Annotated in this window: 120 protein-coding genes (1 of these 120 running past the window's edge); 109 read left to right on the forward strand and 11 right to left on the reverse strand. The window is 37.6% G+C overall.

What is annotated here, in order from left to right; genetic code table 11:
* From smc to uvrC, 6 genes are all read left to right on the forward strand, one after another.
* A protein-coding gene (smc, locus tag DW000_RS00545; protein WP_120054651.1) for a chromosome segregation protein SMC crosses the window boundary here: on the forward strand, positions 1–1,821 show its 3' portion. 1,734 nt of this gene lie to the left of the window's left edge; the window shows 1,821 of its 3,555 coding nt (coding positions 1,735–3,555); its start codon lies beyond the left edge, outside the window; it ends in the stop codon at positions 1,819–1,821.
* Positions 1,821–2,756 carry a signal recognition particle-docking protein FtsY gene (gene ftsY, locus DW000_RS00550; RefSeq protein ID WP_120054652.1) on the forward strand — a complete coding sequence of 312 codons (936 nt, stop codon included), beginning with the start codon at positions 1,821–1,823 and terminating at the stop codon, positions 2,754–2,756. Before smc ends, ftsY begins: the two co-directional genes overlap by 1 nt.
* Positions 2,746–3,129, forward strand: a complete 384-nt coding sequence (locus DW000_RS00555; RefSeq protein ID WP_008600675.1) for a hypothetical protein — start codon at positions 2,746–2,748, stop codon at positions 3,127–3,129. Before ftsY ends, DW000_RS00555 begins: the two co-directional genes overlap by 11 nt.
* On the forward strand, positions 3,129–5,306 hold the full coding sequence (gene uvrB / locus DW000_RS00560) for an excinuclease ABC subunit UvrB (protein ID WP_120054653.1): 2,178 nt from the start codon (positions 3,129–3,131) through the stop codon (positions 5,304–5,306). The genes DW000_RS00555 and uvrB overlap by 1 nt, the downstream gene beginning before the upstream one ends.
* 134 nt (positions 5,307–5,440) lie before the next feature.
* Entirely contained in the window at positions 5,441–8,293 is a 2,853-nt protein-coding gene (uvrA, locus tag DW000_RS00565) for an excinuclease ABC subunit UvrA (protein ID WP_120054654.1), read from the forward strand.
* 134 nt (positions 8,294–8,427) lie between these two features.
* Positions 8,428–10,254 (forward strand): excinuclease ABC subunit UvrC, encoded by a 1,827-nt coding sequence (gene uvrC, locus DW000_RS00570; RefSeq protein ID WP_120054655.1) that lies wholly within the window; start codon positions 8,428–8,430, stop codon positions 10,252–10,254.
* 48 nt (positions 10,255–10,302) lie between these two features.
* Here uvrC and DW000_RS00575 read toward each other — a convergent pair whose 3' ends face one another.
* The gene (locus DW000_RS00575; RefSeq protein WP_009372065.1) at positions 10,303–11,646 is read right to left on the reverse strand and encodes an MATE family efflux transporter; all 1,344 of its coding nucleotides are present in this window, start codon (positions 11,644–11,646) and stop codon (positions 10,303–10,305) included.
* Positions 11,647–11,912: 266 nt separating this feature from the next.
* Here DW000_RS00575 and DW000_RS00580 point away from each other — a divergent pair, with 266 nt between their 5' ends.
* From DW000_RS00580 to DW000_RS00670, 19 genes are all read left to right on the forward strand, one after another.
* On the forward strand, positions 11,913–12,572 hold the full coding sequence (locus DW000_RS00580; protein WP_120054656.1) for a TerC family protein: 660 nt from the start codon (positions 11,913–11,915) through the stop codon (positions 12,570–12,572).
* Between the two features lie 175 nt (positions 12,573–12,747).
* On the forward strand, positions 12,748–13,416 hold the full coding sequence (locus DW000_RS00585; RefSeq protein WP_120054657.1) for a TerC family protein: 669 nt from the start codon (positions 12,748–12,750) through the stop codon (positions 13,414–13,416).
* A complete protein-coding gene (gene rlmD, locus DW000_RS00590; RefSeq protein ID WP_120054658.1) occupies positions 13,416–14,903 on the forward strand; it encodes a 23S rRNA (uracil(1939)-C(5))-methyltransferase RlmD in 1,488 nt (495 codons plus the stop codon). The genes DW000_RS00585 and rlmD overlap by 1 nt, the downstream gene beginning before the upstream one ends.
* Positions 14,904–15,167: 264 nt before the next feature.
* A complete protein-coding gene (locus DW000_RS00595; RefSeq protein WP_165850962.1) occupies positions 15,168–15,608 on the forward strand; it encodes a BdrN protein in 441 nt (146 codons plus the stop codon).
* Positions 15,609–15,765: 157 nt separating this feature from the next.
* A complete protein-coding gene (locus DW000_RS00600; RefSeq protein ID WP_120054659.1) occupies positions 15,766–16,416 on the forward strand; it encodes a hypothetical protein in 651 nt (216 codons plus the stop codon).
* A 9-nt stretch (positions 16,417–16,425) separates the two neighbouring features.
* Positions 16,426–16,905: a pyridoxamine 5'-phosphate oxidase family protein gene (locus DW000_RS00605; RefSeq protein WP_120054660.1), complete on the forward strand. Its 480-nt coding sequence runs from the start codon at positions 16,426–16,428 to the stop codon at positions 16,903–16,905.
* 178 nt (positions 16,906–17,083) lie between these two features.
* Positions 17,084–17,524 (forward strand): BdrN protein, encoded by a 441-nt coding sequence (locus DW000_RS00610; RefSeq protein ID WP_187002499.1) that lies wholly within the window; start codon positions 17,084–17,086, stop codon positions 17,522–17,524.
* A gap of 40 nt (positions 17,525–17,564) precedes the next feature.
* Positions 17,565–18,212: a DUF4304 domain-containing protein gene (locus DW000_RS00615; RefSeq protein ID WP_120054661.1), complete on the forward strand. Its 648-nt coding sequence runs from the start codon at positions 17,565–17,567 to the stop codon at positions 18,210–18,212.
* Between the two features lie 116 nt (positions 18,213–18,328).
* Positions 18,329–19,390 (forward strand): ankyrin repeat domain-containing protein, encoded by a 1,062-nt coding sequence (locus DW000_RS00620; RefSeq protein ID WP_120054662.1) that lies wholly within the window; start codon positions 18,329–18,331, stop codon positions 19,388–19,390.
* A 28-nt stretch (positions 19,391–19,418) separates the two neighbouring features.
* The gene (locus DW000_RS00625; RefSeq protein ID WP_120054663.1) at positions 19,419–19,838 is read left to right on the forward strand and encodes a bacteriocin; all 420 of its coding nucleotides are present in this window, start codon (positions 19,419–19,421) and stop codon (positions 19,836–19,838) included.
* A gap of 111 nt (positions 19,839–19,949) precedes the next feature.
* Entirely contained in the window at positions 19,950–20,420 is a 471-nt protein-coding gene (locus tag DW000_RS00630) for a glycosyl transferase family 4 (RefSeq protein ID WP_120054664.1), read from the forward strand.
* A 29-nt stretch (positions 20,421–20,449) separates the two neighbouring features.
* Positions 20,450–21,982: an SMI1/KNR4 family protein gene (locus tag DW000_RS00635; RefSeq protein WP_120054665.1), complete on the forward strand. Its 1,533-nt coding sequence runs from the start codon at positions 20,450–20,452 to the stop codon at positions 21,980–21,982.
* A 140-nt stretch (positions 21,983–22,122) separates the two neighbouring features.
* A complete protein-coding gene (locus DW000_RS00640) occupies positions 22,123–22,746 on the forward strand; it encodes a hypothetical protein (protein ID WP_243624499.1) in 624 nt (207 codons plus the stop codon).
* A 126-nt stretch (positions 22,747–22,872) separates the two neighbouring features.
* Complete coding sequence (locus tag DW000_RS00645; RefSeq protein WP_120054666.1) at positions 22,873–23,895, forward strand: DMP19 family protein; 1,023 nt, start codon at positions 22,873–22,875, stop codon at positions 23,893–23,895.
* Between the two features lie 123 nt (positions 23,896–24,018).
* Positions 24,019–24,504, forward strand: a complete 486-nt coding sequence (locus DW000_RS00650) for a YbaK/EbsC family protein (protein ID WP_024061476.1) — start codon at positions 24,019–24,021, stop codon at positions 24,502–24,504.
* A gap of 14 nt (positions 24,505–24,518) precedes the next feature.
* Entirely contained in the window at positions 24,519–25,286 is a 768-nt protein-coding gene (locus DW000_RS00655) for an antibiotic biosynthesis monooxygenase (RefSeq protein WP_120054667.1), read from the forward strand.
* A 108-nt stretch (positions 25,287–25,394) separates the two neighbouring features.
* Entirely contained in the window at positions 25,395–26,174 is a 780-nt protein-coding gene (locus tag DW000_RS00660; RefSeq protein ID WP_120054668.1) for a protein-ADP-ribose hydrolase, read from the forward strand.
* Positions 26,146–27,018, forward strand: a complete 873-nt coding sequence (locus tag DW000_RS00665; RefSeq protein WP_120054669.1) for a Sir2 family NAD-dependent protein deacetylase — start codon at positions 26,146–26,148, stop codon at positions 27,016–27,018. Before DW000_RS00660 ends, DW000_RS00665 begins: the two co-directional genes overlap by 29 nt.
* The gene (locus DW000_RS00670; RefSeq protein ID WP_120054670.1) at positions 27,015–27,512 is read left to right on the forward strand and encodes a methylated-DNA--[protein]-cysteine S-methyltransferase; all 498 of its coding nucleotides are present in this window, start codon (positions 27,015–27,017) and stop codon (positions 27,510–27,512) included. The genes DW000_RS00665 and DW000_RS00670 overlap by 4 nt, the downstream gene beginning before the upstream one ends.
* A 172-nt stretch (positions 27,513–27,684) precedes the next feature.
* Here DW000_RS00670 and DW000_RS00675 read toward each other — a convergent pair whose 3' ends face one another.
* Complete coding sequence (locus DW000_RS00675) at positions 27,685–28,347, reverse strand: fumarylacetoacetate hydrolase family protein (protein ID WP_004697151.1); 663 nt, start codon at positions 28,345–28,347, stop codon at positions 27,685–27,687.
* Between the two features lie 285 nt (positions 28,348–28,632).
* Here DW000_RS00675 and DW000_RS00680 point away from each other — a divergent pair, with 285 nt between their 5' ends.
* The gene (locus DW000_RS00680) at positions 28,633–29,655 is read left to right on the forward strand and encodes a branched-chain amino acid aminotransferase (protein ID WP_004697304.1); all 1,023 of its coding nucleotides are present in this window, start codon (positions 28,633–28,635) and stop codon (positions 29,653–29,655) included.
* A gap of 144 nt (positions 29,656–29,799) precedes the next feature.
* Here the strand turns inward: DW000_RS00680 and DW000_RS00685 are convergent, their stop codons facing one another.
* Entirely contained in the window at positions 29,800–30,192 is a 393-nt protein-coding gene (locus DW000_RS00685) for a thioesterase family protein (protein WP_004692969.1), read from the reverse strand.
* Between the two features lie 250 nt (positions 30,193–30,442).
* Here DW000_RS00685 and DW000_RS00690 point away from each other — a divergent pair, with 250 nt between their 5' ends.
* From DW000_RS00690 to DW000_RS00710, 5 genes are all read left to right on the forward strand, one after another.
* Positions 30,443–31,180, forward strand: a complete 738-nt coding sequence (locus tag DW000_RS00690) for a TVP38/TMEM64 family protein (RefSeq protein WP_120054671.1) — start codon at positions 30,443–30,445, stop codon at positions 31,178–31,180.
* A gap of 151 nt (positions 31,181–31,331) precedes the next feature.
* Positions 31,332–32,525: a PLP-dependent aminotransferase family protein gene (locus DW000_RS00695; RefSeq protein WP_120054672.1), complete on the forward strand. Its 1,194-nt coding sequence runs from the start codon at positions 31,332–31,334 to the stop codon at positions 32,523–32,525.
* Positions 32,526–32,645: 120 nt separating this feature from the next.
* Positions 32,646–33,479 carry an Mrp/NBP35 family ATP-binding protein gene (locus DW000_RS00700; protein ID WP_012864228.1) on the forward strand — a complete coding sequence of 278 codons (834 nt, stop codon included), beginning with the start codon at positions 32,646–32,648 and terminating at the stop codon, positions 33,477–33,479.
* 167 nt (positions 33,480–33,646) lie between these two features.
* The gene (locus tag DW000_RS00705) at positions 33,647–34,996 is read left to right on the forward strand and encodes a M18 family aminopeptidase (RefSeq protein ID WP_120054673.1); all 1,350 of its coding nucleotides are present in this window, start codon (positions 33,647–33,649) and stop codon (positions 34,994–34,996) included.
* Between the two features lie 281 nt (positions 34,997–35,277).
* Positions 35,278–38,724: a pyruvate carboxylase gene (locus tag DW000_RS00710; protein ID WP_120054674.1), complete on the forward strand. Its 3,447-nt coding sequence runs from the start codon at positions 35,278–35,280 to the stop codon at positions 38,722–38,724.
* A gap of 210 nt (positions 38,725–38,934) precedes the next feature.
* Here the strand turns inward: DW000_RS00710 and DW000_RS00715 are convergent, their stop codons facing one another.
* From DW000_RS00715 to DW000_RS00730, 4 genes are read right to left on the reverse strand one after another with little or no spacing between them, the layout of a single operon-like run.
* On the reverse strand, positions 38,935–39,984 hold the full coding sequence (locus DW000_RS00715; RefSeq protein WP_120054675.1) for a site-specific integrase: 1,050 nt from the start codon (positions 39,982–39,984) through the stop codon (positions 38,935–38,937).
* The gene (locus DW000_RS00720; RefSeq protein WP_120054676.1) at positions 39,950–40,216 is read right to left on the reverse strand and encodes a hypothetical protein; all 267 of its coding nucleotides are present in this window, start codon (positions 40,214–40,216) and stop codon (positions 39,950–39,952) included. Before DW000_RS00720 ends, DW000_RS00715 begins: the two co-directional genes overlap by 35 nt.
* 10 nt (positions 40,217–40,226) lie before the next feature.
* Entirely contained in the window at positions 40,227–40,679 is a 453-nt protein-coding gene (locus DW000_RS00725; RefSeq protein WP_120054677.1) for an ImmA/IrrE family metallo-endopeptidase, read from the reverse strand.
* Positions 40,676–41,056, reverse strand: a complete 381-nt coding sequence (locus DW000_RS00730) for a helix-turn-helix transcriptional regulator (protein WP_120054678.1) — start codon at positions 41,054–41,056, stop codon at positions 40,676–40,678. Before DW000_RS00730 ends, DW000_RS00725 begins: the two co-directional genes overlap by 4 nt.
* 220 nt (positions 41,057–41,276) lie before the next feature.
* Here DW000_RS00730 and DW000_RS00735 point away from each other — a divergent pair, with 220 nt between their 5' ends.
* From DW000_RS00735 to DW000_RS00840, 22 genes are all read left to right on the forward strand, one after another.
* Positions 41,277–41,492, forward strand: a complete 216-nt coding sequence (locus tag DW000_RS00735) for a helix-turn-helix transcriptional regulator (protein ID WP_120054679.1) — start codon at positions 41,277–41,279, stop codon at positions 41,490–41,492.
* Positions 41,485–41,781 carry a helix-turn-helix domain-containing protein gene (locus DW000_RS00740; protein WP_120054680.1) on the forward strand — a complete coding sequence of 99 codons (297 nt, stop codon included), beginning with the start codon at positions 41,485–41,487 and terminating at the stop codon, positions 41,779–41,781. The genes DW000_RS00735 and DW000_RS00740 overlap by 8 nt, the downstream gene beginning before the upstream one ends.
* Positions 41,782–42,030: 249 nt before the next feature.
* Complete coding sequence (locus DW000_RS00745; protein ID WP_120054681.1) at positions 42,031–42,936, forward strand: DUF1351 domain-containing protein; 906 nt, start codon at positions 42,031–42,033, stop codon at positions 42,934–42,936.
* Positions 42,936–43,499, forward strand: coding sequence for an ERF family protein (locus tag DW000_RS00750; protein ID WP_165850965.1), 564 nt, complete (start codon positions 42,936–42,938; stop codon positions 43,497–43,499). The genes DW000_RS00745 and DW000_RS00750 overlap by 1 nt, the downstream gene beginning before the upstream one ends.
* Positions 43,496–44,050, forward strand: a complete 555-nt coding sequence (locus tag DW000_RS00755; RefSeq protein WP_133300040.1) for a hypothetical protein — start codon at positions 43,496–43,498, stop codon at positions 44,048–44,050. The genes DW000_RS00750 and DW000_RS00755 overlap by 4 nt, the downstream gene beginning before the upstream one ends.
* 243 nt (positions 44,051–44,293) lie before the next feature.
* On the forward strand, positions 44,294–44,458 hold the full coding sequence (locus DW000_RS09785) for a hypothetical protein (RefSeq protein WP_165850967.1): 165 nt from the start codon (positions 44,294–44,296) through the stop codon (positions 44,456–44,458).
* An 18-nt stretch (positions 44,459–44,476) separates the two neighbouring features.
* Complete coding sequence (locus DW000_RS00765; protein WP_120054685.1) at positions 44,477–44,656, forward strand: hypothetical protein; 180 nt, start codon at positions 44,477–44,479, stop codon at positions 44,654–44,656.
* A gap of 3 nt (positions 44,657–44,659) precedes the next feature.
* On the forward strand, positions 44,660–45,478 hold the full coding sequence (locus DW000_RS00770; RefSeq protein WP_120054686.1) for a phage replisome organizer N-terminal domain-containing protein: 819 nt from the start codon (positions 44,660–44,662) through the stop codon (positions 45,476–45,478).
* A complete protein-coding gene (locus DW000_RS00775; RefSeq protein ID WP_120054687.1) occupies positions 45,417–46,103 on the forward strand; it encodes a hypothetical protein in 687 nt (228 codons plus the stop codon). Before DW000_RS00770 ends, DW000_RS00775 begins: the two co-directional genes overlap by 62 nt.
* Entirely contained in the window at positions 46,104–46,322 is a 219-nt protein-coding gene (locus DW000_RS00780; protein WP_120054688.1) for a hypothetical protein, read from the forward strand.
* A gap of 11 nt (positions 46,323–46,333) precedes the next feature.
* The gene (locus tag DW000_RS00785; RefSeq protein WP_120054689.1) at positions 46,334–46,522 is read left to right on the forward strand and encodes a hypothetical protein; all 189 of its coding nucleotides are present in this window, start codon (positions 46,334–46,336) and stop codon (positions 46,520–46,522) included.
* Between the two features lie 9 nt (positions 46,523–46,531).
* A complete protein-coding gene (gene ssb, locus DW000_RS00790) occupies positions 46,532–46,921 on the forward strand; it encodes a single-stranded DNA-binding protein (protein ID WP_120054690.1) in 390 nt (129 codons plus the stop codon).
* Between the two features lie 13 nt (positions 46,922–46,934).
* The gene (locus tag DW000_RS00795) at positions 46,935–47,138 is read left to right on the forward strand and encodes a hypothetical protein (RefSeq protein WP_120054691.1); all 204 of its coding nucleotides are present in this window, start codon (positions 46,935–46,937) and stop codon (positions 47,136–47,138) included.
* Positions 47,139–47,145: 7 nt separating this feature from the next.
* Positions 47,146–47,901: a DNA methyltransferase gene (locus tag DW000_RS00800; RefSeq protein ID WP_120054692.1), complete on the forward strand. Its 756-nt coding sequence runs from the start codon at positions 47,146–47,148 to the stop codon at positions 47,899–47,901.
* A 3-nt stretch (positions 47,902–47,904) separates the two neighbouring features.
* Positions 47,905–48,270, forward strand: coding sequence for a hypothetical protein (locus DW000_RS00805; protein WP_120054693.1), 366 nt, complete (start codon positions 47,905–47,907; stop codon positions 48,268–48,270).
* 145 nt (positions 48,271–48,415) lie between these two features.
* On the forward strand, positions 48,416–48,706 hold the full coding sequence (locus tag DW000_RS00810; protein ID WP_120054694.1) for a hypothetical protein: 291 nt from the start codon (positions 48,416–48,418) through the stop codon (positions 48,704–48,706).
* The gene (locus DW000_RS00815) at positions 48,696–49,112 is read left to right on the forward strand and encodes a hypothetical protein (protein ID WP_120054695.1); all 417 of its coding nucleotides are present in this window, start codon (positions 48,696–48,698) and stop codon (positions 49,110–49,112) included. The genes DW000_RS00810 and DW000_RS00815 overlap by 11 nt, the downstream gene beginning before the upstream one ends.
* Positions 49,099–49,500 carry a RusA family crossover junction endodeoxyribonuclease gene (locus tag DW000_RS00820; RefSeq protein ID WP_120054696.1) on the forward strand — a complete coding sequence of 134 codons (402 nt, stop codon included), beginning with the start codon at positions 49,099–49,101 and terminating at the stop codon, positions 49,498–49,500. Before DW000_RS00815 ends, DW000_RS00820 begins: the two co-directional genes overlap by 14 nt.
* 11 nt (positions 49,501–49,511) lie before the next feature.
* On the forward strand, positions 49,512–49,988 hold the full coding sequence (gene dut / locus DW000_RS00825) for a dUTP diphosphatase (RefSeq protein WP_120054697.1): 477 nt from the start codon (positions 49,512–49,514) through the stop codon (positions 49,986–49,988).
* Positions 49,989–50,080: 92 nt separating this feature from the next.
* The gene (locus DW000_RS00830; RefSeq protein ID WP_120054698.1) at positions 50,081–50,344 is read left to right on the forward strand and encodes a hypothetical protein; all 264 of its coding nucleotides are present in this window, start codon (positions 50,081–50,083) and stop codon (positions 50,342–50,344) included.
* Positions 50,337–50,771 carry a hypothetical protein gene (locus DW000_RS00835; protein ID WP_120054699.1) on the forward strand — a complete coding sequence of 145 codons (435 nt, stop codon included), beginning with the start codon at positions 50,337–50,339 and terminating at the stop codon, positions 50,769–50,771. The genes DW000_RS00830 and DW000_RS00835 overlap by 8 nt, the downstream gene beginning before the upstream one ends.
* A 3-nt stretch (positions 50,772–50,774) precedes the next feature.
* Positions 50,775–51,293, forward strand: coding sequence for a hypothetical protein (locus tag DW000_RS00840; RefSeq protein WP_120054700.1), 519 nt, complete (start codon positions 50,775–50,777; stop codon positions 51,291–51,293).
* A gap of 449 nt (positions 51,294–51,742) precedes the next feature.
* On the opposite strand, the gene DW000_RS00845 is transcribed toward DW000_RS00840, so the two are convergent.
* Entirely contained in the window at positions 51,743–52,060 is a 318-nt protein-coding gene (locus DW000_RS00845; protein ID WP_120054701.1) for a hypothetical protein, read from the reverse strand.
* Between the two features lie 550 nt (positions 52,061–52,610).
* Between DW000_RS00845 and DW000_RS00850 the strand changes: the two genes are divergently transcribed.
* The 40 genes from DW000_RS00850 to DW000_RS01040 all read left to right on the forward strand — a co-directional run bounded on the left by DW000_RS00850 (position 52,611) and on the right by DW000_RS01040 (position 94,431).
* Positions 52,611–52,982, forward strand: a complete 372-nt coding sequence (locus tag DW000_RS00850) for a hypothetical protein (RefSeq protein ID WP_207798781.1) — start codon at positions 52,611–52,613, stop codon at positions 52,980–52,982.
* Positions 52,975–54,327 carry a phage terminase large subunit gene (locus DW000_RS00855; protein WP_120054702.1) on the forward strand — a complete coding sequence of 451 codons (1,353 nt, stop codon included), beginning with the start codon at positions 52,975–52,977 and terminating at the stop codon, positions 54,325–54,327. Before DW000_RS00850 ends, DW000_RS00855 begins: the two co-directional genes overlap by 8 nt.
* The gene (locus DW000_RS00860; RefSeq protein WP_120054703.1) at positions 54,315–54,515 is read left to right on the forward strand and encodes a hypothetical protein; all 201 of its coding nucleotides are present in this window, start codon (positions 54,315–54,317) and stop codon (positions 54,513–54,515) included. The genes DW000_RS00855 and DW000_RS00860 overlap by 13 nt, the downstream gene beginning before the upstream one ends.
* Positions 54,515–56,491, forward strand: a complete 1,977-nt coding sequence (locus tag DW000_RS00865) for a hypothetical protein (protein ID WP_120054704.1) — start codon at positions 54,515–54,517, stop codon at positions 56,489–56,491. The genes DW000_RS00860 and DW000_RS00865 overlap by 1 nt, the downstream gene beginning before the upstream one ends.
* 173 nt (positions 56,492–56,664) lie before the next feature.
* Positions 56,665–57,573, forward strand: a complete 909-nt coding sequence (locus DW000_RS00870) for a hypothetical protein (protein ID WP_120054705.1) — start codon at positions 56,665–56,667, stop codon at positions 57,571–57,573.
* 10 nt (positions 57,574–57,583) lie between these two features.
* Positions 57,584–58,567, forward strand: coding sequence for a N4-gp56 family major capsid protein (locus DW000_RS00875; RefSeq protein WP_120054706.1), 984 nt, complete (start codon positions 57,584–57,586; stop codon positions 58,565–58,567).
* 53 nt (positions 58,568–58,620) lie between these two features.
* Positions 58,621–59,172 carry a hypothetical protein gene (locus DW000_RS00880; protein WP_120054707.1) on the forward strand — a complete coding sequence of 184 codons (552 nt, stop codon included), beginning with the start codon at positions 58,621–58,623 and terminating at the stop codon, positions 59,170–59,172.
* The gene (locus DW000_RS00885; RefSeq protein WP_120054708.1) at positions 59,141–59,614 is read left to right on the forward strand and encodes a hypothetical protein; all 474 of its coding nucleotides are present in this window, start codon (positions 59,141–59,143) and stop codon (positions 59,612–59,614) included. Before DW000_RS00880 ends, DW000_RS00885 begins: the two co-directional genes overlap by 32 nt.
* Positions 59,614–61,032, forward strand: a complete 1,419-nt coding sequence (locus DW000_RS00890; RefSeq protein ID WP_120054709.1) for a hypothetical protein — start codon at positions 59,614–59,616, stop codon at positions 61,030–61,032. The genes DW000_RS00885 and DW000_RS00890 overlap by 1 nt, the downstream gene beginning before the upstream one ends.
* 2 nt (positions 61,033–61,034) lie before the next feature.
* A complete protein-coding gene (locus DW000_RS00895; RefSeq protein WP_120054710.1) occupies positions 61,035–62,279 on the forward strand; it encodes a hypothetical protein in 1,245 nt (414 codons plus the stop codon).
* Positions 62,279–62,755 (forward strand): hypothetical protein, encoded by a 477-nt coding sequence (locus DW000_RS00900; RefSeq protein ID WP_120054711.1) that lies wholly within the window; start codon positions 62,279–62,281, stop codon positions 62,753–62,755. Before DW000_RS00895 ends, DW000_RS00900 begins: the two co-directional genes overlap by 1 nt.
* Before the next feature lie 2 nt (positions 62,756–62,757).
* Positions 62,758–63,174: a hypothetical protein gene (locus DW000_RS00905; RefSeq protein ID WP_120054712.1), complete on the forward strand. Its 417-nt coding sequence runs from the start codon at positions 62,758–62,760 to the stop codon at positions 63,172–63,174.
* 11 nt (positions 63,175–63,185) lie between these two features.
* The gene (locus tag DW000_RS00910; protein ID WP_120054713.1) at positions 63,186–64,796 is read left to right on the forward strand and encodes a Hint domain-containing protein; all 1,611 of its coding nucleotides are present in this window, start codon (positions 63,186–63,188) and stop codon (positions 64,794–64,796) included.
* A gap of 4 nt (positions 64,797–64,800) precedes the next feature.
* Entirely contained in the window at positions 64,801–66,312 is a 1,512-nt protein-coding gene (locus DW000_RS00915) for a hypothetical protein (RefSeq protein WP_120054714.1), read from the forward strand.
* 17 nt (positions 66,313–66,329) lie between these two features.
* Positions 66,330–71,645 (forward strand): phage tail tip lysozyme, encoded by a 5,316-nt coding sequence (locus DW000_RS00920; protein ID WP_120054715.1) that lies wholly within the window; start codon positions 66,330–66,332, stop codon positions 71,643–71,645.
* A gap of 2 nt (positions 71,646–71,647) precedes the next feature.
* Positions 71,648–72,181, forward strand: a complete 534-nt coding sequence (locus DW000_RS00925; RefSeq protein WP_120054716.1) for a phage holin family protein — start codon at positions 71,648–71,650, stop codon at positions 72,179–72,181.
* Positions 72,182–72,189: 8 nt separating this feature from the next.
* Positions 72,190–72,786, forward strand: a complete 597-nt coding sequence (locus DW000_RS00930) for a GH25 family lysozyme (protein ID WP_120054717.1) — start codon at positions 72,190–72,192, stop codon at positions 72,784–72,786.
* A 12-nt stretch (positions 72,787–72,798) separates the two neighbouring features.
* Complete coding sequence (locus tag DW000_RS00935; RefSeq protein ID WP_120054718.1) at positions 72,799–73,368, forward strand: hypothetical protein; 570 nt, start codon at positions 72,799–72,801, stop codon at positions 73,366–73,368.
* A gap of 67 nt (positions 73,369–73,435) precedes the next feature.
* Positions 73,436–73,600: a hypothetical protein gene (locus DW000_RS09790; protein ID WP_165850969.1), complete on the forward strand. Its 165-nt coding sequence runs from the start codon at positions 73,436–73,438 to the stop codon at positions 73,598–73,600.
* A 245-nt stretch (positions 73,601–73,845) separates the two neighbouring features.
* Positions 73,846–74,337, forward strand: coding sequence for a transcriptional regulator NrdR (nrdR, locus tag DW000_RS00940; RefSeq protein WP_004692976.1), 492 nt, complete (start codon positions 73,846–73,848; stop codon positions 74,335–74,337).
* A gap of 60 nt (positions 74,338–74,397) precedes the next feature.
* Complete coding sequence (locus tag DW000_RS00945; RefSeq protein WP_120054719.1) at positions 74,398–75,324, forward strand: membrane dipeptidase; 927 nt, start codon at positions 74,398–74,400, stop codon at positions 75,322–75,324.
* Positions 75,324–75,893 carry a D-sedoheptulose 7-phosphate isomerase gene (gene gmhA, locus DW000_RS00950; protein ID WP_008600733.1) on the forward strand — a complete coding sequence of 190 codons (570 nt, stop codon included), beginning with the start codon at positions 75,324–75,326 and terminating at the stop codon, positions 75,891–75,893. Before DW000_RS00945 ends, gmhA begins: the two co-directional genes overlap by 1 nt.
* Positions 75,894–75,986: 93 nt before the next feature.
* On the forward strand, positions 75,987–77,465 hold the full coding sequence (gene rfaE1 / locus DW000_RS00955; RefSeq protein ID WP_012864234.1) for a D-glycero-beta-D-manno-heptose-7-phosphate kinase: 1,479 nt from the start codon (positions 75,987–75,989) through the stop codon (positions 77,463–77,465).
* Positions 77,462–78,427, forward strand: a complete 966-nt coding sequence (rfaD, locus tag DW000_RS00960; RefSeq protein WP_101928194.1) for an ADP-glyceromanno-heptose 6-epimerase — start codon at positions 77,462–77,464, stop codon at positions 78,425–78,427. The genes rfaE1 and rfaD overlap by 4 nt, the downstream gene beginning before the upstream one ends.
* Positions 78,427–78,921: an HAD family hydrolase gene (locus tag DW000_RS00965; RefSeq protein WP_120054720.1), complete on the forward strand. Its 495-nt coding sequence runs from the start codon at positions 78,427–78,429 to the stop codon at positions 78,919–78,921. Before rfaD ends, DW000_RS00965 begins: the two co-directional genes overlap by 1 nt.
* A 69-nt stretch (positions 78,922–78,990) precedes the next feature.
* A complete protein-coding gene (locus DW000_RS00970) occupies positions 78,991–80,010 on the forward strand; it encodes a glycosyltransferase family 9 protein (RefSeq protein ID WP_120054721.1) in 1,020 nt (339 codons plus the stop codon).
* Entirely contained in the window at positions 80,010–81,050 is a 1,041-nt protein-coding gene (locus DW000_RS00975) for a glycosyltransferase family 9 protein (RefSeq protein ID WP_120054722.1), read from the forward strand. The genes DW000_RS00970 and DW000_RS00975 overlap by 1 nt, the downstream gene beginning before the upstream one ends.
* 4 nt (positions 81,051–81,054) lie before the next feature.
* Complete coding sequence (locus tag DW000_RS00980; protein WP_120054723.1) at positions 81,055–82,038, forward strand: 3'-5' exonuclease; 984 nt, start codon at positions 81,055–81,057, stop codon at positions 82,036–82,038.
* Positions 82,039–82,108: 70 nt separating this feature from the next.
* Positions 82,109–83,500: an aminopeptidase gene (locus DW000_RS00985; protein ID WP_120054724.1), complete on the forward strand. Its 1,392-nt coding sequence runs from the start codon at positions 82,109–82,111 to the stop codon at positions 83,498–83,500.
* 50 nt (positions 83,501–83,550) lie between these two features.
* Positions 83,551–83,928, forward strand: a complete 378-nt coding sequence (locus DW000_RS00990; protein ID WP_120054725.1) for a hypothetical protein — start codon at positions 83,551–83,553, stop codon at positions 83,926–83,928.
* 131 nt (positions 83,929–84,059) lie between these two features.
* Complete coding sequence (locus DW000_RS00995; protein ID WP_120054726.1) at positions 84,060–85,037, forward strand: ABC transporter substrate-binding protein; 978 nt, start codon at positions 84,060–84,062, stop codon at positions 85,035–85,037.
* A gap of 24 nt (positions 85,038–85,061) precedes the next feature.
* Positions 85,062–86,042, forward strand: coding sequence for an ABC transporter substrate-binding protein (locus DW000_RS01000; RefSeq protein WP_120054727.1), 981 nt, complete (start codon positions 85,062–85,064; stop codon positions 86,040–86,042).
* Positions 86,043–86,053: 11 nt separating this feature from the next.
* Entirely contained in the window at positions 86,054–86,926 is an 873-nt protein-coding gene (locus DW000_RS01005) for an ABC transporter permease (protein ID WP_004697183.1), read from the forward strand.
* 10 nt (positions 86,927–86,936) lie between these two features.
* Positions 86,937–87,734 carry an ABC transporter ATP-binding protein gene (locus DW000_RS01010; RefSeq protein ID WP_120054728.1) on the forward strand — a complete coding sequence of 266 codons (798 nt, stop codon included), beginning with the start codon at positions 86,937–86,939 and terminating at the stop codon, positions 87,732–87,734.
* A gap of 172 nt (positions 87,735–87,906) precedes the next feature.
* Positions 87,907–88,173 (forward strand): 30S ribosomal protein S15, encoded by a 267-nt coding sequence (gene rpsO / locus DW000_RS01015; protein ID WP_004692991.1) that lies wholly within the window; start codon positions 87,907–87,909, stop codon positions 88,171–88,173.
* Positions 88,174–88,284: 111 nt separating this feature from the next.
* Positions 88,285–90,354: a polyribonucleotide nucleotidyltransferase gene (locus DW000_RS01020; protein ID WP_120054729.1), complete on the forward strand. Its 2,070-nt coding sequence runs from the start codon at positions 88,285–88,287 to the stop codon at positions 90,352–90,354.
* 10 nt (positions 90,355–90,364) lie between these two features.
* Positions 90,365–90,814, forward strand: a complete 450-nt coding sequence (gene dut, locus DW000_RS01025) for a dUTP diphosphatase (protein ID WP_120054730.1) — start codon at positions 90,365–90,367, stop codon at positions 90,812–90,814.
* 146 nt (positions 90,815–90,960) lie between these two features.
* Complete coding sequence (locus DW000_RS01030) at positions 90,961–92,586, forward strand: class I SAM-dependent methyltransferase (RefSeq protein WP_120054731.1); 1,626 nt, start codon at positions 90,961–90,963, stop codon at positions 92,584–92,586.
* 8 nt (positions 92,587–92,594) lie between these two features.
* Positions 92,595–93,128: an NUDIX hydrolase gene (locus tag DW000_RS01035; RefSeq protein ID WP_024061770.1), complete on the forward strand. Its 534-nt coding sequence runs from the start codon at positions 92,595–92,597 to the stop codon at positions 93,126–93,128.
* Between the two features lie 130 nt (positions 93,129–93,258).
* Entirely contained in the window at positions 93,259–94,431 is a 1,173-nt protein-coding gene (locus DW000_RS01040) for a phosphopentomutase (protein WP_120054732.1), read from the forward strand.
* A gap of 295 nt (positions 94,432–94,726) precedes the next feature.
* On the opposite strand, the gene DW000_RS01045 is transcribed toward DW000_RS01040, so the two are convergent.
* Together DW000_RS01045 and rpsT are read right to left on the reverse strand one after the other, a co-directional pair.
* Entirely contained in the window at positions 94,727–96,931 is a 2,205-nt protein-coding gene (locus tag DW000_RS01045; RefSeq protein WP_008713789.1) for an RNA ligase, read from the reverse strand.
* A 145-nt stretch (positions 96,932–97,076) separates the two neighbouring features.
* Positions 97,077–97,337, reverse strand: coding sequence for a 30S ribosomal protein S20 (gene rpsT / locus DW000_RS01050; RefSeq protein WP_004692998.1), 261 nt, complete (start codon positions 97,335–97,337; stop codon positions 97,077–97,079).
* Positions 97,338–97,604: 267 nt separating this feature from the next.
* Here rpsT and polA point away from each other — a divergent pair, with 267 nt between their 5' ends.
* The 16 genes from polA (at position 97,605) to DW000_RS01130 (ending at position 113,950) form a co-directional block, all read left to right on the forward strand.
* The gene (gene polA / locus DW000_RS01055; protein WP_120054733.1) at positions 97,605–100,226 is read left to right on the forward strand and encodes a DNA polymerase I; all 2,622 of its coding nucleotides are present in this window, start codon (positions 97,605–97,607) and stop codon (positions 100,224–100,226) included.
* Positions 100,227–100,255: 29 nt separating this feature from the next.
* Entirely contained in the window at positions 100,256–100,858 is a 603-nt protein-coding gene (gene coaE, locus DW000_RS01060) for a dephospho-CoA kinase (RefSeq protein WP_120054734.1), read from the forward strand.
* A 161-nt stretch (positions 100,859–101,019) separates the two neighbouring features.
* The gene (locus DW000_RS01065) at positions 101,020–101,574 is read left to right on the forward strand and encodes a lytic transglycosylase domain-containing protein (protein ID WP_004693001.1); all 555 of its coding nucleotides are present in this window, start codon (positions 101,020–101,022) and stop codon (positions 101,572–101,574) included.
* Entirely contained in the window at positions 101,558–102,253 is a 696-nt protein-coding gene (locus tag DW000_RS01070) for a hypothetical protein (protein WP_004693002.1), read from the forward strand. Before DW000_RS01065 ends, DW000_RS01070 begins: the two co-directional genes overlap by 17 nt.
* Positions 102,254–102,515: 262 nt before the next feature.
* Positions 102,516–102,974: a ribosome maturation factor RimP gene (rimP, locus tag DW000_RS01075; protein WP_004693003.1), complete on the forward strand. Its 459-nt coding sequence runs from the start codon at positions 102,516–102,518 to the stop codon at positions 102,972–102,974.
* A gap of 17 nt (positions 102,975–102,991) precedes the next feature.
* On the forward strand, positions 102,992–104,068 hold the full coding sequence (gene nusA / locus DW000_RS01080; RefSeq protein WP_004693004.1) for a transcription termination factor NusA: 1,077 nt from the start codon (positions 102,992–102,994) through the stop codon (positions 104,066–104,068).
* 2 nt (positions 104,069–104,070) lie between these two features.
* Entirely contained in the window at positions 104,071–104,340 is a 270-nt protein-coding gene (locus DW000_RS01085; protein ID WP_004693005.1) for a YlxR family protein, read from the forward strand.
* A 12-nt stretch (positions 104,341–104,352) separates the two neighbouring features.
* Entirely contained in the window at positions 104,353–104,658 is a 306-nt protein-coding gene (locus DW000_RS01090; protein WP_004693007.1) for a ribosomal L7Ae/L30e/S12e/Gadd45 family protein, read from the forward strand.
* Positions 104,659–104,673: 15 nt separating this feature from the next.
* Positions 104,674–107,121 (forward strand): translation initiation factor IF-2, encoded by a 2,448-nt coding sequence (gene infB, locus DW000_RS01095; RefSeq protein ID WP_120054735.1) that lies wholly within the window; start codon positions 104,674–104,676, stop codon positions 107,119–107,121.
* Between the two features lie 9 nt (positions 107,122–107,130).
* Complete coding sequence (rbfA, locus tag DW000_RS01100; protein ID WP_004693011.1) at positions 107,131–107,487, forward strand: 30S ribosome-binding factor RbfA; 357 nt, start codon at positions 107,131–107,133, stop codon at positions 107,485–107,487.
* 17 nt (positions 107,488–107,504) lie between these two features.
* Positions 107,505–108,446: a bifunctional oligoribonuclease/PAP phosphatase NrnA gene (locus DW000_RS01105; RefSeq protein WP_004693013.1), complete on the forward strand. Its 942-nt coding sequence runs from the start codon at positions 107,505–107,507 to the stop codon at positions 108,444–108,446.
* A gap of 2 nt (positions 108,447–108,448) precedes the next feature.
* On the forward strand, positions 108,449–109,390 hold the full coding sequence (locus DW000_RS01110) for a tRNA pseudouridine(55) synthase TruB (protein WP_004693015.1): 942 nt from the start codon (positions 108,449–108,451) through the stop codon (positions 109,388–109,390).
* A 2-nt stretch (positions 109,391–109,392) separates the two neighbouring features.
* The gene (locus DW000_RS01115; RefSeq protein WP_120054736.1) at positions 109,393–110,325 is read left to right on the forward strand and encodes a bifunctional riboflavin kinase/FAD synthetase; all 933 of its coding nucleotides are present in this window, start codon (positions 109,393–109,395) and stop codon (positions 110,323–110,325) included.
* A 12-nt stretch (positions 110,326–110,337) separates the two neighbouring features.
* Positions 110,338–111,102, forward strand: coding sequence for a shikimate kinase (locus DW000_RS01120; RefSeq protein ID WP_004693019.1), 765 nt, complete (start codon positions 110,338–110,340; stop codon positions 111,100–111,102).
* Positions 111,102–113,255 (forward strand): ATP-dependent RecD-like DNA helicase, encoded by a 2,154-nt coding sequence (locus DW000_RS01125; protein ID WP_004693020.1) that lies wholly within the window; start codon positions 111,102–111,104, stop codon positions 113,253–113,255. Before DW000_RS01120 ends, DW000_RS01125 begins: the two co-directional genes overlap by 1 nt.
* Positions 113,255–113,950 carry a double zinc ribbon domain-containing protein gene (locus DW000_RS01130; RefSeq protein WP_004693022.1) on the forward strand — a complete coding sequence of 232 codons (696 nt, stop codon included), beginning with the start codon at positions 113,255–113,257 and terminating at the stop codon, positions 113,948–113,950. The genes DW000_RS01125 and DW000_RS01130 overlap by 1 nt, the downstream gene beginning before the upstream one ends.
* 41 nt (positions 113,951–113,991) lie before the next feature.
* On the opposite strand, the gene DW000_RS01135 is transcribed toward DW000_RS01130, so the two are convergent.
* Positions 113,992–114,594 carry an HD domain-containing phosphohydrolase gene (locus tag DW000_RS01135; protein WP_004693025.1) on the reverse strand — a complete coding sequence of 201 codons (603 nt, stop codon included), beginning with the start codon at positions 114,592–114,594 and terminating at the stop codon, positions 113,992–113,994.
* Positions 114,595–115,343: the final 749 nt, after the last annotated feature.

The following is a 115,343-nucleotide window of genomic DNA, read 5'->3' on the forward strand; positions in this document are numbered from 1 at the left end:
TTGCCGATGGATTCTGTTAAAGGTAAACCATATGATACACCGGCTTTACATGAAAGCTGTGTATTAGGCACTGCTGTTGATTGTATTTCTTTTGATAATAAATACGCCCATATTTTCCAATACTTATTGGGGCGCACCTTGGTAGTGTCTTCCATGGATGATGCCATTGGATTACAGAAAAAATACAATCAGCAATTGCGCATCGTAACTCTTACAGGGGAACAATTTCAACCTGGTGGTTCTCTAACCGGTGGTGCCACAAAACGTAAGCGTGCTTCTGTATTGAGCCGCAAGGAAGAGGCTGCTAGTCTTGAACAAGAACTGGTACAAATTGAAGAACAAATTCGCTCCTTAATAGCTAACTTAGAAAGCCTTGAAAAACGGGTTGAAGAGACTGAAAAGGATCAAGCGACTCTTGATGAAAGCTATCAACATACGAACTTACTCTATGTGGCTAGTGAAACAAAGGTACAAAATATACAAAATCAGCTGGATCGTAAGAAACGTGTTCTCCATGAAGAAGAGCAACGTTTAGTACAAATTGATATTGATTTGGCTACTACAACAGCTAACTTGAAAGATCAAGAAACAGCATTAGCTTCCTTGCAAGAGGATCATGGTATGGATGGTAATCAAGGGGCGTTGATGGGTCGATTAACCGTGTTGCAAAAGGTGCAACAAGAGGCGTATGAAGCTTTTACAGAAGCTCGCCTTACTTGTGATACCTTGCGACATACCATTCAGGAACGGGAATCACAACGTGAACAGCGTAATCAGTCTATTTCTAGTATTATTGAGCGTTTAACACCACTTCGTAATTTGTTAGTTAGTACTACACAACGCTATGAAGAGGATATCCCTCTGGCTCAGGAAGTTGCAGAACAAGAGTTGACCTCTGCTACGGCTGAGGTTGAACGATTACGTGCCCTTCGCGATGAAGCTTATGATAAAACATCTACGGGGCGTGAGGAAATGGAATCTATCCTCAGTGAGCAAGACCGATTGAATCAACGCTACAAAGTGGTGCAAGGTCGCCTTGTTGATATGGAAGGTAAAATTACACGTCATCGCATGGACCGTGAGCGCTTTGTAGAAGAATTACAAGAGCTAGGTTTTACTTTGGAAGATGCTCAAGTCCTTCGCATTGAAGGCTCCGTTAGCGATTGGAAGGATGAGCAAGCTCGTTTGATAGCCGAAATTGCCGAATTGGGTCCAGTCAATCCAAATGCCGTTGAGGAATACGAAGAGACTAAAGAACGCTATGATTTCTTAACCACACAATTAGCTGATTTAGATACGGCAAAGGCGCAATTACAGGCGGTTATTGCCGAAATGGATAAGGCGATGAGTACACAGCTATATGATGTATTGGATGTGGTAGGCCGTAGATTCCAAGAAGTATTCAGCCAATTGTTTGGTGGCGGTACTGCGCAAATTGTACTTACTGATCCAGATAATATCTTGACGGGTGGTATCGACTTCTACATTCAACCACCAGGGAAAAAGCGTCAACAATTGACACTCTTATCGGGTGGTGAGCGTGCTCTTACGGTTATCGCTTTATTGTTCTCATTCCTTGACTATCGTCCAGCTCCGTTCTGTGTGCTTGACGAAGTTGACGCGGCGCTTGACGAAGCTAATGTTGAACGATTTAGCTCTTACTTAAATCGAATAAATAAAGAAACACAATTTATCGTTGTATCTCACCGTAAAAAGACGATGGAAGCTGCCGAAGTACTTCAAGGGGTAACCATGGTGGAACGCGGTGTATCGCGATTATTAACAGTAGCATTTGAAGATGTGAAGGAGGATCTAGCATAATGGCATTTGGATTCTTTGATAGAATTAAAGACGGTTTAGAGAAAACTCGTAAGTCTTTTGTAAAAAATGTAGAAAGCATCGTTATTGGTTATGCGCAAATCGATGATGATTTTTTAGATGATTTAGAAGCAGTTATGCTTACTAGTGATCTAGGCCCTAAGACGACAGAATACTTGATGAAAGAAATTCGTCGTGGTGTAACAGAAGGTATCATTAATCATACAGGCGATGTAATGCTGTTTATGGAAGACCGCATCACGGAAATGCTCATCGATCAAGAAGATGAAATTACTTTGCATCATCCTGAGGTTATCCTCGTAGTTGGTGTAAATGGTGTCGGTAAAACAACGACAATCGCTAAATTGGCTAATTATTATACTAAAGAAGGTAAAAAGGTTATCATTGCAGCAGGTGATACATTCCGTGCCGCTGCAGCTGACCAATTATCTATTTGGGCTGATCGCGTTGGTGTGCCGATTGTTAAACATAAAGAAGGTGCAGATCCTGCTGCCGTTGTATATGATGCAATGGAAGCTGCGAAAGCTCGTAATGCAGACCTTGTTATCGTAGATACGGCTGGTCGACTACATACTAAGGTTAACCTTATGGAAGAGCTTAAAAAGATGGGGCGCGTAGCAAATAACCACGTAGAAGGTGCGCCGCATCAAACATTGCTCGTTTTAGATGGTACTACGGGTCAAAATGCAGTAAGCCAAGCTAAATTATTTGGTCAAGCTGTACCAGTAAATGGTATTGTAGTAACTAAACTAGATGGTACGGCAAAAGGCGGCGTAGTTATCTCTATTAAAGAGGAACTAGGCGTACCCGTACGCTGGATTGGCGTTGGCGAAGGTATGGATGACTTGCGTCCATTTAATGCAAAAGAATTTGCTAATGCACTATTTAATAAAGGAATGATTCAAGGTGACAAATAAATATAACCGGGAATTCTTACTTGAATATGTAGAATCTGAAAATAAAAAAAATGAATGTAATGTTAGCCTAGAAAATATGAATAAGATAGTTAGCTTAATCGAGTACTTCGGTATTGAACTATATCGCCCCATTACGAGATTGCTACTTTCAAACTGGGAAGAAATTACAGAACGTATTAATAACTATACTGAATCAGATTGGATGATGGCTGATGAAATCCAGAAGACCACACCTACACTAGATCGCTTTTCTATTGCTATGCTCATCGAAGTCTTAGAAGGTGAGGATACGTTGAATCAAGCGGAAAATGTAGGTCGTCGTTTGACGGATGAAGAAATGAAAGCCATCCGTAAACATCAGGATGAACAGTAATGAAGCATAGTACATATAATTACGAGGGGGGCCAACCATTTAAAGTGGAGGCGCCCTTTACGCCTACAGGTGACCAACCTACCGCGATTCAATCTTTAACAGAAGGTATTGAACGTGGTGAATGGGCGCAAGTTTTGCTCGGTGCCACTGGTACTGGTAAGACCTTTACAATGGCTAAGGTTATTGAAGCAGTTCAAAAGCCGACCTTGATCATTGCTCATAATAAAACCTTGGCGGCTCAATTATGTAGTGAATTTAAAAGTTTCTTTCCAAATAATGCGGTAGAATACTTTGTATCTTACTACGATTTTTATCAACCGGAGGCCTATATTCCTTCTAGTGATACATATATCGAGAAGGATGCGTCTATTAATGATGAAATCGATAAACTGCGACATAGTGCTACGATGAGCCTTTTTGAGCGCCGCGATGTCATTATTGTTGCCTCTGTTAGCTGTATTTATGGCTTAGGTGACCCTGAGGACTATTCTGATCTCGTATTGTCTTTGCGCTTAGGTCAAACGAAGTCGCGCGATGAAATCTTATCTAAACTCGTAGATATTCAATATACGAGAAATGATATGAACTTTATTCGCGGCACCTTCCGTGTACAAGGGGATACAATTGATATTTTCCCTGCTGCTTATAGTGAAAGAGCCATTCGTGTGGAGCTCTTTGGTGATGAAATCGACCGCCTTGTAGAGGTAGATTCCTTGACGGGTGAAGTTATTGCGGAACGAAAGCACGTTGCTGTCTATCCAGCATCTCACTATGTGACGACAAAAGAGAAGATGAATATTGCTGTAGAGCGTATTGAAGCTGAACTAGATGAGCAGTTAGCGAAGTTAAAAGCTGCTGACCGTCTATTGGAGGCTCAGCGCTTAGAACAGCGTACGCGTTATGATATAGAAATGATGCAAGAAATGGGCTATTGCTCGGGTATCGAAAACTATTCACGTCATATGTCTGAACGCAAAGCTGGGGAAGCACCGTTTACATTGATTGATTATTTTCCAGATGATTTCCTCATCATGGTGGACGAGTCTCATGTGACGATGCCTCAAATTCGAGCTATGTACAATGGTGACCGTGCCCGTAAAGAATCTCTTATAGAATATGGTTTCCGTCTGCCTTCTGCACTCGATAATAGACCGCTTCAATTCGATGAATTTGTAGAGCGTATCAATCAAATTGTTTACGTATCGGCAACGCCTGGACCATACGAAATGGAAGTAGAAACGAATATTGCAGAGCAAATCATTCGTCCTACGGGCCTATTAGATCCATCTATAGAAATTCGTCCTATTAAGGGGCAAATGGATGATTTGCTTGGAGAAATTCATAAACGAGCTGCTAAGAACGAACGGGTTCTCGTTACGACCTTGACGAAGAAGATGGCTGAGGACTTAACGGAATTCTTGAAGGAAATGGGCGTACGAGTTCGTTATCTTCATTCCGATATTGTTACTATTGAGCGGGCTGAAATCATTCGTGATTTGCGGGCTGGCGTATTCGATGTATTAGTTGGTATTAACTTGCTTCGTGAAGGTCTCGATATGCCTGAGGTTTCCTTGGTTGCTATCTTAGATGCGGATAAGGAAGGTTTCTTGCGCTCCGATACGGCTATGATTCAAACTATAGGTCGTGCGGCTCGTAATGTGAATGGCCATGTTATCATGTACGCAGATCGTGTAACAGGTTCTATGCAACGGGCTATCGATGAAACCGATCGTCGTCGTGCCGTGCAAGAGACTTATAATATTGAACATAATATTACGCCTAAATCTGTATCTAAAGATGTAAAAGAGCTTATTGAATTAACGAAAATTGAAGAAGATATGGTTACCGATGGAAAGGGACTTTCACTGAAAAAAGGAAACCAAAAAAAATCCTCAGAGGGCATGGACCATGGACACGAACCATATGTTCAAGATACATCAGCACCTAAGGTGGCAGATATAACACCGGAAGAATTGTACAATAAGATTGAAGAGCTAGATCGTCAAATGAAGGCCGCCGCCAAGCAGCTTGAATTTGAAACCGCGGCTAAGTTACGTGATCAATTGGGCGTATTACGTCAACAATGGTCGGATATGCATAGTGCAGGAGATAGCAAGTTGAAGAAGCCTGCTTCTGCCAAATCTAGAAAAAGGACAGGTCTAAAAAGTAAATCTTAGGAGCAATTTTAAAAGATTGTAAGAAAACACATAGATTATATAGACTATATGTGCGATAATATACATATATTATTTCATGTTAGTAATCGGAGAGATGATGCCGTTTGGTATCATCTCTTTAAATAGGAAAGATAATGAAAGATCAATTGATTGTAAAAGGTGCGCGTCAGCACAACCTAAAAAATATTGATATATCCTTGCCACGTGATCAGTTTATCGTCTTAACTGGCCTCAGTGGTTCTGGTAAATCATCCCTAGCATTTGATACGATCTACGCAGAAGGGCAACGACGTTATGTTGAGTCCCTATCTGCGTATGCACGTCAATTTTTGGGACAAATGGATAAACCCGATGTCGATTATATTGAAGGTTTATCTCCCGCCATTTCTATCGACCAAAAGACGACGAGTCGCAACCCTCGTTCTACGGTTGGTACCGTAACGGAGATTTACGACTATTTACGTCTCTTATTTGCACGTGTAGGTCATGCACATTGCCCAGAGTGTGGTAAGCCTATTACCCAGCAAACAATACAACAAATGACAGATGATGTAATGAGCTTTCCCGAAGGTTCAAAGATTTTAGTGCTGGCCCCTATGATTCAAGGTAAAAAAGGGGAACATAAATCGGTGTTTGAACAACTTCGCAAAGAAGGCTTTGTTCGTGCTCGAGTAGACGGTGTAGTACGTACCTTGGACGAAGAAATTGTATTAGAGAAAAATAAGAAGCATTCCATCGATATCGTTGTGGACCGTCTCGTTGTAAAAGAAGGCATTGAATCTCGCTTAGCAGACTCTATGGAGACCGCATCAAAATGGGCAGAAGGCATTGTAGTTATCCAAGAGGTAAACGGACCTGAACACATGTATAGCCAACACTTTGCCTGTCCAGATTGCCATATTTCATTACCTAAAATTGAACCGCGTATGTTCTCCTTTAACAGTCCATTTGGTGCGTGTCCAGCTTGTTTGGGGATTGGCTCTACCATGGAAGTAGACGAAGAGCGCGTTATTCCAGATGGATCTATTAGCTTTGCCGATGGTTGTGTACAAGCCTTGAGTTCAAATCCTAATGCGTGGTTTATGCGCCAAGTAGAAGGTCTATTAAAAGCTAATGGATACTCTTTAGATTCTACTTATGATGAATTGCCAAAAGCATTACAGAAAAAGGTGATGTACGGTACGACGGATAAGGTAAGTTTCACCTATGAAAATATGAGAGGTGAGATAAAGGAATTCTTTACTGAGTACGAAGGTATTTTACCGATGGTTAAGCGCCGTCATAGTGAAGCCTCTACAGACTCTATGCGTGAAGAATTTGAAAAGTTTATGTCTATTAAGCCGTGTACTACATGTCATGGGGCTCGTCTTAAACCTGAAGTATTAGCTATTACTGTAGGGGATAAGAATATCAACGAAATAACGCAGTTAACTATTAAAGAAGCACTCGATTTCTTTGGTAATCTACAGCTAACTGAACGTGAACAAGTGATTGGTGCTCAAATTTTAAAGGAAATCAATGCTCGTCTAGGTTTCCTTAATAATGTAGGTCTCGATTACCTAACAATGAACCGTAGTGCAGGCACATTATCTGGTGGTGAAGCACAGCGTATTCGGTTAGCTACACAGATCGGCTCTGGCTTAGTAGGTGTATTATATATCCTAGATGAGCCATCTATCGGTTTACATCAACGCGATAATGATCGACTCATCGATACATTAAAAGGGTTACGTGACTTAGGCAATACCTTGCTCGTTGTAGAACATGACGAAGATACGATGCGTGCTGCCGATTATTTAGTAGATATCGGTCCTGGAGCAGGTGAACATGGCGGTCAAATTATTGCCGCTGGTTCTGTTGACGAAGTTATGAAGGTAAAAGACTCTATTACTGGTCAGTATTTGAGTGGTCGTAAATTTATCGCTCTTCCGGAAGAACGCCGTAAACCAGGTAAGAACTGCATTGAAATTCGCGGTGCTAAGGAAAACAATTTACAAAATGTAAATGTAAAATTCCCTATTGGCTTGTTTAATGTTGTTACTGGTGTCAGCGGTTCTGGTAAGTCTACCTTGATTAATGAAATTCTCTACAAAGGTTTAGCTAATCAATTATATCGCTCTAACCACAAAGTAGGGGCTCATAAAGAAATCCGTGGTCTTGAACATATCGATAAGATCATCAATATTGATCAAAGTCCTATCGGTCGTACACCTCGTTCCAATCCAGCTACATACACAGGTGTATTTGATGCGATTCGCGAATTATATAGTCAAACGCCTGAGGCCAAAATGCGTGGCTATAAACAAGGTCGTTTTAGCTTTAACGTAAAAGGTGGCCGTTGTGAAGCTTGTCGTGGTGACGGTATCATTAAAATTGAAATGCACTTCTTACCAGATGTGTATGTACCTTGTGAGGTTTGTAAGGGAGCCCGTTATAACCGAGAAACTTTGGAGGTTAAATATAAAGGCAAATCCATTGCAGATGTATTAGATATGACAGTTGATGATGCTGTAGAATTTTTTAGTGCCATACCTAAGATTAATCGTAAGATGGTTACTCTTCAAGAGGTTGGCCTTGGGTATATCCGTTTAGGGCAGGCGGCTACTACATTATCTGGTGGTGAGGCTCAACGGGTTAAATTAGCTACAGAGCTAGCGCGTCGTAGCACCGGCAAAACGCTATACATCCTAGATGAACCTACTACAGGTCTTCACGCCGAGGATATTCGCAAGTTATTACACGTATTGCAACAACTCGTAGAGGGTGGCGATACAGTTGTCGTTATCGAACATAATTTAGATGTTATTAAGATGGCTGATCACATTATTGATCTTGGTCCTGAAGGTGGTAATCGCGGAGGCACTATCGTGGCAATTGGTACGCCTGAGGAAATTGTTAAGGTGAAAGAAAGCTATACCGGGAAATTCTTAGGCCCTGTATTGGAACAGACTAAGAAATTTATGAAAGCAGCGAAGCATAAGAAATAAAATAGTACATATATTTAAGTTTCTATAAAAGAAAAATCATAAAGAGAATAGACTACATCCTTCAACTTATAAAGGTCAATACTTAAAGAAGTGTGTAATCTATTCTCTTGTAATCTACAAGGAAAGGAGGAAATATGCCGTCTGAAGAATTACTGGAAAAGGTTAGTCATTTGCCAACTACACCAGGCGTATATTTGTGGCGTGATCAATATAACCGAATTATTTATGTAGGTAAGGCTATTAACTTGCGAAATCGTGTGCGTTCCTATGTGCGTAACGATGCAAATCGCGCACCAAAGGTTACGGCCATGATGAAACGAGCCGTCGATGTGGAAGTTATTCAAACAAAAACGGAGATGGAAGCGCTCATCTTGGAGAATACACTTATCAAGGAGCATGAACCGAAATATAATATTAGGCTTCGTGATGATAAGACGTATCCCTATGTTAAAATATCAGTGCAAGAGGATTACCCACGCGTATATATGACGCGTCGCCTAGAGCGTGATGGAGCCAAGTACTTTGGCCCTTTTACAGATGTAACATCAGTTCATGTAGTACTAAAATTGATTCGTCAGTATTACCCTTTGCGTACCTGTAAATCTATGAAGGTAGAGCGACCATGTTTGCAATATCATATGCACTACTGTGAAGCACCGTGCTTTAACAAGATTTCCGTATCGGATTATGGAAAGTATATCGATGAAATCATAGAGCTCTTTGAAGGTAAGCCTATCCCTTTGCTGAAGGAAATTAAAGAGAAGATGGAGCTTGCTGCAGAAGACTTACGCTTTGAAGATGCAGCACGTTATCGAGATCAGCTAACTAGTATAGAAAAAATCCAAGAAAAACAGCGCATGGTTACACAGCGTGGCGACTTAGATGTGTTAGGTATTGCAGTGGATACCTCGATGGCTTGTGTACAGTTATTATTCATCCGCGGTGGCCGACTATTAGGCCGTGAGAACTACTTTGTACAACATGATGGAGATAGTCAAGAAACTATCATGACGGACTTTATCAAGCAATACTATGGAGATACAAACTTCATTCCAAAGGAATTATTATTACCTATGGATAGCACCGATAGAGACTTGTTAAAGGAATGGTTTACACAGCTTAAAGGCCAAAATGTAGACGTATCTGTACCACAGCGTGGCTATAAGATGGATATGATTAAGATGGCCCATGAGAATGCAGAAACCTTCCTAGAAGAACGCCGCCGTCAATGGCAACACCAAATCGATAAGACCGGTGGAGCCGTTAAGAAACTAGCGGAAGTATTGGACTTACCACGCTTGCCAGAGCGTATGGAATGCTTTGATATCTCTCATACCCAAGGTGCTGAAACAGTAGCCTCTATGGTTGTCTTTGAAGGTGGTAAGCCGGCGAAGAAGGAATATCGTCGTTTTAAATTGAAAACTACGCAAGGTAAGCCTGATGACTTTAAGTCTATGGCTGAAATTATGGAACGACGCTACGGTAAGGAAACAGATTGGCCTATGCCAGACCTCATTATTATCGATGGTGGTAAAGGTCAGCTCAATGCAGCATTGCCGTTGATTCGCGGTGTAGGTGTTACCGATGTGCCTGTTATCTCTTTGGCTAAACGTATTGAAGAGGTCTTTGTAGAAGGACAATCTGAAAGTATTATCTTAAGCCACCGTTCACCAGAGCTTCAATTACTTCAACAAATACGTGATGAAGCCCATCGCTTTGCCATTACGTACCATCGTAAGCTTCGTGGAAAACGTAATTTAGAATCTATTCTAGATCATATTGAAGGTATTGGGCCTAAGCGTCGAAAGGCATTATGGGCTCACTTCAATAGTTTAGAAGCCATGAAAGAGGCATCTATTGATGAGCTTTCAAAGGTGGAATCTATGAACTATAAGACGGCAGAAGCATTATATAATTTCTTCCGCATGTCTAAGGTAGAAAAACAAGATATGTTGAAATAAAAGAGAGCATCTTATGTAAGATGCTCTTTTACTGTATAAAAATGTTATTTATTTTTGTTGGCACTGAATGTACCAAGTACGCCAAGTGAACAATACACCTGCTGCTAGTACGCTAGAGAGTAACCCAATCCATACGCCAAATGGTCCATAATTAGGATTTTTAGCAAGGATATAAGCAGTAGGGAAACATACGCCCCAATATGATACGAGGGAGATGTAAAGTACTACTTTTACATCCTTGTAAGCTCTTAGTATACCTTGTAATGGAGTACCGATGGCATCGATAGCGGAAAAGAATACGCCATATCCAAGGAATTGATAAATAAGACCATATACTTCATCATCATTTGTGAATAGGTCCGCAATATCATCCATATGGGTGAATGTAAAGGCACAAATGAGTAACGCAATGATGATGGCCATTACGCGAGCGATGTAAGAATACTGAATGGCATCTTTTTTACGCCCTGCACCAAGCTCGTAAGCAACGGCAATAGTAGAGGACATAGCAATACTGAGTGGTAAGCAGTAAAATACATTAGTAAAGGAAATAACTGACTGATGGGCTGCTACTACGGCAGATCCAAAGTGAACCATCAAGAGGCCAGCGATACTAAAGATACTGGCTTCTAAGAAGATGGAACCACCAATAGGAATACCCACATGTAATTGCTCACGAATATAGTGGAAGCTTGGACCTTTAAAGTCTTTATAAATACGATAACCTTTAAGCTTCGGATGTAATAGAATAACCAAGCTAAAGAGGATAAAGTTAGTCCAACAAGCACCAGCTAAACCGTAACCCGCGCCAACACCACCGATTTCAGGGAAACCGTAGTGGCCAAAGATGAGTGCATAGTTTAAGAATACATTAATCACAAAGCTTGTAAAAACGATAGCCATAGAGTAATGTGTTAACCCATGGGAATCAACTGTATTACGCAACGTATTTACCCAAAGTAGAGGGAATAAACCAAGGGCAAAAGCTTTTAGATAACTAATGCAAACCTCAGCGGCAGCAGGTTCTAAATTTAACGTAGTCAGTAATGGGCGAAGACCCAATATACCGATTAGTAAAATGATAAATGCTAGGCCTGTACCAATGAAAAGACCTTGATGGAAAATCATGGAAATATCATCCGTCTTCTTAGCTCCCAATAGCTGAGAAATGATCGGTGTGATACCCATTAAAGTTCCTTGTGCAAAGATATAGAAGAGGAGCCATAAATTATACCCCGTAGCGACCCCAGCTAAATCTATGGTACTATATTGTCCCGTTAAAAAGATGGCTATAAAAGTACCACCTATAAGGGAAAATTGCGTTATACACATAGGAGTAAATAGCTTAATGAACAACCATAACTTTTGTAATATAGAATATGTTTGATACATACTAACCTCCCTTTTATTGATATACTATACAATATCATAAAATCGCTTAATTTAATAGATAAAACCTAGAAATAATAGGAATTAAATCTATTAATCAATAGCGGTTATATTGTTGATTTTGAGAATAAAAATAGTTATGAATTCCCACTCATGAAGGTGAAGAATGTATGAGAAAAATGTATATATATGTTAATAATTGAATTTTACACTACCTAACTATATCGATTATAATATATATACTATAGTTTAATTCTAAGGAGGATACATTGGACATCTTAACTGTACAAGGCTTATTAGCGATGCTTCAAATCATCGTTATCGATATTTTATTAGCTGGCGACAATGCCATCGTTATCGGTATGGCGGCCCGTAACTTGCCAGCTCATTTACAGAAAAAAGCAATATTCTGGGGCACTGCAGGTGCCATTATTCTACGCCTTGTTATGGCATTCTTATTCGTAGAAGCGTTAAACAACATTCCTGCTCTACGTTTAGTAGGTGGTATCCTTCTTTTATGGATCGGCTACAAGCTCGTTGCTGATGATGAAAGCGAGCATAATATCGAGGCTAAAGATAATTTACGTGCTGCCATCACGACAATTGTCATTGCGGACGGTATCATGGGCATCGATAATGTTATCGGCGTAGTGGGGGCTGCTGGTGGTGACATGACATTAGTTGCTATCGGTATGCTTATCACTGTACCTATCATCATTTATGGTAGTACTTTGTTTGTGAAAGTAATTGAACGCTTCCCAATCATCCTATACGTAGGTGGTGGTATCCTCGCTTGGGTAGGTGCTGCTATGAGCGTGGAAGATAAATTAATTTCTCACACTGTTGAACCATATGCACTGTTCATTAAAATAGCTGCAGTAATCCTCGTAGTAGGTGCATCTCTATTAGCAAATAAACTAAAAAAATAATGAAACTTATCTCTTCTTCTAGTAATAGGAGGAGAGATATTTTTTGTAAAAAAAATATTCTTAATAGAAATCATCATAAGGACTAAGCCCCATGTATAGATGAGAAAATATAATATTTATGGTATAGTTAAGGGATAGTTATAGAATTAGTAGACTGAATTGAGGTAAGTACAAAATGGAATTTTTAGAAGCCGCTACGTGGATAACCATTAGTAAAATTATTTTAATAGATATTTTATTAGCAGGAGATAATGCTGTTGTTATCGGTATGGCAGCTGGTAAATTAGCTCCAGAACTACAAAAGAAGGCTGTTATTTGGGGTACTGTAGGGGCTATTGCAATGCGCCTTATTTTTGCCACACTTCTTGTAGAAGCTTTAACGTTGGTACCTCTTGTCCATTTAGGTGGTGGCCTTGTACTTGTATGGATTGCCATTCAATTATTAAAAGGTGGAGATGAAGATGCACATATCGAAGCTAAGAATTCATTAATGGGTGCCATTTGGACGATTATTGTAGCTGACGCTATGATGAGTATTGATAATGTCATTGGTGTAGTAGGGGCCGCTAGAGGTCATTTAGAGCTTGTTATTGCGGGCATGTTAATTACGGTTCCAATTATCGTATTTTGCTCTACATTATTTGCTCGTATTATTAATAAATTTCCTGCTATTCTTTGGGCTGGTGGTGCACTACTTGGCTGGGTTGCAGGCGAAATGATCGTGGAGGATCCACTTCTTATGCCATATATTCAAGGTGATGAATTACTCGTGAAATTCGGTACTGTATTCTTTGTACTCATTGTGACTGGTATGATTAAAATTTGGAAGAAAAGAGACGCGTAATGAACGGTACAGGTCGTACATCTCGTAAAAAACAATCTAAACAACATAGAAGTGCGAATCGCTCAAATTCACAGCAAACTATGAGCGGTACAGTATCTAAAAAACAACAAGCTATACTCAATGCACCTGTTAAACTAGGCGATGAAGTGCTCGTCACAATTCACGGTATTGGTAGCAGTGGTGAAGGAGTAGGTCGTGTAGATGACTTTACTGTCTTTGTTCCTTTTGCCTTGCCTGGAGAAACTGTAAAAGTAGCCATCAACATGGTAAAAAAGACATATGCTACAGGTAGACTCTTAGAGATTGTTACAATGGCCCCGAACCGTATCGATGCTAGTTGTGAACTTTATGGCTTCTGTGGGGGGTGTCAACTACAGCACATTACCTATGAAGGTCAGCTTTCACTAAAAACACAAAAGGTGAAGGATGTTATAGAACGCATTGGTCATCAAAATCCAGACCTTGTAAAACCTGCATTAGGCCCTAAAGAGCCGTGGGCATATCGCAATAAAATGCAAATGCCTGTAGGCGGCACTAAAGGCAATATTCAAATGGGATTCTATGCGATGGGATCTCACGATATCGTACAAGGTACAAACTGTCCTATACAAGACGAAGGGAATAATATCATTGCTCAAGCTTGTTACCAAATCGCTAAAGAGTTTGATATTGAACCGTATGATGAACATACAGGAAAGGGTGTGCTGCGCCATATTATCGGACGCATTGGACAGTCAGGATGGATGATTATCCTTGTAACGGCAACCGAACAATTGCCGCATAAAGAGAAGTGGGTAGAGAAATTAACGGAACGCATTCCTCAAGTAGAAACTATTGTTCATAACGTAAATGGTAAGCGAACTAATGTTATATTAGGACCTAAAAATAATATCCTCTATGGGGATGGGACGATTACAGACCATATTAAAGACTTGCGGTTTACCTTATCTCCACATTCTTTCTTCCAAGTGAATCCAGAACAAACGACAGTACTTTACGATCAAGCATTAGCTTATGCGGACTTAAAAGGTGATGAAACCGTTATCGATGCGTACTGTGGTACGGGGACCATTTCATTGTTTTTGGCTCATAAGGCAAAACATGTAATAGGTATAGAAATCGTAGAACCTGCTATTATCAATGCTTGTGAAAATGCGAAACGAAATGGTTATGATAATACAGAGTTTATCGTCGCTGATGCGGCTGTAGAAATGCCAAAACTCTACAAAGCTGGCGTACGACCAGACGTAATCGTATTCGACCCTATCCGTGCAGGCTGTAAAGAAGAAGTACTAACCTCTGCAGCCGGTATGGAACCAAAACGCATTGTCTACGTATCCTGTAATCCAGCTACCATGGCACGTGACATTGAAATCCTAACACACTACGGCTATGAACTTAAAGAAGTACAACCTGTAGACATGTTTCCTATGACAGCGCACGTTGAGGCAGTGGCTTTACTCACTAGGAGCAAAGCGACGCAGTGAGTGATAGCACTGCCCATGTGATAGGCGTCCAAGAACACGAGATGAAGACGAAGTGTGATTGGAAACGCCGAACCACTGAGGCAGTGGCTTTGCTTACTAGGAACAAAGCGACGCAGTGAGTGATAGCACTGGTCAGGGATGTCCAAGAATTCGAGCGAAGCGAAGAATGATTGGAAACAGCCTACGGCTGAGGCAGTGGCTTTGCTTTCTAGAAGCGAAGCATCACTTTAATATCTTATTTAGAAGTTTATGGAGTGAACTATAATGGTATGGCTAAATTCAGTAGATTATAAAAACCAAGAGTATATGGAGCTAAGACTTAATGCACCATTATATGAGAACATACGCTTAGATTTTAATCCACTCAAAATTTCTGATGTGTCTAGTCATGAACCAAGTTGGAAAGACTGGCACTGTTATAGAAAGCCATTACGTGTTTATAGTCCCGATTTTGATATCTTAGTTTCTTATTTTAATAAAGCGTATCCTATTATAGATGCATCGGATAATACTGAAAGAGATAGCTTTGATGTATGCTTTGATAATTGGATTAAGCAAGACGACTGGATTAAAATAATTCACAATATTGAAGTTGATCTTATAAACTCTAGTAAAGTAGAGCAAGAGTTTTTAAAGATATTTATTGCTTGGATTAAGGAAGCACTTCAACACACATCTGTTATAGTTGTTGAGGGAAATCTTTAAAAATCAAAACAGTATTTTAATAATATAATCAATAAAGATAAGTTAAGATATAAATTAATTGATTTTAGCCCTTTTCTTTTGCGAAGGGCCTTTACAATATAATCATATATAAATATAATATAATTCGTATAAGTAGTTAAATTGTATTGAAGGAGGTATGTGGTGTGGACTAATTTTAGATATTGATAAAATAATGTACCAATTGAGTATTTGGCGACCAATATTTCATTCGGAAGCAGATTTTCAGTTTAGCTTAGCATGGATGATTAAAGAACAATATCCAAATTGTGATATTAGATTAGAGTTTGTACCTGAATTTAATCCTAATTTACATCTAGATATTCTTGTTATATTAAATGGTAAATGGATTCCTATTGAACTCAAATATACAACAAAAAAATGCATTAAAACTATAAATGAAGAAATTTATGTTTTAAAGGAACACGGAGCTAAGGATCAAGGTTGTTATAACTATTTAAAAGATATAATGCGTATAGAGGAATTCAGGGATAAGAGTAATAAATTTATTGAAGGTTATACTATTAAGATAACTAGTGAGATGTCTTATCTAAAGCCTCCGACAAAAGTAAATTGTACATATGCTGAATTCTCTATTGAGGATGGTTCTATTAAAACTGGATGCATGAATTGGGCCACTAATACAGGAAAAGGAACAATGCGTGGAATGGAGGCACCCATAGTATTAACGGGTATGTATCCAATAAATTGGAAAGAGTATTCTAAAGTTGATGATACTAATAGTGGTACTTTCATGTATCTTGTAAATATAATTAGTAAGAAAAATTAGGAGATATATATGTTTAAACCAATTCGTATGAAGATAAATGAAATAGATCGTAATGCTGCAGAAGCTTTATTACAATCAAATCGTCGTGGAATTATTGCTATGAATGGAGATAATGGATATCCTTATGCTATTCCTATTAATTACTTTTACGATTGTGTAGGTCAGAAGATTTACTTTCATGGAGCTAAAGCGGGTCATAAAGTGGATGCATTGAAAACTTCAGATAAGGTATGTTTTACCATATATGGTAATGAGCGTATTGATGAATCTGAATCCTGGGCACCGTATGTACAAAGTGTAGTTGTCTTTGGAAGATGTCGTTTATTAGCAGCCGGCTCCGAATCTATAGATCGATTAAAAGAATTTGCTATGAAATATTATCCTAGTGAGCAACTTGTGGATGAAAATATTGCTCATGCTGGTAGAGCAGTTCAAATGTTTGAAATTACCATTGAACATATGAGTGGTAAACAAGTACAAGAGAAATAATAGATTAGCCCTTCGCTTATGCGAAGGGCTTTTACTATACACTCATACTTATAAATGTAATATAATGTAATTAGTTAAGAATGATTGGAAACAGCCTACGGCTGAAGCTGATGCTTGACTTACTAGAAGCGAAGCATCACTTTAATATCTTGTTTTGAAGTTTATGGAGTGAAATATAATGGTATGGCTAAATCCAGTGGATTATAAAAAACAAGAGTATATGGAGCTTAGGCTTAATGCACCATTAGGTGAGCACATACGATTAGATTTTAATCCTCTAAAAATTACTGATATGTCTGATTCTTCATCAAGTTGGAAGGATTGGCACTGTTATAGAAAGCCATTACGGGTGTATAGTCCAGATTTTGATATCTTAGTTTCTTATTTTAATAAAGCGTATCCTATTATAGATGCATCAGATAATACTGAAAGAGATAGATTTGATGTATGCTTTGATAATTGGATTAAGAAAGATGACTGGATTAAAATAATTCATAATATTGAAGTTGATCTTATAAACTTTAGTAAAGAAGAGAAAGAGTTTTTAAACACATTTATTGCATGGATAACGGACGCACTTCAACATACATCTGTTATAGTAGTTGAGGGAAATCTATAAATAATTAACCGTATAATATTGGAGGAGTACTTTTATAATCATGAAACCTAGAGAATTATGTGAAAAAGCTTGGCAAGAGATTGCAAGTAAATTCCCTGATTTTAAGGTAGTTAGTAAAGGTCAGAAGTTAAAGAAAATCTCTAAAAATAAAGATCTTACATTTGAAATCTGTTTTCAGGCTAACAGAAATAATTATGCGTGTAGTGTAGAATTTGTTCCACATGTTTTTATTTATTCAAAAGATATGAAGAAGGCTAATTATCATAATGGATTTGTTTATGGCGGAGAGCTTGGAAGCTTATTAAATAGAAAAGCATGGCACTGGTGGCAATTAGCAGGAGCAAGCTATCAGTATACTGTAGATGAAGTTAGTAAATTACTTGAGGAACATATCATCCCGGTATTTGATGATTTTGAAGATACAGAAAGTAATATTGAAAAGCTTATAGATGGAGATATAATTGATCATAACTTACTGTATTATATTTATCACTTTGGTGGGAAAGCTAAGGCTCAGCAGTATTTTAATAAGATAATTGAAAAAGATAAGTTAAGAAGTAAATATATTGGCTTTTATAATCATTTGAAAGACTTGCCGAAGGAAAGTATCTTATTAGATGAAGGCGAGTTTTATGGAGCCGATATGATTAAATTTGCTTTTATCAATGGACTTGAAATAGACAAATAATAGTTAAGCCTTTCGCATAATAAGCGAAGGGCTTTTACTATACACTCATACTTATAAATGTAATATAATATAATTAGTGATAATCATTTTAAAAATATAGTTCATGGGAGAGATACATGATACAGATAAAAGACTTAGGTACATTTGAATCTGTGCCTCACATTGTAACAGATATTGTAACAGGAAATATTAGCGCCTTAGAAAATGAATTAGCCAATGGTTGGGATATTAATATACCTATAGAAATTGGTGAGTATAGTGAGCATACACCTTTAGAATTAGCTCTTGTTATGTGTTGCTTGCCAAGTATTCAATGGTTAGTGGAGAATGGCGCTGATCTTAATGATGAAGAAAATCCAAGTTTCTTATTAGCTGTACGGTATGGTAATAAAGAGATTATTGACTATGTTGTGACTCATGGTGCTAATGTTCACGCCTTGAACCGTGTGAAAGTAGATGCCTTTCAAGCTGCCTTATATGGCAAGAAATATGAGAACCTACAAATCATTCATGACTTAGGCCATACAGTACAAAAGTATGGCGGTAAAGCTTTCAGAAATATCATTACAGATAGAAATTATGAGGTTCTAGATTTCTTTATTCATAATGGTGTAGATATTAACTACAATAAGCCTGATTCTGTATATCCCTTTAAGCCAACCCCATTGTGCGTAGCAGCACGGTATGTAGATTTAAAGATGTGTAAATACTTGGTAGAACATGGCGCTGACGTGACCATCACGGAAAAGGATGGTATGCGCCCTTATAGCATTGCTATTGAAAAAGGCGATATGGAAATGGCAGAGTATTTTAAATCCTTAGAGCCTGCTGAGTTCCATGACATACAAAATAAAATGGATCAGTTAAAGCCCTTTAAATTACCAAAAGCATTAGTGAATTTTTTAGAGGGCGAACATCTTTACTTTGAATTACCAGACTCCGATTTTATATCTATAGAGTTCTTTCCAATTATTGATACGATTCCATTTAAATTAGGTCGCCGTAATCTATTGCGTTTATCTAAAGAACTAGGCGAGTATAATGAGTGGCAAATTGTATGGGATCCTAAAAGTAAAAAGATTTCTTGTTATGATATAGAACATCAAGAACTACGAGAGCTTTGTAAATTTGATGAGTTTATGTCCGATATGGCAGGTCAATTAGAATCCTTGTTTTAAGGTATATCGTAAAGGAGAGGCAATACATATGACAGATACATTTGAGAAAACATATACGGATTGGTCCATTGATGTAGGCACCTATAAATATGAAGGTATTACACTGAATGAAGTTGAGCAAAATCTCTATGCTATTCAGGATCAAGAGCAAGATTTTGTAATCTTATTCCCATCAAATGCAATCTCAATAGATAAGAAACAGTATAACTTTGTACAAGTTTGTTGTGATGAAGATACTGATTTATTACATATAGAGCTTAGTGTAACTAATGATGGTGACCGAGGCGCCATCATATATGGTAAAAACGAGCTGGGCCATCAAGAGGTATTACAGATTATAGAAGATTTTATTGCTCATCATAAGGTGCCATCATTAGATGATTGGGAAATCGTGTTAGATTTAAGACCGAAGATGGAAAGCTATGTAAAGGGGACAAACGATGACTGATCCTGCAATATATTTTGGGATTATGAATTCAAAGATTTACATTACTTTGCCATAGATAGATGATATATTTTTTAAAGATTAAGTTACTACAAATAGTATACGGAGCCCATTATGTTATATTCACCGAATAACCTTTTGTATAAGTATATTCGCTATCGATTTAGACGGATTCAGATTGAATGTAATATGGTATATGATGTAACACCAGAGGAAGAAGATGAGATTTGCCGTAATCTATTAAAAAAGAGAGCGAAGATATTGATTCCTGTTGGCATAGTATATGGTTTGATATTTGCCCTTACTTTCACTTGGCTATTAGGAACAAGTGAGGAATTGAACCCATTAATGCAATGGGAAGTAAGAGTTATTGACTATGTTATACCATTTTTAAATACCATTGATTTTAAGTGGTATGCGTATTCACTGAATTTATTGTGGGCAGCCCTTATATTGGCCCCTATCGGGATTATAAATGTATCTCCTTATATCATTGTTTCCTATATGGTTGATACCATTTTGATACGACGTAGGGTAAAAGCTTTAATTAAAGAATATTCCACTGATGAGAAACAATTTGATTGAAGTAACATATTTGACTAGGAGCGAGTATTATGAGTGATTTGAAAGACTTTAATTGGAATGGGTTTTGGAACGATGTTGATTATGCCTTTGAATCTTATATAGGTAAACCTGTTACGGATAAGGATATTAAGGATGCTGAATCTGAGCTAGGCTATATATTGCCTGCAGCATATATTGAATTACTTAACAATCATAATGGTGGTGTATTAAATAAGAACTGCTTTATAAATAATAATGGCGACTGTGTATATGTAACAGGCATATATGGCATCGATAGAGATAAAAAGAATTCTATATTGGGGCAGTTTGGCAACGAGTTTTGGATTTCTAAATGGGAGTATCCTCCTATCGGTATCGTTGTAGCCGATACGATTTCTGGTGGTCATGATATGATTTTCCTCGATTATCGTGAGTGTGGTCCTACTGGAGAGCCTAAGGTAGTACGTGTTGACCAAGAAGGTGATTACTCAATCACTCTGTTAGCAGATAACTTTGGTGACTTTATTAAGAACTTATATATCAGTATTGAAGAGATTACGGATGAAGAGTTTCAATCTTTAAGTGATACGGAAAAGGTTAAGCTTCTTAATGAACAAGAGGACCTAGATGTTGATCGTGCTATGGAGCTGTTAACTAACATAGGTATCGATAATTTGTCGCCTACATTGTTAAGCGCCTTAGGACGTATGTATAACAATAATGGTCGACCAGAAGAGGCTATCGATTTATTTAATCGTATTGATGAAACACATCGTGATTGGTCTTGGTATTATCGGTGTGGCTATGCTCATGCGTCTTTAGCATGTGGTGAAAGCTACGAATCTAAACATGTACAGAAAGCTTTACAGTTAATAGAGACGGCCATGAAAATGACAAAAGAAGACCGCTTAGATAAACAACTTGGTTGGTGTTGTGAAGTTGTAAAATATCTGTTAACTCAAATTAAGCCCAAAGAGTACAAGGTGGATTATCCTTTGGTATACGAAACTATTAAGAATGTCTTTGATAAGAAAAATAGCAAAGATACTATAGAAGATAAAGTTACTACAGAAGGTAAAGTTACTGGAGATATTAATGAATGCGAAGAAGATAAGTATCCTACATATGATGTAGTACATTGGGTATTTAATAAGAAAACATATAGCAGAGAAGAGTTTTCCAAAGAATACAATGAAAATGTAAAGAAATATACAGATGATGGTCAAGCAGATGACGACGATAGATTAGAAGAACCTGAAATTCTAGTAACCTATGAAGCTTGGATTGAAAGTGTAGACCAGCTCTTTGATAATGAACGTGTAACCGATGAAGAACTATTTGAAGAGGATAAAGAAGATGGTATGTGGCAAGTAGAAATCATGGCTCATCTCGTAGCGGATAATGGTACATATTTTACAAGAGAAGAGTTGCTCTTTAAATTGCATAATCTAATGGCTAATAAAGAACTGGGTGATCACGTATTCTTTGAAGGTATTGAATACGAAGGCCATGAATGTGAAGGTTATGGGCTTATAGATAACGAAGATGGTATACCTGTATTCTATACATGCTGTGGTAGCTAACTAATAGAGATATAATAGATTAGCCCTTCGCTTATGCGAGGGGCTTTTACTATATACTTAGAAAGTATATACTTGTGTGCTTTGGGCTACGTTATTTTATAGGGGATTAATGTAGAATATTGAGAAATATATTAGGAATAATGAAATCAAAGCATTGTTTAAAAGATTACAAGGAGGATTATATTATGATTTTTGAAATGATCAAAAACCTTTTTAACAAAAATGAGAACACGGAAAAGATTGAATATCTTGGTGTGGATAAAGATGGTAATAAAATATATGAAGGTTACTATCATGAGTTTAAGGGAATTCCTTGGGTTTTCAATAAAACTACCTATACTAGAGAAGAGTTTGTTAAGGAGTTTTATACATGCTTAGAAGAGCATAAAGTTAATCCTGATAATTTACCACCATTAGTAGAGCCTGAAATTTTTGTAAGCTATGAAGCTTGGATTGAAAGCAAAAGTCAGCTTCACCCTAATGAACACTTATACGAGGTAGACGAATTACTAGAAGACGATAAAGAAGATGATATGTGGCAAGTTGAAATCTATGCTCGCCTTAAAGCAGATAATGGTCAGTACTTTACTACTGAAGAGCTTCTTTTCAAGATACATAACTTAATGGCCAATAAAGAGCTCGGTGATCATGTATTCTTTGAAAATTTAGTCTATGATGATCACGAATTTGAAGCTGATGAAATTGAAGATATTGACGATAATGATGAAGGTATTCCTGTATTTGTTGTATGGCTTGGTAGCTAGTTAAATAGTCTTTTTTGTCATAAACTATTATTTTAAAATCTGTAATTTATTGTTTTGTGTTGTTTGTTATTATTATGCTAAGATGAGTTCATATACATATTGATAATATGAGGGGAAGTGTATTGTATGTCTATAACTATTGAACAGTTTTTATCTTTTTCTGAAAGTGAGCAATTACAAACTGTTAAAGAGCTTAATGATACTGGAAACGTAAAAACTATTATTGATGTGTTAACTCGTGTAGGCATAGAAAATTTATCTATACCTCTGTTAGGTGAGCTTGGTAGAGCTTATAACAATAATGACAATGAAAAAGAGGCAATAAAGGTATTAGAGTCTATTGATGAAGAGTATCGTGATGCGGTGTGGTATTATCGTTGTGCCTATGCGTATGGAGCCATTGCTTTAGACAATAATGAATCGTATACATCAGATACTATGAAACAGATGCTAAGATTAGTAGATCAGGGCGTACGTTTAGCTCAGGAAAAGAATCTGGATGATATAAAATCGTATTGTTTTGAAGTCATTGATATGTGCTATATGCAGATGGACTTTGAACAGTGTGAAGCAGAGTATCCTGAGTTATGTAAAGCTTATAGCAATTATGTAGCAGAGAAAAAGAAGAACCGAGAAGGTGTACCTCGTCATCGGACCATTACTATTGAAGAAATTCAATCTACAGATGATATGTGGACCATTAATGAGCCCATGTATTGGACTATCAATATATATGGTTCTTACGATGATTATTTAGAATCTGGAAAACCTTTCACTTTAGAGCAACGATACCTAAATGCAATATGTTGGTATTTTGCCGAGGTCAATAATGGTGGTCATCATCAATTTTTATATAACTCAACAGGCATTGTATGGGAAGATGCTCTTGCTGGCTTACGCCTCTTCAAGATGGATGAGCTAGCAGATAATTTACAATCAGTTATCGATTACTTTGGTGGTTCAGTTCCATTTGATAGAGCTGAACGATGGACTATTTTACAAGACTGGGAAAATGAAGAGGAATTGTTCGATTTCCTAGATGGAAAAGATGATGTAGTATATGAATATGATGGAATCTTTGAAGATGCATTTGTTCACGAGAATCCTCAATTATTTGTATTTGATGGAACCTATACGATTCCAGAATAAGCTTGGGATATATTTAACAAGATATAATCGATGTAACCGGTACAACTGGTACTTTCACTATGTTAATCGATTTTATTATGTAGTAACTTTCACCAAGTAGAAACGATATATTAGAGGTATTACATGTTAGATAAACAAGGCGTATATGATTGTTTACGTGACCATCATATCGATTTTGAAATTACAGATCACGCACCATTATTTAGTATGGACGACAAGCCAAATGTGCAGTTGCCCTATCCTGAGTGGGATGCAAAGAATTTATTTATACGAGATCATAAACGAGAGCATTACTATTTAATTACCGTTCGTGGTTCAAAGCGTGTGGATCTAAAACAGTTCCGTAAGGACCATAAGTTGAAAAAGATTTCCTTTGGCTCTGAAGAAGAGCTATGGAATATATTGAAGATTAAACCAGGTCACGTATCTCCATTTTGCTTGCTCCATGATGAGGAACGCAAGGTCCATTACTATATTGACGCGGACTACGAGAATAATTTAATCGGCATACATCCGAACCAAAATGATGCGACTGTGTGGCTTCAAGGTAAAGAACTAGTTAAACTCATTGAAGAGCATGGTACAATAGTAGAATATATTACATTTTGATTTAGGAGTCTTTTATGAACAAAAATTTGTTAAAACGTATTGTATTAACATCTGCTATTGCCGTATTAGGTGTAAGCACATCTTTTGCAGCTCTTGTTATGGAGCGGGATCAATCTGTAGATACAGCACCTAGCGTAGGTATGTATCGTTTCGAAATACCTGTAGAGTTACAAGGAACTTATAATAGTGCAGGTGTAGCTAATCTGACAGCATCTATGGAAAAAGAACCTAATACATTGTCCATGAATGTGGCGCATGTAAAAGGTAATCCTTCGGAGTCTTATGTAGTTGAAATCTATAAAGATTTAGCTGCTATTGAGACACATCGCAAATCTGACCATTATCAAGCCTTTGTTAATGAAGTAGGTTCTAAATTAACAAATCGTAAGATGTATGATGTACAGTCTGTACTTTTATTTGAAAAGAAAGATGCATTATCCATTGTAAATGATGGTAAGGCAGTAGTTACCTTAACTGAGTTTACTGTTGATAGCAATGAAATCGATACGGTACAACGACAATATCAACTCGATATGGAACGTGCCGTTCGTGATGATGTGGGTTATAAGGCTGGTTATGTGCTTCGTGAAAGAAACGCAAAAAATCGCTGGTACATCATTCAGATCTATAGCAATCAGGAAGCCCTTACTAAACACTTGAATAGTCCAGGCTATCGCTTTATGATGAGCCAAATCCAAGGTAGTCTACAAGGGGTTACTACTAAAGTATTAGATGGGGATATCCTCGTAAACCATGGTGGTCAAGCTTTTGTTAGACCTTAGTCTTTGATAAAATACTAATCAGTAAAGTTACTGCTAGCATATTATGTGCTAGCAGTTTTTTGCTATATAATAGGTTATAATCTAGTTAATTCTATTTAGGAGTTATATATGACACAACAAGAACGATTGCGCTATCTTTTAGAGGGATTGGTAGCAGAATATAAAGAGAAATATAACGAACATATAGATATTCCAGTAAATGAAGAAGAACAATTTACTCTATTTAGAGCACTATGTAATATTCGTCCAGCAGGAGCCATGCCCGCGGAATGGATGAAGATACAGGATGAATACTTAAATACATTGGCTCATGAAAAAGGCATCGTTACGATTAACGATATGGAAGAGCGAGAACCTCAGATATATTTGTGGCAAGGGGATATAACGCGTCTAGCGGTAAAGGCTATAGTCAATGCAGCTAATGAGCAGTTGCTCGGTTGTTTTCTACCGAATCACAAATGTATTGATAATGCCATTCATACTTTTGCTGGTATTGAGTTACGTATGGCCTGTGCTAGGATGACTGAGTATATGGATATGCCTGAAAAGACAGGTGTAGCTCGTATGACCTATGGTTTTAATTTACCTGCCAGTCATGTTATCCATACGGTAGGGCCTATTGTTTATGATACTGTTACAGACTTAGAAAAAGAACAATTGTCATCGTGCTATAGATCTTGCTTGGAGCTAGCTAATGCTTATAGTTTGAAGTCCATTGCATTTTGCTGCATTTCTACAGGTGAGTTTAGATTTCCTAATGAATTGGCGGCCCAAATTGCTATCGATACGGTACGTAGGTATTTAAAAGAAACTAATAGTAAAATACAAGTGGTATTTAATGTATATAAGGATATAGATTATGAAATCTACAACAAATTATTGGGATAATATAGAACGTGTAAAAGAATTTTTGAATACTGCTGATGCGGTACTCGTTGGTATCGGGGCAGGTATGTCTACTGCAGCGGGTCTGACCTATAGTGGTGAGCGTTTTCATAAATACTTTGATGACTTTCACAAAAAGTATGGTATTACAGATATGTATTCTGGTGGATTCTATTCATTTGAAAGCATGGAAGAATATTGGGCATGGTGGAGCCGTCATATCTACTATAATCGCTATGATATTTCAGCAGGTGAACCTTATATTCGGTTGATGGAGTTGTTACAAAATAAGAATTACTTTGTGATTACCACTAATGTAGATCATCAAATGCAATTTGCTGGAGTGGATAAAAATAGATTTTATTACATGCAAGGTGATTATGGCTTGTGGCAATGCTCTGAGCCATGTCATCAAAAGACTTATGATAATGAAGAACAAGTGCGTCGTATGGTGAAAGAACAAAAGGATATGAAAATTCCCACAGAATTAATTCCTCACTGTCCTAGATGTGGCGAACTAATGACGATGAATTTACGTGTCGACGGTGCCTTTGTGCAAGACGAAGGTTGGTATGCAGCTCAAAAACGATATGCAAGTTTTATAGAGAATTATAAAGATAAGAAAACCGTATTGTTAGAACTTGGTGTTGGCTATAATACGCCGATGATTATCAAATATCCATTTATGCGGATGGCACATGATAATATAGACACACTATATGTACCAGTTAATATTGAAAAACAATCGATTCCATTTGATATTCAGCAAAATACAGTATTATTTAATAATGACATACAAAAGGTATTGAATGATTTGTTATCTAAAGAAGGAGCTAATGTACTATGAACTATAAATACACCTATGAAAGTCCATTAGGAACTATGATTATGCTTGGTACATTATCATACTTAACAGATTTATTTTTTATTGATGAAGCTTATGCACCTAGTTATGATGATGCGGAGTATATAGAGCAACTAACAGGTCCATTTGAAGTAACAATTATGTGGCTAAATCAATACTTTAATGGTAAAAAGCCCTTTATTACACCTCCCATCCAGTTAGAAGGTACTGAGTTCCGTAAATCTGTATGGTCTATATTACAAACCATACCTTATGGTGAAACTACAACATATGGAGATATTGGTAAACAGATTGCACAGCAACAAGGTAAAGAGAAATTCTCTGCTCAAGCCGTAGGGGGGGCTGTAGGGAATAATCCAATTTCTATCATCGTTCCTTGTCACCGTGTTATTGGTAGTAATGGCCAGTTAACGGGCTATGCAGGGGGCATTGAACGCAAGAAATATATGCTAGACCTAGAGTCAGAGCATAAATAAAGTAATAGTAAATATAAAACATAGATAATAATAAAAGAGATTACTTCTATGTATAGTTAGACATACATAGAAGTAATCTCTTTTTGTGTTTAGATATATTTAGTTGTAATGTAAATAGATATCGTAATAATAAGAATACGAGCAAATACAATACTTTAACAATGTACTTATTTTAAATAAATTTGTTTTCTAAGGTACCAATACCACTTATGGAAACTGTAACAATATCTCCTGGTTTTAACCAAGAATACTTACTTTCATTTTTACCTAATACTACACCACTAGGCGTACCTGTAAAGATAATGTCACCTTCTTGGAGTGTCATATATGTTGATAAGAAGGCAATAATGTTATAAGGCTTAAAAATCATTTGTTCTAGCTTTGCTTGTTGACGTATTTCACCATTTACTGTTGTCGTAATAGTAGCACTTTCAAAGTCAAAATCATCAGGAGATACAATATTAGGACCAATAGGAGCAAAGTGATCAAGCGATTTGCCAAGAATCCATTGAGAACCTCTAAACTGTAATGTACGGGCAGATACGTCGTTACCAATGGTATAGCCTAAGATATGTTCCATTGCCTTTTCAGGAGATATGTTTTTACCAGATTTACCGATGATGATAACTAATTCTCCTTCATAATCGTAATGGAAAGTTTCGTCTTCAATAGTAATTGTATCATGATTACCTGCAAGAGCATTTGATGTTTTCATAAAGATTTCTGGAAAATCATGTGTAGCTAGACTAGTTTCAGCAATATGATCAGCGTAGTTAAGGCCGATACAAATGATACTTTTAGGATTAGGAATTAAAAAATTTTTATTTTCGTTCATAATAGGGACCTCTAGTAAAATAGGATAATGTATATCTAAAATTATTATAATATAAATAGGGCGGTAGCTATACTGTAAAAAACAATTTTTATATTCAACGATAGTATAGCTAGGGGCCTATTTGATAATATACATATCTATTAATATGTTACCTATATATAGATGATATATCTTAATAGATACTATATCTGTATATATAATTTATCATCTCTATAGAATCTATTGAAAATACAAGATGATAGTGATAAGATTAAGTGTATATCAATATAAATGGAGGTTATTGTTATGAGCAAGAATATCGATTGGGATAATCTCGGTTTTGGTTATGTAGAAACCGACTACCGTTATTTGACTACATATAAAGATGGTAAATGGGACGAAGGTGGTCTAATTACTGATGCTAACGTTGTCCTTAATGAATGTGCTGGTGTATTCCAATACGCTCAAACTGTTTTTGAAGGTTTGAAAGCATACTATACAAAAGATGGTCACATCGTATGCTTCCGTCCAGATTTGAATGCAGAACGTTTGAATCAATCCTGTGAACGCCTTGTAATGCCTACATTACCTGAAGGTCGTTTCCTCGAAGCTGTAAAAGAAGTTGTAAAAGCAAATAAAGACTTTGTTCCTCCATATGGTCATGGTGCAAGCCTTTATATTCGTCCTTACATGATGGGTACAAACTCTGTTATCGGTGTAAAACCTGCTGATGAATATCAATTCCGTGTGTTTACAACACCAGTAGGCCCTTACTTTAAAGGTGGTGCTAAACCAATCAAAATTCGTATTACTGATTTTGATCGTGCAGCTCCTCATGGTACTGGCCATATTAAAGCTGGTTTGAATTATGCTATGAGTTTGTATGCTATCACTGATGCTCATAATGAAGGCTATGCAGAAAATATGTATCTTGATGCGGCTACTCGTACACATGTAGAAGAAACTGGTGGTGCTAACTTCATCTTTATTACTAAAGATGGTAAATTAGTTACACCTAAATCTGATAGTATTTTGCCATCCATTACACGTCGTTCTTTGATGTATGTAGCAGAACACTACCTTGGTATGACTGTAGAACATCGTCCTGTTCATAAAGATGAATTAAAAGACTTTGCTGAAATTGGTCTTTGTGGTACAGCGGCTGTTATTTCTCCAGTAGGTCAAATCGATACTCCAGAAGGCACTATTAATGTTCCTGCTGGCATGGATGATATGGGTCCTATCACTAAAAAATTATATGACACATTACTTGGCATTCAACATGGTGAAATCGAAGCTCCTGAAGGCTGGGTAGTTAAAATTTGCTAATTATTTAACTATGCAAATATGATTTAATTATGCAAACATGAAAGTATATAAAAATGGCATCTACCGTATGATAGATGCCGTTTTTTATTCTGCTAAAGATATTAGTAAACTAATGATTTTGATTGATAAATATTCTAGCTATATTTAGTTAGCGTTTGCTCTACTATGCACTTTAGCCATAAATTTTTCGTTGTTAATGACAAAGCGTTCATGTGTACCACGACCGATAATACCAATGCCATCAGAAGCTTCGATATCGAATGTGATTTTGCGACCTTCTACGGCGCTTACAATAGCTTTTGCTGTTACTGTTGCACCAAGTGGAGTAGGGGCTTCATGGGTGATGGATAAAGCAATACCTACAGTGCCTTCACCTTCTTCTAAGTATGGTTGTACTGCTGCTTGAGCCGCTTCTTCCATTAAAGCGCACATGGCCGGTGTGGCAAAGACATCTAAAGAACCAGATTTCATTGTTTTAGCAATATTAGATTCTGTAACTGTTACAGTAGCCGTAGCTGTTTGACCTGCTGATACCATATTATACCTTCTTTCATTAAGAAAATTCTCGTTATAATAGTATTATACATCTTTCGATAATTTTTATGCTAATGTAATGATACATATTTTATAGATATATGTATACGCCTCTAAAGCTATATCGGTTACCAATTTTAAATATATTAAAAAAAATAGCTATTCAGATTAGAATTAAAGAAATGTAACTAGTTATAACTGTTCTATAGAATACGTGATATAATGAAGCTAGTCTTTTTTATACGAGGTATATATGAGTAAAAGAAATTTAAAACCTTCTGGTGAAGGTTGGGTACAGTTAATAGCAGGCATAGGTTTTATTGTTTTATTAATTATTATAAATATTGTAGATCCTACATTTTATCCGACCATGTGGCACTTAGCAACAAGTGGCTCTATGGAAGAGGTAGCGGATTATATTCAAAGTTTTGGCCCTATGGCCATGTTGGTGAGTATGGTCCTCGATATTTTTGTTAACGCCGTAGGCTTTTTACCGTCAATTTTCATATCTACAGCAAACGGTTTAGTATTTGGCATGTGGCCAGGAATCATTATTTCTTGGTTGGCTGAAACAATTGGCGTAGTCATTAGCTTTTATATTATGCGTTACTTCTTACGTGATACAGCGGACAAGTTGATTGCTAAGAGTACGGTATTGATGAAAGTAGATGATTTTTCTGGTAAAAACGGTTTTGTGGTTATGTTATTTGCACGATCCTTACCGTACTTCCCATCTGGCGTTATTACAGCCTTAGGGGCCATTAGTAAAATTAAACCTAGAGATTATATATTGGCAAACTTGATTGGTAAATTCCCATCCACGGCTTTAGAAGTTGCCATCGGTACTGATATTGTAAATTTCCAAGAAAATATGGGGCGCTTAGGAATTATTGTTCTTGTTGCAGGTGTTGTATACTTCATTCTTTGGAAAGTATATAAGAACTATATTAATAAGAAAAATGCGGAACAAGAGCATGATCCTAATGCGTAATATAAAGTCTAATTAGGTAAGGCATTACAAAATAACTAATTAACTATAGACTGCTTACGTTCTAATAATGTAATATTCTTAATTTTTGATGTTAGTAATATTTTCTACTTAGAAGTATTTTCTACATAGTATATATGAAAGAGGCGATAGTATGAGCTTTTCTCTTCCTGAACGTGTAACCTTAAAAGGACCTAATTTTATTCGTGAAGTATTTGAACGTGGTGTAGGTGTGGAAGGCTTTATTAGCTTTGGTATTGGCAATCCTGCGCCTGAAGCGATTCCGGTAGAAGTCATCGAAAATGCTTTTGATGAAGTTGTACATTCTAATCCTATGAGCCTTTTACAATATGGTCCAATGCAAGGTGATGCACATTTAGCAGAACTTACATTAGAACGTTTAGTACAAACTCATAAGATGAATCCGGAAGGACAAGGTCTCATTATTTCCAATGGTGCAGGTCAATTATTAGGTCTTGTACCAATCACAGTTTTAGAACCAGGCGATGAAGTGTACATGGATGAATTTACTTTCACCAGTGCTATTAACTCTGTGCGAAACATGGGCGGTAAAGCAATAGGTATTAAAACTGATGAGTATGGTATGATTCCAGGTGAGTTAGAAAAAGCGGCTCAATCTGGTAAAGGTAAATATATTTATCTAATTCCTAACTTCCAAAATCCAACAGGCATTACTATGCCTTTAGAGCGCCGTAAGGAGATTTATGCTATTGCATCTAAATATGATTTATTTATCTATGAAGATGATCCATATGGTGAAATTCGTTTCGCCGGAGAATACATTCCAACGTTCAAATCCTTCGACACAGAAGATCGTGTTCTGTATGCAGGTTCTTATTCTAAAACATTATCTGCAGGCTTGCGCGTCGGTTTCTTATTTGGTCCAACTAAAATTATTGAAGCTATCCAAGCATTAAAAAATAATACGGCCGGTCAAATGCCATTAGTAACTCAAAAGGTGGTAGCGAAGGTTCTTGATACCATTGATTACGATGCTCATTTAGATAATGTACGAAAAGTATATAAAATGAAATGTGAAGCTTTACTTAACGCTTTTAAAAAGTATGCGAGTTCTAAAGTTTATTTGACACAACCTACAGGTGGTATGTTTGCATGGATGACGATGCCTGAGGATGTAGATTGTGATGTATTCTTTGAAACTTGTATGGACCGCAATGTAGGGATTATTAAATGTGGTGCCTTTGCAGCAGATGGAGCAGGAGAAGGTCATGCATTTCGTTTGAGCTATACGGTACCAACAGTAGAGGAAATTACAAAGGGGATGGAAATTCTCGGCGGGTTAACTAAAGAATTTTGTGGTGAGTAATATATTGATAATTTTTGATATAACGTGATACAATGTAAGCGTAGATACATTGTGTTTACCATATAAAAAAGTTTTTAATATAGATGTGAGGTATAGCCTCAAAGAAAGTAGGTGTTTACTATGGGTTGCGGTAGCAGCAGTGATTGTGGCGGATGCCCATCTCAATCTTCTGGTTGCGGTGGTGGCGCGCCTCAACAACCTCAAGATCTTACAGCTCAATTACACGAGCTTAGTTCTGTTAAACATGTAATTGGTGTAGTATCTGGCAAAGGTGGCGTAGGTAAATCCTCCGTTACCAGCTTGATGGCCATTACAATGGCGCGTAAAGGTTACAAAGTAGGTATCCTCGATGCGGATATTACAGGTCCTTCTATTCCTAAGATGTTTGGCATTAAGGAAAAGGCATATGCTGACGAAATCGGTATGTATCCTGTAAAATCTAAAGGCGGTATTGACGTTATGTCTGTTAACCTCCTTTTGGAAAACGATACAGATCCTGTTTTATGGCGTGGTCCTATTTTAGGTAATGTAGTAAAACAATTTTATACAGATGTTATTTGGAAAGACATCGATTATTTATTTGTTGATATGCCACCGGGAACAGGTGACGTAGCGATTACTGTATATCAATCCTTGAAATTGGACGGTATTATTATCGTTACATCTCCTCAAGACTTGGTATCCATGATTGTTGAAAAAGCAGTTAAAATGGCTGATTTAATGCAAGTGCCTATTATTGGTGTGGTGGAAAACTACTCTTACTTCCATTGCCCAGATAACGGTAAGGATTATCAAATTTTTGGTGAAAGCCACATCGAAGAAATCCTTCAAAAATACGGTCTATTATTGTTGAACCGTTTACCAATTGACCCAACTATTGCAAACCTTTGCGATAAAGGTAATATTGAGTCTATCGAAAAAACAAATTTAGAAGACGTATCTCTACCTGAATAGGATTCATCTGTTAAAGATATATAAAGCCGTCCCGATAGGGGCGGCTTTTTATGATAAAATATGAGTAGTTAATAGATAATTAATGTAAATATTGTAAAATAATATACATAATAAATTATTCAAGCTAATTGTACAAATTTTATATGATTTGTGCATAGGAGGGACCTATGAAGTTTGATAATGAACAATTATTAAAGTATATTGGCGCTTGTACATCTCCGTATCACACAGTAGATACAAGTTTACAAATGCTATTGGACTCAGGATTTACAGAGCTCAGTTTAGAAGATGAGTGGCAGTTAGACTCTGGTTCTTATGTAGTTAACGTGTTCGGCACCACCTTATTTGCCTTTCATATAGGGAAGAAACCAGAACATACATTACGTATTGCGTCGGCTCATACAGATTTTCCTGCTATTCGTGTTAAACCAAACCCTATAACCTCTATGAAAGGATACACAAAGTTAAATGTAGAAATGTATGGCGGGCTTATAGAAAATACATGGCTTGATCGTCCATTAGGTGCAGCAGGTACGGTTGTGTTAAAAGGAAAAAATGCCTTTGACGTAGATTCTGTTCTAGTCGATACAAAACGGCCTATCGCTATTGTTCCAAACCTAGCTATTCATATGAATCGCTCTGTTAATGATGGGGTTAAACTAAATCGTCAAAAAGAAATGCTTCCTATATTGATGATGGAACGTAATAATGAAGATAATCCTACAAAACCTTTAAATAATAGAAATAATCCAAGTTTATTTTCAGAATCAGATACTCAATACGATGAGTGGACAAAGTTTTTAGCTGATGAAGTAGATTGCGATCCTTCCGAAATATTATCTTATGAAATGACTTTATATCCTACGGAACAAGGCTGTGTACTCGGTACGGAAGGTGATTTCATTAGCTCACCTCGTTTAGATAATTTAACATCTTGCTTTGGTGTATTATCTGGTATTATTCAAGCCAAAAAAATGAATGTCAATGGTGTTCGCTGTGCTATACTTTTTGATAACGAAGAGGTGGGTAGTCGTACGAAACAAGGTGGGGCCGGCATGATATTACCAAATCTCGTTAAACGTGTGTATGACGCATTAGGATATTCTAATCAAGAGATGGACAGCTTTATCTCTAAGGGCTTTATGATTTCTTCCGATGTAGCGCACGGATTACACCCAAACTATCCAGAGAAAAATGATATTACGAATATTCCTGTACTTAATAAAGGGTTATCTCTCAAAATTGCATGTAGCCAATCTTACGCCGGAGATGCTAAGGCCATTGCTATCGTTAAAGGCCTTTGTGAAGAAGCGGATGCACAGTATCAGATTTATGTAAATCGTTCGGATATTCCAGGTGGATCTACTGTAGGTTCAATTTCATCAGCTATGTTACCAATCCGTACTATTGATGTAGGCTTGCCTCTTTTAGCAATGCATTCAGCTAGAGAATTGATGGGGGCAGCTGATCAAGAGCAATTAAATCGATTAATGAATCACTTTTTAGGTGGTAAATAATATAAAAATAGAATTTATTCGATGTATATTATTGAAAGACATATGATTTTTTGTAATGAACAGTAAAAAATATATTTTATACTTTCATAATTGGTATAATCCTTTAAATATAATGAAAATATTGTATAATAAGTATATATTATTATGAATATAAACCTCATCATAAATTTTGATGAGATCTCCCATAATATTGATTTATCTATAAGTATAGGAAATATTCATATATTAATAAAAATGAAAGCTGATAGTTCACATTTGTGGAAGCTAGTAGGAGGCAATACATGAGAAAAATTAAATCCGTATTGGTTGCCAACCGTGGAGAAATTGCGATCCGCGTGTTCCGTGCATGTAATGAAATGGGGATTAAAACTGTAGCCATTTACTCTAAAGAGGATACATTATCCTTGCACCGTAACCAAGCCGATGAAGCCTATCTCGTAGGGGAAGGGAAAAAACCAGTTGACGCATATCTTGATATTGAAGATATCATCCGTATTGCAAAAGAACATGACATCGATGCTATCCATCCAGGTTATGGCTTCTTATCTGAAAATGAAGGCTTTGCTCGTCGTTGTGAAGAAGAAGGAATTATCTTTATCGGGCCTAAAATCAAGCATTTGAATATGTTTGGTGATAAAGTAAATGCTCGTGAGCAAGCTAAATTAGCAAAAATCCCAATGATTCCAGGTTCTGATGGGGCTTTAAAAGATTATGCTCAATTAGAAGAATTTGCTGATACACATGGTTTTCCATTGATGATTAAAGCCGTTAATGGCGGCGGCGGTCGTGGTATGCGTGAAGTTCATCATAAAGAAGACCTTCGAGATGCATATGATCGTGCTAAATCTGAAGCGAAAGCTGCGTTTGGTGATGATGATGTATATGTAGAAAAACTTATCGTAGAGCCTAAACATATTGAAGTTCAAATCTTAGGTGACGAACATGGCAATGTAGTTCATTTGCATGAACGTGATTGCTCTGTTCAACGTCGTCACCAAAAAGTAGTTGAAATGGCGCCAGCCTTTGCGTTGTCATTAGAAACTCGTAAAGCTGTATGTGATGCTGCCGTTAAAATCATGAAAAATGTTGGTTATGTGAATGCAGGTACTGTAGAATTTTTGGTAACTGCTGATGGTAGCTTCTACTTTATCGAAGTTAATCCACGTATTCAAGTAGAGCATACTGTAACAGAAATGATTACAGATATTGACATTGTTCATGCTCAAATTAGAATCGCTGAAGGCTTTAGTTTACATAGCCCTGAAGTAGGTATTCCTGAGCAGGATAAAATTCCTTGTAAAGGCACTGCTATCCAATGTCGTATTACCACAGAAGATCCTAAAAATAATTTTATGCCTGATACCGGTAAAATCTTAGCGTACCGTAGCTCTGGTGGTTTTGGTATCCGTCTTGATTCTGGTAATGCTTTTACAGGTGCCGTTGTAACACCTTACTATGACTCCTTGCTTGTGAAAGCGACAGCATTTGGTCCTAACAACGAAGAAACTATTCGTAAAATGCTTCGTTGCTTAAAAGAGTTCCGTATTCGCGGTGTAAAAACAAATATTCACTTCTTGATTAATGTATTGGAACATCCTGAATTCCAAAGTGGTTCTTACAATGTAAACTTCATTGAAGAACATCCTGAATTATTCGAATTGAAACCAGATCGCGACCGTGGTACTAAATTATTACGTTACATTGCTGATGTTACAATTAATGGCTATTCTGGTGCAGGAGCTCAAGAGGTTCCTGACTTTGAACCGATTCAAATGCCATCTACTTTGGATGTAAGTCCAGCATCTGGTACAAAACAAAAATTTGATGAACTTGGACCAGATAAATTCAGTAAATGGTTATCGGAACAAAAACAAGTATTCTTCACTGATACCACTTGGCGTGATGCCCATCAATCCTTGTTTGCTACACGTCTTCGTACAATCGATATGGCTCGCGTAGCTGGTCATGCTGCAAAAGGTGTACCTAACTTATTCTCCTTAGAATGTTGGGGGGGTGCTACTTTTGACGTATCATACCGATTCTTACATGAAGATCCGTGGGAGCGTTTGCGCATGTTCCGTCGTGAAGTGCCAAATACATTGCTTCAAATGCTTCTTCGTGGTGCAAATGCCGTAGGTTACACATCGTATCCAGACAACGTAGTTCGTCAATTCATTCAACGGGCTGCTGCTAATGGTATTGATGCATTCCGCGTATTTGATAGCTTGAATAGTCTTGATAATATGCATGTTGCTATCGATGAAGTGCGTGCACAAAATAAAATAGCTGAAGTTGCATTGTGCTACACTGGCGATATCCTTGATGGTGCTCGTACAAAATACAACTTGGACTATTATGTGAATATGGCAAAAGATCTTGAAAAAGCTGGTGCCAATATTATTGCTATTAAAGATATGGCCGGCCTTTTAAAACCACAAGCTTCTTATAACTTGGTATCTGCCTTGAAAGATGCTGTCTCTGTTCCAATTCACTTACATACTCATGAAGGCTCTGGTAACTCTATCTATACATATGGCCGCGCTGTAGATGCTGGTGTTGATGTAATCGACTTAGCGTACTCTGCTTTTGCTAATGGTACTTCTCAACCTAGTATGAATTCCATGTACTATGCGTTGTCCGGTCATGAACGTCAACCAGAAATGAACATCGAGTATATGGAAGAAATGTCTCATTATTTTGGTAGTATCAGACCATATTACAAAGGTGTAGATAAAGCAGAAGCATATCCTAATACTGAAGTATATCAACATGAAATGCCAGGTGGACAATACTCTAACTTGCAACAACAAGCTAAAATGGTAGGGCTTGGTGATCGTTGGACAGATATAAAGAAAATGTACCACCAAGTAAACATGATGTTTGGTGATATCATTAAAGTTACACCATCCTCTAAAGTGGTAGGGGATATGACATTGTACATGGTACAAAACAACTTAACTGAAAAAGATATATACGAAAAAGGCGATGTATTGGATTTCCCTCAATCCGTAGTTGAATTCTTTGAAGGCCGTCTTGGTACTCCATATCAAGGCTTCCCTGAAAAATTACAAAAAATCATCTTGAAAGGTGCTCGCCCAATCACAGTTCGCCCTGGTGCTGTATTACCTCCAACAGATTTTGAACATATTCGTCATGAATTAAGCGAAATGGGAGCCCAAACAACTGATGAAGATATTAGTGCATATTGCTTGTATCCTAAGGTTTACCAAGATTACAATAAATTTGTAAAAGACTTTGGCGATGTATCTGTATTAGATACTCCAACATTCTTCTTTGGTATGAAACGGGGCGAAGAAATTCAAGTAACCATTGAAAAAGGTAAAACACTGATTATCAAGATGAATGGTTTCTCTGAACCTGATGAAGATGGTAACCGCATCGTATTGTTCGAGTTTAATGGTCAACCTCGTAGCATTAAGGTTCATGATAAACATGCTAAGACAACTGGTGTTGTTCGTCGCAAAGCGGATGAATCTAACCCTGGTGAAATTGGTGCTACATTGTCTGGTTCCGTTGTTAAGATTCTTATTAAGAATGGTCAATCTGTAGCTAAAGGTGAACCATTGATCGTTACAGAAGCGATGAAAATGGAAACAACAATTACAGCTCCTATTGATGGTATCGTAGAAGAAATTCTTGTACGTGAAGGTAGCCGTATCGAATCTGGTGACTGCTTGCTTCGTATTGAAGATGCTTTAAAACGATAAGCTAACAATCATTTAAAATTAAAAATATTATTTCTCAAATATTTCATAAAATGAAAAATTGAAGAATAATGGAAGAATCCCTAGGAAATCCTAGGGATTCTTTGTATTTTCAAGGGTTTCATGGTACTATATAATATAATGAAAATAAGTTATATAATACGCTTGTTTGCTGTACTTTTTGATAAAACGTCATAAAATCGTCAAAAATTATTAGCCAAAAATATTGGCTACGTTTTCCGCAGCGTTTTTTCTCATTTCATCAGAGTAATGTATGTAATTCTTTATGACTGTATCGACTGTATCACCAAGTAGCGATGCTACTGTTTTTATGTCTACATTGTTTGATAGTAGGGTAGTAGCATATGTATGTCTAAATGCATGAATGGACTTATTAGGTACATATAATTTAAGAATGTAGTTAGCCCTAGATGATTTAGCATTCTTTGTAGGGAATAACCTATCTGTTGTTGATGTGGTCTTATATGCTTTTAATATGTCTATTAGCCGTGGTGGTATTGGAACATCTCTGTATCCATTGTTGCTTTTTAGTGGAGAGAAGCCATGTAAACCATCACCAGTAATAGACCATTGTTTATTAATGGATATAATAGCTTTATCTAAATATATGTCATTCCATGTGATACCGATAATTTCTCCGTATCTAGCCCCTGTATAACGTGCAACCATGAACATGACATAATACATGTAGTGATTGCTTTTCATTCGTTCTATGGCTTTTAAATCATTTTCGTCTAGTAGTTTTAATTGTTGTTGCGTTCTATTAGTAAATGTAATTCCTTTACATGGATTAGTGGCTATAATGTGATAAGGTGATATAGCGTAATTGAATATGACATTTAGTATGCGTTTACATAACTTTTGCGTACTAACCGCATATGGTGATTGGCTAAACTCATTTCGTATCATTGTATGTGTTATATCCACTATCTTTTTATTTTTCAAATGTTCGACTACTCGTAATGAGTTACGATAGGTGAGTATAGATCCATACGATAGATTAATTTTATCCTTGGCAAAAATATCAAAAAATTGAATTAATGTAATATCCTTTAGACTATCATCGATTTGTGCGGTGATAGTCTTTTTTAGGTTATCGACTATTTGTTGCCCATAAAGTTTAGCATCTCTTTGCGTGGCGAAACCCTGTTTAGATTTCTGTTTCCATTTGTAGCCATCCTTATAGCTAACTATAATCTGAAACCCTTTATTTTTTTTTCTGATAGTGAAATTGTATTGCATATCGTTCCCTCGTTTCTAATTTTTCAAAAAATTTAGTGCTTTGACGTTTATTGATGTAACGAATTAGGGCGTACCCCAACCAAAATATAATACCTGATATGGTTGCACCGATTGTTTCGCCTTTATCTTGGATAATGATAAAAAATATCCCTGCAAATAAAAATGTAAATAAGTAGGTGGCAAGTGTGATGTTTATCATCTCTTTCTGTATCTCTTTGTATTTAGCTTTCATAATACACCTCTTATATATAACACCCTGTTCGCTCAAATATATTGAGTAGTTCAACAGTATCATTGAATGTTAAATATCGCTCATTTCTAATACTATCAATCATTCGTGGTGAGTTCCTCATGCAAGTGTGAGCAACTAAAAGAAAAGCAAATTTGTTAGCTTCGTATTCTTTTCTTTTTCTTTCGCTGTCTGTCAATAAATCAATCTCTATAAGATTAAAACCACCGCCATGTAAGTATATATGACCTAATTCGTGGGCAAGAGCCACTTTCTTTTGATTAATATTTATTTTGGAATTAATTACTATGTCTTTTGTAAAAGGCGTTTTAATTAACATTCCTTTGAGTTGTTTTGGCAACAATCTATAATGAACCCTAATTCTTAAATTCCTAGCAATAACATCTGGATCGTTCGACTTATGTTCTTTAATAATATCTAATACTTTTGGCAACATTCGTTTCATGATGTCTGATTATTTTTATCCCTTTCATCTTTTCTTGATGCAATTACACCTTTAATCACATTTTCAACTAATTGCTTTTCTTGCTTTGTAAGTTCATAGTTTCCATAAAACATTACTTTTACATCTTTGATATTAACTTTTGAGGTGTCTTTCTTTTTGATTGACGTCTCTTTTATTTTATTGTCGGTATCAGACAGTAAATCATTGATAGGAACTCCAAAATACTCGGCTAAAATTTTAACATTTTTTAAACTTGGTTCGCTTTCTCTGCTTTTCCATCTCGAAAAAGCACTTTGCGGAATGTTTGTACTTTGTGAAACTTGATAGGCGGACACACCAGCCTTGCGCATTAGTTCGTCTATTTTATCATATAACATGGTACACCTCGATAAAAATAAAAACACATTTTAGAAATTAAATAAATATTTTAAAAAAATTAAAAAGTGTTTACTAGACTACTAACGAAAACGGAAGTACAATACAAGAGTAAGGTGCTTATGAAAACGTAAGTAACCAGATGGATTACAGTAAGTGGCTATAGTAGAAAATTAACGCTTACTATATCGCAAGTATACCAAACGTAAAGGGGGTGTGTAAATGATAAAAACTGTATACATGAATATTAAAAAGGAGATGGACAAAAAAGGTGTTTCTGCCTACCAACTTTCTAAGGAAACAGGTATAAATCAAGGCATTATATCTCGTTGGAAAAATGGCATCCAATCACCTAACGTTTCTAACCTTATTAAGTTGGCTAACTATTTCGATTGTGGTGTAGAAGAGTTAACAAAGGGGGTGTCGTTAGATAGATAGTTTAGTTTACACCGTCAACCAAGTGGCAAAACTATTTCAGATTTCACAGACAGCAGTATACGACCTAAGAAATAGAGGAGTGCTAAAACAACTACCAAATGTAAGTGGTGTTAGGTTTAGCAAAAAAGAGGTTGAAGCACTAGCAGGGATTGAAAGTGAATACTCGGCTATTGGTTACAGAAAGTTAAAAAACGAAGTGGAACGATTGGAAAAAGAAAACAATCGTTTGAAAAGTGAAATTAAAAAAATCACCAGCCAAATGCTAGTGATAGTAGGTAATGAGTTATGAAATTGATTTGGTTTATAAGAGTAGTGGCCTTTTTGATGGTAGCTGGAACAATAGGTTCAGTAGAAATCGATAGAATTGATTTCTATACCGCATTCCTTCAAGTTGCCCTAGGGTTCGCACTGCTAATATTGAGTAACTTTTGGGTAAGAGAAATAAAAAAAGCACGCTAGGCCGTAGGAAAGCAAGCGTGCGTGTAGAGTGATTTACTCTACTTGTATTTTAACACAAATATAAGGAGAAACAAAACATATGGAAACAGTTGATGTAATTGTACAACCAGCTATCGAACCACAAGTTATTGATAGCAATTTAACTTTAACTTGGAATAACGCAGAACTTGCGAAGTACCTTGAAGAGAAACTAGAAAAATACAATGGGTTAGTTGTTACGGAAGATAACCTAAAAGAAATGAAATCTGTACTGAAAGAGATTGTTTCTATCCGTACTAAGTTAACACGATTTGGTACTGACAAAAAACGTGAATTAAAAATTCCGTATAATACATTCACCGCAGAACTAGAACAAGTGCTTGCAGTTGTAAGTAGAGTTGAAAATCCTATCGCAAATCAAATCAATGAATTTGAACAACAAGAAATGTTGAAACGTAGGGACACAGTCATCGCCATGATGAATGACAAGGTAAAAGCATTGGGAATTAGAGACGAATACAAAATAAGAATTGTACCTAATCACAAATGGTGGGAAAACAAAACCGCCAAAATGTCAGATGTTGCACTAGCCATTGATGAAATGGTTAAAGGTGTTTTAGAACAACAACAAAACGATGATGATCTAAAGCGTATGCAGGCTGAAAAAGTAGAAATGATTAAGATGAAAATTGATTTATTTAATCAAAACTACGCACTAGATACACCTATCCAATACGAAGAAATTAAACATCGTGTTGATAATATTCCGTTTGGTGAATTGGATAATGTACTTTCCAATGAATTTGAAAAGCGACTTGAAATTGAAATGAAAGCGAAAGAACCTCAACAAACGGAACCAGTATTCACAGAACAATCACAAGTGCCAGAGGAAATCATAGAGGAAGTAAAAACAGTAACTTATGTCGTAAAGAATATTAATACAAGACAACGTAAAGCAATTAACGATACATTAATTCGATTAGGTGTTGAATGGAGCGAAATTTAATGAATAGAAGTGAAACTATAACAGAAATAGCTAAAGCATTAGCAAAATTTCAATCAGAAGTATCTGATCCAAACAGAACAAAAGAAAATGCATTTCTAAAATCAAAGTATGTAACGCTAGACAGTTTACTACAGGCAGTTAGACCTGTATTAGCAAATAATGGATTATCTTTTTTGCAAGTACCTTTTACAGGTGCTGATGTAGTATCTGTAACTACTATGTTGTTACATGAAAGCGGTGAATGGTTGGAAAGCGACCCTTTCACATTACCGCTAATGAAAAAAGACCCTCAAGGTGTTGGCAGCGTTGTAACGTATGCACGAAGATATTCCTTATCCTCTATTTTAGGTGTGGCTTGGGATGAAGATGACGATGCACAAAGTAATAATGAAACGGAATTAACAAAACAAATACTACATGAAGTAACTGAAATTGTAAAAGTAAAAGGTATTCCAAACGAAACAGTAGCATCTTACATAAAAACAACTTTCAACAAATCATCCTCAAAACTTTTAGACCTAACAGAATTAAAACAAGTTAAATCTTGGTTAATGTCATTATGAAGTTAACTGCTAAAGGAATTGAATTACTAAGAAGTCCTATGGGTGTAATGCTGGTGATACCAGCACCTCACGATAACGATTTATCGAAGATAAAACCTGATAAAGAATACGATGTTGAGATAAAAGAAAAACGTAAACAACGTAGTCTAACCGCAAATAATTATATGTGGCTTATATGCCAAAAGATTGCAAATGTTTTAAGCAAACATTCTTACACATCAAAAGATGATGTGTATAGAAAAGCAATATTAGATAGTGGAGCGTTTACATATGTTCCTATTCGTGAAGATGCGGTTGATAGATACATTCAAGTGTGGCAGTCAGGCGGAACTGGTTGGATAGCGGCGGATGTTGGTAAATGTCAAAATCTTGATGGTTTCCATAACGTTAAATGTTACCACGGATCATCAGTATATACAGTTGAAGAAATGCAACGGCTTATTGATTGCTTAGTCGATGAGTACAACCAACTTGGAATAAAACTTGATGATAGCGATTACATTCAATCGCTAGTTAGGGAGTGGGGGAATGAACAAAAGAAAAAGGCTTGATGATAAACTCTACAAAATTACAAGACCACAAGCTATTGAACGAGATAGTATAGATGGTTATCCGTGTTGTGTAATATGTGGTGCACCTGCTACAGAGGTACACCACATATTGCCTAGGGGTAGAGGTGGTACAAGCGAACTAAACAACTTAGCGTGTTTATGCAGATATTGCCATGAGAACTTAGCACACGGAGTATTTGCAAAGGAAACACAACGTAAGTTAGAAGAGAGGAATAGAGATTTATGTTAGTTAAAGACTTAATTAATAAATTAAAACGAGTTAATGAAAACAATGAAGTCGTTATTGTTGATAACTATGATAATGTTTTTTCGAAAATCGAAGTTTTGATTGCCAAAAACGGACAAGATAAAACAAAGGAACTCGCAGTTATTGATGTTGATTTTTAGGAAAGAGGTTAGATTAGTATGAAAAGAATTGATGTTGTTGAACTATATGTGAAGAAACGCATTGAGAAATTAGAAGAAACACAAGGTGAATACAAAGTAAATGCAAAAGAAATTACAGAACTAAAGGATGTATTAGATGTAATTAATCAAACGCAACCAAATGTTAAATATGCCAGCGTTGGTAAAATTAATGGTTAGCATATGAGCGAACCAAAACGATACTTTTGGTTGAAGTTGCACAAAGACTTCTTCCAAAGAAAAGAAATCAAACGATTGAGAAAGATTGCAGGTGGTGATACTTATACAATTATCTATCTCAAAATGTTATTACGTTCAATCATGAGTGATGGAAAACTTTACTTTGACGGACTTGAAGATGATTTTGCATCAGAACTCGCATTAGATCTTGATGAAAAGGAAGAGAATGTACAAATAACAATACAGTACCTACTTAAAAGTGGACTACTCGAAATGTGTTCTGACGAAGAATACTATCTACCAGATACAAAAGATAGTACAGGGTGTGAAACAGCTGCGGCTAGCAGAATGCGTAAGTGTAGAGCTAAAAAAGATAAGTTGGAGCGTAACAATGTTACACCAATGTTACAAAGTGGTTACGGAGAGATAGAGATAGAGTTAGAGAAAGAGAAAGAGTTAGAGATAGATAGTAGTGCAAAAAGCACTACAACAAAACGCAAGCGCTTTGAAAAACCTACTCTATCTGAAATCAAACAATACTGTATTGAACGAGGTAATAAAGTAGATGCACAACATTTTTATGACTATTACGAAAGTAATGGCTGGAAAGTTGGCAAAAACTCAATGAAGAACTGGCAAGCAGCAGTTCGAACTTGGGAAAAAAATAGTTATACAAAAACAACAAATCAACAAAAGAAAACAAATACAGAACAAACATTAGATGCGATTTACAAGGTTATGAATGAGAGCGAGGTGGAATATGGCGAAAGCGGATGTAATGGAAGTAATTCTGTTGTTACAATCAACGATACCAAATTCTAAATTGTCAGAGGAAAACGTGAGAGCGTATGTACTGTTCTTATCTGATATAAACCCTGTTACGTTAAAGCAAGCGGTGATTAACCTTGTGCGAATTAATAAAATCAAGTTTTATCCCTCTGTAGGTGAGATATTATCCGCTTGTGAAGAAATAAGTAACTATGTAAACGCATATGAAGAAATCCCAACTGCACAGGATGCATGGGAAAAGGTTAGGCGATGCGTTAGTACATATAGCTACGAGCATGGGTTAGAACATTTAGATGGGATAACTTTGCAAGCAGCTAAAACAATTTGGTCATCCTTTAACCCAAGAATGGGTGATGACTATAACGAGCCTAGTTGTAGATCACAATTCGTTCGTTGCTATGAACAACTGGCAGAACGAGAGCAACGCAGCAAAAAAGTAGCAAATGCGATAAAAGAAAATCATGTATTGTTGCAAGCAAGAAAGAAAGCAGAACGTGAACGTGCGTTGATTGCTGCTGGTCAAAAGAAAATAGAAATGACTACCACAGGTAATTTGGTAGAAGTGGCCAAAGAACCAGTAGAGGTAGCAGAAATAATCAACAAAAGCAAAATATCTGATAAAGGTAAAGAGTTATTAAAACAGGCAATAGGGGGATAGATGAAACAAAAGCCAAAGGAATTTGAAGTGAGTTGCAATGTATCGTTCAATGTTAGTTTTACAGTACTAGCAACCAGCGAAGAACAAGCAAGGGTAAAGCTTGATAACCTACTTGAAATTATGCGGAATGAGGCAACAGTCGATTGCCATATTCATAAAGACTACGATGTGTACATTGATGAGTGTGAGGCATCTTTAAACAAAATGCATTATTACTAAGGAGGTGTAGGTTGATTAGTCGAAAACATAAGATGGTGATAACCATTGAAATACCTTTAACAGTAGAAACTGTTGAGGAGGCGAATAAGCAAATGACTATGATTATGCAAGCTGATTGCAAAACATTTGATAACATTCGTGAAATGCTTAGAGCCTACAAAGGGAAGATGTACATCGAAAGAAAGTTGATTGGTAAATAAGGAGGATAAATGAACACAGTACAAATTTTAGGTAATTTAGCACGTGATCCAGAAGTGCGTTATACCCAAAGTGGTCGAGCGGTGGCCACATTCACAGTAGCAGCAACTAACACCTATATTGACTCCACAACAAATGAAACGAAAGAACAAACTGCTTTCGTCAACTGTGTGGCTTGGGGGAAGTTAGGTGAAAGTGTAGGCAACTTGCGTAAAGGCAATAGAGCGTTCGTTGAGGGTAGACTTCAAACACGTTCTTATGAAACACAAGATGGTCAAAAGCGATATGTAACCGAAGTGGTAGCTGGCTTTGTAGGAACATCATTGTTAAACGATGATAACGCACCAAGTAATTTTGATAGTTTTGAAAACACAAATCAAAACGAAAACATTCCATTCTAAGAGGTGAAAAAACATGGTTGAATTAACAATTGTTATGAATTGTGGAACAGGCACATATGAAACTGAAACTTTTGAAGATAAAAAAGCATTTGAACGTGCTATACGAAATGTGCAAATAGGCAACGAAACAGTGATTACTTTTACTGATGAACGAAAAAGATTTATTTCCGTATCGCCTGCAAATTGCATTATTGAATGTACAGAGTTGAAAAGGTAAATAACATATGCATATATGGGGGCTATTTGATGATGGCAACGGCTGCTATCGTCAAGCGGTAGATGAATACAACGTGAATATGGGGGGGCAACACACGATCACATCAATAGGTATTGGTAATGCGTGCATAAACCAAGACCTTGCAGTTAATACATTACATAAACCCAACGCACTATGGGGACAGTTGGACAAGCTAGATAGACCTGATGTTATTCTAGCTAGTCCACCTTGTGAAAGCTGGAGCGTAGCAAGTGCGATGAAAGGTGGTAATGCGTGTTGGAAGCAAGAAAAGGATATGACTATAAACCTATTTGGTGAATATGAACAAGGAAGTAAATTCACAATCAGAAATCAAGCTGACTATGAAAACTATCAATTTAAATATGATAAGTCATTTCTAACACGTATCAATGGTGAGATGTGTATCTATAACACACTAAAAATCATTGAGAGATATCAACCTAAAGTATTTGTGATTGAAAACCCAGCATATGGGCGGATATGGGAATATATAGCAAATGTGATAGGGTTCGATGTTCCTTATGAAAACCTAACCTATTACAACAATTATGATTATCCAGTTAAGAAACCAACGAAATTTGGTAGTAATATCGATTTAAAGTTATTAAATGACAATATAAAGCCTAATTTACAATGGGCAGACTTAAAAAGTAATGGTAATCGATATAACACAAGGTCAAATATTCCGTTGGAGTTAGTAAAAGACATCTTAAAACAATGTGAGCAATATGTAGAGAGGTAAATCTTGAAAAAAGCATTAATAAAAGGTTGCAAAAGTGATGAATGGTATACACCTATAGAAACAGTTCAAATGATGCTTAATGTATTCCCGCCGAAAGTTGGCGATAAAATCTTATTGCCGTTTGATACAGATAAAAGCAATTTTACAAAAATTGTTACGCGCAATTATGATCCATTAGCTATATACGGCATTAGTGATTTTTTAACCAAAGAATATGAATTTGATTATTTAATCACTAACCCACCGTATAGCAATAAAGATGAAATTATAGCGAGATGTATCGAAACGGGGCGCCCGTGTGTACTGATATTACCCATAGATACACTGGGGGGGTACAAAGGCATAAATTGTTTAGCGAAACTAATATAAGTGTATACGTACCAACTAAGCGCATTAAATTTATAAGTGAAACGGGCGAGCATACAAAATCGCCCGCACATCATAGCATTATTGTTATGATTAATGCTCCGAAAACGGAAATAGCGTTTGAATATCAAAATAAAGGGTGTGGCAAATGAAGAAACTTTTAAAAGCAAATGATTTAACATATACACATGAACAATTTGCAAGTGCTTTAACCATTGTTATTGGAAATAGAATTTTAAAACCAAAAGTAACGGCGAACTCTTATTGTATTATGCTTGAATACAATGTTAAAAATGGCAGAAAGCCGGGGCGGTTACGGCAAGTAATTTCAAAAATGAACATGCAACATTTTAACGGAACAATGGAAACATATTTGTATCATGTTAGGGAACAGATTAAGCACTTATTAACAAAAGAGGAATTGAATTATGACGAATGAACAAGGGGCAAAATGGTTATTACAAGAAATGTACGATGAGGGGTATCGTGATATTAAGATTATAGGTGTATACGCCTATTTCATAAACCCTACTTTTATCGAAAATGGTGGACATTTTAAAGTGCGGGAGCATACTCCACGTATTCCGTGTAAGGTGCTTGGGTTGGGAGCCGGTAAAAAGGAATATTCCATTGCCAGCCTATTGGGTATTGTGGAATGGGAAAGAGTTCCAGTTGATACACCTATACTTATAAAAGCAACATGTGAAATATTGAAACGTTATTTTGCAAAGTATGAAAATGGTTATGTTTATTTTTATAGCGACGGCCGAACAAGTTGGAACTATGAAGAAATGAGAATGGTAGAACAAAGATACGTGGAGTTAGCGGAAAATGAGCGTGATTGATATTACTTTGAAAGGTCGCCCAGCAACCAAAAAAAATAGCGGGCGTATTATATCTAAAAGCGGGAAGCCTATTATAATACCGTCAGAAACCTATATAAACTACGAAGAGTCTTGTTTATGGCAACTGGCCGGAAAGAAATTGCATATATCTGGCATCGTAGTTGTTGAATGTAGGTATTATCTTCCTAATAAAAGAAGTTGGCCGGACTTAATCGGGTTGTTACAAGCAACTAGCGATATATTAACAAAAGCTGGTGTGATTGACGATGATAAATGGATATGTTCGTACGGTGAAAGCTGCATAGCTGGTATTGACAAAGAAAACCCACGGGCAGAAGTTCGCATTATGGATAGACGAAATGCCGTATTGGGACAACTTTTAAAATAGGGGGATGCTAAATGGGTTTTATCTGTAAGCTAAAGAAGTTTGCATTTGGTCGTGAAGAAGAAAACATAATTAAGGTTAAGCGATTTATGCATAGTGCGTTGTTACCGAAAATGGGTAGTGCAGATGCTGCCGGAATGGATTTTTACCAACCGGAAAGTGTAGTTATCGAGCCGCATCAAACACAATATGTAACGCTAGGTCTAGCATTGGAAATTCCAAAGGGGTATATGTTAATGCTCGCCCCAAGATCGAGCATGAGTAAAACGCCGTTAGTTATTCCGAATTCGTTCGGCGTGATTGATGCAGATTACCGCGGGGAAATTAAAGGCATATTTAAAAATACCAGCGATAATGCGTATCTAATTAAAAAAGGTGATAGATTATTGCAAGGTATCCTTGTACCGGTTGGCGCATTAAAGTTGTTAGAAGTTGATGAACTAACAGAAACGGCGCGCGGTTCTGGTGGTATTGGTAGTACTGGTAAATAGTTGTTTTAAATAAAGAAAGGTGGGCGGTTAAATATCCGCCCTATTATAAGAGGTGAATTATATTAATGAGGAAAAGGGAGAGTGGATAGAAAGTGTCTAAAAGATATGTGAAAAAGGTTAGTGAAATTCAAGCTATACAATACAACGGCACTAACGCTATGGAAATTGTCGATTTTGTTGATAATGTAATTGGTATTGATTGGTATGAGGGGGCATCATTAGAAATTACAACAAATAATGAAATAATCGAATGTTGTAAAAGTGATTACATTGTTAAAAATAATAAAGGTAAATTTAGAGTTTACGAGGCAAATGAATTTGAAAAGGATTATAGCGAGGTAGAAGAAGATGATTAGTGATAAACAAGGTAGAGAATGGTTACTTCAAAAGCTATATGATGATGGCTGGAAATATTATGTTAAGAATATCGGTGATACTGCATTTGTAACAACAAAAAGACCAGTTATGAATGATGGTATATTAGATATAAATAGTGGTGGTCATGTAAAGTGTATTAATAACATAAGCAAAATAATGCCAAAAATAGAGCGGAATGAAGTGTTAAACATTGCAGAAGAATTAGGTATTGTTAATTGGTCGGAAGTACCAGTTGATACACCGATTTTTGTAAGGAATAGTATTGAAGAAGTGTGGAAGTGTAGATATTTTGCCGAATATAAAGATGGAAAAGTGTATACGTGGCGTGATGGGAAGACATCTTGGAGTAATGTAATATCTGATAGACCTGTTGTTTGGGGGTATGCGGAATTAGCAGAGGAATAATGTATGACGGATAAAGAATACAGGGAATTAGCAAAAGAATATTTAGAACCTATTAAATTAATCACAATGAAAATTAACTCATTAAAAGAGGATTTAAAACATTTGCAAAGCGATATTACAACTATAGGCGCCGTTGACTACTCAAAGGAACGCCTAACAGGTGGCGGAACGCCGGGCGGACTGGAGCAACAAATTATACGCCTTGAAAGTAAGCGTGATGCAGTACAAAAGGAAATAGGGGTGTTGATTGATGAGCGGGAAACCGCAGCAGATATTATCAACACATGCACCAAAGGAAAGGAAAATATACTATTGATGCGTGAATATGTTGACGGTAAAAGCGCTAAACATGCTAGATACTTTACAGATTTAGAAAAGTCGCAAGCTAGCGAACTAAAGACGGCTGGACTCATCAAGGTAGGGTATTATTTGCACCACACATATTACCCGAGCATGCATACCGCTAAAACGGTGAAAGTCGGACTACATCGGACTACATCGGAAACATACGGAAAAGCATAATATAGTATAATTATAGTGTCATATGTAGCTTTTGAGGACATTGACTAATTCTCCCGATAAACATGCAACACAACGGGGAACATTGGGCCGTTCCCCTTGCGTGTTGTATACAGGCGCTGGCGTTAAATTCCTTCAACGAACACATGCCATTTGAGATACGATCCTTGTTAAATATGTACTTACCTAATAAAATAACTACTTGTACGATTTCATAGATTGTCAGCGTTTGTATAGAACACACAAACAAACTTAATAAAACCAAAATAAAATGGGGTATATCCACGGCGATATATCCCATTTCTTGTATAAAAGCAACATTTAATTATTGAAAACTGAACATGCTGCATTTATTATGTAAAGGTTTTAGACCAAATTAACCCAAATTGTTTTGATGTCAGATCACATTAAGTTGTGGCGTGTTCTGTTTTGAGTAATTAAAAAAGCCGCTATTATCTAGCGGCTAACATTTGGCGTATTTGATTATTCATTTCTTGTTGGTACTCATCTATAGTATCGAATATTGTTTCACGTAGATTAAAAGCGGCGAATGCATCGTATATAGAGTTGGTGTGTTGGCGGAGTAGTTCGCACTTTTCGGCGATATAACGAAGCATCATAATAATGTTGCTTAAATCATCATATCCTAGTGTTTGAATTATGCCGTCATTATTGTATTTGATACCAGTATATGCGGCTTGTAATGTTTCAATATTGCTTAGTTCGTTATATCTGATCGCGTTTTTAATTTCTTGAATAGTCATTTGCATTGTTGTATTCTCCTTTGGTTTAAATAGTTGGCGGTAGTGGTTATCTACCGCCTTTATTTGTTATTCGTAAATGTGGCAAGCAATAATTTCGTTTGTGTTATTGTCGATTAGTTGCCATTCAAAACCGAAACTCATTGTACTAATGAAATCGGAAGCATCTGTTTTGTTTTCAAAGTTCCATGTTTGAGTTGTGTTTAAGTCTTTAAGTGTTAGCATTTTAATTTCTCCTTTTTGCTTAATTGCGTTTTTCGATGTATCTTATGGCTTCATTATACTTGCGTTTTCGCAAGTAGTCAATAGGGAAATTAAAAATTTTTCAAAAAAGTTTTGTGAAGGTGGTGAAAAGCTAGTGAATATCATATGTACAAAGTCGAAATGCCTTAACAATAAGAAGGGCCAATGCACGGCCAGCGAAATATATTATGACGGGTTATGCCAAACATATTGCACTAGCCAACACGCAGCCAAGCAAGTAGCCGGCATATGTGCGCGATCACACGGGCGCATGAAAGCAAAAGATAATAACATTCTGAAATAAGGGGGTGAAACAATGGCAAAAACAACATATACGGACTGGGAAGCAGAAGAAAAGATTTTACTGCTAAAAGGTTGGGCGCGTAACGGCCTAACAAATGAACAGATTGCATCTAATATGGGCATTGCAGTTTCTACCTTATGGGAATGGCGTAAGAAATCTCCGGAAATATCGAACGCCCTAAAAATAGGAAAAGATGAAGCAGATTTACAAGTTGAAAATGCACTTTATAAAGAAGCGCTAAAAGGAAACACTACCGCCATTATATTCTGGCTTAAAAATCGCAAGTCTAAAGAATGGCGCGATAAGATACAACAGGAAATTACAACGGAAAGCGCTGTTAAGTTGGTTATTGATAATGATGAATTGAGTGATACAGATGAGTAAAACAAATCTGTTTCGCGATGTAATACGGCCAACGCCTAAACAGAAAGAATTCTTGCGTGCGGTAAAGCAAAATATATATACGCTATATGGCGGCGCTGCTGGTGGTGGTAAATCGTATATATTACGCTGGGGTTTAGTATGGCTTTTAATCGACTGGTTCATTCAAACAGGAATTAAAGGCATACGCGTAGGGTTGTTTTGTGAAGATTACCCGAGTTTAGATGATCGTCAAATATCCAAAATCAAAATGGAGTTTCCGGAATGGTTAGGAAGCTATAAAGAAAGTAACCATGAATTCACATTAAATAATGAATTAGGTGGCGGCGTTATCTGTTTTAGAAATCTGGATAACCCAAGTAAATACTTATCAAGCGAATTCGCTGCTATCGCTATTGATGAATTAACCTTGAATAGTCGCGATGTGTTCGATTTCTTGCGTATGCGGCTCCGCTGGACTGGTATAAGTGATACAAAGTTAATTGCAGCAACTAACCCGGGCGGAAAAGGCCATATGTGGGTTAAGGATTTGTTTATTGATAGAAACTTTACAAAGGAAATGCAACCATTCGCCGATAAGATTGCATATATCCAAGCAAGGGCAAGCGATAATCCGCATCTATCACAGAATTATATAGATGCACTTAACACGCTACCCGAAAAACTACGTAAAGCATATTTGGAAGGTGACTGGAATATATTCGAAGGTCAAGTATTTACAGAATTCAGAACAGAAAAGCACGTTATAGAACCATTTGAAATACCGCATCATTGGCAACGATATCGTTCAATGGACTGGGGCTACACGAAACCATATGCAGTATATTCCTACGCGGTTGATTATGACGATGTGTTATATATTACTGGCGAATATTACGGCTGCAAGCCTGGCATGCCGGATACAGGAACGCAAGAAACGGCGCGGGAAGTAGCGCAAAAGATAGAACACTTGAAAGACTATCAAGGAGTAGCAGACCCCGCAATTTGGCAACGTACAGGGCATGACGGCCCAACGATTGCGGAAATATTCGCAACGGAAGGCGTGTATTGGGTGCGTGCTGATAATGATAGACTAGCCGGACTTATGCAAGTACATCAACGCTTGAAGGAAGGCAAGTTAAAGATATTTAGTAATTGCGTACACTTAATACGAACGTTGCCATCTTTAACGTATGACAAAATCAAGGTTGAAGATGTAGATACCAAGCAAGAAGATCATGCGTATGATGCAGTGCGTTATATGTGTATGGCGCGGCCTGTTAAATCAGTTAAACCAGAAAAGCCATTTAATGACGGTTATAAATATGTTGATGATAGCGAAGGAGATATAAGCGCATGGGGCGTATGAGTGAAAGGGCGTTGCGTGATTACGCCTTTAAGGTTCTTAAATCGGAATACGGCGAACGCGAAGAAAAGGGCGTTATTATTCCGGCTAAATATACAGATGCACAACTAGCGGAATTCGCAAAAGCAATGCCACAATGGCAACTAGAGCAAATGTACGATATGATTTATGGTTCTGAAATGGTGGAATAATGAACATAGAACAAACTTTTGATATATATGAAGCAAAGCAAAATGTAAAAAGTGCATTGGCCGCCACGTCAGAATGGCGCAAGGCCGCTGCCGAAGATTTTGCATTTATGCAAGGCAAGCAATGGCAAGATGCCGACATGAAAAAGATGCGTGAAGCTGGACGGCCAGCAATCACGATTAATAGAATTAGACCGGTTATTAATCTCTTGTGCGGTTATGCATCGCAGAACGAAACAGAACCGGACTTTTTACCACGTTCCGAAGAAGATGATAGAATAAGCCGGGTTGCTAAAGGTATTACAAAATACTGTTTAGACCGTGCGAACTATCAACGTAATAAGGGTAAATGTTTCCGCGATAAGATTATTTGCGGGTTAGCCAATTACTGGGTATCTTATGAGTTCGACTATACGAAGTTAGACGGCACAATTCAAATTGAACGTGTATCTCCGTTTGATGCGTTTATAGATCCGGAATGTAAGAAAGACGATTTAAGCGATGCGCAATATGTTGGCCGTTATAGTTGGGAAAGTTCCGCTAAACTAAAACAAGTATATCCGGATAAGATTAACGAAATTGATGCGTTAAAGCATAAATACGATGATACCGAACAGGAAGCCGGCATAGTTGAAACGGTAGACGGTGAGGCGTTATGGTACAACAACAATTACAATAAAATCCGTGTAGTGCAGTACTGGTATAAGGAATACGGCAAAAAGAACGTATACATGACAAAAGAGGGGTTAATCGATGAAGATAACCCGTTATTTGTTGTATTGTTGGCTGCTGGCAAAAAGCCTACTAGCATTCCGGATACTAAAATCAGATATGCGACATTTGCCGATGATGTACTACTTGAAGAAGGCGAAAGCCCATATAAGCATGGTAAATTCCCATTAGTGCGTGAATATTGTTACTATACCGGCGAACTGATAGATGATGAACTAGAACCAGCCGGCGTAGTGCGTGATATCAAAGATGCACAAAGGGAATTAAACAAAAACCGAAGCCAACGCATGCACGTTGTTAATCAACAATCATTAGGCGTGAAATTCTGGCAAGGTCAATTCACGGAACAACTTAAACGTGATATTAATAAAAATAGCACGAAACCTGGCGCGAATATATATTTGCCGCCGGGCGTATCATTCACAGACGGAACACCGGCAATGGATAGCAATATCAATATTAGCCTTGAACAGCAATCAAGCAATGATTTCTATTCTATAAGCGGTATTACTCCAGAAAGTTTAAGCGGTAGCGTAGGGGCCATGAGTGGCAAGGCTATTGATTTAAGACAATCAGTAACAACCGTTCAAACGGCTGGCATCTTTGAACAGTCAAAAGAAGCAGAACGCCAAATTGTTAAATTGTTATGGGGAGAGAAAAATGCACCGGGTTTAATTCCGCAATTCTATAATGAAGCCAAAGCAATGCGCATTATGGGCGATGACGGTCAAAAAGAATTTGTACAGATTGCACCGGGTTTAAATCAACCTATGCAAGAACAGGTATTAACCGATGCATTAGGGCAGCCGCAACGTGATGCGGAAGGTAACCCGATTAAACAAGTTTTATATGATCTATCCGCCTTTGATTTTGATATTGTAATCACTACAAGCCAAGCAAGCGCAACGGCAAGACGTGCTAACCTTTATCAATTATTGGAAGCCAAGAAAAGCGGCGTTGATATTCCTATGGATATCATTCTTGATTTTATGGACTTTCCGGAAAAAGAAACGGTTAAGAAACGCATGCAAGAAGCAGCAGAAAAGCCAGCTTTACCAGAATTGCGTGTTAGCGGTAGCCTAGATGATATGCCAGCGGAAGCATTGAGCATGTACCTACAAACATTAGGGATACAGATTTCACCAGAGCAAATCATGGCGGAACGGTTAGCCTTGAAAGGTAAACAGCAGAACATGCAAAATGCACCGCCAATTTTGCCACCTATGAACGATTTAGGCGGCATGTAATATAAACTATCAACACAATAATAAAACGCTCCTATATGGGGCGTTTTTGTATTTCGCCCTAAGCAATGGCGTTAAACTACTTGCACGTATATATTCGCCCGGCAACGGCGTTAAACTGCCATATTCTTATATTCGTCCGGCAATGACGTTAAAAGGCATAAGGGGTATTTGATATGAAAGACGAATTAGTAAACATCGAAGAAGCTGGTTTCACTCCGGAAGATTTAGAAAACGCGGGCGTAGAACTGGAAGAAACAACCGAAGAAACGAATACACAGGAAGGTGTGAACGATGTTCCCTCTACTGAAACACCGGAAAGTGATGCGAATGATGCGGAAGTAGAACCGGAAGCGCCAGAAACTAACGAAGGTGAAACGGAAAAAGAAAATCATGCGAACGATCAGAACTTAAAAGCGGCACTTGCACAGGAACGCGCAAGACGTAAAGCGGCGGAAGAACGTGCTAGACAATTTGAAGCGCAACAAAAGCCTATTGAATTACCGCAAGAGGAAGTATCAAATATTCGCGACTTTGTACGCCGTGAAGCATTGAAACGCTTTAATATGACGGCGGAAGATTTAGAAAGTTTGATGTTTGAAGATGCTGAAAAGTATAACGCTTTCATTCGTTTTGAAGCCAATGCAGAATACGCAATTACTAATCAGCAAATCGCAGTACATCAACAACGACAAACAAACTTAAATTTCGTAAATGAAATTAAATCGTTACCAAATTTTGGTGAATTATATCAGCGTGGTTTGGATAAGTTAAACGGAATGACAATGCGTGATGCGCAGCCAATTAACGATGCCTTTTATCGCGTTGATCAGGGCGAAGGTACGGAATCCGATTTTGAAACAATTAGGAAGTTTGTTAAAGAAGTACAAAATGAATTGGCAACAAGTACCGAAGTACCAAACAACCCACTAGAAGTAGCGGCGACATTGCCAAAGGCTGGTGCGTTAAATGGTGGCGTTCCTACACCTAACAAGGTAACGGAAGAAGATATTTTGAAAGCGTATGACACAGGCAATTTAGATGCATTGCCTAAAGAAATACGCGATTATTTAGACGAATTATAAGGGGTAAAATATGGCAGATCAAAAAAATCAAGTAACTATTCCAGCGGCGTTAGTCCCTAAGATTTGGACTAAAAAAGTGTGGCATGAAGGCTTAAAAGAGTCTTTCTTCGATAAGTTCACCGCACTTGACGGATCTAACGTGGTGCATAAAAACAAAGACTTAGAAGGCGTAAAAGGCGATGCGGTAACGTTCGGATTGATGATGAATTTAAGCGGTGCAGGTGTTGAAGGTAACCGTGCGACTTTAACAGGCAACGAAGAAACATTGAACATCTATGACTTCACCGTACAAACTCAATTAGTACGTAATGCGGTATCTCGCTTTGAAGCGGACGACCAAAAAACACAATATGACATGTTAAAAGAAATCAAAGGTGCGTTAAAACAATGGTTAGCTGATTGGCAAGATAACAAGTTAATCGCTAAGCTTTCCGCATCTCCTACCGCTGGTGAAACATTGTATGCTTCCGCTGCTGGTACACAAGCATCTATCACGGCAAATGATAAGCTAACAACTACGCTTATCTCTCGTGCGAAACGTAAAGCGAAAATGCACGGGCCTAAAGTTGCCCCAATCAAAGTGGATGGTATGGACAAATACATCATGTTGGTATCTACGTGGGCGGCTCGTGATTTGAAAGATGATGCTAAATGGCTCGCAGCACAACAAAACGCTAATATTCGTGGTTCTAAAAACCCTATCTTCACAGGTGCATTAGGCGAATATGACGGCGTTATTTTGTACGAATACGAACGCGTATTGAACGACAAAACAGGCGCATCTAACGCTAATGTTTGCCATAACTTATTGCTTGGTAAACAAGCGGCATGCTTTGCGGTATCTCGCCCAGCCAAACACATCAAACAAGTGGACGACTACGGCAACGTAGAAGGTAATGGTATTGCTTTCTATGGCGCGATTGAAAAATCCAAATTCAACGACAAAGATTACGGCGTAATCAATGTTATGACTGGCGGCGTAGTAGAAGCATAATTTCAAAGGTCTAGGCGGGGTAACACCCGCCTTTATTCTTATATGGGGTGAATATGAACGTAAAATACATAATCAATAGGGCGTTCATGCAAATAGGCGATACCTCGCAAGAACAATATACTCCGTATTATTTATTGGAGTATTACAACGAAGGTAATCACTTATTAAATGCCCTGATAGGCCAATATTGCCCAAGCCTTGCAAGGGGTACTTTCGAAGGCAAAGGGCGCGGACGAATTGTATTACCGTTTCAATGCATCAGCATATTGAATGTCAAGGCAGATGATGCGGACGTGCAAGGGTATCAAGTATTGAATTTACAAACGGTGGTATTTGATGCAGATCATGAGCAAAAAATCACCGTTGATTATATAAAGACTGCTGGCTATAAGATGCTTGAAGATGATAGCGGACTACCGGCAGAACTAGAAACATTATTAGTTGACTATATCGTATATAGAGTGATGAACCTTGATATTTCCGGAATATCGGCAAATATGATTAGTGCGTTGCAATCGATTAATAATGGGTTAGGTAACAATGATAGTGTAATTGCGGAAGGATACTGGAATTATGGTGGTAAGAGAATTGATTACTCTCGTTAATGTAGAGTCAAATGAAATCCTTGACGAACAACTAGAATATATCCAGTACATTAACGCAGCGATTGACTGGCTAACGACTATTCTAGTGAGCATCAAAGACCGTGAAGTTGTTAAGAATATGGATATACCGGATAAAAGGGCGGTTCCTTCCGATTTCATGGGGTTCGTTCCTAAAACTGGCTATCCTATCCGCATCATAAACGGCACATTTGAAACCTATGACGGTGAAACGGTTAATCAAGTGTTTTATAGCGTACGTAAAAATCACATTGATGATTTAGATGACACTATTCCGTTTTCCGAATTCTTTCATAGTTATCTAGTGCAATTAGTATCTTTCATGGTGAAGAAAAAATCACTCATGACTGATTATGCTGCCTATGATAAGACTTTCATTGACTACATCACAGAACAAATTAAGGTGGCACGGGGTATAACATAATGGGCGTTAAACAAGTAGCCATGACAAATGGTTTTAGATTGGGCCTTGATTGGAGCAACCCGCCGGAGAATATCGACGTTCAAGCCTTAACACAGGCTAGGCAATGCGAATTCGATAGGACTGATAATGCCTTGCGTACTGTTCCGGGTGTTCGTGTGTTGTATGATTTCGGATTACCGGTAGAAACGCTATATTATGATGTCTATCGTAACAAATGGTATTTTTCTAGTGGTAGAAATCTATATTCTACTGATTTCAATACTAATACATTACTAGGCACGTTAAACGGCACAGAAGAGCCAAAGTATCATGCATTTGGCGGTGATATTCTCATTGCTAGTGGTGATAAATTACAAGTTATCTCCGGTGCTGGTAAATTAGCCACTATTGAAAGTCCTGTATGCGATATAGTATCCAGCCATTCTGGGCGTGTACTGATTGCATCGACTCATTCGCATCGGTTGAACTGGTCGGCAGTAGGCGACTACAATGCATGGACTCACAACAATAACGATGCATCTAGTGCGCAATATGTGGACGTTGGCTATAAAGACCAAGGCAGCATCATTGCAGTTGATTTCTTATCACGTGCGATTATCGTATATAAGGAATATGGGCGTGTGTATCAAGTTGTTGGCACGCCAGATGCACGGAATTTAACTGTATATCCGTTATCCTCTACTGGGTATTGTAGCGGCGCAACAGTGAGTGTTGATGATCGCAGTTATTATTTAGGTAATCAAGGGTTTATGTCTTTTATGCCTACCAATACCTATGCAGAAATTCAGCCTTTTGAAACCGGATTGAATATCAACTCATATCTATTGAAGTACATTACAAAAGATTGTGATGTATGGCACATATCCAGTCGTAAGCAAATATGGATTAAGCCGTATAACGGCGATACGATATTCATTTATCATTATTTGCCACGGTATGAGGACGGTCGAGGTGTGTTTACATCAAGAAAATTCACACACAACATCAATGATGCGGTGAGCGTAGATAAAGAAGTATACATTGCCTATGGCAATAAGATTGGTATTCTTGACGAAACCATAGATACTGATGATAGCGTACAAATTCAGACATCTATAGTAAGTGGTAATAGGCTCGCAACAAGGCAATTCATACTAATTATGAACTATAACTTTGTTACGCATAACCTAATACCCGGATACGGCACGATTGGCATTTCTAATAAGAAACCTAAACCGATTGAATTCGCTAGCAAAGCAGTTAAAACCTACTATGCGAACTTTAAGACCTACGATTATAAAGCATTGATGAATGTTAATGAATATACTAAGGCTTATAAAATTGGTGGCGGTGCAAATCGTAATGTACAATTCAAAATCAATGTTCAAAAGGGCGCAATTTCCTTACGCCAGTTAGATTATACATATGAGGAAGTTTAAATATGGCTTATAAAGAAAAATACCCTTTGGATATTACGCCACAGGGTGATACAGTACCGGAAAGTATACAGAAAAACCGAAATGAAATATTGAACGTCGCACAAAATATGGAACTAAAAGCCGGTGGTGGTAGTTCTGGTGGTGGCGGTGGTCTACGTAATCGGTTGTTAAGTGGCAAGGTAAGCAACGGCGAATTTTCCTTTTTAACTGGGGATAATTTAAGTGTAATGATTGACGGTAGTCAAACACCTGTTCTATTATCATTCGCTGACGGATTTAACGATTTCGGCGCAGTTGATTATATAGCCACTATCAACAGAAAACAAAGTGCATGGAGTTTGCCAGCTAATAGTACATCCTATTTATATGTGGAACGCTCCGCATCTGGTGGTCTTACCTATGGCAGTACAACGCTTGAACCATTACGCCAACCCAATGCACCAGAAGCGGCAACAGATAAGATGTACTATAATACGACAAGCGAAAAAATGTATGTGTATACCGGCACTTATTGGAAAAACACGTTACGTGTAGTGGTAGCGATTGCCGTTACCGATGCAACACGTGTCAAGTCTATCAAGTATTATGATCCAAATGTTAATACCGCAACGGATGCCGTAATTGGTAAACGTACGGTAGACGGTAAAGACTATGCATTAACTGAAATACTTAATGCGTTAGCTGACACGATTAAAAAAATAGCTGGTGATGATACATTCACCACTAATCCAACAACAACCTTAAAAGCAATTTCTCAAACAATCAAAGATTTGGAAAATATCTATTACAAGAAAACAGATACGGTAAACGAAGCTAAACATGCAACTAATGCAGATGAAGCCAAACACGCAGCAAGTGCAGATACGGCAAAAAATGCAGAAGCATGTGTTAAAAAGTCCGGCGATACCATGACAGGAACTTTAAAAGTTCCGGGGATTACAAATGATCCGCTTGATTTTAATAAAATGTCTAATACTCGTGTTGGGTACTCCGGCATGTTAGTTGGTGAGGTAAACGGCTATACAGTATGGGGTAAACAACGTTGGGGCATGGGGGTTGCTTTTCCGTGGACATTTGACGGCGACCAACGAGTACTAGGAGCGCAACTATATTTTGTAAATAGTGACGGCGCATACATACGATTTGATACTAATAGCAATACTATGGGTGCATGGCAAAGGATTGCCACATTTGACGAGAATAATAACCTTTTATTCCCAAATGGCGCTAAATTGAGGGTAGAATAATGCCTAATCTAGTACTAGAAAAGAACGGCCAAACATACCGTTTCGGACTTAACACAAATAAATCCGTAGCAAATGGTAAATCGGTACCAGTAACATATAACGGCGTTGATTACTACGCACGATATGGAACCGATGCAACACCGTTAAAAATCGAAATAAACGGGCGGACGTATTCTATCCAGTATGATGCGGTAGAATTTACGCGGTACTATTGGGAACGCCGTGCAAGTGATACAAGCGCATACAGTACAACTTTGTTTTTCCCTAAAGGTCAGTATAGTATAACGCTTGACGGCAGCAATAAAAGAAGCTGGAATATCAATGTTAATGATAGCGGGAATAGAACCGTATCAATCAGTTTTCCGGGTTCTACTAATAACAAGCGTTTAGAATGTTCAATAAGTGGTTCATTTAATAACTACGTCGTAGCCGGTAATAATTGGAATAAAGTAATAATTGAACGAATAGGGGAATAACAATGCAGCTTGATAGCCTTGAACATATGATAAAAGATTATGAGCGGCGCACAGGCGAAAGAGTCAGTCTAAGTGGTTTTTATTTCGATGAAAACAACAATTACAAAGATAAATATAATTACTACTTTAAATGGTTCCCTAATGCTGGTTTTCTATTCTGGACTATCAACGAACATGAAGGCGAACGATATTTTACTATCTGGCAAACATACGGTGATATGAAGGTAATAGGTAAATACATTGTTGAAGTAATGAAGTTGAATGATCTTGATGTAATTGTAACGGCAACACACCGCAGCGTGCGCGGTTTTATTAAAAAGTGGAACATGGAACGTGTTCCAACTATGGACTATTCCTATAATGGGTTTGATTACAAAGTTTTGAAAACGGTGCGTAAACACCTTGAAGCTACTTTGTAGAAAGGAAAAGCATGTTCACTTTTGACTTGCAATTATTCGGTGGCGGCAAAAAATCGAAGGTACAAAGCATAGGTGCTAACCTACCACAGACCAGCCCCGAAGAAAAGCAACTATTACAAGGCCAAATGGATTGGATAAATAGAACCAATCAAAGCGCTAATACCTTGCAAGGTATGGGCGATAGAGCCTTAAATAATGTAGTTAGTCCGCAATATCAGCAAATGTACAATGCATATTTGGGGACTAACAAAGACAACCAAAATGCACTAGCAGCATTGCAAAATCAAGTGTCAACGGCCGGCGCCAAGAACTTAACGGATAACACACGTTATGCAAATCAGTTAGGGGCCAGCGTTGATGCTATGAACAATGGAGCGGGGCAACTAGCGAATGAATATAACGGTGCATTACTCAAAAATCAAAACGCAATGGATAGTATTACCAATGGTCAACTTCCTACGGCTTATGCAGATGCTAGACGACAAGTGTTAAATAATGATTTACAGGCTACGGTAGGTAATGCGGTTTCTGGCTTAGCAAGTCGCGGTATTGTTAATTCTTCAATCACAGATAATGCATTGAACGATATTAGCAAGAACGCATCAAATACACTTGCGGCACAATATGCAAATGATTTAAACCAAGCAGCGGCGCTTAATTCGCAAGCATTTAACAATAGTTTGAGTGGTATCGGTGCAAAAATGGGCCTTTGGGGTAACACCTATAACAACCAACAAAACGGCATCGTAAATCAAGCTAACTTGTTAAATCAAGGATACACAAATCAAATGAATAACGCCGGCACCGCAGCGGGTTTAGTAGGCCAACGCGAAGGGTTAGCGCAAAACCCTATTAATACAGGCGCAACAACACAAAGTGCAGCTATTCAACCGGCTAAGGACTATTATTCTATGAGTCAGTTGAATAACGCGGATCAAGAAGATTTATTAAACAGATATATGACATTACGCTATGGACTTGCACAACCAGCACAAACAATGGTTAAGCAAGGTTCTGGCGGTTTCTTTGGAGGTCTTATGAAAGGTTTTTGTTTCGTAGCGGGTACGCAAATTTCAACACCAGAAGGCGGCAAAGTTATTGAAAGCTTTGTAAATGGTGATAATGTTATTTCTTTAGATACCGTTAATGATGTAATCAAATTACATGATATGGGCGAAAAGGAAACACATCGCCTTGAAACGATTGATTGCCAAGTTAGAACGACGGCAACGGAAAAGGTATTAACTCCTAACGGGTTAAAATTGGTTGAAGCACTAGAAATCGGTGAACCAATCATGACAGTTCATGGCTATCAACCTGTTACGGTATGCGAACCAACTGGCAATACTGAACAAGTATTTGAATTGCAATGCACTGGTGATAATCTCTTCTATGCTAACGGTATTATGGCGGAAGGCATTAATGAAGCAGAATTGAAAGCGATTGCAGATGCAAAGAAACTATCTGAAAACACCGGCAAAAAAGAAGACAAGGGAACCGGTGAAGAAACAGACGAAACAAACGATCCGACAGATGAAAATTCGGAAGATACTGACGAAGTAACAGACGAAAAAACAACAAAGAAAACTAAAGGTAAGAAATCGGAGAAAGTAGAGGAATAACACAATGGGCGTTATTTATTTACAAGATTATAACCCTTGGGAAAGTATCGGCGAGTTGGCTGGTCGATACGGTGGGTACCGTTTAGGGCAAATTCAGAATAACCGCATGGCGCATGGATACCAAGATATGCTAAACGGCGGAGAACAGGCGACACCGGCACAACAAATGGCAAGCCAAATGCCAACACAAGGGCAATTTAACGCTGGACAATTTATCAATAATGCGATGCGTAATAACTCCTTTGGTGCGCAAGCGGTGGCGAATAATCAAGGATTATGGGGCGGTCAAAATCCAGCCGCACCAGCACAACCGATGCAAGCTAACACAGATGCACCGGTTGCACCAGTTCAACCACCACAACAAAATACAGGGTTATGGAACTTTGAAAACCTAAATAATACTGGTATTGGTAATGGTGTACCGCAAACGTATCAAGAAATGATGCAACAAAGGGCAAATAACCCTTTTCGTGGGGCGCCCAAATTGGTAGAAAGTGGTAATGCCAACGAGGATAAAGCGCCGGGCCAATATTCCATACCAGACAAAGCGACTGTAACAAGTGAAGCACGTAAAAGACTAGGGGCGAATACACTCGCCCTTGTCAAAGCTGGTTTTGATTTCAAGACGGCGCAAAGCCTTGCGAATGATCAATACCAAAATGACGTAAATACTATGTACACGCAACAAGTCAACGAGTATCAAGAAAAAGTGCTTGAACCAATGCGACAACAAATCTTAAACAATCTTGTATTTACGCAAGATAAAGACGGCAACCCGGTTGTAGATACCTATAACACGAAACGTGTTAAAGGATTGGCGCCGGCAGTTGCTAGATATAACTATCTAGCCGGAAAAATCGGTGCTAATACGATTGATATGAATAACTTGAATTCTATTGCGGCTCTTGATAAACCGGATTATAAATTCGCATCCGCTCAAAACGGCCATATTGTACGGTACAACATGGGCGACGGTACTATTCAAGATATGGGCGGTTATGGCAAAGTTGAAGCTAAACAATTTGCTAATGGCCAAGTATTCGTAATGACTCCGGACGGTCAAATGAAGAACATCGGTAACTTTGGTGCTAAGAATATTAAAGTAATGCCGGACGGTAAAACATATATTGTTGGCACAGACGGCACAATGAAATATGTAGGTACTCACGTAAAACCACCTACCGCAACACAAACAGGCACAAGTGGATATAATGCACAAGTATTGCGTACGCTATCCGCACAACATACGGCATGGGTGAAAGCTAATCCAGATAAGGACGAAACCGAAAGTCCTTATTATGGTAAATTACAAGGTGCGTTAAACGGTACGCCAACGGCTGGCGGTGGTGGAACGCCTACAGTAAAACGGCAACCTACCTATTCAGCTGAGGAACAAGCGGCGGTTTCCAAGCGAATGAACGAACTATCAGCGCAAGGCTGGAGTGATGATCAGATAGCAGCGGAACTTGATGCGGCCGGTTATGGAAATTATAAATCGTGGTTAAAGTCTTATTAAGAATAAAGGGGTAGACTATGGGTGCATTTGATGATATTACAAGTCGTTATGGTAGTAATGCTAATAGCGGCAACGCTTTTGAAGATATAACAACCGAATACGGCTATGATGTGGATAATGTACCCAAACCTACATTGTGGGACGGCATCAAAAATAATGCAGAGTGGGTGGCTAACGGCGTAAGCGATAAAGCTAATCGTGCAGTTAATCAAGTAGAAACTACTGCAACGAATATGAAAAATACGTTAGGTAATTGGTGGGACGGTACCGTCAATGCGGTTGATGCTGCACACGATGCACGTCGCCGTTCAATTAGTAACGCAGTAGATGCATATCGAAACGGTGAAATTGATGCAACCGAACTTGATGAGGACGGATATAACGAAAATTACAAAGCCCCGGATTATGATGAGAAATCCAAGGCCGTATATAATCAAGTCGTAGGACGTCCGGCTGGTTATCTGGCTATTACGCCATACGTACACCCTTATGTTAGAGGGGCGGCCGGCATATTAGCGGCGCCTACAATCATAGGCGATGCGCAAGATATGTACGCGCAGAATTCAAGCAATTATGCGGAAGGCAACACGGAAAATATTATTGCCGATAGTCCGGCACTAACTACGGCGAAAGGATTTCTTATTGATCCAATCGCTAACCCTATTGGCCGTGCTATAGATAGTCCGGGTGAATTCGCACAAAATATCGTTGATAATCCTTTTAATGCATGGGACGATGTATTTTTACCGGCTGGCATGATACATGGGGTTACACCTAAAAGAGTATCTAGTGCAATCGGTGAACGTGTGGGGCGTGTTGGTGAACATATCAAAGAAAAGGCAACCAATGCATTTGAAGATATTGGGGAACGATTTACCAAAGATGAACCTAAATTTGAAGAAGGCGTTATGTATAATGCCTTTGATGATATTCCAGTACCGGAAGAAGTGAACGCAGTAGAACCGCGCGAATATTCCGAAGGCGGTTTGAACGGACAACCTATGGAAGGAGAAACAGGCAACATTCAAGCGGACGTTTATAACCGTTATCGCATGAATGGATTAAGCGACGTTGAAGCGGCCGGCATGACTGGTAATATTGGCGCTGAAAGTAGTTTTAGCACGACGGTAACAAGTGGCGACGGTTACGGATCCCGTGGGTTAGTTCAGTTTACTGGAGATCGATTGAACGGCGAAAACGGTTTATTAAAATTTGCCGAAAATCGTGGGTTAGATCCGTGGGATTGGAGAACACAGGTTGATTTCAGCGTATGGGAATTGCATAACACCGAAAGTGCCGCACTTGAAGCAATGCGTGCGCATCCAGATGCAACACCGGCGGAAATGGCAAAAATCATTCGTGAATATTACGAAAGACCAGACCCAGCAGTTGCACGTGATAATGTTCGCGCGGAAATTGCGGAAGATACATTTAAAGGCAATTATGGTAGCTATGAAAATGGGCCACGTGATACATCATTTAAAGATAGTAGCCTAGACCCTAACAGAGTATCACATGAAGAACCATTTAGAGATGAGTTCATAGAACGTGATGCAGTAAAAGGAGAAGAACCGCACACAAATTTAAACAGTTTCGTTGAAAATACCGAAAAGAAATCGGTTAAAAACGATGATTTAGGTATAAACTATCAAGGCGAAGGTGAAACGGCTCGTACAGGCGAAATAAACGAATTTCAGCCTAAAGACCGCATAAGTACTGACTTTGTAGAGAACGAAACACCTAAAATTCAAGAAAAGACGATTGAAAACGATATAAATAGTAGATTTCGTTATGAAGAAGATGCACCAAACGTAAGTTTGAAAAATGCGATTGATGAATTACCACTAAAAGCACGTGAAACAATCATCAACGAATTAAAAGACGTTGTTAAAAATGATGCATCTGAAACACGGTTGACTGAATTAGAAAATAAAGTTCATTCTAATACAGAAATCTTGAAAGATTTAAACACAGCAACTAAGCCGGATATTCCTAAAACGGAACTTGATGCGGTGAAAGTCAAATTGTCAGAAGCGTTAGATGTACCAGTTGAAACATTGAGCCATGAATACATGGAACGTGTTCGTACGGAACGTGCTGCCGAACTCATTGCAGATACGCAAGAACTAAAAACACTAAAAGTAGAACCGGCAGAAGGTGGCGTGAGTCAATATGCTAAGCAGCCTAGCCAATTACTAGATCATGCAACGCATGAGCAAGTACACGATGCAGTTGTAAAAGCCTTTGACGGCAACGAAGCAATGGCAAATCGTTATTTGGAAAGTAAAGGCGTTAAAAAATCTAATGTTGTAGATAGTGATTTACAATACAGCATGAACCCATTAGAACAAGCTGAGGGAAGAGGGGCCGGTGAAGTAAAAGAACTTGGGCGCAATGTATCACGAAAAGAAATTATTGATACTATTAATAATTTATTCGACCAAAGAGTGAAATCCGGACGATTAGGTAAAAAAGGGGCTATGGGTTGGTATAATACAAAAACTCAGGTTATCCGTTCTGGAAATTGGGGTGATATTCGCACACTATCCCATGAATTAGGGCATCACATTGATAATTTATATGGGTTTAGCGATGAACATAGTTCGATAGGATTACAAGCCGCTATCGATAAAGATTTATTAGGACAGGTGCGACAACGGTTCGGTAATGCGTACAATCATTTGAATAGACAAGGTGTACGACAAGAGGGATTTGCCGAATTTTTCAATGATTACATTGGAGATAGAGCGAGAGCTAAAAAGTTATTTCCTACTTTCTATAATTATTTCAAAGAAACCGTAAAAAATGATAAGGAACTCAATGCAGCTGTTGATAAATTATCTGATGTTACTCATAAATGGTTTAACCAATCTAGCGCAGACCGTATCAAAGGTTCTATTTCCTTTGAACGAACCTCTAAAGCTGAACGTATCATTACGGATGCTAAAGATGGAAATATTAAAGATACCATTAAACGTGTAGCGAGTGATATCTATACAAAAGCTATTGATGAACTTAATCCATTACGTGAAATGGTTGAGGAAGTGGAACGTATCACAGGTGAAAAAGTAGCATTTAAAGACAATCCATTTATGCAAGCGTGGTTGTCTCGTGGTTGGGTAGGCAAAGCAGAAGAATTTATTAAGCGTGGGAGACCTGAAAAGGGCGTTCGTTCGTTTGAGGATATTATTAAGGATATACCTCAAAAAGAACATAAAGATTTTAGCGCCTACCTTGTAGCGCTGCATGATTTAGACCTACACCGTAACGGACAAATGGCTACATTTACATTGAAAGAGGATTTAGCAGCCGTTAAGCAGTATGAAAAAAAACCTACATTCAAAAGTGCCGCTAAAGATATTCACCGTTTTCAAGATTATATACTTGCTGAACTCGTGAATAATGGGATATTAAAACTGGAAACATATCATTTATTGAGAAATAAATACCCTAATTATGTTCCGTTTTTCCGTGATTTCTCAGCAGAGAGTATGGATGGGTTCTTTTCTAGTTCAAAAGGGTTTGTCAACGTGGCTAATCCTATTAAGCGGTTCAAAGGCAGCACACGTGATATTATTGATCCGTTAGAAAGTATCGTAAAAAATACATACCAATTCTACAATGCAATCGAACGAAATCACGTAGGAGTTACCTTTGCTAAACTTGCAAAGAAACCGGGTATAGGAACCATCGTCGAAGAAGTAAGAGGTAATAGACCGGCAAAATCTACAGACAATACATTTTCTATTTGGGTTAAAGGGAAAAAAGTTGTATATGAAACAACTCCGGAATTAGCGCAAGCAATGAAAATGATGAACAAGGATACAAGCAATTTTATAACAAAAATATTGCAGTATCCGGCTAGTTGGTTACGTGCTGGTTCAACTGTTACCGCCGGCTTTGCTATCACAAATGCTTTGCGTGATACCATTTCAGCCGGCGTATTCTCTAAACATGGTTTTTTGCCTGTAGTTGATACATTTAGAGGGCTAGCACATTTCTTAAAGAAAGACCAGTTATATTGGGATTACGTCAAAAGTGGTGGCGCTCATGCTGCTATGGTAAGCCTTGATAGAGACTATTTGAGTGGACATTTAAGAGAATTATTTTCTCGTAAGTCTACATTATCAAAAGTTGCAAGAAATCCTATGGAAGTGTTGCGCGCTATATCGGAAGCAACGGAAGTGGCTACTCGTTTAGGCGAATTTAGCAATGCCAGAAAAGGGTATACAGGGTTATACAGTCGTTTAACAAAAACTAATTTAAAACCTAAATCACTAGGTGAAGCATCTATTGCAAGCCGTGATATTACGATTGATTTCAGCCGTACCGGTACGCATACCAAAACTGCAAATAAAGTTGTAGCGTTCTTTAATGCAACCATTCAAGGCGGCGACAAATTAGTACGTGCATGGCGTGATGATCCGAAAGGTATGACGATTAAATCTACTTTGTTTATCACGTTGCCTACAATCGCATTATGGTATTTAAACAAAGATAATTCAGCATATCAAGAGTTGCCACAATGGGAAAAGGATACATTCTTCCATATTCCGGCTGGGGATAAATTTGTAAAGATACCTAAGCCGTTTGAATTAGGGTTGTTATACGGCACTACATTTGAACGTATGTTACAGTATTTCGACGATAAATCAACAGGCAGAAACGGAGTCGGCTTTAAAGGTTTAGGTGATAGGGTAATTGATACATTATTACCGGATGTATTACCTACGGCTTTGTCTCCGATTTGGGAATGGTGGAGTAATTACTCTAAATTCAGACAAAGAAACATCGTACCTCAATCACAAGAAAAACTACCGGATAAACTACAGTACGGATCTAATACGTCCATGGTGGCTCGCAAAATTGGCGACACATTCAACGTATCACCATACAAGGTAGATAATACTATCATGGGTTATGGTGGCAACCTTGCTCGATTAGGATTAGACATAACGGATGCTATTAGTGGTGCGAATGAAAAACGCCCTACTAAAGGTGTAACGGAGTTACCGGAAATACGCCGTTTCTTTGCTAAACCATATCAAAGTAGCGATAGCGTGCAACGTGTCTATGACGACTTTAAGGAGCAGGAAAAACTACATAACGAACTAAAACTTACAGGGCAGAGACCGGAAGGCTATGACCCTAAGTTATACAATAAGCTGAAAAATGCACAAAATTCATTTAAGGCCATCAATAAAGCATCAAAGAAAATTATTGATAGTGAAACCATGTCTAGCGATGCAAAGAGGGAAAAGTTAGACAAACTAAATATTCAAAAAGCCAATGTAGCAAGAGGGGTATATGGCTTAGGGATTATAAAGGAGTAATAATGCAAATAGTGTTAGATTTCTTAATCGATAGTTGGAATTCTCTTACAACTAGCTTTATCTTAAAAACAATATTAAGCAGCGTTGCTGCGTTGGCTATATGGGTGATTGGTTTAAAACACGTTCAAATATTGGGCGTGTTTATTTTATTGGTATTCGTCGATTTACTCACAAAATGGGCGGCAATCGCTTATAAAATGTTGATTGATGAGTTCGGATATGATCCGGAGAAAATAGCCACATGGGAGAAATACCGGGCAATACCGGTAGCGTTTGAAAAACAACTCATAGCATCTAAATATATGCGTAAGGGTTTTGTTGGAAAAGTTATGACATATGTTGCGGCCACAATGGCCGCTATTTTATTTGACGAAATGAGCGGTCAGAAACAATTTGCGGTATCGCTTGTATGGTTATATTTAGGTTCATCTGAATTTTTATCTATACTGGAAAATCTCCGCGACGGCGGCAACGTTTCTATGGGTAAGTTTTTGGATTTAATTAAAACCAAAATTGAAAATAAAGTTAAATTATAGGGGGTACCATGAGGGGTATTGATGTAAGCGAAAATAACGGTGTAGTTGATTGGGGCGCAATTAAGGCGAACGGGTTCGATTTTGCTATTATCCGTATCGGTTATGGCCGTGGCAATTTAGATAGTGAATTTTATAACAATGTAAACGGCGCAATTAACGCCGGTTTAGCTATTGGGGTATACCATTATTCCTACGCAATGAATGAAGAAAATGCGGCAGATGAAGCGGAATTCGTATTGAATACATTAAACGATGCCGGATTAACTACTGGTAAGTTGCCTATGGGCGTATGGTTCGATATGGAAGATGCTGACGATTACAAGGCAAATCGTGGCATGCCTACTAGCCAACAATTAACAAATATTTGTAGCGTGTTCATCAATAAATTATGGCAAGCTGGATATGTTAATACTGGTTTGTACGCTAGTTATGACTGGTTAGTGAATGTATTAGATGTTAATCAATTAGGCGGTTGCGCTATCTGGTGCGCACAACTTAATAACCAATGCGACTATAAAGGGGCCAATTTGTGGCAGTACACATTTAGCGAAAACATCGAGGGCAAGGAATTTGATGCTGATTTAGTGCTAAATTGGCCTATTTAATAGGGGGTAATTATGGATACTATCAAACAGTTAATTAAGCAATACATGCCAGTTATTACGGTGGCACTTCTTGTGTTGCTAGTACTTGCAGTTGGGCTATTGATTAATAACCATATCAAGCATAAGCAGGAGCAACCGGTAATATTAAAGCAAGAAGCGGCAAAGAACCCGAAACAATTGGGCAATGCATTGCATGTTTCGACTAAAGAAGCGCAACAAATTATTACGTTAAAAGAACGTTCTGAACCAGTGGCAACATATCGGGTTAATGCTCCGACGATACATGATGCGGCGGTGATTACTAAAAATGCAATTAGTAACAAATCGCCTAATGTACCGAAATTAGCAACAGAAAAAAGCGATAGGACCGCGGTTGTTGAAAATGACGAAGCCCAAAAAGTTGACGTGTATAAAATCAATTTAGACAAACCGCATAGTATATTAGCGGGTGCAACTGTAATGAATAATGGCGAAATATACGAAACTATCGGATATGAAGATAAACGCTTTGAGGGGTTAGCACATTTTAAAGGTTCAGAATTTAAAGGTGCATCCGCATTAGTTAAAGTTGTGAGATGGTAGGTGATCCAAATATCTCCGAGTTGCACGGATTGCAACAACTATTTATTTACCAAGAAAGGAAAACATTATGGCAAAAGTATTTACATTCAATGGAAAAACACATCAATTCGCAGAAGATATTCAACCAAACAAAGAGGGGTTATATATGGCCACCTTGAAAGACGGCGATAACGTAACGTGTGAAATGTGGTTTGTAAATGGTGAATTGAAACGATTAGTTGAATTAGACTAAACGTATTAGAGGGTAGCTTAATCGCTACCCTCTTTTTTATTTCGTCAAATATTCGTCAAAATTTAATTGTGAAATATGATATTTATTGTGTTAAAATCAATAAGTGTTACCTTAAGAATACTATAAATAGTGATATTTATTGATTATTTTGAATTACAACTCATCATGAAGTATAATATAATATAGAGAAAATGGGCGTATTATGTGTTATTTTAGAATGATTAGTAGAAAAGGAGTAGTAACAGATGAGATGTCCTTATTGCCAACACACAGACACGAAGGTAACAGACTCTAGAACGACTGATGAAGGTAATAGTATTCGCCGTCGCCGTGAATGTATCAATTGTGGCCGTCGCTTTACTACCTATGAAATTATAGAAGAAGTACCACTAATGGTATTGAAAAAAAATGGACGACGTGAATTATTTGACCGCGGTAAGCTCCTAAATGGGTTATTGCGCTCTTGTGATAAGCGTACAGTTCCTATGTCTGTGATGGAGCAAGTAGTTAATGATGTAGAGCGTGACATTCGGAATGAAATTAACCAAGAGGTTACAACTGATCGCATTGGTGAGCTTGTGTTACAACAACTGAAAGACATAGATCAAGTTGCATATGTTCGTTTTGCCAGTGTATATCGTAAGTTTGATAATATTGATAGCTTTATGGAAGAGTTAAAAGCTCTGAAGAAGTTAGACGCTAAAAAGCCAAAACGCAAACCTGTCGTAGAAGAATAATTGATTCTGTATTACTGATTGGTTATACATAGTTTTGAAATTAGCGATGTGTGAGGCTTTATGATAGATTTACATTGTGATACGATGATGCAATTGCTAGAACATCCTGATAGTGGTGATTTATATCGTAATACTTGGAAAATAGATATAGAAAAATTACAAAAGGCTCATAGCAAGATACAAGACTTTGCACTCTTTATTAATATGGGTGAGACGAATGACCCTTATGGCCGCTATGAAGAGATGCGTAATTTGTGTGTATCACAAATTCATCACTATGGAGAGCACATACAACATGTGCTCTCTTATCAAGATGTAGAGTCTGTATACAAGACTGGTAAGATTGGGGCACTTATGTCTATTGAGGAAGGTGGCGTACTAGGTGGCGATTTAAATAAACTTAAACAAGCTTACCAAGATGGAGTCAGACTTATAACGCTAACATGGAACTATCCAAATGGACTTGGCGAGCCACATTGTGGTGAGCAACATAAAAAATTAACATCTAAAGGTGTTGAATTTGTAGAAGCTATGCAAGAGTTAGGGATAATTGTTGATTGCTCTCATCTTAACGATGCTGGTACAGAGCAATTAGGGGATATTCTAGAGGTTCCTTTTATAGCATCTCATTCAAATGCACGGGAAGTTCGGGCTCATACGCGAAATTTGCCAGATAATCTTATTAGACTTATCGCTAATAAGGGAGGTATTATAGGACTTAATTTTGCACAGAATTTTCTCGGCACATCGCCAATTAGTCGCATTGAAGATATTGTTAAACATGGTCTATATCTCATCGACAAGGGCGGTGAAGATGTAGTGGCATTAGGAACTGATTTCGATGGGATTCCACCCGACACAGAGATTGCAGATATGTCTCAAATGAGTCGTCTTTATGATGCTTTTAAAGAGGCAGGTTTATCTGTGGAACAATGTGAAAAGTTATTCTGGAAAAATGCAGATAGACTATTAAAGGAGATTTTATAATGACTGATTTAAATCCAATCATTGCTGATCGTTTTACAGAGCATCTTGAAGTGTTTGGTAAAACGATGGAACATATGGATACCATTCAAGAAATCGGATATCGCTGTAAAGCGGCTTTAGAAAATGGTAATAAAATTTTGTTCTGTGGTAATGGTGGCTCTGCGGCGGACTCTCAACATTTAGCAGCTGAATTGATTTGTCGCTTTAAAAAGGAACGGCGCTCTCTTGCAGGCATTGCATTAACTACTGATACATCTGCATTAACAGCTATTGCGAATGACTATGATTTTGAATCTGTTTTTGCACGTCAAGTAGAGGGCTTAGGCCGTACAGGTGATGTTCTCATCGGTATTTCTACATCTGGTAACTCCAAGAATGTTGTAAAAGCTGCAGAAATGGCCCGTTCTATCGGTATGCATACCATTGCTTTCACTGGGGAAGGCGGTGGCAAACTAGCAGAACTATGTGATATTACGCTGGCTATTCCCAGTAATGTGACAGCGCGCATTCAAGAAATGCATATCTTAGCTGGGCACATTATGTGCGAAATTATTGAAGAAGATTATTAACCGATAGGTTTTTACTCATAGATACACATTGTTTCAATTAAAAATTTATTTAAATTAGGAACATATGTAATTTTGATAAGGAATAGGTGGATTATGATAAATACTACCATTAGTCAGTTTTTAACAAAGCAACTGCCAAACTTGAAGATTGCCGTTGTAGGCGATGTAATGGTAGATCGTTATGTTTTTGGTGATGTAAGTCGTATTTCTCCGGAAGCACCGGTTCCTGTAAACCGCGTGTCCAAGATGAAAGAGGTTCTTGGTGGAGCTGGTAATGTTGCATCTAATCTGTCTAATTTAGACTGTAAAGTATATCTTGGTGCACTAGCAGGTAATGATGATCATGGCCGTTTGTTACAACATTTACTTGATACTGATAAAATCGATACGACTGGTTTAATCACTAGTGATGACCGCTCTACTATTACTAAGATGCGCATATTAGGTGATCGTCAACAGATGATGCGCCTTGATTTTGAAACGATTACAAATTTAACAAATCAAGAAGAGCAAAAATTGTCTGTTTGGTTGGAAAATCTATGTAAAACGGGGATAGATGGTATTGTCGTATCTGACTATGGTAAAGGCGTTTGTACACCTACCTTGTTGAAGACAATCTTTGGTTTGGCTAAGGAATATGGTGTTCAAACTATCGTAGATCCTAAGGGTGCAGACTGGTCTAAATACAATGGTGCGACATGTATTACACCGAATGTGAAAGAACTCGGTGAATGTGTAGGCCGTACATTAGAAAATGATGACGCTACTATCGTAGAGGCTGCTAAGTCTGTACTTGCTACTGTAGATTTAGACTATATTGTGGCCACTCGATCTGCTAAGGGTATTACGGTTATTGCAAAGGATGGCCGTACATGGCATAATCCTGCTACTCAACAAGAGGTATTCGATGTGAGTGGTGCTGGAGATACCGTTGTATCCATGATGATGACTTGTCTTGCAAGTGGTTTATCGATGCGTTTAGCCTTACATATCGCCAATGGTGCAGCGGGTATCGTAGTATCTAAGGTTGGTACGTATCCAATACATCGTTCTGAGTTATTAGACTTATGGCATTCCTATAAACATAGTATTCAATCTAAGCCATTATATACGAAGGAAGAGATGAAAGAACTCGTTTCACAATGGCAAAGCAAAGGTGAAACTGTAGTGTTTACAAATGGTTGTTTTGACATTCTTCACCGTGGACATATCACGTATTTACAAGAAGCTGCGCAGCTAGGTGATCATTTAATCATTGGATTAAATTCTGATGCATCTGTTCGACGTTTAAAAGGAGAAACACGGCCCATCGTAAGTGAAGCGGATAGAGCGGCCTTGTTGAGTGCGTTGCAATGTATTGACGGTGTAGTACTATTTGAAGAGGATACACCGGCTGAATTACTGGCGTACTTACGTCCCAATACTCTTGTTAAGGGCGGAGATTACAAAATAGAAGATATTATTGGACGCGAGTCCGTTGACAATGTAGAGGTTCTTTCATTTAAAGAAGGTTACTCTACATCAGATATTGTAGGGAAAATAGCCACTATGGCTAAGGAGGGCAAATTATGATTATCGTAACAGGTGGTGCTGGTTTTATTGGCAGTAATATTGTGAAAGCACTGAATGATCGTGGTCGTACAGATATTCTCATCGTAGATGATCTTACAGATGGTCGTAAGATTCGCAATATTCAAAATTTAGAATTTCTAGATTACATCGATTGTGATGATTTTGATTGTGCTATTGCTGATGGTACATTCGACGTTGGCCCTATTGAAGTCGTATTCCATGAAGGTGCTTGTGCAGACACAATGGAATATAATGGCAAATACATGATGAAGAACAACTATGAAGGTTCTAAAAATCTATTCCATTATTGCCAAGACCGTCGCATTCCATTCATCTATGCGTCCTCTGCATCTACCTATGGTAATGGTACACATGGTTTCGTAGAAACGCCTGAAGCTGAAGAAGCACTTAACCCATATGCGTATTCTAAATTGTTATTCGACCGTTATGTACGCAAATATGAAGGTGAATATACTGCGCAAGTTGTTGGGCTACGTTACTTTAATGTATATGGTCCTAATGAAGCCCATAAAGATAAAATGGCTTCTTTAGTACGTCAAATGTTCTACAAAAATAAAGAAACAGGTATTATTAATCTCTTTGAAGGTACAGATGGCTACGAAGATGGGGGTCAAACACGTGACTTTATCTATGTAAAAGACGTAGTTAATGTAAACTTCTATTTCTGGGAGCATCCTGAAATCTCTGGTACTTTCAACTGTGGTACAGGTAATGCTCATAGCTTTAACCAATTCATGCAAGCTGTTATCGACTACAATGGTCAAGGCAAAATTGAATATGTGCCATTCCCAGAGGTGTTAAAAGGCAAATACCAAAGCTTTACAGAGGCTGATACTACTAAATTGTTAGCCGCTGGCTATGACAAAGGGTTCCATAAAATGGAAGATGCCGTTAAAGAATATTGTGAACTATTAGATAATAACGAAGGGTATTTACGCTAATGCGCAAGGTATTATTTTTAGATCGCGATGGTGTTATTAACAAGGATGTTAGTTATCTATATAAAATCAGCGATTTAGAGTGGGTAGATGGTGCAAAAGAGGCCCTTGCTTATGCTCATAGTAAGGGCTATGATCTCATTGTAGTGACAAATCAGAGTGGTGTAGCTCGTGGTTATTATAAAGAATCTGATGTTCAGATTTTACATGACTATATGGCTCATGAACTAGATCGCAGTGGAGCACCGATTTTACATTTCTATTACTGTCCACATCATAAAGAAGGTATTGTTCCTCTCTATGCAGTAGAATGTGAATGTAGAAAGCCTAAACCTGGCATGATTAAGCAAGCTATTAAGGATTATGATGTAAATATATCAGATAGTTTTCTTATCGGTGACAGTCAACGTGATGTTGATTCAGCTGAGGCTGCTGGCATTAAGGGGTACCTATTTAAAGGTTCTAATCTATTGGATTTCATTAAAACAATAATTTAATCATTTATTCCATTTAGTCTATTTTTGAAGAATATATTTAGGGTTGTTGTTTTGTATTGGGGAGGCTATATGAAAGATTACAAGAATATACTCATCATCAAGATGAGTTCCTTAGGTGATGTAATTCACGCATTGCCTACCTTGTACGCTGTGCGCAAGAATTGGCCTAATGCTCGTATTACATGGGCCATTCACGAGCAGTTTGCTAGCCTCTTGCCTGGTACACCTTGGGTCGATGATGTGATTATTATTGATAAAAAACGACTCAAAAAGCCTGCTTATTTATATCAATTGCGCAAAGATTTGCATAGTCGTCATTTTGATATGACCTTGGACCTTCAATGCATCGCAAAAAGTGCTATTGTTTCCTTATTATCTGGTGCCCCTGAAAAGTATGGCTACTGGGAGCTTCGTGAGGGCAGTAATCTTGTTAATAAAGCATTAGTAGGTGAGCATAAATACGACCATGTTATTGAACGCTATCTGGATACCGTACGCGCCCTTGGTGGTGAGGTGGAGGAGATTGAATTTCCGATGCCAGCTTACGTTGAGGCTGAAAAATCCATAAAACAAAAGTTGAAATGCCATGGTGTAGATGATGAATATATTGTAGTTGTACCAGGGGCACGATGGATTGTTAAAGAGTGGCCACTTCTAAATTTTGGAGAACTTTGTATTCGTTTATGTGAATCTGGTAAGAAGGTTGTTATTGCCGGTGCTCCTGATGATGTAGATAAAGGTGCTTTCATAGAAAATTATGTAAAACATAAGAATCTCATCAATTTAGTTGGATTTACAACCATGCCTGAACTCATTGAGTTGATTCGTCATTGTCAGATTTTTATTAGTGCCGATACGGGACCATTGCATATTGCAAATGCTTTGAAGCGTCCTTTGATTGCCATGTTTGGTACAACATCACCTAAGCGTACAGGTCCTTATGGTGGTAGTCATGTACATCTCATTATTTCACCTACTTCTAAGGCTACACCTGAGCAACCACTAGTAGATGATCCAGACTGTATGGCACAAATTCCTGTAGACGCGGTATGGTCAGTGTATGAACAAGTACTTGGAAAGGAACTATAATGGAACTAGATTATAAGCGCATTGTGGTAACCTTTTTAATGCATTTAGGCGATGTTATATTAACGACTCCGTTTTTAGAAGTGCTTCGCAAAGCGGCTCCTCATAGTCATATTACGTATGTAATAGATGAAAAATTACAACAAGTAATGGAATATAATCCAAATATTGATGAACTTATTGTTGTAGATAAAAAAGGGCGCCATAATAGCATCTCAGGTCTCAATGAAGTGGCTCGTGAAATCAATGCTAAGGGAAAACCTGACATAGTCATTAATTTACATCCTAATGAGCGTACTTCATATTTAGCATGGAAGATTCATGCACCTATTACAACTGGTATGAGCCATTTCCTCTTTAGACCATTCATGACAAAGTATACGCGCTTAGATCGTAAAACTCGTCATGCTGCGGATATGTACATTGATGTACTAGAGCAATTAGGTGTAACAGATACTTCTAACTCTGGTTTACATATTGAAATCTGTGAAGAATGGCGTCGTCAGGCTCGAGAGTTTTATTCTAGTCATGGATTAACTGATACTGATATACTCATTGGATTTAATATCGGTAGCGCCGTTCCTGAGAAACGTTGGCCAGCTGAACGATTTGCTCATGTAGCAGATTACTTTGGTCGTTTAGGTTATAAGACGGTTTTCTTTGGCGGACCTATGGACCTTGAAATGGTGCAGCCCGTAGTAGAACAAATGGAAACAAAGCCTATTGTGGCTACCGGAAAATTCCAGTTAGGTCCTTTGGCAGCGGCTATGAGCCGTTGTAATCTATTAATTACTAATGACTCTGGACCAATGCATGTAGGAATCAGTCAAGGTGTGCCAATTGTGGCACTGTATGGTCCATCAAATCCATTCTTTTATGGACCTTATCAAGCTCATGCTATCGTTTTAGAAACGATGGATTCTTATGAGATTGGTAAAAGCATGAAAAAAATTATTAAAGAAGGAAATTATAAAGGTTTATCTGTAATTTCTGAAGAACAGGTTATTAAAGCAGCGGAAACATTGCTTTTAGAATCGAAATAAACGTATGAACTATATTGTATTTGATTTAGAATGGAACCAACCCTATAGCAATGACATTAGCTTTATGAAGCGCACAAAAATGCCGTTGACAGGGGAAATCATTCAAATCGGAGCGGTAAAACTGAATGAAAAGATGGACATTATAGACCATTTTACGATGTTCATCAAACCTCAATATTTGCCACGGATGCATAAACATGTGCGCGAGTTGACAGGGATAACCACCCATGAGCTCAATCATGGTGTGCCATTCAAGACGGCTATGCAGTACTTTCAAAAATGGTGTGGTGATGAATATATGCTGCTTTCTTGGGGATCAGACGATATTCTTATCCTACGAGAAAATCTTATGCTTCATAAGATGAAAGCATTATCTTATGATCAATGGGTAGATGCGCAAATGATTTATTCTTATCAACGCTATGGAACAAGTCAACAGTATTCTGTGGCGCATGCTTTGGAGGATCTCAATATATCAACGGAGCATTTATCTGCTCATAATGCCTTGCATGATGCAGTTTTTACAGCTCACATTTGTCAGACTTTAGATATTGCACAAGGAATTTTGCATTATGATCTAATTCGCAAGGAAAGTAGTAATCCTTTCCTATATCCTCCAATTCTCACTTTTTTTATGTATGAAAATTTTTCTGAGAAAAAACGTATTGTTCATGATAGAAGAGTACGTATGTCCTTCTGTCCGTACTGTCAAACACGTTTAGAAATGACAAGACCTGAACGATTACAAGGGGATAAGCACCTAGCCATTGGAGTATGTCCTAAACATGGCGATTTTGCGGTGCAACTTAAAGTTGGAAAGTATACGATTAAGTCCGGCAGTAGTAAATTCTATGTTACTAAGGTACTGACCCATTGTACGGACGAAATTCGTTTTCTATATACTCAGAAGTCTGAAATCAATCGAGAAAAAGAGCGAAAATATTTAGAATTTCGCAAGGCGGAACTTGAAAAGAACCGCCAAAAATAATATTGTTAATGCAAGTTCACAACGATAGAGCTGTAATGGTTAAACTGTGAACTTATAGAAAGGATAGATTATGGAACGTAAATATGCTTGGCATAATTATGATGATGCCACAATGGAAAAGGTATATGCCTTAAGTGATACATATCGTCAATTTTTAGATAATGGTAAAACAGAACGTGAATGCGTTGTACAAGCTGTTGAATTTGCAGAAGCTAAAGGATATGTAAACTTAAAAGATATTATTAAATCCAATACACCAATTAAAGCAGGTGACAAGATTTATTACACACATATGGATAAATCCATTGCTTTATTTAACATTGGTACCGATGATATTGAATTGGGTATGAATATTTTAGGTGCTCATATTGACTCTCCACGTATCGATATAAAGCAAAACCCACAATATGAAGATAGTAATTTAGTATTTTGGGATACCCATTATTATGGGGGCATTAAGAAATACCATTGGGTTGCCATGCCTCTCGCTATTTATGGCGTAGTAGTTAAAACAGATGGTACACGTATCAACATTAATATTGGCGATAAGGAAAATGATCCTGTATTCTGCATTACAGATTTGTTACCTCATTTGGGACAAGAACAAATGCAAAAGAATGCAGCGAAGGTAATTGAAGGGGAGGCCCTCGATTTACTTATCGGCAGTCGTCCTGTAAAAGATGAAGAAAAAGAAGGGGTTACGAAATTTATTAATAACCTCCTTGAAAAAGAATATGGCTTCGTAGAACGTGATTTGTTATCTGCAGAGCTTGAAATCGTACCAGCAGGAAAAGCTCGTGATATGGGCTTTGACCGCTCCATGGTTATGGCTTATGGTCAAGATGATCGCGTTTGTGCGTATACATCTTTAGTGGCTATGCTTGAGGTAGACAATGTAAAACGTACGACTTGTTGTTTGCTTGTAGATAAAGAGGAAATAGGTTCTGTAGGCGCTACTGGTATGCAATCTCGTTTCTTTGAAAATGCAGTAGCAGAAGTGCTTACCCTTATGGGAAAACCTAACTCTGTAAGTGTACGACGTACATTGGAAAATTCTCGTATGTTATCTTCCGACGTTAGTGCTGGCTATGATCCGCTATATGCATCTGCTTTCGAAAAGAAAAATGCATCTTACCTAGGTATGGGTGTTGTATTCAATAAATTTACTGGTTCTCGTGGTAAATCTGGTTCCAATGATGCGAATGCTGAGTATATGGGCTTTATCCGTCGTGTCATGGAATCTAACAATGTAACATACCAAACAGCAGAGCTCGGTAAGGTTGATTTAGGTGGTGGTGGCACCATTGCGTACATCATGGCTCTTTATGGTATGAATGTCATCGACTGTGGTGTAGCCGTTCTTAGCATGCATGCTCCATGGGAGGTTACATCTAAGGCGGATATTTACGAGGCTAAACAATGCTATGTGGCATTTTTAAATGCAGCTGATGAATCAATCTAAAATTATGGGGCTTTCACCATTGGTGAAAGTCCATTCTATGTGAGGTATATATGAATCAAACAGATTTAGGCGCAGCCATAGAGGCAGCGAAGGGAGAGGCAACAGAGGTTAAGACTGTAAAGGTCGATATTTTTGATATTCCTGAAACAAAGGCTGAAGAATATATTGCTAATCGTGAAGAAGTAGCAGAAGCTGCAGCACAGGTTATGAAACCATACTGTGTAACGGTAAAGCGTGAAACATTAGATCCTGATGAAGGGGAAGCTGTAGTTGGTTATTATGTAACGGGTGAAATTTTAATGTGTGTCATCCTCGATCCATTTGAAGTACCTGTTATGAAGGTAGCACTTGATAAGGGGACCCTTAAAGACTATATTTTAGCGGCCAATGAGCTAACAGAAGACATGTTAGCATCTCTTGAAAAATAAGAGGATTTCATATCTTAATGTGTTCTATAAATGGACAAATGTAAAATACTTTAATCTGCTACATTGATGTAGTAAAGAAATTTGTTTATAATAGATGTATTATAGTCATTGCAGATAGGAAGGAAATCCCCATGAATTTAAAAAAAGGTATTGCCCTAGCGCTCACGGCGGCAGCATTGATGGCATTCACAGGCTGTGGCTCCAATGGAACAACATCTAATGGTGAATACAAGGTTGGCGTAGTACAACTGGTAGAACATCCTGCACTTGATGCAGCAAACAAAGGTTTTGTTGATGCTTTAAAAGAAAAGGGCTTAGCTGATAAAATCACCTTTGACCAACAGAATGCACAAGCAGATCAATCTAATTTAAACAGCATTGCACAGCGTTTTGTATCTGATCGTAAAAACTTAATCTTAGCCATTGCAACACCAGCAGCTCAATCTATGGCGAATGCGACTCATGATATCCCAATCTTGGGGACTGCTATTACTGATTATGAAGCAGCTAAACTTGTTAAATCTAATGAACATCCAGGTGGTAACGTATCTGGTACATCCGATATGAACCCAGTAGAACAACAAGTTGATTTAATTTTAAAAGTATTACCAAATGCTAAGACAATTGGTACTATTTATAGCTCTAGTGAAGTAAACTCTCAAATTCAAGTGGAGAAGATGAAAGCTTATGCAGCTACAAAAGGCATTAAAGTTGAAGAAGTTACAGTTTCCAATGTAAACGATATTCAACAAGCGGCACAAAATCTAGTATCTCAACGTGTAGATGCAGTTTATGTACCAACAGATAATGTGGTAGCATCTGCGATGAGCAATCTTGTAGCTATTACCGATCCAGCAAAAATCCCTGTGTTTGGCGGTGAAGATAACCACGTAAAAGGTGGGGCAGTTATGTCCTTGTCTGTGGATTATTACAAACTTGGTTACCAAACCGGCTTAATGGCAGCTAAAATTCTAACTGGTGAAGCTAAAGTTGAAGATATGCCTATCGAAATGCAGAAAGAATTTAAATTAGTTGTGGGAAAAGATAAATTAGATAAATTGGGCATCACCTTACCAGAGGATTTGATGAACAAGGCGACTATGATTTAATACATATCTGGTAAGGAGTTATACATGAATTGGAAAAAAAGTATTGCAGTGGCACTTAGTGCCATTGCTGTTGTGGCAATGGTAGGCGGTTGTGGTTCCAATACTGCAACTAATGACCAAAAGAAAATTGGTGTTATTCAATTAGTAGAACATCCATCTCTTGATGCTGCTAATAAAGGTTTCGTAGATGGTTTAGCAGCTAAAGGATATAAGGATGGTCAAAACATTAAAATTGACCAACAAAATGCACAGGCCGATCAATCTAATCTAAATAGTATTGCACAACGTTTCGTGTCTGATAAAAAAGATTTAGTATTAGCTATTGCAACGCCTGCGGCTCAGACGATGGCAAATGCTTCTCATGACATGCCAATCATGGGTACAGCTATTACAGATTACGTGACAGCTAAACTCGTTCAATCTAACGAACACCCTGGTGGTAATGTATCTGGTACATCTGATATGACACCTGTTGAAAAAGAGGTTGATCTTATCATAGCATTAGTACCGAATGTAAAGCGCATTGGTGCCATTTATACATCCTCTGAAATCAACTCCCAATTGCAAGTTGAAAAAATGAAAGCCTATGCTGCTACAAAAGGTATTACTGTTGTAGAGGCAACTGTTTCCAATGTAAATGATATCCAACAAGCGGCTACAAATCTTGTGAACCAAGATGTACAAGCTATCTATACGCCAACAGATAATGTATTGGCATCTGCTATGGCTAACTTAGCACAAATTACAGATGCTGCTAAAATTCCAGTATTTGCTGCCGATGAAGGTATGACAATGACTGGTGGTGTAGCAACTTATTCTGTTGATTACTATCAATTGGGTTATCAAACAGGTTTAATGGCTGCTAAAGTTCTTGCAGGAGAAGCAAAAATTGCAGACTTAGCTATTGAGACACAAAAAGAGATTAAGTTAACTGTTAACGAAGAACGTGCTAAAAAATTAGGTATTACGATTCCTGAGGCTCTTCGTAAAGATATGAAACAATAGAGGAGAATTTGATGTTAGATTTAGTGGTAGGCACCATAACCACAGGCCTTTTATGGTCTTTGTTAGCGGTCGGTGTATTCATAACCTTCCGCGTATTAGATGTGGCTGATTTAACCGTGGAAGGTACGTTCCCAATGGGGGCAGCCATTTCTGCTATTTTAATTACAAGTGGTATGAATCCAATCCTTTCCATTTTACTTGCCGGTGTGGGTGGTATGATAGCCGGTGCTGTAACAGGTTGGATTCATACAAAATTAAAAATTCCTGCATTATTGGCTGGTATTTTGACAATGATTGCATTGTACTCTGTAAACCTTCACATCATGGGCAAAGCTAATGTATCTTTGCTTCGTATGGATACAATTTATACGATTCTTGGTGGATTTTTCCATACGCCGAATATGTGGTCTGCAGCCATCGTAGGTATTATAGTAGCTGTAGTTGTATGCTTGCTCTTATTTTGGTTCTTCGGTACCGAAATTGGTACAGCCTTACGTGCTACAGGTGTTAACCCTCAAATGATTCGCGCTCAAGGCGTAAATACTGATAATATGATCGTTCTTGGTCTTTTGATTTCCAATGGTTTTGTTGGTATGTCTGGGGCTCTTATTGGTCAATTCCAAGGCTTTGCTGATGTAGGCATGGGGATTGGTACCATTGTTATTGGTTTGGCTTCTGTAATCATCGGTGAAGTAGTGTTTGGTACGAAATCCTTCGTACGTAGTCTCATCGCCGTAGTACTTGGTTCTATTGTATATCGTATCGTTATTGCAGCCGTTCTCTACATGGGTATGCCACCAAATGATTTGAAATTATTCACTGCAATTCTTGTTGCCATCGCGCTTTCCTTACCTACATTGAAAGCAAAATGGTTGGCTCGTTAAGGAGGACACTATGTTAGAAGTAAAAAATATGGTAAAAACCTTCTTTAAGGGCACAATTAATGAAAAGACTGCATTACAAGGCATTAATCTTCATCTAGAAGAGGGTGATTTTTGTACTGTCATTGGTGGTAATGGTGCTGGTAAAAGTACTTTATTAAACTCCATTGCTGGTGTATTTCCAGTAGATGAAGGATCCATTACAATTAATGAGATTGATGTGACAAAAATGCCAGAATACAAACGTGCTAAATACATTGGTCGTGTATTCCAAGACCCGATGGTTGGTACTGCTGGTAATATGCAAATCGAGGAAAACTTGATTCTTGCTATGCGCCGTGGTAAACGTTTAGGTCTTAAATGGGCTTTCAAAGATAGTGAACAAGCATTTTTCAAGGAACGTCTTGCATTATTAGGCTTAGGCCTTGAAGATCGTTTATCTGCTCGTATGGGCTTACTATCTGGTGGTCAACGTCAATCTATTACATTGTTAATGGCTACCATGCTTCGTCCAGAACTCTTATTGCTAGATGAGCATACGGCGGCACTTGACCCTAAAACTGCAGAAAATGTATTGCAACTGACAGATAAACTCGTTGCAGAACATAATCTAACAACTCTTATGATTACCCATAATATGCGTGATGCATTGCGATTTGGCAATCGCCTCATCATGATGGATGCTGGTCGAATCATCTATGATGTAAAAGGGGAAGAAAAGAAACAATTAACTGTTGCGGACTTACTTCAAAAGTTCGAGGTAGCTGGTGAAAATGCACTGAGCGACCGCATGGTGCTAGGTGCTAAATAATAGAAGAAAGTTCTAATCTATCTTTTGTTCAATTACTGTATTTTTGCTTTACAAGATAGGGCAGATACTGTATACTAAATTAGGTCGTAAGACATATCGTAAGCGAAGTATTCGATTCTCCAACGGTTACTTAAGCTTATCGGGATTATAATTTTTTTAGGAGGTAACATTAATGTTAACTACAGAAGCTAAATTAGCAGTAATTAAAGAATACGCTACTCATGAAGGTGACACTGGTTCTCCAGAAGTACAAGTTGCGATTTTAACAAGTCGCATTCAATACTTAACTGAGCACTTGAAAGAGCACAAAAAAGACCATCATTCCCGTCGTGGTTTGTTGAAATTGGTTGGTCAACGCCGTAACATGCTTGACTACCTTCGTCGTAAAGATATCGAACGTTATCGTTCTCTTATCGAACGCCTTGGTCTTCGTAAATAATAAAATTAGCCGTCCTAAAGGACGGCTTTTTTAATTTGAATTGGCTATTTAGCTTTAATTGATATATAATTAGAAGGTATACATATAAGAAGATTTTTAGGAGGAATAGGAATGGAACAATTCCAAATGGACCTAGCTGGTCGTACTCTTACGATTGAGACTGGGGAACTTGCAAAACAAGCTGGCGGTGCCGTAATGGTTGGCTATGGCGATACTCGTGTACTCGTTACTGCTACAGGCTCTAAAGAGGCGAAGGATATCGACTTCTTCCCACTTACAGTAGACTATGAAGAAAAAATGTATGCTGTTGGTCGTTTACCAGGGGGCTTCATTAAACGTGAAGCACGTCCACCTGAGTCTGCAATTTTGAATAGCCGTTTGATTGACCGTCCTATTCGTCCATTATTTAATAAAGGTGTACGAAACGAAGTACACGTAGTAGCAACAGTTATGTCTGTGGACCAAGATTGTGATCCAGCCATTTGTGGTATGATTGGCGCTTCTGCGGCATTGTCTATTTCTGATATTCCTTGGAATGGTCCTATTGCAGGCGTTCGTATGGGACGTATCAATGGTGAATTTGTTGTAAATCCAACGAAATCACAATTAGAAGAAACAGATCTTAATATCGTTGTAGCTGGTACTAAAGATGCTATCCTCATGGTTGAAGGTGGCGCTGAAGAAGTACCGGAAGATATCATTCTTGAAGTTATCATGGCAGCTCACGAAGAAATCAAAAAGATCGTAGCATTCCAAGAAGATATGACTGCAAAAGTAGGTAAGGAAAAACGTGTATTTGAATGTAAAGATGTTCCTGCTGAAATTAGTGATGCAGTTCGTGCCTATGGTCATGATAAACTTGATGCTGCAGTTCGTTGTGCAGATAAACAACAACGTGATGCACAAGAAAATGAAGTAAGGGCAGATGTATTAGCTCACTTTGAAGAAATCTACCCAGATAACTTGGCTGATGTAAATAAAGCATTTGATGCAATGACAAAAGAAATCGTGCGTCATATGATTACTGTTGAAAAAATCCGTCCAGATGGCCGTCAACTTGATGAAGTTCGTCCAATCTCTTGCCGTACAGGCGTATTACCACGTACACATGGCTCTGGCTTGTTTACACGTGGTCAAACTCAAGTGTTGAATGTCACAACAGTAGCGCCTTTATCCGAAAAACAAACCATCGATGGTCTTGGTGTTGAAACTGAAAAACGTTATATCCATCATTATAATTTCCCGTCCTTCTCTGTAGGGGAAACTCGTTCTTCCCGTGGCCCTGGGCGTCGTGAAATTGGTCATGGTGCGTTGGCCGAACGCGCATTGGTACCTGTGATTCCGAGTGAAGAAGATTTCCCATATGCTTTGCGTTTAGTATCTGAAGTATTGGAATCTAATGGTTCTAGCTCCATGGCTTCCGTATGTGGTTCTACATTATCTTTGATGGATGCTGGTGTACCTATTAAAGCACCTGTAGCTGGTATCGCTATGGGTCTTGTAACTCAAGGGGAACACTATACAATTTTAACTGATATTCAAGGCATGGAAGATGCTCTTGGAGATATGGACTTTAAAGTTGCTGGTACAGCTAAAGGCGTAACAGCAATTCAAATGGATATCAAGATTTCCGGATTATCCCGTGAAATCCTTCAAGAAGCATTAGAGCAAGCTCATAAAGGCCGTATGCATATCATGGGCATCATGCTTGATACAATTGCTGAACCACGTCAACAAATGTCCCAATACGCTCCACGTATTATTACAATGAAAATTGATCCTGATAAGATTCGTGACGTAATCGGTTCTGGCGGTAAAGTAATTCGAAGTATCATCGAAGAAACAGGCGCTAAAATCGACATCGAAGATGATGGTACAGTATTTATTGCTTCTGTAGAACAAGAAGGGGCTGCAAAAGCTCAAGAAATTATCACAAACCTTACTAAAGAGGTTGAAGTAGGTGAAGTATACCTTGGTAAAGTAACTCGTTTAATGGCCTTTGGCGCATTCGTAGAAGTATTACCAGGTAAGGAAGGTCTTGTACATATTTCCAAACTTGCGAAAGAACGCGTTGAAAATGTAGAAGACGTAGTAAGTGTAGGGGATGAAATCATGGTAAAAGTTATCGAAATCGATAAACAGGGCCGTGTAAACTTGTCTCGTAAAGATTGTTTAAAATAAGAGGTGTTACATGGATATTCGTGGCTTTGAAGTAGTTTCTGCTTTTGAAGAACAAGATATCAACTTACCAACACGTAAAACAACTGAAAGCGCAGGCTATGATATTGAATGTGCTGAAGCTGTTACATTAGAACCAGGACAAGTAGTGCTCGTTCCGACAGGTATTAAAGCTTTCATGGCGTACGACGAATACCTTGCCATTCACATCCGATCTAGCATGGCTATTAAACGCCATTTAGCACTTGTGAATAGCACAGGTATCATTGATAGTGATTACTACAACAATGAGGACAACGAAGGTCATATTATAATCGCTCTCTATAATTTTGGCAAAGAACCAGTTACCCTTGAAAAAGGCGAACGCGTTGCTCAAGGTATATTCTCTAAATACCTTATTACAAATGATGATGATGCTACTGGTGTAAGAACTGGTGGCATTGGAAGCACTGGGACTATGTAAATAATATATGGTTTTGTATAAACTAGTAAAAACCGCTCAACTTTGTTGGGCGGTTTTTGTGTGTTTATTTCTCTCTTCAGCTGTAATTATTATCAATAATACTATATAATATTTATTATAGTTAGTAGAACAATTCGGGAGGCTTTATGAAACAGGAGTCAAAACAAAAAAAGAATGTAGGTACATCAGTTATGGGGAATGACATTGAGACTACACAAAATACCATGCACGTTTTGGATGAGAATAAGGTTCTTAAAAAAAGTTATGAAGATGTAGTATATATTTCTCAACCTTTTGGGGCGACCTCGTTAAATACATTAGCAGCGCGAGCTTTGTTATTTGGACTAAATCCTGTATCTTTAAAAAAGGCGCGTGTCCTTGAGCTTGGATGTTCTTTTGGGGGAAATATTATTTCTCAAGCTTTATACTATCCTGAAGCGTCTTTTACGGGTATTGATTTATCGTCTTCCCAGATTAAGATGGGAAATGAACTGATTGCGTCGATGGGACTAACCAATATACATTTGCTTGAGAAGGATATTCTAGATATTGATGATTCATTCGGCACCTTTGACTATATTATTGTACATGGTATTTGGTCCTGGGTTCCGGATGTGGTAAAAGATAAAATTCTATCTATCTGTAATAAGAATTTATCCGATAATGGTGTAGCTTATGTATCGTATAATACGTATCCTGGATGGAAACGATTAGAGCAGTATCGAGAAATCATGCAATATGCAGAGCAAAAAGAGTTAGAGCTACCGTTGATGGAGCGGACTTTATATACGAAGAATATATTGAAGCTCGTAGCGGATACAATGGGATTAGATAATCGGATAAGTCAAAAAGCGAGCTATAAAATTGATAACATCCAAAATGTGTTGAGTTCTAACGATTATTATGTGGCTCATGAATATTTAGAGCCTTTTAATGATCCTGTATATGTACATGAATTTATAAAACGTGCCAATGACCAAGGTTGTGCCTATATAGGGGATGTATTTCTTTCACGATCTTTCATAAGTTGGTTACCGGAGGATATTCACGATAATATAGCTCAATTGGCAAATGATGATTATATTGCAAAAGAGCAATATTATGATTACATTTATGATACGCAGTTTAGAATGTCCCTGTTAACGAAAAATAAACATAGTAAAAAGATTGTTCGTAATGAACGCGTTAGTATAGATGTATTATCAAAATTATATTATTGCAGCGTTGTTAATACTGGTATTCCTTCTAATATGACGGATAGTACCCATATTGCTATTAAAGAGGTTATGGATCGAGGGGATATATTTACTGTTCAGGATATAGTAGATCATATACATAGAAAGTTGCCTGGTTATACTATCGAAATGGACAGAGTTTATTCTCGTTTACTATATTTGATTATTGTAGATAATCTCGATATGTATGCCGAACCATATGAAAGAGTTGCTTTCGAAGATAATAAGGTGTATATACCTCAACGTTTTATAGATTTTATTTCTACTATAGTAGAAAAAGAAGGCAGCTCCTATATTGGTATAGGAGACATGTACAATAAAGTACAACAAGATATAGATAATGGATTTCTCTTTGTAATAAAGCAAATGGTGGAGCCTACAACAAGAGAAAAGATTCTTGCTATTATGGATGACAATATCACAGTTCAGCGTCATACGCGGGATAATATTGATTTTATTGTTCCTAATAAAGTGTATTTAGAGGAAATTTTACAACGTATAAGAATGCTCGGGTTTTTACATAAAATAAAAGATTAGAGGTATATATGGCAATTAGTAAGGAAATTCAGAAATCCAGTGAAATGAAATTTAACGGTAAGTTGATTCAAGTTACCTATGATATAGCCGATGTGAACGGAAAGGATGCATGGCGTGAGGTTGTGCATCATCCGGGTGCTACAGCGATTGTGGCAGTAACAGAGGATAATAAGATTGTTATGGAACGTCAATTTAGATATGCTTTGCAACAGACGCTACTGGAGGTACCAGCAGGAAAATTGGATCCAAATGAAGAACCGATTGTTTGTGCTAAACGGGAGCTTGCTGAGGAAACCGGCTATCGTGCAGCTCAATGGATTTCGTTAGGTACAATTGCTACGAGTCCTGGTTTCTGCAATGAAGTATTACATTTATATCTTGCGAAGGACCTTACCATGGGGGAAACCAATTGGGATCCTGATGAATATGTGGAGCTAGAATACTACACATTGCCAGAACTATTGGAAGCTATCAAGAATGAGGCTATTAAGGATAGCAAATCTTTGGCGGCCCTCATGCTTGCTATGCCATATCTTAAATAATTTTTAGAAATATTATCTCTCAATATAATATGTATTTTATTAATTCATATTGATGATTTTAACTGTAATATATTACAAAGTATTTTTACATTATATGAGTAACTAATCTCATATAGATTTAGGAGTACATATGTATAATCGAATTATTCTACTAGTAATGGACAGTGTCGGTGTAGGGCATGCAGCCGATGCGATTAAATTTGGCGATGAAGGTTCGAATACATTAGGACATATCGAAGCGGTAGCAGGACCTATTCGCTGTCCAAATTTAAAATCTCTAGGTCTAGCTAATATTGCTGATATATCAGCGTTTGATGAGCCTGTTATTGGCGCTTATGGTCGTATGGCTGAAACGAGTACTGGCAAAGATACGACAAGTGGTCATTGGGAGATGATGGGGCATCCTGTAACGGTGCCATTTCCGACATTTTATGATGGATTTCCGAAGGAACTGATGGATGTTTTCACAAAAGAAACGGGTTATGGATTTCTTGGTAATGAGGTAGCCTCTGGAACGGAAATTATTGAACGCCTCGGAGAAGAACATATAAGAACTGGTAAGCCAATCGTATATACATCGGCGGATTCGGTTTTTCAAATTGCTGCGCATGAGGATATCATTCCCTTAGTAGATTTGTATCGCATGTGTCAAATTACACGGGATAAAGTATGTGTCGGTGATTATTATGTGGGGCGTATTATAGCTCGACCTTTTGTTGGTACACCAGGTCATTTTGTACGCACCTCAAATCGTCATGATTACAGTCGTATGCCTGAAAAGAAAATGGTGCAACAAGAGTTACAAGACGCAAACATTCCAACAGTGGCAGTTGGCAAAATCGGTGATATTTATGCTCATGTTGGCTGGGATGCATCATATCCAACAAAGTCTAATGCGCATGGTATGAACGTAGTTCCTTATCTATTGGGACGTAGTTTTACACGGGGACTTATGATGGTCAATCTTGTTGAATTTGATAGTCTGTACGGTCATCGGCGCAATGTAGAAGGGTATAAGCGTGCTATTGAAGACTTTGATTACCAATTAGGCGGTTTGTTGGACTTGCTTAAAGATGATGATTTACTTCTCATCACTGCAGATCATGGGAATGATCCGACTTGGAAAGGTACAGATCATACGAGAGAAATGGTGCCTTTGCTAGCTTATAGTCCAAGTATGAGTCATTCCGTAGCTTTGGGTGATAGACATAGTTTTGCGGATATAGGCGAAACAGTATTACAAAACTTTGGATTGAAACAATGGGGGATTGGTTCTTCATTTCTTAATTCTTTGAAAGTGTAGCTTTGTATAGAAACTATTTCTTATATATAATTGAATATAATCTTATAATACTGTTATCAAAAAATTGTATGGATAATTTGTTATAATTAAATTCATTTATTTTGTTCTTTTTCATACCTACTAAATCATATACCAATGGAATGTGTACTTTGGGCCATTTTTCCTTAAAAAAATACAGAAAAAATAGCTATTAGTTGATTATATATAATCAACTAATAGCTGTTTTTAGTAGTAAGGGACTATTTGGTTATAGTCCCTTTTGCTTTTATCCTTAAAACAGGATGAGTTTATTTAACTATAACAAGCCTTGACTTTCCATCATATCTTTAATATCAAGTATGGTAGATTTACATACTACATCATAATCTAATGAACCAAGGAAGTTTGCAAATTTAGTGTCATCTTCATTTTTACAGTTTTCATATGGAATTTTACCAAATTTTTGATACGGTTCTAGAATGCGATTTCGTCTGTGTTTCCACATATTATAATAAGGCCCTTTGAATTTAGTCATAAAACCATTGCTATCGACTAATACAAAGCCTTCAGATTCATGGCATGAATTTAGTTCCTCATTTATAATGTCTTGGAGCTCATCCATGGTAGAAATTTGTTGAACTGTTTTAACAATGGAAATCAAGTCAGTGTCATATTTTTGTAAAATTGTATATAGTTCAGCTAATTTTTCTCTAGAGAATGGGACATCTATATGCTTACCATTTACGTCTAGAGTATTTTGAATCATATCAAGCACATAGAGATGGTCTTGGTCGTATTTAATGATATGAGTATCCTCTTGACTGATGACTTCAAATATCATGGAGCAGTTATTACGTGCTAATAAATCTTTGATTTTTGCTTGTAGATTTTCAGGTAATCTATGGAATAGTTTTTTAAATAAATCCACATGTATACCCTCTGTTGTAGATTTAGAGGCAAATACTAATTCTTCGTTGATAACGCCAAGAATAGCAAGGTAACCATTTTCTTTAGTTCTAATTTCAACTGGGAAAGAAAGAGTATTAGCTAGATTATCTAACTCTGTTTCTGGGCGTTCACCAAGATTAAAGAATTTATTATAACTACGTAATTTCACATCTCCTGTAATTCGATCCACAAATAATCCACGAGCGTGTACTGTACTTTCATTCCATAATCGCTTATGGAATACACGAGAGGTAAAGTTCAAGGAATATAGGTTAGGGAAACACTGTTTTACTTTTACTAATTTTGAATTGCCAATAATATTAATATCTTCATTTTGTGTGAAGATGATGTGTTGTGTCATATTTTGGAATTCATGGCGCATATAATCTTTATCATATACATCGTTTTTTATTCCATTTTTTGTGAAAGTATTTGCAGTGATATCGATGTATTTTAGTTCTCCACCAAATTCTACTTCTCCTTCCAAACAGAAGGAGTACTTTCCATCTGGAACACCACGATGACCGTGAATTTGAATGAAGTCCTGACACATGCCTTGTTCGTAATTAGTATCGTAAATATTAGCGATATTTGTTTCGTAAGCTCCAAAACCATTAATAAATGTTGAGGTGGCTATGAAGGTCATATTAGGCACATAGGAGAGGCCACCATGGGAAACTAAATATTTTTTGCCATGGAAGCTGAATGGATAACATTGACGAAGTGATTTATAAAAGAGTCGTAGTTCTCGTTGGAGTGATTCTACTTCTTTTTTCGTCATATCTTTTACGATAGGTGCTACCACATCTTTCATAAAGCGTTTGGAACGATCTAAATTTGTATGGAATGCAAAGTTTGCAATATGTCGCTCGTGATTACCTTCTAACATAATTGTATTAGGTAATGTGCTGAGACGCATCATTTCGTACATCATTTCTTTGTTTTCAATACCGCGTTCTAAATAGTCACCGCAGAAGATGTATAATGTCTTTTCATCCCATGGTGTAATAGCTTGTTGTAATGCGGTGTAGCAACCGTGAATATCACCGATAATACGTACTCGATTATATTTATTTGTTAGATTAGCCGTGAAGTAATTGTTAATTTCATCAATAGAGTTAATTCTTTTGCAAAAGTTTGGTAATGTGCTTGTTTTAATCGTTTTGTACATATAATGAATAACTTGCTCTGGCACACGTTTGTAATCGGTGCGTGCCGCATTACGGGCCAAGCAATCCTCTAAGGATGTATTAGGTTCATAGTAATATACAGTATATTTATATTTGTTAAGCAATTCTTTGTAAGCATTAATAGCTTTAGAGGTAGTGTGAGTAGCATCTAAGACAACAAAGTCGCCATTGCTCATTCGTTTTTCTAAACAATCTAGTAGGAGCTTCCATGTTGGACCATTATCCTCTTGTGAAATATACCAGCCGTTCTCACCAAGGGAAGGGCTACGTAAAAGCATACGGAAATGATCGGCTTCAAGGGTGTAAGCCTCAAGATTGTTGTCACGAATCCACTGAGACTTACCACTAGCAGGAGCACCACGCATTAATAATAGTGTTCTCATAGTAATAGTCCTCTAATCTGCCCATAGGGCGTAATAAAATATAACTGTATAACAAACGAAAAATTTTTTTATGACTAAATAGAAAAAAGGCATAAAAAAACAGTCTCAACGGATAACCGAGAGACTGTCTTGCTTGCTTTTAAAATTATAAAGCGTTTACTTTAGCTGCAAGGTTAGATTTTTTGCGAGCTGCAGTGTTTTTATGAAGTACACCTTTGGAGGCTGCTTTATCAATTACGCTAGTAGCATGAACAAGTGCTTGTTTTGCTTCTTCTACTGCGCCTGCTTGAACAGCTTCAACGGTTTTACGAGCTGCTGTACGAATTTGAGATTTTACAGCGGCATTTTTCGCACGACGTTCAGCATCCGTTTTTACGCTTCTAATACTGGATTTAATGTTTGGCAATTGAGTCACCTCCTTAAAAATCGTTTCTTATACCTGAATGATTATATCATACCAAATATTGATACGCAAGGACTTTTCAGCCCAATATTTTCCTTAATGACATGATTTGTAAAACATTTTCTACTGTTTATTAACAAAAGTATATATGTGGTTTTTAAAATCAAATTACTTACTCATTTTCTAGTGTAACAATATATTAATTTTTATTTATGAAAGTTAAAAGGGTCCTTATGTTATAATGAAGAATAGAATTAAGTGAGGTGTCTTATGAAAAAATTAATGATTATAGATGGCAGCAGTTTGTTATTTCGTGCATTTTTTGCATTACCACCGTTGAAATCCGCTCTGGGAACGCCAACGAATGCAGTATATGGTTTCTTAACAATGCTCATTAAATTGTATGAAGAGATTAATCCTGACTATATTGCCGTAGCTTTTGATAAAGGGCGTCAAACATTCCGAACAGAAATGTATAGCGAGTATAAAGGAAATCGTCCAGATGCACCTGAGGATTTACGTCCGCAGTTTAGTTTAATTCAAGATGTATTAAAAGCATTAGGCATTTGTGTCATCGAAGAAGAAGGTTTTGAAGGGGATGATATTCTCGGATCTTTAAGCAAGAAGTTTGGAGCCCCTGATATGGCTGTTCAAATTATTACAGGAGACCGCGATAATTTACAGCTTGTAACAGAACATAGCCATGTGTTCTTAACTAAAAAAGGTATTTCTGATATGTTAGAGGTTACTCTAGATAATATGGAAGAACTTTATGGCTATGGTCCTGATAAGGTTATCGAAATGAAGGCTCTTATGGGTGACTCTTCCGATAATATTCCAGGTGTACCAGGCGTAGGTGAGAAAACAGCGCTTAAATTAATTACCGAATACGGCAATCTTGAATCTGTATATGATCATATTGAAGATATTTCTGGTAAGAAATTAAAAGAGCGCCTTGTAGAGAATAAAGAGTTAGCCTTCTTGTCTCGTGAGTTGGCTACAATAAAAACAGACATGGAGTTATCTTATAAAGTAGAAGATTTTGTACAAAACTTTCATGCCTCTGAAGTACAACCGTTATTTGAAACTTTAGGTTTTACTAAATTAACACCTCGCATTGCACAAGTAATGGGGTGTGAGGAAGTAGCTCTTGGTGATCCAGGTTCTTTATTTTCACCACAAGAAGAGATTTCTTTAAATGATTTAGCGGATGCTAAATCATTAACCGCTGATTTTTATAAAGATAAAACGGTAGCAGTACATGTTATATTAGATGGTAAAACTCCATTTAGAACGGTAACGAATGCTTATCTATCTAATGGAGATACTATTGTAAAAACAGATGATACTAAAGCTGTTTTAGCTGTATTACAAGGTGCCAAAGCCATCGTTACAACTCAGACCAAGGAGATTATTGAAGCCTTTGGTGCAGATGTGCCAGCTGAAATTTCCTTATTTAATGCTGATAAAACTGCTCGTGTTCACGATATGTCGCTCATTGCGTATTTATTAGATCCTACGCGTACTAATTATGGTTATTTATACCTAACTGAGCGCTTTTCTGTACCTAGCATTGCTAACGGTAGTGTAGACGTAGAATGCGTGTCCATGGTGAAAGCATTACTCGCTATGAATGAAGTTGCTTGTGAGTCTGCGCGCCGTGAAGAGTTATGGTCTTTATATGAGACAATTGAGTTACCTTTGATTCATACCTTAGTTGTGATGGAGAAAAATGGTATCTATATCGATACAGAGAAGTTGGCGGAAACAACGACTCGCTTTAAAGAGGAGCTAACTCAAGTACAAGAAGAGATTTATGAACTAGCAGGAGAAACGTTTAATATTAATTCACCTAAACAATTGGGTGTAATCTTGTTTGAAAAGTTGAACTTGCCAATCATCAAGAAAACTAAGACTGGCTATTCTACAGATGCGGAAGTATTGGATATGCTTCGTCACGAAAGTCCGATTGTTGAAAAAATCTTGGCATACCGTTCTGTTGCTAAATTGGTATCTACCTATTGCGAAGGTTTGGCAGTTCTTATTAATGATAAGACACATCGTATTCATACAACTTTCAATCAAATGGTTACGGCTACAGGTCGTTTGAGCTCATCTGATCCGAACTTGCAAAATATTCCGGTTCGTACCGAAAAAGGCCGTGAAATTCGCGCTTTATTCTATCCAGGTGCTGGATATGATACATTGGTGAGTGCCGATTACTCTCAAATTGAGTTGCGTATCTTAGCTCATTTGTCTGGCGATGAAGCGTTGATTAAAGCTTTTGTGGAAGGTAAGGATATTCACCGCTTTACTGCGGCAGAGGTGCTTGGTAAATCTCAAGATGAGGTAACTAGCGAAGAACGTTCCCATGCGAAGGCTATTAACTTCGGTATTATCTACGGTATTTCTGACTTTGGTTTATCTCGTGACCTTGGTATTACACGGGGTGAAGCTAAAAACTATATTGATCTTTATTTTAGCCGTTATCCTAAGGTTAAAGAGTATATGGATCGAATGGTTCAAGAGGCTCATGAAACTGGCAAAGTTCGCACTATGTTTGGTCGTCAACGTGAGTTACCTGATATCAATAGTCGTAACTTTAACCGTCGTTCCTTTGCTGAGCGGACCGCAATGAATACGCCAATTCAAGGTACCGCCGCAGACATCATTAAGTTAGCTATGAATCAAGTGGAGCAAAAGTTAGAAGAACAAAACTTTACGTCTCGACTCTTATTACAAGTGCATGACGAACTAGTACTTGAAGTGGTGAACTCTGAATTAGAAGCTATAGAAGAGTTACTACGTAGTACAATGCAGTCTGTTGTAGAGTTACAAGTGCCTCTTATTGTAGACGTACACCATGCAGAAAACTGGGCATTAGTAAAGTAATATGTATTTATAATTAATAGAAGGTATATATGTTTAAAATTGGCTTAACTGGTGGCATCGCGTCGGGCAAAAGTACAGTTCTTACATATTTTAAGGATAAAGGTATACCATATATCGATGCTGATATTGTGGCTCGTGAAGTTGTTGAACCTGGTACAAAGGGTTTAGAAGCAGTTGTAGATGCATTTGGAACCGATGTATTGCGCGATGATGGGACATTAAACCGAGAAGCATTAGGAGCTATTGTCTTTCACAATGCAAAAAAGCGCCAACAATTGAATGGTTGTTTAAAGGATCATATTCAAAATCGAATTATGGAACTTACAGCTCATTATGAGGAGCTACATACACCAGTTTTACTATATGATATCCCTTTACTCATCGAGGGAGAATGGTATACCATGATGGACGAGGTGTGGCTCGTATATGTGAATGAGTCGACTCAAATTGAGCGCTTAATGAGCCGCAATGGATTGACTGAGGAGGAGGCATTGGCTCGTATTAATAGTCAAATGTGTCTTGAGGATAAACGGTCTTACGCGGATGTAATTATTGACAATAATGGTACACCTTTAAATTTAAGGGAACAATTAGATAACATTTGGGATGGGCGCATCGAATCAGTTTTATAAGAACCTCAATGATAGTCATTTTATGTGTCAAAATTGGTATATAAAAATTACTATTAAATGGTATAATAAGCCCATAAAACTTCGTATAATATTAACCTAGTATTTTGTTATATTTTATATCTTGGTGACTATGTATAGTTTCTATATAGAAAGGGGGATATATGAAACGTGCAACGGCAACAGCACTATCTTGTGTCGTACTAGGATGGTTTTATTTTACATATCTAGATGACCATTTGGCGCGTCAGATTGCGTATCCCTTTAACTATAAAGAGGAAGTTATAGCTGCAGCTGAGAAAGAGCAGGTACCTCCATCTTTGGTAGCTAGTGTTATCTTAGCAGAAAGCAAGTATAAAAACACAGCGGAGTCTGAAACGGGGGCTCTTGGATTGATGCAACTCATGCCAGATACGGCTCGTTGGGTGGCACAGCAAGTGGGGCATGGTAACTATACAGATCGTCAACTTAAAGAGCCTACTATAAATATTGAGTTAGGTACATGGTATTTAGGTCACTTGTTAAAGGAATTTAATGGTGATCAGGTGTTAGCATTAGCTGCTTACAATGCTGGTCGTGGTCATGTGGAATCGTGGCTTCGTGAAAATAACTGGAATGGAATGGTCGATACGATTCCGTTCCCTGAGACCCGTAGCTATGTAAAGGCGGTCTTACAGTATCAAGAAAGATATGAGGCGTTATATGGAAACAATTATTGAAGCTTGTAAAGCCTTAGACTATTCTTGGTTACCTCAAACTGTTGACGGCTTTACGTTAGTTACATCTACTGAAAGTGACTATACAATATTAGCTAATCGTATTAGTGCTGGTGAAGACGTATTAAAGGTGCCTATTTTTCACTATCAAAATGAATTGGGGTGGCGTTGGTCTGCCTTATATGATAAAGAGGTAGAGGACTATACAGTACATATAGAAATGCCACTATTTTCCTTTGTGGACATTTCTTTTGTGCGAGCCGATTTAGAGTCTTTTTGGACAGGGCTACAAGAACGATGTGTAAAAGGGTTAACCAATATGTTAATAGAACCTGCTAATAATTTTACTTTTACTTATCGTCGCCGAGGGATTCCTGAATGGGACTTCTCACAAGTTATGCCTGAGGAGTTAGAAGGTTTTGTACGCGATATTGATCCAGCCCATGCGATTCGCATGATTAATGGGTCTTTTATCATCGGCGAATACCACAAGATGGATGAGTGTACAGGCTTACTATTGTATTATAATGAATTGCGTGATGAATACTTTGCGGAACTTCGCTATAAAAGCTATCCAGAAATCGACCATCATTTAGATGCAAAAAATCTAGATGATTTAGCAGTGCTATTGCGTGAGCATTTAGGTGCTATACTAAAAGGCTTGAATGAGCGCATTGATTAAAGTTTGGATAGATTTAACTATGCTATTTTTTGTCATTTTTTGTTTTTATAGAATGACTTATGTGGGATTGGTTTCTTTAATACCCATTCAAAAGCGTAGAATTTGTATATACACAGCAAATGTGATATACTATATATGACTTTTATATAATCTTTTAAAAGAGTGGGCTTATGTCCACTCTTTCATTTATGATTAGCTCAATTTTAGAGTATTTAGAATCAAGAGATATATACAAGATGTAGTAAGTAAGGAGGCGATGGCTATGAAAAGAGAAGCAGTGGAGGAGTTTGTATCCTCTGTAGTTGAAGGTATTATAGCCGGCACCGATATGGAACTCGTCGATGTAGACTATGTACGTGAACGGGATTGGTATTTACGTGTCTACCTTGATAAACCAGGTGGTGTAGATTTGGATGACTGTCAGTTGGTGAGCGAAAAATTAAGTGCTGTCCTCGACGAAAAGGATCCAATTACGGAAAATTATTTATTGGAGGTATCTTCTCCTGGCCTTGATCGAGTTCTAAAGAAAGATAAGGATTTAGTTCGGTATAATGGCCGTGATGTAGATATTCAGTTGTTTAAGCCTGTTAATGGCAGTAAACAATTTACTGGTGCATTACAAGGTTTTACGGACACATCTATCGACTTTACTATTAATGGTGAAAGCATAACATTTGAACGTTCTGCTATTGCACAAATTCGATTACATCTTGATTTTTAATATATGGAGGCATACGAGTGAGTCAAGAATTAATTCAAGCGGTAATGGTGCTTACAAAACAAAAAGGTTTTGCTCCTGAGGTTATTTTTGAATCCTTAGAGGCTGCATTACTGCAAGCATATCGCAAAGAACCAACATCTAATCCAGATGCGTACGTTGTGATTGACCGCGAAACAGGTGTTTATAAAGTAATGGCCAAAAAACAAGTTGTGGAAACTGTTGAATTGCCTGAAACAGAAATTAGCTTGTTGGATGCTCGCAAAAAAGATAAGCGTTTTGAGATTGGTGATGTAGTAGAAGTCGATGTAACTCCTGCTAACTTTGGTCGTAGTGCTGCCCATACTGCAAAACAAATGCTTATTCAACGTTTGAAAGAGGCTGAGCGCAGTGTAGTATATGAGGAATACTACAGTCGTGAAGGTGATATCATCACTGGTGTTATTACACGTGTCGAAGGTAAAAATGTGTTTATCGACCTTGGTAAAACAGAAGCAATTTTACCTCCAACAGAGCAAATTGCCACTGAAACATACCGTGAAGGGGATCGTATTAAATGCTATATCGTAGAGGTTAAGAAAACTACGAAAGGCCCTCAAATTATGATTTCTCGTACACATCCAGGTCTATTAAAACGTCTATTTGAATTAGAGGTTCCAGAAATCTTTGAAGGCGTAGTAGAGCTTAAGTCTGTAGCTCGTGAACCGGGGATGCGTTCTAAAATCGCCGTATATAGTCGTGATGAAAATATTGATCCTGTAGGTGCTTGCGTAGGTCCTAAAGGGCAACGTGTACAACATATTGTTGATGAATTACACGATGAAAAAATAGACATTGTTAAATGGGATGAAGATCCAGCAATTTATATTGCTAACTCCTTAAGCCCTGCGAAGGTTGTATCGGTAGATGTAAGCGAAGAAGAAAAAGCTTCTTATGTAGTCGTACCTGATTATCAATTATCTTTAGCTATTGGTAAGGCTGGTCAAAATGCTCGTTTAGCTGCTAAGTTGACTAACTGGAAAATTGATATTAAAAGCGAAACTCAAGCTGCTGAAGAACCTTTCACAGGTTTTGGCAATGCTGAGGATGGTGAATAGTCATGAAACCAAAATCCCAACCTATGCGTACTTGCGTAGGATGTGGTGAACCTAAGGCAAAACGAGAGTTGATTCGCGTAGCCTTGAGTCCAGACGGCAATATCACTATTGATCGCAGCGGTAAAGCACCAGGACGTGGAGCTTATTTATGTGAGTCTATGTCGTGTTTTGAGCAGGCTTATAAGGCAAAACGATTAGAACGATCATTAAAACATAGTGTATCTAAAGAGATATACGAAGCATTACAACGTGATTTACAAGAGAATGAGTAATCACTGATATACATGAATGAAGATAAAATTTTGAATCTCTTAGGCTTAGCACAACGAGCAGGAAAAGTTATTTCTGGTGATTTTATCGTAGAAAAAGCTATAAAGAGAAAGGAACCGAAATTGGTACTTCTCGCTGGTGACTGTGCAGCCAATAATGAAAAGAAATATACTCAATTAGCAGAAACCCATCACATTCCACTTCACAGTATTGCCAATAAAGAGGCTTTAGGAACGGCCATTGGTAAGGAAGTTAGGGTAGTAGTTGCCGTACTAGATGATGGATTTGCAAAGGCATTACTTAAAGAGATTGATCGATAATAAGGGGGTATGTAGATGTCCAAAAAGCGCGTTCATGAAATCGCCAAAGAGTTCGGCGTAGAAAGTAAGCAGATCATTTCTATCTTGCAACAAAATAATATCAATGTTACGAAAGCAGTTAATTCTGTAGATGATTCAGGTTATGAAATTGTAAAAAAACAATTAGGTAAAAAATCTGAAGCTCCTAAAGTAGCACAAAAAATAGAAAAAAAGGTAGAACAAAAGTCTGCTCCTGCAGCTCATAAACAAGAAGTTGCGTCACATAAACAACATCCAAATCGTTCTAACGAACAGAAAAAAGATAAACATAAACAATCTGGTCAAAAACAAGACGATCAATCTAAACAAAAGGACCATAAAAAAGGCAATGTACGTCATGTACAAATCTCTGAGCCTACACGCAAATCCGATGGTAACCAACATGGTGGAGACCGCGCTAACAATCGCCCTAATAATACCCGCAATAATGATAACCGTAATAACGTTCGTTCTAATGATGCGCGTAATAATGATAATCGCAACAACGATAATCGTAATAACGACAACCGCAATTCTAATAATGATCGCCGTAACAAGAAAAATAAAAAAGGTGGCAATAACCGCCCTCAATCCTTGTTATCTACATCTATGCAAAAAAAGAAGAATCGCGTAAAACATCGTAACGAGCAGTACTTACAGCAAAAAGCAGAAGCTGAACGTAAAGCTGAAGCAGCAATTGCTACAGAAATTGAATTGAGCGGTCCTTTAACTGTTAAAGAATTAGCTGAAAAAATGGGTCGTGAAGTATCTGAAATCATCAAGAAATTGATGCTTTTAGGTGTTATGGCCAGCATTAACCAAGAGGTTGATGTAGATACAGCTACTATTGTAGCTGAAGAGTTCGGTGTAACTGTAACTGAAGTAGAACCAGAAGAAGATCCTACAGATGTTATCGAAATTGAAGATGCACCAGAAACGTTAAAACCACGTCCTCCTGTAGTAACTATTATGGGTCACGTTGACCATGGTAAAACATCTTTGTTGGACGTAATTCGTCAAACTAATGTAACAGCTGGCGAAGCTGGTGGTATCACTCAACATATCGGTGCGTACCAAGTTCGCTACAAGGATAATAAAATCACATTCCTTGACACACCTGGTCATGAAGCGTTTACTGCTATGCGTTTACGTGGTGCAAAATCTACAGATATCGCAGTTCTCGTAGTAGCTGCTGACGATGGAGTAATGCCACAAACTATCGAGGCCATTAATCATGCGAAGTCTGCAGATGTACCTATTATTGTAGCCATCAACAAAATGGATAAACCAGGTGCTAACCCAGACCATGTTAAACAACAATTGTCTGAACATGGTCTTTTACCAGAAGAATGGGGCGGCGATGTCATCATGGTTCCTGTATCTGCTAAACAAAAACAAGGTATTGATGACTTACTTGAAAATATTTTGCTTGTAGCAGAGGTTATGGAATTGAAAGCGAACCCTAACCGTAAGGCATATGGCGTAGTTATCGAGGCTCAACTTGATAAAGGTCGTGGTGCTGTATGTACTGTCTTGGTACAAAAAGGTTCTCTTCGTGTAGGTGATACAGTACTTGCTGGTACTGCATACGGTAAAGTACGTGCCATGACAAATGAGCGCGGTGAAAAAGTAAAAGTTGCTCGTCCGTCTATGCCGGTAGAAATTTTGGGCTTCTCCGAAGTTCCACAAGCCGGTGAAATTATAAATGGTATGGATGACAACGAAGCACGTGCAATTGCTGAAAAACGTATTGCTAAGCAACGGGTTCAAGAATTGCAAGCTACACATAAAGTTACATTAGATGATATTTTCAACCAAATTCAACAAGGCGAGTTGAAGGATCTTAATATTATCATCAAAGCCGATGTTCAAGGTTCTGTAGAAGCATTGCGTCAATCTTTAGAAGGCATCAAAAACCCTGAGGTTCGTATTGTTATTGTTCATGCTGCAGTAGGTGCCATTAATGAATCGGATATCATGTTGGCATCTGCATCTAATGCGATTGTAATGGGCTTTAATGTACGCCCTGATGCTAATGTTCGACGTGCAGCGGAACAAGAAAAGGTTGACTTGCGTACATATCGTGTAATTTATGATGCTATCAATGACGTTGAATCTGCTATGCGCGGTATGTTGGCGCCTCAATTTAAAGAGGTTGTCGTAGGTCGTGCAGAAGTGCGTCAGGTTATTTCCACACCAAAGGCTATTGTAGCTGGCTCTTATGTAACAGAAGGTCGTATTACTAACGACTCTGAAGTTCGTTTAATTCGTGACGGCATCGTTGTATTTGAAGGTAAGGTTGATTCTTTACGTCGATTTAAAGATGAAGTTAAGGAAGTTAAAACATCCTTTGAATGTGGTATCTCCTTAGAAGGATACCGCGACATCAAGGAAGGCGACGTTATTGAAGCTTACCTGATGGAAGAAATTGCACCTCAATTATAGGAGGTTTATATGAGTGATGTTCGTGTCAGAAAATTACAAGAATTTATCAAACAAGAGGTAAGTCAAATGTTGATGCGCGGATTGAAAGATCCGCGTATCGGCTTCACTACTATTACCGATGTTCATGTAACAGGTGATTTACGTGAAGCTACGATTTATGTCTCCTTGTTTGGTTCCGATAAGGAAAAAGAAGATACCCTTATCGCATTAAAGCATGCAGCAGGTCATATTCGTACAGAGCTTGGTAAAGTACTTAAATTACGCCATATTCCTTCCATCACCTTTGATAAGGATACGTCTTTAGACTATAGCATGCATATTGAATCCCTTTTGAATGAAATCAAAAAGGATGAAGAAATAAATTAACAAAAAGGATACAGAACATGAGTAAGATTACTATTAATCAATTACATATGGCTCTGTGTGAAGCTAATTCTATTATGCTAACCGTCCATATTAGACCTGATGGTGATGCTATTGGGTCCATGGTAGCCTTTTACGAAGCCCTTGTAGGACAAGGTAAAACTGTATATATGGTAGTGGATGATGTAGTTCCTGAGAAGTACACATTCTTACGATATACGGACCACATTCATGATGTAGCGTATTTTGAAACTAATCCAGTTGATATTGATATGCTTATGGTTTTGGATGCTAGCACGTATGAGCGAATTGGCAAAGTAGGTGCACTTTGGAGTGCACCTATTTTTAATATAGATCACCATATTTCTAATACAGAATTCGCGGACCATCTATATTTAAAGCCTGACTTTGCTGCTACTGGTGAAATTGTTACCGACTTATGTACAAAATGGAATTGGCCTATCACTGAATCTATGGGTACTGCATTATATATGGCGATTGCTACAGATTGTGGTTTCTTTAAATTTAGCAATACTACAGCAAATACTCTTGAGATGGCTGCCAAATGTGTAGCTGCAGGGGCTAGACCAAATGTTATTTCTGAAACCATAGAAGCCGTATCTGCCAGTCGTTTAGAGTTAACAAAACAAGTTATGCAAACTATCGAGTTTTACAAGAATGATACGATTGCTACCATCGAGTTGAATCGTGAGGCTATGACTATTCTTGGCGATGATACAGATGGTTTTGTAGATATTATTAGAAATGTTGATACTGTAGACGTGGCAATTTTATTAAAAGCAGAAGCTGATGATATAACACGTGTAAGTTTACGTTCCAAAGGTATTGATGTGAACGTTGTAGCAAGCCATTTTGGTGGTGGTGGTCATATTCGTGCTGCAGGTTGCACTATTAATCTACCATTAGAAGAGGCAAAACAAGCTCTCATTGAGGTAATTTAATAATGGATGGGATATTACCATTTTTAAAACCACCTGGCATTACAAGCCATGATGCCGTTGCTATTTGTCGTCGTATTCTAAAGGAAAAGCGCATTGGTCATAGCGGTACATTGGATCCTATGGCTTATGGTGTATTGCCTGTGTTTCTTGGTAAGGCTACGCGCCTTATAGAATACACGGATGAATTTGATAAAACCTATGTAGCAGAATGTAAATTGGGTACTTTTACAGATACTGAAGATAGCTCAGGACAACCTGTATTGCCAGATAATGATATGCTATTGCGAGATGGTATTGTATTGAATCGAGCTATTCAATCTACAGAAATCTCGACAACGATGGTTAAACCAGGCTTTGAAGAATTGGTTAGTATTTTGAGAAAATTTGCTGGCGTTCAGGACCAAAGGCCGTCTAAGTATTCTGCCATTAAAGTAAATGGTATTCGAGCTTATGAATATGCTCGTAAAGGTATTCCTGTAGAGCTACCATTACGTCAAATTCATATTAAAAATATTGAGCTCATTGCTTATGGATTCCCTTTTTTCACGGTTCGTGTGACATGCTCAGGGGGGACTTATATTCGCTCGTTATTACGCGATATTTGTATTGCTTTAGGTATTCCTGGCGCTATGACTTCTTTGGCACGTACTCAAGTAGGCCCTTTTGATATCGGCTCTGCTAAGATGGCCGAAGAATTGATGCTACATGGTGAAAGTCTGTTGTTGCCAACAGATACGGCTGTTTCTCATCTTTCAAAAGTAACTGTAAATAGTGTACAATTAAGAATGATGATAGAAGGCAAGCAGTTACCGATTGGTAAAGAATTTGCTTTCACAGAAATAGGTCAGCTCTATAGAGCTTATGGACCGAATGGTTTTATTGGTATTATGAAACGAAACAACCACACATTAAAAGTGGAAAAAAATATTTTTATTGAAGGATAAGTATGAAGCAACTACATTCGTTTGATGAACTACGTCAAATCAAAGATACAAAAGTATATGCCCTTGGTACCTTTGATGGCATTCATCGAGGTCATCAACGAGTTATACATAAGGCTGTTGAAGAGGCTATATCAGTCGATGGGGTTAGTATCATCATTACCTTCGAGCATCATCCATTGACTATATTACATCCAGAACGAGTACCTAAACGAGTGATTCAAGAAGAGATTATGGATACTGTGCTAGAAGAACTCAAAGTTGACTATATTTTGCGGTTACCTATGACTGAAGCATTATTAAAAATGACTGCAGATGAATTCTTACATGAACTTTGCAATGATATGAATGTGGAAGCTATTGTAATCGGTGAGAACTTTACATTTGGTGCAAAGGCGCTTGGTAATCCAGAATATATGAAACAAGTGGTAGCGGATAAGAATATACGAGTTCTTGTACAGCCTTTATTACCTTGTGATGGTAGTAGTACACCTATTTCTAGTACAGAAATTAGAAAAGCTATTCATGAAGGGCATTTGGAGGATGCAAATCATTGGCTAGGTAGGCCATTCCAGTTTAAAGGAACTGTGATTAAAGGTGATCAACGGGGACGCACATTAGGATTTCCTACATTAAATCTATTACTTCCTAATGAAATGGCTACACCTCCAGACGGAGTCTATGCTAATCGTGTATGTATTGATGGTATTTGGTATGATGGGGTAGGCAATATTGGAGATAATCCAACCTTTAGAAATCAGTACCATAGATGTGAAGTACACGTTTTTAACTTTGACCAAGATATATATGGAAAAGAAGTAATTGTACAGTTCATTTCTTATATTAGAGGGGAAGTTAAATTTAATAATTTACAAGATCTTATCGATCAAATGAAGGTAGATGAAGAACAGGCTCTAGCTATTTTGGCTAATGCATAAAAGGGGGTTCTCATGGATATTAAAGAAGCTCGAAAACAGATAGATAGTATTGATTCTGTATTAGTTACGGAGTTTGAGAAGCGACTCACACTGATTAAAGAAATTGGTAAATATAAGGATGAACATCACTTACCACTTATTGATGAAGAACGGGATGAAAGTATCATTGCTTTACATACTCAAAATTGTAAAGATAAAGTTTTAGCACCTTATGTTGAAAATTATATAAAAACCGTCGTTTCTATGAGTAATGAGTTCTTAAAGGAGCATATGCATAAGCATATTTTTCTCATTGGTATGCCTGGCGCAGGTAAAACTACTGTTGGTAAGGTTCTAGCAAAAGAGTTAGGCCGCGACTTTTTCGATCTAGACCAAACGATTCAAGACAAGGTAGGTAAATCCGTTCAAAATATTTATATTTACGATGGTAAAGATGCTTTCAGTGAATATGAATATAGTACAATCAAAGAATTAATTCACAATAAACCATCTGTCATTGCTACAGGTGGCGGCACTGTTACCTATGATAAAACTGTTAAATTGATGCGCAATAATGGTCTTGTTGTATTTGTTAACCGCGATGTAAATCATATTTTAGATGATTTGGATCTAGAGATTCGTCCGCTTGTAAAAGAAAGTATCGAATATATTTTTAATGTATATGAAGAACGTTATCCTTTATATGAAGAAGTAGCACATATTAAAATTGGTAACGAAGGCAGTATTACCGATGCAGTGCAAGAAATTATTGAAGCTTTGCCGAATACGGAGAAATAATGGACGCCATACGAGGATTTGTATACCGAACTATATATGAGAATACACAACGTACATATTGCGTGTTTATCCTAAAAGATTATAATGAGGAATACATTACTTGTACTGGCAAATTTGAGTCTCCTAAAGAAGGGGAAGACATCGAAGTACGGGGCCGCTATGTAGAACATGAAAAGTACGGCCGCCAATTTGATGCGAGCAGTGTTGAAAAGTTAAAACCTGATAATATGGGTGCTGCCAAGACTTATTTGTTGAATCTAGGAATAAAAGGTTTTGGTGAAAAATCCGTAGAGAAGGTACTAGAATATTTCGGTATTCGTATTTTAGAAATTTTACGGGAAGAACGTCCAGAAGAGATTAAAGATGTTCCAGGTCTCCGAAAGAGTGTTAAGGATGAGCTATTCAATACCTTACTTGGCGAAGGTATTTTATCTGATTTAAATCATTTTTTTGAAAGTCATCACATTTCATCGAAATGGAGTCGTATTGTATATACCTATTATGGTGTGCAGTCTGTCGCAGTTATAGAGGATAATCCTTATACATTATTACGTGTAGCACCGGATATGCTTTTTGGTACGGCCGATACACTAGCAGAGCATCTTGGTATTAATGGTAGTGATACACGCCGTTTAGAGGCTGGTTTAGAATGGATTCTACGTAGTCTAGATAATCAAGGTCATACATGTTTACCAGTAGACCAACTTATCGGTCGACTTGACGATTTATTACAAACTGATGTAGATGATATTGCGAACTTTATTGAAAGCCTGCTGGAACAAGGTGCACTGTATAGTACGTATTATGAAGATATCTTATATATCTATCCGCCAGAGATGTATGTTTCTGAAGTGGAAGGTGTCCACTATACTCGTGAGTTTCTATTAGAAGCTGATCCAATAGCATTAGATATTTCTAGTTTTATTGAAAAGTTTGAACGAGACAACTACATTATCTTTGGTGATGCTCAAAAAGAAGCTATACAGCTCTCATTTTTTGAAAAGTTTTCTCTTATAACTGGTGGTCCTGGTACAGGTAAAACAACTATCATCAAGGCACTAGTAAAAGGTTTCCAACTCGGTGGATTGGGGCGCATTATACTTTGTGCTCCTACGGGACGTGCTGCAAAGCGTCTGACCGAGGCCACTGAGTTTGAAGCTACTACAATTCATCGTCTATTGGTACCTGTTCAAGGTAGTGACTCCTATGACTTTACAAAGAATGAAGATGATCCTCTAGATATAGATGTCATTATCATCGATGAAGCATCTATGCTTAATGTGCGTTTATTCTATTCTTTGATGGCTGCTATTCCAAAGGAAGCCCATGTCATTATTGTGGGTGACGTAGATCAATTACCACCTATAGGTGCTGGGTTCGTATTAAAAGATTTATTAGATAGTGATTGTGTGCCCTATACACGACTTAATCAGATTTATCGTCAAAGCTCTGGTAATACTATCGTTGAAAGTGCTTACGCAATTAACCGTGGTGAAATGCCTAACCTGGAAGGTGTGAGCGAAGAGTTTTCTTTTATTCCTGTTAAATCTTATGACATGATGATGAAAGCCATCATTGATGTATATAAACGTGAACAAGAGACGATAGAGGATGAATTAGATATTCAAATTATTTCTCCTATGCGCCGTGGTGAAGCAGGTAGTACATTGATATCACAATATGTACAACAAGCCGTAAACCCTCCAGATAGCTATAAGGGAGAAGTTCGTGTCAATGGCATTACGTATCGCGTTGGGGATAAGGTTATTCAAATTCTCAATGATTATGAGTTAGAAGTGTTTAATGGCGAAATTGGCGTTATCTATGCTATTACGCGGACCGATATTTGTATCCGATTTATCCATAAAGAGGTTCGTCTACCTATCGATGAAGCACATATGATTATGCCTGCTTATGCTATTACGGTCCATAAGAGTCAAGGTAGTGAGTATGGTGTAGTTATTATTCCATTTGTTCCACGTTATGGTGGTATGTTACAACGTAATTTGTTGTATACTGCTGTTACACGGGCAAAGCGTAAAGTAATCATCGTTGGTACTACGAGCGCAGTTGAACGTGCTGTGCGTACTGTTAATGCCGATGAACGTTACACATTGTTTAAAGAACGACTACAAGGGAGATGTGATTCGTAATGAGTCTTTGGGATTTCCTATTTCCACCTGTATGCCCTCACTGTGGTGCACCTGTGGCAACACAAGGGGATTGGTGTAAAGCTTGTTTTACAGATTTATTACATATTCGTCATGTACCACATAAATTTTTACACTATGTAGATGATGTATGTGTGTTGGCCGAATATCGTGGTGGTCTAAAGTCTATGATTTACGATGTAAAATTTAATGAAAAAAAGGAGCAGTCCAAAGGGGCCGCTCCTTTTTTAGTATCGTACAACTTTTACATGAAATATAATGAGTCTAATATTGTGAATAGTAATTGTAAAATTATGTATGATTATATTGTTCCTGTACCATCTAGCGAAAAGAAAAAAGCTAAGAGAGGATATAATCAAGTAGATTTATTCTTTCTTGAATGGGCTCATTCTTTATGGGAGATAGATAGAAAAAACTTTAAATGGTTAGATTGTATATACAAGTTTGATACTTCTCGAGATATGTGGGGATTAACAAATAAAGAAAGACATCAAAATATTGATGATGCCTTTGTTATATGTGCTGATTATAAGGATATTGATTTTACCAATAAGAATATATTAATTGTTGATGATATATATACTACAGGTGCCACAATTGAAGCTGTAGCAAAAGTCTTACAAAAGCATAAAGCGCTACGCATTGATGCCCTTACGCTGGCTAGTGGTAGTTTCTAATCTTTATTACTAAATGTAGGAATATAATATTTGATTTCATATTAGCCAAGCACATCAATAAATGCTTTAACTACATCAGGATCAAAGAGTGAGCCAGATGCACTAAAGAGTTCTTCTTTTGCTTTAGCTTTTGTTTTCGCCCAAAATTCAGTAGAAGGATTAACTGTTGTATCATAGTAATCTGCTACAGCAATAATTCGAGCTCCTAACGGAATATTGGCACCACGTAAATGTTTGGGATAACCAGAGCCATCCCATTTTTCATGATGGTAACGAATATAAGGCAAAATTTGTTGGCAGCAAGGATAGTTTTCAATCATATTGGCTCCACTTGCCGCATGTTGTTTATACTTAGACATTTCTTGCTTATTAAGATATGGAGATTTTTGGATTAATGCATTAGGTACCATTAATAGACCCACGTCATGAAGTAGAGCTGCGTGACGAATCTGTTCAATTTCATTTAATGGCAAACCCATTTTAGCTGCGATGCTAACAGCATAGTTTGAAACCTGGATAGAATGTGTATAGAGATGATAGCTTTTCATTTGTATCATCTGTAAAAGTTGTGCGCTTATGGCTTCTAAACTATCTTTCTCCAGTTCATACAAACCTGATGGTTGCATCAATGATAACATAAACATAATAAACCCCTCTAACTAACAAACTGAACATATGGTACAACCCCTCGTACTTATGTTCATATCGTACAACTTTAGGCCGTTCTAATTTAACAGTATACAAATTATACACCATAAATAATTTTTTGTGTATGATACGTATGTTCTTACAAATATGTTGTATTCATATTTGGCATACAAAAACTAATTGACAATTTAAGAATCCACTAGATATGGTACTTAAAAAATGTGATTTTAGAAATATTAAAATATTATGAAGAATATTTTAGGTTTTCTATTCCAATTTTCTATACATCAACAAATAGGGGTTGCAAAATTTATTCTCATTGTTCTAAGAATTATGCGATAGTATGTTTGGTAAAAAAATTATGTTTGGCTACTTAACTATATAATCAAAATTTTTTAAAATAATAGTAAAACTAGACATGAATACTGTTATTCTTTATAATACGTCTATACGGGTCTGTGGTTGAAAGTCGAGGCTAGTCGCAGGCAAAACGATCCACATAAGCAGCCCAAAGGGTTGTGAGCATGGTGCGGCTTAGGTGTAAGTCCTGCCGATAAAATCGAGAGAGGTAGTAGTGGGGAGTCTTGGACTTATGAGCGAACCTTCCAGCAGGCGAGTGTGGGGGCAAAGACCAGGTCAGCCGTATAGGGGCACATGAGGCTTTTCTCATGTGCTTTTTTTGTACGCCGAATAGGCATGACTAAACCCCCAGTTAAACTGGGGGTCAGTAAAAATTCTTAGAGAA

This window comes from Veillonella sp. AF36-20BH, from assembly GCF_003602765.1.
GTDB lineage: Bacteria > Bacillota > Negativicutes > Veillonellales > Veillonellaceae > Veillonella > Veillonella hominis.

Excerpts from the sequence above, each read along its gene's own strand:
- DW000_RS00925 (WP_120054716.1), top strand. The coding sequence starts at position 71,648 with ATGCAAATAGTGTTAGATTTCTTAATCGATAGTTGGAATTCTCTTACA.
- DW000_RS00750 (WP_165850965.1), top strand. The coding sequence starts at position 42,936 with ATGAATAGAAGTGAAACTATAACAGAAATAGCTAAAGCATTAGCAAAA.
- ftsY (WP_120054652.1), top strand. The coding sequence starts at position 1,821 with ATGGCATTTGGATTCTTTGATAGAATTAAAGACGGTTTAGAGAAAACT.
- DW000_RS01010 (WP_120054728.1), top strand. The coding sequence starts at position 86,937 with ATGTTAGAAGTAAAAAATATGGTAAAAACCTTCTTTAAGGGCACAATT.
- rlmD (WP_120054658.1), top strand. The coding sequence starts at position 13,416 with ATGAACGGTACAGGTCGTACATCTCGTAAAAAACAATCTAAACAACAT.
- DW000_RS00815 (WP_120054695.1), top strand. The coding sequence starts at position 48,696 with ATGACGAATGAACAAGGGGCAAAATGGTTATTACAAGAAATGTACGAT.
- DW000_RS00920 (WP_120054715.1), top strand. The coding sequence starts at position 66,330 with ATGGGTGCATTTGATGATATTACAAGTCGTTATGGTAGTAATGCTAAT.
- DW000_RS00935 (WP_120054718.1), top strand. The coding sequence starts at position 72,799 with ATGGATACTATCAAACAGTTAATTAAGCAATACATGCCAGTTATTACG.
- DW000_RS01135 (WP_004693025.1), bottom strand. The coding sequence starts at position 114,594 with ATGTTTATGTTATCATTGATGCAACCATCAGGTTTGTATGAACTGGAG.
- DW000_RS00660 (WP_120054668.1), top strand. The coding sequence starts at position 25,395 with ATGACACAACAAGAACGATTGCGCTATCTTTTAGAGGGATTGGTAGCA.
- DW000_RS00650 (WP_024061476.1), top strand. The coding sequence starts at position 24,019 with ATGTTAGATAAACAAGGCGTATATGATTGTTTACGTGACCATCATATC.
- DW000_RS01035 (WP_024061770.1), top strand. The coding sequence starts at position 92,595 with ATGGCAATTAGTAAGGAAATTCAGAAATCCAGTGAAATGAAATTTAAC.
- DW000_RS00630 (WP_120054664.1), top strand. The coding sequence starts at position 19,950 with ATGTTATATTCACCGAATAACCTTTTGTATAAGTATATTCGCTATCGA.
- polA (WP_120054733.1), top strand. The coding sequence starts at position 97,605 with ATGAAAAAATTAATGATTATAGATGGCAGCAGTTTGTTATTTCGTGCA.
- DW000_RS00910 (WP_120054713.1), top strand. The coding sequence starts at position 63,186 with ATGTTCACTTTTGACTTGCAATTATTCGGTGGCGGCAAAAAATCGAAG.
- uvrB (WP_120054653.1), top strand. The coding sequence starts at position 3,129 with ATGAAGCATAGTACATATAATTACGAGGGGGGCCAACCATTTAAAGTG.
- DW000_RS00675 (WP_004697151.1), bottom strand. The coding sequence starts at position 28,347 with ATGAACGAAAATAAAAATTTTTTAATTCCTAATCCTAAAAGTATCATT.
- DW000_RS01130 (WP_004693022.1), top strand. The coding sequence starts at position 113,255 with ATGAGTCTTTGGGATTTCCTATTTCCACCTGTATGCCCTCACTGTGGT.
- DW000_RS00705 (WP_120054673.1), top strand. The coding sequence starts at position 33,647 with ATGAAGTTTGATAATGAACAATTATTAAAGTATATTGGCGCTTGTACA.
- DW000_RS00775 (WP_120054687.1), top strand. The coding sequence starts at position 45,417 with ATGGCGAAAGCGGATGTAATGGAAGTAATTCTGTTGTTACAATCAACG.
- DW000_RS01085 (WP_004693005.1), top strand. The coding sequence starts at position 104,071 with ATGAAACCAAAATCCCAACCTATGCGTACTTGCGTAGGATGTGGTGAA.
- DW000_RS00745 (WP_120054681.1), top strand. The coding sequence starts at position 42,031 with ATGGAAACAGTTGATGTAATTGTACAACCAGCTATCGAACCACAAGTT.
- DW000_RS01070 (WP_004693002.1), top strand. The coding sequence starts at position 101,558 with ATGGAAACAATTATTGAAGCTTGTAAAGCCTTAGACTATTCTTGGTTA.
- uvrC (WP_120054655.1), top strand. The coding sequence starts at position 8,428 with ATGCCGTCTGAAGAATTACTGGAAAAGGTTAGTCATTTGCCAACTACA.
- ssb (WP_120054690.1), top strand. The coding sequence starts at position 46,532 with ATGAACACAGTACAAATTTTAGGTAATTTAGCACGTGATCCAGAAGTG.
- DW000_RS00575 (WP_009372065.1), bottom strand. The coding sequence starts at position 11,646 with ATGTATCAAACATATTCTATATTACAAAAGTTATGGTTGTTCATTAAG.
- rpsO (WP_004692991.1), top strand. The coding sequence starts at position 87,907 with ATGTTAACTACAGAAGCTAAATTAGCAGTAATTAAAGAATACGCTACT.
- DW000_RS00995 (WP_120054726.1), top strand. The coding sequence starts at position 84,060 with ATGAATTTAAAAAAAGGTATTGCCCTAGCGCTCACGGCGGCAGCATTG.
- DW000_RS01000 (WP_120054727.1), top strand. The coding sequence starts at position 85,062 with ATGAATTGGAAAAAAAGTATTGCAGTGGCACTTAGTGCCATTGCTGTT.
- gmhA (WP_008600733.1), top strand. The coding sequence starts at position 75,324 with ATGACTGATTTAAATCCAATCATTGCTGATCGTTTTACAGAGCATCTT.
- DW000_RS01125 (WP_004693020.1), top strand. The coding sequence starts at position 111,102 with ATGGACGCCATACGAGGATTTGTATACCGAACTATATATGAGAATACA.
- DW000_RS00810 (WP_120054694.1), top strand. The coding sequence starts at position 48,416 with ATGAAGAAACTTTTAAAAGCAAATGATTTAACATATACACATGAACAA.
- rimP (WP_004693003.1), top strand. The coding sequence starts at position 102,516 with ATGAAAAGAGAAGCAGTGGAGGAGTTTGTATCCTCTGTAGTTGAAGGT.
- DW000_RS00720 (WP_120054676.1), bottom strand. The coding sequence starts at position 40,216 with ATGAAAGCTAAATACAAAGAGATACAGAAAGAGATGATAAACATCACA.
- DW000_RS00605 (WP_120054660.1), top strand. The coding sequence starts at position 16,426 with ATGTTTAAACCAATTCGTATGAAGATAAATGAAATAGATCGTAATGCT.
- DW000_RS00770 (WP_120054686.1), top strand. The coding sequence starts at position 44,660 with ATGAGCGAACCAAAACGATACTTTTGGTTGAAGTTGCACAAAGACTTC.
- dut (WP_120054697.1), top strand. The coding sequence starts at position 49,512 with ATGGGTTTTATCTGTAAGCTAAAGAAGTTTGCATTTGGTCGTGAAGAA.
- DW000_RS00855 (WP_120054702.1), top strand. The coding sequence starts at position 52,975 with ATGAGTAAAACAAATCTGTTTCGCGATGTAATACGGCCAACGCCTAAA.
- DW000_RS00835 (WP_120054699.1), top strand. The coding sequence starts at position 50,337 with ATGATTAGTGATAAACAAGGTAGAGAATGGTTACTTCAAAAGCTATAT.
- DW000_RS00690 (WP_120054671.1), top strand. The coding sequence starts at position 30,443 with ATGAGTAAAAGAAATTTAAAACCTTCTGGTGAAGGTTGGGTACAGTTA.
- DW000_RS00695 (WP_120054672.1), top strand. The coding sequence starts at position 31,332 with ATGAGCTTTTCTCTTCCTGAACGTGTAACCTTAAAAGGACCTAATTTT.
- nrdR (WP_004692976.1), top strand. The coding sequence starts at position 73,846 with ATGAGATGTCCTTATTGCCAACACACAGACACGAAGGTAACAGACTCT.
- DW000_RS00970 (WP_120054721.1), top strand. The coding sequence starts at position 78,991 with ATGAAAGATTACAAGAATATACTCATCATCAAGATGAGTTCCTTAGGT.
- DW000_RS00795 (WP_120054691.1), top strand. The coding sequence starts at position 46,935 with ATGGTTGAATTAACAATTGTTATGAATTGTGGAACAGGCACATATGAA.
- DW000_RS01065 (WP_004693001.1), top strand. The coding sequence starts at position 101,020 with ATGAAACGTGCAACGGCAACAGCACTATCTTGTGTCGTACTAGGATGG.
- DW000_RS00710 (WP_120054674.1), top strand. The coding sequence starts at position 35,278 with ATGAGAAAAATTAAATCCGTATTGGTTGCCAACCGTGGAGAAATTGCG.
- DW000_RS00895 (WP_120054710.1), top strand. The coding sequence starts at position 61,035 with ATGGCTTATAAAGAAAAATACCCTTTGGATATTACGCCACAGGGTGAT.
- DW000_RS00870 (WP_120054705.1), top strand. The coding sequence starts at position 56,665 with ATGAAAGACGAATTAGTAAACATCGAAGAAGCTGGTTTCACTCCGGAA.
- dut (WP_120054730.1), top strand. The coding sequence starts at position 90,365 with ATGGATATTCGTGGCTTTGAAGTAGTTTCTGCTTTTGAAGAACAAGAT.
- DW000_RS01030 (WP_120054731.1), top strand. The coding sequence starts at position 90,961 with ATGAAACAGGAGTCAAAACAAAAAAAGAATGTAGGTACATCAGTTATG.
- DW000_RS00615 (WP_120054661.1), top strand. The coding sequence starts at position 17,565 with ATGAAACCTAGAGAATTATGTGAAAAAGCTTGGCAAGAGATTGCAAGT.
- DW000_RS00875 (WP_120054706.1), top strand. The coding sequence starts at position 57,584 with ATGGCAGATCAAAAAAATCAAGTAACTATTCCAGCGGCGTTAGTCCCT.
- DW000_RS01110 (WP_004693015.1), top strand. The coding sequence starts at position 108,449 with ATGGATGGGATATTACCATTTTTAAAACCACCTGGCATTACAAGCCAT.
- rbfA (WP_004693011.1), top strand. The coding sequence starts at position 107,131 with ATGAGTGATGTTCGTGTCAGAAAATTACAAGAATTTATCAAACAAGAG.
- DW000_RS00700 (WP_012864228.1), top strand. The coding sequence starts at position 32,646 with ATGGGTTGCGGTAGCAGCAGTGATTGTGGCGGATGCCCATCTCAATCT.
- DW000_RS00665 (WP_120054669.1), top strand. The coding sequence starts at position 26,146 with ATGAAATCTACAACAAATTATTGGGATAATATAGAACGTGTAAAAGAA.
- rfaE1 (WP_012864234.1), top strand. The coding sequence starts at position 75,987 with ATGATAAATACTACCATTAGTCAGTTTTTAACAAAGCAACTGCCAAAC.
- DW000_RS00635 (WP_120054665.1), top strand. The coding sequence starts at position 20,450 with ATGAGTGATTTGAAAGACTTTAATTGGAATGGGTTTTGGAACGATGTT.
- DW000_RS01090 (WP_004693007.1), top strand. The coding sequence starts at position 104,353 with ATGAATGAAGATAAAATTTTGAATCTCTTAGGCTTAGCACAACGAGCA.
- DW000_RS00595 (WP_165850962.1), top strand. The coding sequence starts at position 15,168 with ATGGTATGGCTAAATTCAGTAGATTATAAAAACCAAGAGTATATGGAG.
- DW000_RS00755 (WP_133300040.1), top strand. The coding sequence starts at position 43,496 with ATGAAGTTAACTGCTAAAGGAATTGAATTACTAAGAAGTCCTATGGGT.
- DW000_RS00980 (WP_120054723.1), top strand. The coding sequence starts at position 81,055 with ATGAACTATATTGTATTTGATTTAGAATGGAACCAACCCTATAGCAAT.
- DW000_RS00860 (WP_120054703.1), top strand. The coding sequence starts at position 54,315 with ATGGGGCGTATGAGTGAAAGGGCGTTGCGTGATTACGCCTTTAAGGTT.
- DW000_RS00655 (WP_120054667.1), top strand. The coding sequence starts at position 24,519 with ATGAACAAAAATTTGTTAAAACGTATTGTATTAACATCTGCTATTGCC.
- infB (WP_120054735.1), top strand. The coding sequence starts at position 104,674 with ATGTCCAAAAAGCGCGTTCATGAAATCGCCAAAGAGTTCGGCGTAGAA.
- DW000_RS00845 (WP_120054701.1), bottom strand. The coding sequence starts at position 52,060 with ATGCAAATGACTATTCAAGAAATTAAAAACGCGATCAGATATAACGAA.
- DW000_RS00610 (WP_187002499.1), top strand. The coding sequence starts at position 17,084 with ATGGTATGGCTAAATCCAGTGGATTATAAAAAACAAGAGTATATGGAG.
- rfaD (WP_101928194.1), top strand. The coding sequence starts at position 77,462 with ATGATTATCGTAACAGGTGGTGCTGGTTTTATTGGCAGTAATATTGTG.
- DW000_RS09785 (WP_165850967.1), top strand. The coding sequence starts at position 44,294 with ATGTTAGTTAAAGACTTAATTAATAAATTAAAACGAGTTAATGAAAAC.
- DW000_RS00600 (WP_120054659.1), top strand. The coding sequence starts at position 15,766 with ATGTGGTGTGGACTAATTTTAGATATTGATAAAATAATGTACCAATTG.
- DW000_RS00620 (WP_120054662.1), top strand. The coding sequence starts at position 18,329 with ATGATACAGATAAAAGACTTAGGTACATTTGAATCTGTGCCTCACATT.
- DW000_RS01120 (WP_004693019.1), top strand. The coding sequence starts at position 110,338 with ATGGATATTAAAGAAGCTCGAAAACAGATAGATAGTATTGATTCTGTA.
- DW000_RS01115 (WP_120054736.1), top strand. The coding sequence starts at position 109,393 with ATGAAGCAACTACATTCGTTTGATGAACTACGTCAAATCAAAGATACA.
- DW000_RS00685 (WP_004692969.1), bottom strand. The coding sequence starts at position 30,192 with ATGGTATCAGCAGGTCAAACAGCTACGGCTACTGTAACAGTTACAGAA.
- DW000_RS01040 (WP_120054732.1), top strand. The coding sequence starts at position 93,259 with ATGTATAATCGAATTATTCTACTAGTAATGGACAGTGTCGGTGTAGGG.
- DW000_RS00645 (WP_120054666.1), top strand. The coding sequence starts at position 22,873 with ATGTCTATAACTATTGAACAGTTTTTATCTTTTTCTGAAAGTGAGCAA.
- DW000_RS00990 (WP_120054725.1), top strand. The coding sequence starts at position 83,551 with ATGAATCAAACAGATTTAGGCGCAGCCATAGAGGCAGCGAAGGGAGAG.
- DW000_RS00680 (WP_004697304.1), top strand. The coding sequence starts at position 28,633 with ATGAGCAAGAATATCGATTGGGATAATCTCGGTTTTGGTTATGTAGAA.
- DW000_RS00715 (WP_120054675.1), bottom strand. The coding sequence starts at position 39,984 with ATGCAATACAATTTCACTATCAGAAAAAAAAATAAAGGGTTTCAGATT.
- DW000_RS00885 (WP_120054708.1), top strand. The coding sequence starts at position 59,141 with ATGGTGGTAAGAGAATTGATTACTCTCGTTAATGTAGAGTCAAATGAA.
- DW000_RS01105 (WP_004693013.1), top strand. The coding sequence starts at position 107,505 with ATGAGTAAGATTACTATTAATCAATTACATATGGCTCTGTGTGAAGCT.
- DW000_RS00800 (WP_120054692.1), top strand. The coding sequence starts at position 47,146 with ATGCATATATGGGGGCTATTTGATGATGGCAACGGCTGCTATCGTCAA.
- DW000_RS00900 (WP_120054711.1), top strand. The coding sequence starts at position 62,279 with ATGCCTAATCTAGTACTAGAAAAGAACGGCCAAACATACCGTTTCGGA.
- DW000_RS00780 (WP_120054688.1), top strand. The coding sequence starts at position 46,104 with ATGAAACAAAAGCCAAAGGAATTTGAAGTGAGTTGCAATGTATCGTTC.
- DW000_RS00820 (WP_120054696.1), top strand. The coding sequence starts at position 49,099 with ATGAGCGTGATTGATATTACTTTGAAAGGTCGCCCAGCAACCAAAAAA.
- DW000_RS00880 (WP_120054707.1), top strand. The coding sequence starts at position 58,621 with ATGAACGTAAAATACATAATCAATAGGGCGTTCATGCAAATAGGCGAT.
- DW000_RS00975 (WP_120054722.1), top strand. The coding sequence starts at position 80,010 with ATGGAACTAGATTATAAGCGCATTGTGGTAACCTTTTTAATGCATTTA.
- DW000_RS01005 (WP_004697183.1), top strand. The coding sequence starts at position 86,054 with ATGTTAGATTTAGTGGTAGGCACCATAACCACAGGCCTTTTATGGTCT.
- DW000_RS01045 (WP_008713789.1), bottom strand. The coding sequence starts at position 96,931 with ATGAGAACACTATTATTAATGCGTGGTGCTCCTGCTAGTGGTAAGTCT.
- uvrA (WP_120054654.1), top strand. The coding sequence starts at position 5,441 with ATGAAAGATCAATTGATTGTAAAAGGTGCGCGTCAGCACAACCTAAAA.
- DW000_RS00585 (WP_120054657.1), top strand. The coding sequence starts at position 12,748 with ATGGAATTTTTAGAAGCCGCTACGTGGATAACCATTAGTAAAATTATT.
- DW000_RS00915 (WP_120054714.1), top strand. The coding sequence starts at position 64,801 with ATGGGCGTTATTTATTTACAAGATTATAACCCTTGGGAAAGTATCGGC.
- DW000_RS00725 (WP_120054677.1), bottom strand. The coding sequence starts at position 40,679 with ATGAAACGAATGTTGCCAAAAGTATTAGATATTATTAAAGAACATAAG.
- DW000_RS00905 (WP_120054712.1), top strand. The coding sequence starts at position 62,758 with ATGCAGCTTGATAGCCTTGAACATATGATAAAAGATTATGAGCGGCGC.
- DW000_RS00850 (WP_207798781.1), top strand. The coding sequence starts at position 52,611 with ATGGCAAAAACAACATATACGGACTGGGAAGCAGAAGAAAAGATTTTA.
- DW000_RS00765 (WP_120054685.1), top strand. The coding sequence starts at position 44,477 with ATGAAAAGAATTGATGTTGTTGAACTATATGTGAAGAAACGCATTGAG.
- DW000_RS00965 (WP_120054720.1), top strand. The coding sequence starts at position 78,427 with ATGCGCAAGGTATTATTTTTAGATCGCGATGGTGTTATTAACAAGGAT.
- DW000_RS00985 (WP_120054724.1), top strand. The coding sequence starts at position 82,109 with ATGGAACGTAAATATGCTTGGCATAATTATGATGATGCCACAATGGAA.
- coaE (WP_120054734.1), top strand. The coding sequence starts at position 100,256 with ATGTTTAAAATTGGCTTAACTGGTGGCATCGCGTCGGGCAAAAGTACA.
- DW000_RS00865 (WP_120054704.1), top strand. The coding sequence starts at position 54,515 with ATGAACATAGAACAAACTTTTGATATATATGAAGCAAAGCAAAATGTA.
- DW000_RS00640 (WP_243624499.1), top strand. The coding sequence starts at position 22,123 with ATGAAATCAAAGCATTGTTTAAAAGATTACAAGGAGGATTATATTATG.
- DW000_RS00930 (WP_120054717.1), top strand. The coding sequence starts at position 72,190 with ATGAGGGGTATTGATGTAAGCGAAAATAACGGTGTAGTTGATTGGGGC.
- DW000_RS01020 (WP_120054729.1), top strand. The coding sequence starts at position 88,285 with ATGGAACAATTCCAAATGGACCTAGCTGGTCGTACTCTTACGATTGAG.
- DW000_RS00945 (WP_120054719.1), top strand. The coding sequence starts at position 74,398 with ATGATAGATTTACATTGTGATACGATGATGCAATTGCTAGAACATCCT.
- DW000_RS00735 (WP_120054679.1), top strand. The coding sequence starts at position 41,277 with ATGATAAAAACTGTATACATGAATATTAAAAAGGAGATGGACAAAAAA.
- DW000_RS00890 (WP_120054709.1), top strand. The coding sequence starts at position 59,614 with ATGGGCGTTAAACAAGTAGCCATGACAAATGGTTTTAGATTGGGCCTT.
- DW000_RS09790 (WP_165850969.1), top strand. The coding sequence starts at position 73,436 with ATGGCAAAAGTATTTACATTCAATGGAAAAACACATCAATTCGCAGAA.
- DW000_RS00840 (WP_120054700.1), top strand. The coding sequence starts at position 50,775 with ATGACGGATAAAGAATACAGGGAATTAGCAAAAGAATATTTAGAACCT.
- DW000_RS00670 (WP_120054670.1), top strand. The coding sequence starts at position 27,015 with ATGAACTATAAATACACCTATGAAAGTCCATTAGGAACTATGATTATG.
- DW000_RS00625 (WP_120054663.1), top strand. The coding sequence starts at position 19,419 with ATGACAGATACATTTGAGAAAACATATACGGATTGGTCCATTGATGTA.
- DW000_RS00730 (WP_120054678.1), bottom strand. The coding sequence starts at position 41,056 with ATGTTATATGATAAAATAGACGAACTAATGCGCAAGGCTGGTGTGTCC.